The 113949-nt window shown below is 69.5% G+C and carries 98 protein-coding genes, 5 tRNA genes, 2 pseudogenes and 1 riboswitch (1 of these 106 only partly in view); of the genes and pseudogenes, 30 read left to right on the top strand and 75 right to left on the bottom strand.

Features of this window, described 5'->3' with window-relative positions:
* The 3 genes in view from zwf to pgl are tightly spaced (each overlapping or abutting the next) and all read left to right on the top strand, a layout consistent with a single transcriptional unit that may run on beyond the window.
* Positions 1-970, top strand: partial view of a glucose-6-phosphate dehydrogenase gene (gene zwf, locus AB0K08_RS08385; protein ID WP_363353309.1) — the 3' portion only. Its footprint begins 608 nt before the window's first position; 970 of the gene's 1578 nt are visible here — the last part of the coding sequence; its start codon lies beyond the left edge, outside the window; its stop codon occupies positions 968-970.
* Positions 970-1911 (top strand): glucose-6-phosphate dehydrogenase assembly protein OpcA, encoded by a 942-nt coding sequence (locus tag AB0K08_RS08380; protein ID WP_363353307.1) that lies wholly within the window; start codon positions 970-972, stop codon positions 1909-1911. Before zwf ends, AB0K08_RS08380 begins: the two co-directional genes overlap by 1 nt.
* Positions 1901-2728, top strand: a complete 828-nt coding sequence (gene pgl, locus AB0K08_RS08375) for a 6-phosphogluconolactonase (RefSeq protein WP_363353305.1) — start codon at positions 1901-1903, stop codon at positions 2726-2728. Before AB0K08_RS08380 ends, pgl begins: the two co-directional genes overlap by 11 nt.
* Positions 2729-2760: 32 nt before the next feature.
* On the opposite strand, the gene secG is transcribed toward pgl, so the two are convergent.
* The 13 genes from secG to AB0K08_RS08310 form a co-directional block, all read right to left on the bottom strand.
* Entirely contained in the window at positions 2761-3012 is a 252-nt protein-coding gene (secG, locus tag AB0K08_RS08370; protein WP_363353303.1) for a preprotein translocase subunit SecG, read from the bottom strand.
* A 46-nt stretch (positions 3013-3058) separates the two neighbouring features.
* A complete protein-coding gene (gene tpiA / locus AB0K08_RS08365; protein WP_363353301.1) occupies positions 3059-3874 on the bottom strand; it encodes a triose-phosphate isomerase in 816 nt (271 codons plus the stop codon).
* Between the two features lies 1 nt (position 3875).
* A complete protein-coding gene (locus AB0K08_RS08360) occupies positions 3876-5147 on the bottom strand; it encodes a phosphoglycerate kinase (RefSeq protein WP_363353299.1) in 1272 nt (423 codons plus the stop codon).
* A gap of 58 nt (positions 5148-5205) precedes the next feature.
* A complete protein-coding gene (gene gap / locus AB0K08_RS08355; RefSeq protein ID WP_363353297.1) occupies positions 5206-6210 on the bottom strand; it encodes a type I glyceraldehyde-3-phosphate dehydrogenase in 1005 nt (334 codons plus the stop codon).
* A gap of 116 nt (positions 6211-6326) precedes the next feature.
* Positions 6327-6950 (bottom strand): superoxide dismutase, encoded by a 624-nt coding sequence (locus AB0K08_RS08350; RefSeq protein WP_363353295.1) that lies wholly within the window; start codon positions 6948-6950, stop codon positions 6327-6329.
* A gap of 136 nt (positions 6951-7086) precedes the next feature.
* Positions 7087-8076 (bottom strand): DNA-binding protein WhiA, encoded by a 990-nt coding sequence (gene whiA / locus AB0K08_RS08345; RefSeq protein WP_363353293.1) that lies wholly within the window; start codon positions 8074-8076, stop codon positions 7087-7089.
* An 81-nt stretch (positions 8077-8157) separates the two neighbouring features.
* Positions 8158-9198, bottom strand: coding sequence for a uridine diphosphate-N-acetylglucosamine-binding protein YvcK (gene yvcK / locus AB0K08_RS08340; RefSeq protein WP_363353291.1), 1041 nt, complete (start codon positions 9196-9198; stop codon positions 8158-8160).
* A 10-nt stretch (positions 9199-9208) separates the two neighbouring features.
* Positions 9209-10102 (bottom strand): RNase adapter RapZ, encoded by an 894-nt coding sequence (rapZ, locus tag AB0K08_RS08335; protein WP_363353289.1) that lies wholly within the window; start codon positions 10100-10102, stop codon positions 9209-9211.
* 44 nt (positions 10103-10146) lie between these two features.
* Positions 10147-12180, bottom strand: a complete 2034-nt coding sequence (gene uvrC, locus AB0K08_RS08330) for an excinuclease ABC subunit UvrC (RefSeq protein WP_363353287.1) — start codon at positions 12178-12180, stop codon at positions 10147-10149.
* 18 nt (positions 12181-12198) lie between these two features.
* Complete coding sequence (locus tag AB0K08_RS08325; RefSeq protein ID WP_363353285.1) at positions 12199-12864, bottom strand: lysophospholipid acyltransferase family protein; 666 nt, start codon at positions 12862-12864, stop codon at positions 12199-12201.
* Positions 12865-12918: 54 nt separating this feature from the next.
* Positions 12919-13623, bottom strand: a complete 705-nt coding sequence (locus AB0K08_RS08320; protein WP_363353283.1) for an HAD hydrolase-like protein — start codon at positions 13621-13623, stop codon at positions 12919-12921.
* Positions 13620-16499, bottom strand: a complete 2880-nt coding sequence (gene uvrA, locus AB0K08_RS08315) for an excinuclease ABC subunit UvrA (RefSeq protein WP_363353560.1) — start codon at positions 16497-16499, stop codon at positions 13620-13622. Before uvrA ends, AB0K08_RS08320 begins: the two co-directional genes overlap by 4 nt.
* A gap of 168 nt (positions 16500-16667) precedes the next feature.
* Positions 16668-17075 carry a GntR family transcriptional regulator gene (locus AB0K08_RS08310; RefSeq protein WP_363353281.1) on the bottom strand — a complete coding sequence of 136 codons (408 nt, stop codon included), beginning with the start codon at positions 17073-17075 and terminating at the stop codon, positions 16668-16670.
* Positions 17076-17256: 181 nt separating this feature from the next.
* On the opposite strand from AB0K08_RS08310, the gene AB0K08_RS08305 reads away from it, so the two are divergent.
* Positions 17257-17937, top strand: coding sequence for an MBL fold metallo-hydrolase (locus AB0K08_RS08305; protein ID WP_363353279.1), 681 nt, complete (start codon positions 17257-17259; stop codon positions 17935-17937).
* A 20-nt stretch (positions 17938-17957) separates the two neighbouring features.
* Here the strand turns inward: AB0K08_RS08305 and AB0K08_RS08300 are convergent, their stop codons facing one another.
* Entirely contained in the window at positions 17958-18800 is an 843-nt protein-coding gene (locus AB0K08_RS08300; RefSeq protein WP_363353277.1) for a methyltransferase domain-containing protein, read from the bottom strand.
* A gap of 44 nt (positions 18801-18844) precedes the next feature.
* Between AB0K08_RS08300 and AB0K08_RS08295 the strand changes: the two genes are divergently transcribed.
* From AB0K08_RS08295 to AB0K08_RS08285, 3 genes are all read left to right on the top strand, one after another.
* Positions 18845-21499, top strand: a complete 2655-nt coding sequence (locus tag AB0K08_RS08295) for a DUF3516 domain-containing protein (protein WP_363353275.1) — start codon at positions 18845-18847, stop codon at positions 21497-21499.
* On the top strand, positions 21496-22062 hold the full coding sequence (locus tag AB0K08_RS08290; protein WP_363353273.1) for a GNAT family N-acetyltransferase: 567 nt from the start codon (positions 21496-21498) through the stop codon (positions 22060-22062). The genes AB0K08_RS08295 and AB0K08_RS08290 overlap by 4 nt, the downstream gene beginning before the upstream one ends.
* Positions 22063-22157: 95 nt before the next feature.
* Positions 22158-23489: an alpha/beta fold hydrolase gene (locus AB0K08_RS08285; protein WP_363353558.1), complete on the top strand. Its 1332-nt coding sequence runs from the start codon at positions 22158-22160 to the stop codon at positions 23487-23489.
* 100 nt (positions 23490-23589) lie between these two features.
* Here AB0K08_RS08285 and AB0K08_RS08280 read toward each other — a convergent pair whose 3' ends face one another.
* From AB0K08_RS08280 to coaE (AB0K08_RS08265), 4 genes are all read right to left on the bottom strand, one after another.
* Positions 23590-24852, bottom strand: a complete 1263-nt coding sequence (locus AB0K08_RS08280) for a TerC family protein (protein WP_363353271.1) — start codon at positions 24850-24852, stop codon at positions 23590-23592.
* A gap of 206 nt (positions 24853-25058) precedes the next feature.
* Positions 25059-27203 carry an excinuclease ABC subunit UvrB gene (gene uvrB, locus AB0K08_RS08275; RefSeq protein ID WP_363353269.1) on the bottom strand — a complete coding sequence of 715 codons (2145 nt, stop codon included), beginning with the start codon at positions 27201-27203 and terminating at the stop codon, positions 25059-25061.
* Positions 27204-27230: 27 nt separating this feature from the next.
* Positions 27231-27857, bottom strand: a complete 627-nt coding sequence (coaE, locus tag AB0K08_RS08270) for a dephospho-CoA kinase (protein WP_363353267.1) — start codon at positions 27855-27857, stop codon at positions 27231-27233.
* Positions 27854-30244, bottom strand: a complete 2391-nt coding sequence (coaE, locus tag AB0K08_RS08265; protein ID WP_363353265.1) for a dephospho-CoA kinase — start codon at positions 30242-30244, stop codon at positions 27854-27856. Before coaE (AB0K08_RS08265) ends, coaE (AB0K08_RS08270) begins: the two co-directional genes overlap by 4 nt.
* A gap of 114 nt (positions 30245-30358) precedes the next feature.
* Here coaE (AB0K08_RS08265) and AB0K08_RS08260 point away from each other — a divergent pair, with 114 nt between their 5' ends.
* Positions 30359-31096: a YigZ family protein gene (locus AB0K08_RS08260; protein ID WP_363353263.1), complete on the top strand. Its 738-nt coding sequence runs from the start codon at positions 30359-30361 to the stop codon at positions 31094-31096.
* Positions 31093-32361, top strand: a complete 1269-nt coding sequence (locus tag AB0K08_RS08255; protein WP_363353261.1) for a methyltransferase — start codon at positions 31093-31095, stop codon at positions 32359-32361. Before AB0K08_RS08260 ends, AB0K08_RS08255 begins: the two co-directional genes overlap by 4 nt.
* 103 nt (positions 32362-32464) lie before the next feature.
* On the opposite strand, the gene rpsA is transcribed toward AB0K08_RS08255, so the two are convergent.
* The 3 genes from rpsA to polA all read right to left on the bottom strand — a co-directional run bounded on the left by rpsA (position 32465) and on the right by polA (position 38312).
* Entirely contained in the window at positions 32465-33919 is a 1455-nt protein-coding gene (gene rpsA, locus AB0K08_RS08250; RefSeq protein WP_363353259.1) for a 30S ribosomal protein S1, read from the bottom strand.
* A gap of 186 nt (positions 33920-34105) precedes the next feature.
* Positions 34106-35425, bottom strand: a complete 1320-nt coding sequence (locus AB0K08_RS08245) for a GNAT family N-acetyltransferase (RefSeq protein ID WP_363353257.1) — start codon at positions 35423-35425, stop codon at positions 34106-34108.
* Positions 35409-38312: a DNA polymerase I gene (polA, locus tag AB0K08_RS08240; protein ID WP_363353255.1), complete on the bottom strand. Its 2904-nt coding sequence runs from the start codon at positions 38310-38312 to the stop codon at positions 35409-35411. Before polA ends, AB0K08_RS08245 begins: the two co-directional genes overlap by 17 nt.
* A 184-nt stretch (positions 38313-38496) precedes the next feature.
* On the opposite strand from polA, the gene AB0K08_RS08235 reads away from it, so the two are divergent.
* Positions 38497-38928, top strand: a complete 432-nt coding sequence (locus tag AB0K08_RS08235; RefSeq protein ID WP_363353556.1) for a hotdog fold thioesterase — start codon at positions 38497-38499, stop codon at positions 38926-38928.
* Positions 38929-38965: 37 nt separating this feature from the next.
* On the opposite strand, the gene AB0K08_RS08230 is transcribed toward AB0K08_RS08235, so the two are convergent.
* Positions 38966-40141, bottom strand: coding sequence for a peptidoglycan DD-metalloendopeptidase family protein (locus AB0K08_RS08230; RefSeq protein ID WP_363353253.1), 1176 nt, complete (start codon positions 40139-40141; stop codon positions 38966-38968).
* A 247-nt stretch (positions 40142-40388) separates the two neighbouring features.
* Between AB0K08_RS08230 and AB0K08_RS08225 the strand changes: the two genes are divergently transcribed.
* Together AB0K08_RS08225 and AB0K08_RS08220 are read left to right on the top strand one after the other, a co-directional pair.
* Positions 40389-41009 (top strand): exonuclease domain-containing protein, encoded by a 621-nt coding sequence (locus tag AB0K08_RS08225; protein WP_363353251.1) that lies wholly within the window; start codon positions 40389-40391, stop codon positions 41007-41009.
* An 85-nt stretch (positions 41010-41094) separates the two neighbouring features.
* Complete coding sequence (locus AB0K08_RS08220) at positions 41095-41361, top strand: hypothetical protein (protein WP_363353249.1); 267 nt, start codon at positions 41095-41097, stop codon at positions 41359-41361.
* 155 nt (positions 41362-41516) lie between these two features.
* On the opposite strand, the gene AB0K08_RS08215 is transcribed toward AB0K08_RS08220, so the two are convergent.
* Positions 41517-41598: transfer RNA gene (locus tag AB0K08_RS08215), tRNA-Leu, on the bottom strand.
* A gap of 151 nt (positions 41599-41749) precedes the next feature.
* On the opposite strand from AB0K08_RS08215, the gene AB0K08_RS08210 reads away from it, so the two are divergent.
* Positions 41750-42361, top strand: a complete 612-nt coding sequence (locus tag AB0K08_RS08210) for a response regulator (RefSeq protein WP_363353553.1) — start codon at positions 41750-41752, stop codon at positions 42359-42361.
* Positions 42362-42380: 19 nt separating this feature from the next.
* Here AB0K08_RS08210 and pyk read toward each other — a convergent pair whose 3' ends face one another.
* From pyk to hisI, 11 genes are all read right to left on the bottom strand, one after another.
* Positions 42381-43874 carry a pyruvate kinase gene (gene pyk, locus AB0K08_RS08205; RefSeq protein ID WP_363353247.1) on the bottom strand — a complete coding sequence of 498 codons (1494 nt, stop codon included), beginning with the start codon at positions 43872-43874 and terminating at the stop codon, positions 42381-42383.
* Between the two features lie 34 nt (positions 43875-43908).
* Positions 43909-45414 carry a glutamate synthase subunit beta gene (locus AB0K08_RS08200; protein WP_363353245.1) on the bottom strand — a complete coding sequence of 502 codons (1506 nt, stop codon included), beginning with the start codon at positions 45412-45414 and terminating at the stop codon, positions 43909-43911.
* Entirely contained in the window at positions 45407-50149 is a 4743-nt protein-coding gene (gene gltB, locus AB0K08_RS08195) for a glutamate synthase large subunit (protein WP_363353243.1), read from the bottom strand. The genes AB0K08_RS08200 and gltB overlap by 8 nt, the downstream gene beginning before the upstream one ends.
* A 128-nt stretch (positions 50150-50277) precedes the next feature.
* The gene (gene lgt / locus AB0K08_RS08190) at positions 50278-51366 is read right to left on the bottom strand and encodes a prolipoprotein diacylglyceryl transferase (protein WP_363353241.1); all 1089 of its coding nucleotides are present in this window, start codon (positions 51364-51366) and stop codon (positions 50278-50280) included.
* 8 nt (positions 51367-51374) lie between these two features.
* Positions 51375-52178 carry a tryptophan synthase subunit alpha gene (gene trpA / locus AB0K08_RS08185; RefSeq protein ID WP_363353239.1) on the bottom strand — a complete coding sequence of 268 codons (804 nt, stop codon included), beginning with the start codon at positions 52176-52178 and terminating at the stop codon, positions 51375-51377.
* Complete coding sequence (trpB, locus tag AB0K08_RS08180) at positions 52178-53488, bottom strand: tryptophan synthase subunit beta (RefSeq protein ID WP_363353237.1); 1311 nt, start codon at positions 53486-53488, stop codon at positions 52178-52180. Before trpB ends, trpA begins: the two co-directional genes overlap by 1 nt.
* A 100-nt stretch (positions 53489-53588) precedes the next feature.
* Positions 53589-54410, bottom strand: coding sequence for an indole-3-glycerol phosphate synthase TrpC (trpC, locus tag AB0K08_RS08175; RefSeq protein WP_363353235.1), 822 nt, complete (start codon positions 54408-54410; stop codon positions 53589-53591).
* Entirely contained in the window at positions 54410-54682 is a 273-nt protein-coding gene (locus AB0K08_RS08170; protein ID WP_363353233.1) for an HGxxPAAW family protein, read from the bottom strand. Before AB0K08_RS08170 ends, trpC begins: the two co-directional genes overlap by 1 nt.
* A 125-nt stretch (positions 54683-54807) precedes the next feature.
* A complete protein-coding gene (locus AB0K08_RS08165; RefSeq protein WP_363353231.1) occupies positions 54808-55449 on the bottom strand; it encodes a Trp biosynthesis-associated membrane protein in 642 nt (213 codons plus the stop codon).
* Complete coding sequence (locus tag AB0K08_RS08160) at positions 55446-57098, bottom strand: anthranilate synthase component I (protein ID WP_363353229.1); 1653 nt, start codon at positions 57096-57098, stop codon at positions 55446-55448. The genes AB0K08_RS08165 and AB0K08_RS08160 overlap by 4 nt, the downstream gene beginning before the upstream one ends.
* Positions 57091-57537: a phosphoribosyl-AMP cyclohydrolase gene (gene hisI / locus AB0K08_RS08155; protein ID WP_363353227.1), complete on the bottom strand. Its 447-nt coding sequence runs from the start codon at positions 57535-57537 to the stop codon at positions 57091-57093. The genes AB0K08_RS08160 and hisI overlap by 8 nt, the downstream gene beginning before the upstream one ends.
* A 39-nt stretch (positions 57538-57576) precedes the next feature.
* Between hisI and AB0K08_RS08150 the strand changes: the two genes are divergently transcribed.
* Entirely contained in the window at positions 57577-58284 is a 708-nt protein-coding gene (locus AB0K08_RS08150; RefSeq protein WP_363353225.1) for a maleylpyruvate isomerase family mycothiol-dependent enzyme, read from the top strand.
* On the opposite strand, the gene AB0K08_RS08145 is transcribed toward AB0K08_RS08150, so the two are convergent.
* The 14 genes from AB0K08_RS08145 to AB0K08_RS08080 all read right to left on the bottom strand — a co-directional run bounded on the left by AB0K08_RS08145 (position 58281) and on the right by AB0K08_RS08080 (position 71030).
* Positions 58281-59078, bottom strand: coding sequence for a GNAT family N-acetyltransferase (locus tag AB0K08_RS08145; protein ID WP_363353223.1), 798 nt, complete (start codon positions 59076-59078; stop codon positions 58281-58283). The genes AB0K08_RS08150 and AB0K08_RS08145 overlap by 4 nt on opposite strands.
* 88 nt (positions 59079-59166) lie before the next feature.
* A complete protein-coding gene (gene hisF, locus AB0K08_RS08140) occupies positions 59167-59937 on the bottom strand; it encodes an imidazole glycerol phosphate synthase subunit HisF (RefSeq protein WP_363353221.1) in 771 nt (256 codons plus the stop codon).
* 29 nt (positions 59938-59966) lie between these two features.
* Positions 59967-60818 (bottom strand): ATP phosphoribosyltransferase, encoded by an 852-nt coding sequence (gene hisG, locus AB0K08_RS08135; protein ID WP_363353219.1) that lies wholly within the window; start codon positions 60816-60818, stop codon positions 59967-59969.
* 96 nt (positions 60819-60914) lie between these two features.
* Entirely contained in the window at positions 60915-61178 is a 264-nt protein-coding gene (locus tag AB0K08_RS08130) for a phosphoribosyl-ATP diphosphatase (protein ID WP_363353217.1), read from the bottom strand.
* Between the two features lie 72 nt (positions 61179-61250).
* Positions 61251-61769, bottom strand: a complete 519-nt coding sequence (gene ribH / locus AB0K08_RS08125; protein WP_363353215.1) for a 6,7-dimethyl-8-ribityllumazine synthase — start codon at positions 61767-61769, stop codon at positions 61251-61253.
* A complete protein-coding gene (gene ribB, locus AB0K08_RS08120) occupies positions 61766-63115 on the bottom strand; it encodes a 3,4-dihydroxy-2-butanone-4-phosphate synthase (RefSeq protein ID WP_363353213.1) in 1350 nt (449 codons plus the stop codon). The genes ribH and ribB overlap by 4 nt, the downstream gene beginning before the upstream one ends.
* The gene (locus AB0K08_RS08115) at positions 63112-63960 is read right to left on the bottom strand and encodes a riboflavin synthase (RefSeq protein WP_363353211.1); all 849 of its coding nucleotides are present in this window, start codon (positions 63958-63960) and stop codon (positions 63112-63114) included. Before AB0K08_RS08115 ends, ribB begins: the two co-directional genes overlap by 4 nt.
* Positions 63961-64012: 52 nt before the next feature.
* A complete protein-coding gene (gene ribD / locus AB0K08_RS08110) occupies positions 64013-65155 on the bottom strand; it encodes a bifunctional diaminohydroxyphosphoribosylaminopyrimidine deaminase/5-amino-6-(5-phosphoribosylamino)uracil reductase RibD (protein WP_363353209.1) in 1143 nt (380 codons plus the stop codon).
* Complete coding sequence (gene pnuC, locus AB0K08_RS08105; protein ID WP_363353207.1) at positions 65139-65888, bottom strand: nicotinamide riboside transporter PnuC; 750 nt, start codon at positions 65886-65888, stop codon at positions 65139-65141. The genes ribD and pnuC overlap by 17 nt, the downstream gene beginning before the upstream one ends.
* 124 nt (positions 65889-66012) lie before the next feature.
* Positions 66013-66157: riboswitch (FMN riboswitch) on the bottom strand.
* Positions 66158-66194: 37 nt separating this feature from the next.
* Positions 66195-66890, bottom strand: a complete 696-nt coding sequence (gene rpe / locus AB0K08_RS08100) for a ribulose-phosphate 3-epimerase (protein ID WP_363353205.1) — start codon at positions 66888-66890, stop codon at positions 66195-66197.
* A 12-nt stretch (positions 66891-66902) separates the two neighbouring features.
* Positions 66903-68513, bottom strand: a complete 1611-nt coding sequence (locus AB0K08_RS08095; protein WP_363353203.1) for a transcription antitermination factor NusB — start codon at positions 68511-68513, stop codon at positions 66903-66905.
* The gene (locus tag AB0K08_RS08090) at positions 68510-69583 is read right to left on the bottom strand and encodes a methionyl-tRNA formyltransferase (RefSeq protein ID WP_363353201.1); all 1074 of its coding nucleotides are present in this window, start codon (positions 69581-69583) and stop codon (positions 68510-68512) included. The genes AB0K08_RS08095 and AB0K08_RS08090 overlap by 4 nt, the downstream gene beginning before the upstream one ends.
* On the bottom strand, positions 69580-70137 hold the full coding sequence (def, locus tag AB0K08_RS08085) for a peptide deformylase (protein ID WP_363353199.1): 558 nt from the start codon (positions 70135-70137) through the stop codon (positions 69580-69582). Before def ends, AB0K08_RS08090 begins: the two co-directional genes overlap by 4 nt.
* Positions 70134-71030, bottom strand: a complete 897-nt coding sequence (locus AB0K08_RS08080) for a cytochrome (RefSeq protein ID WP_363353197.1) — start codon at positions 71028-71030, stop codon at positions 70134-70136. Before AB0K08_RS08080 ends, def begins: the two co-directional genes overlap by 4 nt.
* Positions 71031-71211: 181 nt before the next feature.
* On the opposite strand from AB0K08_RS08080, the gene AB0K08_RS08075 reads away from it, so the two are divergent.
* From AB0K08_RS08075 to AB0K08_RS08060, 4 genes are all read left to right on the top strand, one after another.
* A tRNA-Gly gene (locus tag AB0K08_RS08075) sits at positions 71212-71285 on the top strand.
* 18 nt (positions 71286-71303) lie between these two features.
* Positions 71304-71374, top strand: a tRNA-Cys gene (locus AB0K08_RS08070).
* Between the two features lie 68 nt (positions 71375-71442).
* Positions 71443-71514, top strand: a tRNA-Val gene (locus AB0K08_RS08065).
* Positions 71515-71549: 35 nt separating this feature from the next.
* Positions 71550-71626: transfer RNA gene (locus AB0K08_RS08060), tRNA-Gly, on the top strand.
* Positions 71627-71858: 232 nt separating this feature from the next.
* Here the strand turns inward: AB0K08_RS08060 and AB0K08_RS08055 are convergent.
* From AB0K08_RS08055 to AB0K08_RS08035, 5 genes and pseudogenes are all read right to left on the bottom strand, one after another.
* Complete coding sequence (locus AB0K08_RS08055) at positions 71859-72722, bottom strand: fumarylacetoacetate hydrolase family protein (protein ID WP_363353195.1); 864 nt, start codon at positions 72720-72722, stop codon at positions 71859-71861.
* Complete coding sequence (locus AB0K08_RS08050) at positions 72719-73717, bottom strand: ABC transporter permease (RefSeq protein ID WP_363353193.1); 999 nt, start codon at positions 73715-73717, stop codon at positions 72719-72721. Before AB0K08_RS08050 ends, AB0K08_RS08055 begins: the two co-directional genes overlap by 4 nt.
* Positions 73704-74246: an ABC transporter ATP-binding protein gene (locus AB0K08_RS08045; protein ID WP_363353191.1), complete on the bottom strand. Its 543-nt coding sequence runs from the start codon at positions 74244-74246 to the stop codon at positions 73704-73706. The genes AB0K08_RS08050 and AB0K08_RS08045 overlap by 14 nt, the downstream gene beginning before the upstream one ends.
* A gap of 97 nt (positions 74247-74343) precedes the next feature.
* A pseudogene (locus AB0K08_RS08040) lies at positions 74344-74538 on the bottom strand (hypothetical protein); the annotation flags it as partial.
* Complete coding sequence (locus AB0K08_RS08035; protein ID WP_363353189.1) at positions 74535-75575, bottom strand: ABC transporter substrate-binding protein; 1041 nt, start codon at positions 75573-75575, stop codon at positions 74535-74537. The gene AB0K08_RS08035 and the pseudogene AB0K08_RS08040, both read right to left, overlap by 4 nt.
* A 191-nt stretch (positions 75576-75766) precedes the next feature.
* Here AB0K08_RS08035 and AB0K08_RS08030 point away from each other — a divergent pair, with 191 nt between their 5' ends.
* Complete coding sequence (locus tag AB0K08_RS08030) at positions 75767-76453, top strand: FCD domain-containing protein (RefSeq protein WP_363353187.1); 687 nt, start codon at positions 75767-75769, stop codon at positions 76451-76453.
* A 24-nt stretch (positions 76454-76477) separates the two neighbouring features.
* On the opposite strand, the gene zapE is transcribed toward AB0K08_RS08030, so the two are convergent.
* Positions 76478-77575: a cell division protein ZapE gene (gene zapE, locus AB0K08_RS08025; protein WP_363353185.1), complete on the bottom strand. Its 1098-nt coding sequence runs from the start codon at positions 77573-77575 to the stop codon at positions 76478-76480.
* A 204-nt stretch (positions 77576-77779) separates the two neighbouring features.
* Here zapE and AB0K08_RS08020 point away from each other — a divergent pair, with 204 nt between their 5' ends.
* The 3 genes from AB0K08_RS08020 (at position 77780) to AB0K08_RS08010 (ending at position 79825) form a co-directional block, all read left to right on the top strand.
* On the top strand, positions 77780-78709 hold the full coding sequence (locus AB0K08_RS08020; RefSeq protein WP_363353183.1) for a sulfurtransferase: 930 nt from the start codon (positions 77780-77782) through the stop codon (positions 78707-78709).
* The gene (locus AB0K08_RS08015) at positions 78706-79197 is read left to right on the top strand and encodes a SufE family protein (RefSeq protein WP_363353181.1); all 492 of its coding nucleotides are present in this window, start codon (positions 78706-78708) and stop codon (positions 79195-79197) included. Before AB0K08_RS08020 ends, AB0K08_RS08015 begins: the two co-directional genes overlap by 4 nt.
* A 79-nt stretch (positions 79198-79276) precedes the next feature.
* Entirely contained in the window at positions 79277-79825 is a 549-nt protein-coding gene (locus tag AB0K08_RS08010; protein WP_363353179.1) for an aminoacyl-tRNA deacylase, read from the top strand.
* 26 nt (positions 79826-79851) lie between these two features.
* On the opposite strand, the gene AB0K08_RS08005 is transcribed toward AB0K08_RS08010, so the two are convergent.
* Genes AB0K08_RS08005 through thrS form a run of 4 tightly spaced genes read right to left on the bottom strand, consistent with a single transcriptional unit; the run spans position 79852 to position 83925 of the window.
* The gene (locus AB0K08_RS08005; RefSeq protein ID WP_363353177.1) at positions 79852-80607 is read right to left on the bottom strand and encodes a GPP34 family phosphoprotein; all 756 of its coding nucleotides are present in this window, start codon (positions 80605-80607) and stop codon (positions 79852-79854) included.
* Between the two features lie 32 nt (positions 80608-80639).
* Entirely contained in the window at positions 80640-81260 is a 621-nt protein-coding gene (gene pgsA / locus AB0K08_RS08000) for a phosphatidylinositol phosphate synthase (protein WP_363353175.1), read from the bottom strand.
* The gene (locus tag AB0K08_RS07995; RefSeq protein WP_363353551.1) at positions 81260-81841 is read right to left on the bottom strand and encodes an HIT domain-containing protein; all 582 of its coding nucleotides are present in this window, start codon (positions 81839-81841) and stop codon (positions 81260-81262) included. The genes pgsA and AB0K08_RS07995 overlap by 1 nt, the downstream gene beginning before the upstream one ends.
* A 17-nt stretch (positions 81842-81858) precedes the next feature.
* A complete protein-coding gene (gene thrS / locus AB0K08_RS07990) occupies positions 81859-83925 on the bottom strand; it encodes a threonine--tRNA ligase (protein ID WP_363353173.1) in 2067 nt (688 codons plus the stop codon).
* 170 nt (positions 83926-84095) lie between these two features.
* On the opposite strand from thrS, the gene AB0K08_RS07985 reads away from it, so the two are divergent.
* Positions 84096-86057, top strand: coding sequence for a KUP/HAK/KT family potassium transporter (locus AB0K08_RS07985; protein ID WP_363353171.1), 1962 nt, complete (start codon positions 84096-84098; stop codon positions 86055-86057).
* Between the two features lie 51 nt (positions 86058-86108).
* Here AB0K08_RS07985 and AB0K08_RS07980 read toward each other — a convergent pair whose 3' ends face one another.
* A complete protein-coding gene (locus tag AB0K08_RS07980; RefSeq protein WP_363353169.1) occupies positions 86109-87782 on the bottom strand; it encodes an HNH endonuclease in 1674 nt (557 codons plus the stop codon).
* 337 nt (positions 87783-88119) lie between these two features.
* On the opposite strand from AB0K08_RS07980, the gene AB0K08_RS07975 reads away from it, so the two are divergent.
* The gene (locus AB0K08_RS07975; protein WP_363353167.1) at positions 88120-88821 is read left to right on the top strand and encodes a dihydrofolate reductase family protein; all 702 of its coding nucleotides are present in this window, start codon (positions 88120-88122) and stop codon (positions 88819-88821) included.
* A 27-nt stretch (positions 88822-88848) separates the two neighbouring features.
* Here AB0K08_RS07975 and AB0K08_RS07970 read toward each other — a convergent pair whose 3' ends face one another.
* From AB0K08_RS07970 to AB0K08_RS07945, 6 genes are all read right to left on the bottom strand, one after another.
* Entirely contained in the window at positions 88849-89301 is a 453-nt protein-coding gene (locus tag AB0K08_RS07970) for an SRPBCC family protein (RefSeq protein WP_363353166.1), read from the bottom strand.
* Positions 89302-89381: 80 nt separating this feature from the next.
* Positions 89382-93152, bottom strand: coding sequence for a DNA polymerase III subunit alpha (gene dnaE / locus AB0K08_RS07965; protein WP_363353164.1), 3771 nt, complete (start codon positions 93150-93152; stop codon positions 89382-89384).
* Positions 93152-93481: a DUF6504 family protein gene (locus AB0K08_RS07960; protein ID WP_363353162.1), complete on the bottom strand. Its 330-nt coding sequence runs from the start codon at positions 93479-93481 to the stop codon at positions 93152-93154. The genes dnaE and AB0K08_RS07960 overlap by 1 nt, the downstream gene beginning before the upstream one ends.
* A 314-nt stretch (positions 93482-93795) precedes the next feature.
* Positions 93796-94620 carry an SOS response-associated peptidase gene (locus AB0K08_RS07955; RefSeq protein ID WP_363353160.1) on the bottom strand — a complete coding sequence of 275 codons (825 nt, stop codon included), beginning with the start codon at positions 94618-94620 and terminating at the stop codon, positions 93796-93798.
* A 68-nt stretch (positions 94621-94688) separates the two neighbouring features.
* Positions 94689-95693, bottom strand: coding sequence for a hypothetical protein (locus tag AB0K08_RS07950; protein WP_363353158.1), 1005 nt, complete (start codon positions 95691-95693; stop codon positions 94689-94691).
* 5 nt (positions 95694-95698) lie between these two features.
* Positions 95699-96397, bottom strand: coding sequence for a DUF6318 family protein (locus tag AB0K08_RS07945; protein WP_363353156.1), 699 nt, complete (start codon positions 96395-96397; stop codon positions 95699-95701).
* Positions 96398-96705: 308 nt separating this feature from the next.
* On the opposite strand from AB0K08_RS07945, the gene AB0K08_RS07940 reads away from it, so the two are divergent.
* Genes AB0K08_RS07940 through AB0K08_RS07930 form a run of 3 tightly spaced genes read left to right on the top strand, consistent with a single transcriptional unit; the run spans position 96706 to position 99122 of the window.
* Entirely contained in the window at positions 96706-97797 is a 1092-nt protein-coding gene (locus AB0K08_RS07940) for an S-(hydroxymethyl)mycothiol dehydrogenase (protein WP_363353154.1), read from the top strand.
* The gene (locus AB0K08_RS07935; RefSeq protein ID WP_363353152.1) at positions 97797-98444 is read left to right on the top strand and encodes an MBL fold metallo-hydrolase; all 648 of its coding nucleotides are present in this window, start codon (positions 97797-97799) and stop codon (positions 98442-98444) included. The genes AB0K08_RS07940 and AB0K08_RS07935 overlap by 1 nt, the downstream gene beginning before the upstream one ends.
* Before the next feature lie 54 nt (positions 98445-98498).
* The gene (locus AB0K08_RS07930) at positions 98499-99122 is read left to right on the top strand and encodes a uridine kinase (protein WP_363353150.1); all 624 of its coding nucleotides are present in this window, start codon (positions 98499-98501) and stop codon (positions 99120-99122) included.
* 17 nt (positions 99123-99139) lie between these two features.
* Here the strand turns inward: AB0K08_RS07930 and AB0K08_RS07925 are convergent, their stop codons facing one another.
* The 8 genes and pseudogenes from AB0K08_RS07925 to AB0K08_RS07890 form a co-directional block, all read right to left on the bottom strand.
* The gene (locus tag AB0K08_RS07925; protein WP_363353148.1) at positions 99140-99943 is read right to left on the bottom strand and encodes a lipoate--protein ligase family protein; all 804 of its coding nucleotides are present in this window, start codon (positions 99941-99943) and stop codon (positions 99140-99142) included.
* Positions 99936-100811, bottom strand: a complete 876-nt coding sequence (locus AB0K08_RS07920; RefSeq protein ID WP_363353146.1) for a thioesterase family protein — start codon at positions 100809-100811, stop codon at positions 99936-99938. Before AB0K08_RS07920 ends, AB0K08_RS07925 begins: the two co-directional genes overlap by 8 nt.
* A gap of 67 nt (positions 100812-100878) precedes the next feature.
* Positions 100879-103923 carry an S-layer homology domain-containing protein gene (locus tag AB0K08_RS07915; protein ID WP_363353144.1) on the bottom strand — a complete coding sequence of 1015 codons (3045 nt, stop codon included), beginning with the start codon at positions 103921-103923 and terminating at the stop codon, positions 100879-100881.
* A 384-nt stretch (positions 103924-104307) separates the two neighbouring features.
* Positions 104308-104397: pseudogene (locus AB0K08_RS07910) on the bottom strand (IS5/IS1182 family transposase); the annotation flags it as partial.
* A 6-nt stretch (positions 104398-104403) separates the two neighbouring features.
* Complete coding sequence (locus AB0K08_RS07905) at positions 104404-104955, bottom strand: small multidrug efflux protein (RefSeq protein ID WP_363353142.1); 552 nt, start codon at positions 104953-104955, stop codon at positions 104404-104406.
* Between the two features lie 308 nt (positions 104956-105263).
* Complete coding sequence (locus AB0K08_RS07900) at positions 105264-105998, bottom strand: GPP34 family phosphoprotein (protein WP_363353140.1); 735 nt, start codon at positions 105996-105998, stop codon at positions 105264-105266.
* 174 nt (positions 105999-106172) lie between these two features.
* A complete protein-coding gene (locus AB0K08_RS07895; RefSeq protein ID WP_363353138.1) occupies positions 106173-106520 on the bottom strand; it encodes a MerR family transcriptional regulator in 348 nt (115 codons plus the stop codon).
* Positions 106521-106584: 64 nt separating this feature from the next.
* A complete protein-coding gene (locus AB0K08_RS07890; protein ID WP_363353136.1) occupies positions 106585-107427 on the bottom strand; it encodes an alpha/beta hydrolase in 843 nt (280 codons plus the stop codon).
* A gap of 211 nt (positions 107428-107638) precedes the next feature.
* Here AB0K08_RS07890 and AB0K08_RS07885 point away from each other — a divergent pair, with 211 nt between their 5' ends.
* The 3 genes from AB0K08_RS07885 to AB0K08_RS07875 all read left to right on the top strand — a co-directional run bounded on the left by AB0K08_RS07885 (position 107639) and on the right by AB0K08_RS07875 (position 111963).
* A complete protein-coding gene (locus AB0K08_RS07885; protein ID WP_363353134.1) occupies positions 107639-110368 on the top strand; it encodes an AAA family ATPase in 2730 nt (909 codons plus the stop codon).
* A 272-nt stretch (positions 110369-110640) separates the two neighbouring features.
* Positions 110641-111048 carry a DUF4260 family protein gene (locus tag AB0K08_RS07880; protein WP_363353132.1) on the top strand — a complete coding sequence of 136 codons (408 nt, stop codon included), beginning with the start codon at positions 110641-110643 and terminating at the stop codon, positions 111046-111048.
* A gap of 141 nt (positions 111049-111189) precedes the next feature.
* The gene (locus AB0K08_RS07875; protein WP_363353130.1) at positions 111190-111963 is read left to right on the top strand and encodes an SDR family NAD(P)-dependent oxidoreductase; all 774 of its coding nucleotides are present in this window, start codon (positions 111190-111192) and stop codon (positions 111961-111963) included.
* Positions 111964-111985: 22 nt separating this feature from the next.
* Here the strand turns inward: AB0K08_RS07875 and AB0K08_RS07870 are convergent, their stop codons facing one another.
* Positions 111986-112771 carry a MerR family transcriptional regulator gene (locus AB0K08_RS07870; RefSeq protein WP_363353128.1) on the bottom strand — a complete coding sequence of 262 codons (786 nt, stop codon included), beginning with the start codon at positions 112769-112771 and terminating at the stop codon, positions 111986-111988.
* 414 nt (positions 112772-113185) lie between these two features.
* Complete coding sequence (locus tag AB0K08_RS07865) at positions 113186-113791, bottom strand: DUF2252 family protein (protein WP_363353549.1); 606 nt, start codon at positions 113789-113791, stop codon at positions 113186-113188.
* Positions 113792-113949: the final 158 nt, after the last annotated feature.

Here is a 113949-nt window from a genome sequence, read left to right as displayed (position 1 = left end):
CGTCCCGGACGCCGTCTTCCGGATCGACCACTACCTCGGCAAGGAGACCGTCCAGAACATCCTGGCCCTGCGCTTCGCCAACCGGCTCTTCGAGCCGCTGTGGAACTCCAACCACGTGGACCACGTGCAGATCACCATGGCCGAGGACATCGGCATCGGTGGCCGGGCCGGCTACTACGACGGAGTGGGCGCCGCCCGTGACGTCATCCAGAACCACCTCCTGCAGCTGCTCGCGCTGACCGCCATGGAGGAGCCGATCTCCTTCGACGCGGACCACCTGCGCACCGAGAAGGAGAAGGTCCTGGCCGCCGTGGAGGTCCCGGCGCACGACGCCGGCTTGGGCGCCTCCTCGGCTCGCGGCCAGTACACCGGGGGCTGGCAGGGCGGCGAGAAGGTGACCGGCTTCCTCGAGGAGGAGGGCTTCAACCCGGCCTCCACGACCGAGACCTACGCGGCCCTCAAGCTCGGCATCCGCACCCGCCGGTGGGACGGGGTCCCGTTCTACCTGCGGGCCGGCAAGCGGCTGGGCCGCCGCGTGACCGAGATCGCGGTGGTGCTCAAGCGCGCCCCCAACCTGCTCTTCCCGGGGCACGAGGAGGACGAGTTCGGCCAGAACACGATCGTCATCCGGGTCCAGCCGGACGAGGGGGTCACCATCCGCTTCGCCTCCAAGGTCCCCGGGACCCAGCAGGAGGTCCGGGACGTGACGATGGACTTCGGCTACGGCCACGCCTTCACCGAGGACAGCCCGGAGGCCTACGAGCGGCTGATCCTGGACGTGCTGCTGGGTGAGCCGCCGCTGTTCCCCCGCCAGGCCGAGGTGGAGCTGTCCTGGGCCATCCTCGATCCCTTCGAGGAGTACTGGGCGTCGCTGCCCGGACAGCCCCAGCCCTACGCCCCCGGCAGCTGGGGGCCCCAGTCCGCGGATGAGATGATGGCCCGCGACGGCCGCGTCTGGAGGAGGCCCTGATGATCATCGACGTGATGGACACCACCACCTCCCAGATCGCGATCCAGATGAACCGGTTGCGGGAGGCGGGCGGCGTGGTGGCCCTCGGCCGGGTGCTGACCCTGGTCATCTCCACGACCCCCGACCACACCGAGGACGCCATCCTTGCCGCCAACCTGGCCAGCCGGGAGCACCCCTGCCGGATCATCGTCCTGGCCGCCGGGGACCCGGCGGCCCCGACCCGCCTGGACGCCCAGATCCGTGTGGGCGGGGACGCCGGCGCCTCCGATGTGGTCATCCTCTACGGCGCCGGATCCAATGCCGCTGAGTCCGAGAGCCTCATCGGGGCCCTGCTGCTCCCGGACGCCCCGATCGTGGTCTGGTGGCCCCATGACTCCCCCGAGGTCCCCGCGGAGTCCGCCCTGGGCGCGATGGCCCACCGGCGCATCACGGACACCGCGACCGCCGACAGCCCGCGGCAGGCGCTCATGCACCTGCGCCAGACCTACCGCGCCGGGGACACGGACCTGTCCTGGACCCGTCTGACGGGGTGGCGCATCCAGCTCGCCGCCATCCTGGACGGCCTGGACGCCGTCGAGATCCTCTCCGTCACGGTGGACGGGGCCGAGGACTCCCCCTCGACCATGCTCCTGGCGGCCTGGCTCACCCGATGCCTCGGCGTCCCCGTCACCATGGCCCACTCCAAGGCCGGACAGGGCATGCGGTCCGTCCGCCTGCGGCGCCGGGCCGGGGACGTGGTGCTGTCCCGTCCCACCGGGGACGTGGCCTCCCTCTACCAGCAGGGCCGCCCGGTCCAGCACATCTCCCTGCCCAAGCGCAGCGACCAGGACTGCCTGGCGGAGGAACTGCGCCGGCTGGACCCCGACGAGGTGTTCGGCGACGTGGTCGTCAACGGCCTGCCCCTGACCGACCTGAAAGCGGTGTTGCCCAGTGAGCGATGAGACCCTGATGTTCCCCGACCGGCAGGCGTTGTGCCGGCAGGCCGCCACGGATCTGCTGGGGATCCTGGCCGGCGCCGTCAGAGCGCGCGGAGAGGCCTCGGCGGTGTTGACCGGCGGTGGCACGGGAACCGGGATCCTGTCCGCGATGGCGGAGCTGGTGGAGGCCGGCGGCGCCGGGCCGGACTGGTCCCGCGTGCACCTGTGGTGGGGGGACGAACGGTTCCTGCCCGCCGGTCACCCGGACCGCAACGAGGTCCAGGCGCAGGAGGCGCTGCTGGACCGGCTGCAGACGACGCACGGCCTGCCCGCCGAGAACATCCACCGGATGCCGGCGGCGTCAGCCGACGGATCCGCCACTGGATCTGCGACTGGATCTGCGACGTTGCAGGCCGCGGCGGACGCCTATGCGGCCGAACTGGCCTGGCAGGCCCGGGCTCACACCCAGACCCCGGGCAGGGCGGGGGTGGACCCCCGCCTGCCGGTCTTCGACGTGGTGATGCTGGGCGTCGGCCCCGATGCCCATGTCGCCAGCCTCTTCCCCGGCCTGCCGGGGCCATTGGTCACAGAGGCCACGGTGATCCCCGTGACGGACTCCCCCAAGCCCCCGCCGCTGCGCCTGTCCCTGACGGTGGAGGCCCTCAACACCGCCGAGCGGCTCTGGTTCGTGGTGGCCGGCGCGGACAAGGCCGAGGCCGTAGCAGCGGTGCGGCAGGCCAGGGACAGCAAGACCACCGACGCGGCCCGGTGGCCGGCATCTGTGGTCTCGGGCCGCGCAGCCAGCACGTGGTGGCTGGACGAGGCCGCCGCCGGCAGCTAGCGCCGCCGGGGTCTGGCTCAGAGGGGTCTGGCTCAGAAGTCCTGCGAGAAGCGCATGATCAGCCCGAGGGCCACCACGATCGCGCCCCACGTCACGCCCAGGGTGACGGTGAGCCGGTTCAGGTTCTTCTCGGCGACCCCGGAGGCCCCCAGCGACGAGGTGACCCCGCCCCCGAACATGTCCGACATGCCACCGCCGCGGCCCTTGTGCAGCAGGATGAGCAGGACCAACAGGACGCTGATGGCGGCCAGGGCGATCTGCAGGATGAGGGTCAGGACGTCCACGTCACTCTTTTCCGTACGGCGTTCAGTCGGTCGATCGATCGGGTGATCAGTCAGTCAGAAGGTGATGCTCGAACCTGACTATGCTAGCAAACTCGCCCTCGTCCAGACTGGCGCCGCCCACCAGCACGCCGTCGACGTCCTTCTGACGCAGGATGGAGGCGACATTGGTGGACTTCACCGACCCGCCATAGAGCACCCGGACGGCGGCCGCGGTGCCGGCGCCGAACAGCGAGGCCAGCTCGGCGCGGAGCGCGGCGGCCATCTCCTGGGCGTCTTCAGGCCCCGCGACCTCACCGGTCCCGATGGCCCAGACGGGTTCATAGGCGACCACGAGTCCGGTCACCTGCTCGGCCGTCAGGCCCTGGAGGGCGCCACGGAGCTGGGCCAGGGTGTGCTCCACCTGCTGGCCCTGCTGGCGGACCTCGAGGCCTTCGCCCACGCAGAGGATGGGGGCGATGCCGTGGCGCAGGGCGGCGGCGAGCTTGCGCCCCACGAGGGCGTCGTCCTCGTGGTGCAGGGTGCGCCGCTCGGAGTGGCCCACGAGCACGTAGGTGCATCCGAGCTTGGCCAGGAACTGCCCGGAGACCTCCCCCGTGTAGGCACCGGAGTCCTCGGCCGAGAGGTCCTGGGCGCCATAGCCCAGCGGCAGCCGGTCCCCCGCCACCAGGGTCTGCACGCTGCGCAGGTCCGTGAACGGCGGGAACACGGCCACCTCGACGTCCTCGAAGTCGTGGTCCGCGTCCGTGAGCGTCCACGTGAGCTTCTGCACGAGCGTCACGGCCTGGAGGTGGTCCAGGTTCATCTTCCAGTTCCCGGCGATCAGCGGGGTGCGGTCATAGGTGCCGTCGGTCTTGGAGGTCATCTCAGGCGCCCGCCTGTCCCGTGCCGTCGTCCGCGCGCTGCAGGGCCTCGACCCCGGGCAGGTGCTTGCCCTCGAGGTATTCCAGGGAGGCGCCCCCGCCCGTGGAGATGTGGCCGAACTGGCCATCGCTGAATCCGAGGGTGCGCACGGCTGCCGCGGAGTCCCCGCCACCGACCACGGTCAGCCCGGAGGACTCGGTCAGGGCACGGGCCACGGTGCGGGTGCCGTGGGCGAAGGCCTCGAACTCGAAGACGCCCATGGGGCCGTTCCAGAACACAGTGTGGGCCTGGCGGATCTCGTCACCGAACGCCACCCGGGTCTCCGGTCCGATGTCCAGGCCCAGGGCCGCCGCCCCGTGCGCGCCGCCGGTGAGGGATTCCACGGGCAGCACCTCGGAATCGGCATCGGCGGCGAAGGCCGAGGCCATCACGATGTCCGTGGGCAGCACGATCCGGCAGCCGCCGTCCTCGGACCGTTTCAGGTACTCGGTGACGACCGGGATCTGGTCCTCCTCCAGCAGGGAGGCCCCGACCTCGTGGCCCTGTGCCTTGAGGAACGTGAACAGCATGCCGCCACCGATCAGCAGGGTGTCGGCGCGCTCCATCAGGTTGTCGATCACGGCCAGCTTGTCCGAGACCTTGGAGCCGCCGAGGACCACCACGTAGGGGCGGTCCGGCGCCCCGGTCAGGCGTGAGAGCACGTCCAGCTCACGGGCGACCAGCCGGCCCTGGTAGGACGACAGCTCGGCGGCGATGTCATACACGGAGGCGTGCTTGCGGTGCACGGCGCCGAAGGCATCACCCACGTAGGCGCCGCCGGCAACACCGTCGGATCCCCCGGCCAGCGCCGCCATCTCGGCGGCCAGCGCGGCACGCTCGGCGTCGTCCTTCGAGGTCTCGCGCGGGTCGAACCGGACGTTCTCGAGCAGGAGGATGCCGCCGTCGGCCAGGGCGGCCGCCTCGGCACGGGCGGAGTCCCCCGTGACGTCAGCGGCCAGCCGCACCTCGCGCCCGGCGAGCTGGGTCATCCGCTCGGCCACGGGCCGCAGGGAGTACCGCGGATCCGCCTCGCCCTTCGGCCGGCCGAGGTGGGCCATGACGACCACCCGCGCCCCGGCATCCGCCAGCGCCGTGATGACCGGCAGCGAGGCGCGGATCCGGCCGTCGTCCGTCACGGCGCCGTCCTCGAGCGGGACATTGAGGTCGGAGCGGACGAGGACGTGGCGTCCGGCCACGCCCGACTCCAGCAGGTCGTCGAGGGTCTGGGCGGTCATTCGAAAGGCCTTCCTGGCGGGCGGACGGTGGGGACCCCGGCTACAGCGGGGGTCTGGACTACAGCCTAGAGCCCACCATGGCCGTCAGGTCCATCAGCTGGCACGTGAAGCCCCATTCGTTGTCATACCAGCCGATGATCTTCACCGTCTTGCCGATCGACTTCGTCAGCGGCGCGTCGAAGGTGCAGGCCGCCGGGGAGGTGACGATGTCCGAGGAGACGATGGGGTCCACGCTGTACACGAGCCGGCCCCGCAGCGCGTCGGTCTCGGAGGCCGCGTGGAAGGCGGCGTTGACCTGCTCGACCGACGCCTCGCGTTCGAGCTCCACCGTGAGGTCGGTGGCGGAGCCGGTGATGATCGGCACCCGCATGGCGAAGCCGTCCAGCTTGCCCTTCAGCTCCGGGATGACCTCGCCGATGGCCTTGGCGGCACCGGTGGAGGTGGGGACCATGTTCTGGGCCGCGGCACGGGCGCGGCGGCGGTCCTTGTGTGGACCGTCCTGGAGGTTCTGGCCGCCGGTGTAGGCGTGGATGGTGGTCATGATGCCGTCGACGATCCCGAAGGACTCGTGCAGGACCTTGACCATCGGGGCGAGGCAGTTGGTGGTGCAGGAGGCCGAGGAGACGATGTCCATGGTGGCCGGGTCATAGGTCTCATCGTTCACGCCCATGACGAAGGTCCCGTCCACACCCTTGCCCGGCGCGGAGACGATCACCTTCTTGGCCCCGGCGTCCAGGTGCTTGCGCGCGCCCTCGGCCTTGGTGAAGTGACCGGTGCACTCGACCACGACGTCCACGCCGAGCTCCGCCCAGGGCAGCTTCTCCGGGTCCGATTCCGCGTAGACCTGGATGGTCCTGCCGTTGGCGACGATGTTGCCGTCCACCAGCCGCAGGTCATGGGGGTAACGGCCGAGTACCGTGTCGTACTTGAGGAGGTAGAACAGATCCTCGACGTCGGCCAGATCGTTGACGGCGACGAGCTCGAGGTCAAGGCCCCGCTGCTCGATGACACGCAGGGCGTTGCGGCCGATGCGGCCGAATCCATTGATCGCGATCCTGGTCACGGTGGTGCCTTTCAGTCGGACGGACGGTATACGACGGGAATCTTCGGGAAACGTTGCGGAGATGAAGCGGGCCGGCCGGTCCCGGAGACCGGCCGGCCCGTCATCAGGTCACCGGATCAGGGGGTGATCAGCTTGGAGGCGCCGGCGCGGGCGGCCTCGAAGCGGGCGGAGACGTCCGCCCAGTTCACGATGTTCCAGATGGCCTTGACGTAGTCGGCCTTGACGTTCTGGTAATCCAGGTAGAAGGCGTGCTCCCACATGTCCAGCTGGAACAGCGGGATGGTGGCCACCGGCACACCGTTCTGCTGGTCGTAGAACTGCTCGATGACCAGGTTGCCGCCGACCGGCTCGTAGGCCAGCACGGCCCAGCCGGAGCCCTGGATGCCCAGCGCGGCGGCGGTGAAGTGGGCCTGGAACTTGTCGAAGGACCCGAAGTACTCGTCGATCGCGGCGGCGAGCTCGCCGGTGGGCTTGTCGCCACCGTTCGGGGAGAGGTTCTTCCAGAAGATCGAGTGGTTGGTGTGACCACCCAGGTTGAAGGCCAGGTCCTTGGAGAACTGGTTGACCGACCCGAAGTCGTTGGCGTCACGGGCGGCGGCCAGCTTCTCCAGCGCCGTGTTGGCGCCCTTGACGTAGGTCGCGTGGTGCTTGGAGTGGTGCAGCTCCATGATCCGAGCCGAGATGTGCGGCTCGAGCGCCGCGTAGTCGTAATCCAGTTCCGGCAGGGTGAATTCAGCCATGTTTCCTCCTTGATGGACAGATGTGCGGTCCCGGGGTCGCCGGGCCGTCGGGTGGACCCGCTTGACGAGTCCTTGCTCCCATCCTAAGCACGCCCCCGGGTGACCTGGCCACCCGTTCCGCTCAGAGCCGGAATGTTCACCCGAAGTCTGCGTCCGTGGCCCCGCTCGGCAGGGCGGCCTCGGTGCCGGGGAGGCCCTCATCCGCGGCGCGCTTGTCCGCCATGGCCAGCAGCCGGCGGATCCGGCCGGCGATGGCGTCCTTGGTCATGGGCGGGTCGGCGAGGCGGCCGAGCTCGTCCAGGGAGGCCTGCTTGTGCTCCACCCGGAGCTGGCCGGCGTACTTGAGGTGGTCCGGCACCTCGTCCCCGAGGATCTGCAGGGCGCGCTCCACCCGGGCCCCGGCGGCGACGGCGGCCTGGGCCGAACGCCGCAGATTCGCGTCATCGAAGTTGGCCAGCCGGTTGGCGGTGGCCCGGACCTCCTTGCGGGTCCGGCGCTCCTCCCACACCAGCACCGTCTCGTGGGCCCCCATCCGGGTCAGCAGGGCCGAGATCGCGTCCCCGTCCCGGATGACCACACGGTCCACGCCACGCACCTCACGGGCCTTGGCGACGATCCCGAGACGGCGTGCGGCGCCCACGAGGGCCAGCGCCGCCTCCGAACCGGGGCACGTCACCTCGAGCGAGGAGGACCGTCCGGGTTCGGTCAGGGAGCCGTGGGCGAGGAACGCGCCGCGCCAGACGGCCTCGGCGTCTGCCACGGATCCGTTGACGATCATCGGGGGCAGTCCACGCACCGGGCGTCCGCGCACGTCCAGCAGCCCGGTCTGACGGGCCAGGGACTCACCGTCCCGGATGACTCGGATGACGTAGCGGCTGCCCTTGCGCAGGTTGCCCCCGGAGACCACGATGATCTCGCTGCCGTGCCCGTAGACCTCGGCGATCGCGGTCCGCAGCCGGCGGGCCGTGGCGGCCTGGTCCAGTTCAGCCTCGATCACTATCCGGCCGGAGATGATGTGCAGGCCGCCAGCGAACCGCAGCATGGCCGAGACCTCGGCCTTTCGTTCGGAAGAGCTCTTGATCCCGTGATGGGCCAATTCCTCTTTCACGGCCGCAGTCAACGCCATGGGGTCTCGCCTCACATCTTTCGCTTGATCGGGTGGTGGGCCGCCCGGTGGGACCGGGCAGACGGGACGACGATGACCGTATCAGGAGCCCTTGAAGGCCTCCTGGAACGCCAGGGCCAGTCGAAGGGGGTCGTGCACGGGGGTCCCCGAACCGGCACCAACCTTACTAAACAGTACGGCCGCACCCAGACGGGCCGCCGCCTCCTCGAAGCCGGTGACGTCCTGGACCGCGTGCTGATCTGCTATGACACAGTCCAGCCGCAGGTCCGGCGCGTAGTGGCGGATCACCTCCAGGTGATCAGCGGCGTTCATGCCGGACGTCTCCGAGGTGTCCGTGGTGAGATTCATCACGAGCGCCTTGCGCGCCGTGGTCCGCACCAAGGCCTCCCGCTGCTCCGGTAGCAGCAGATGCGGCAGCACGGACGTGTACCAGGAACCGGGACCGAGGACGATCCAGTCGGACAGTTCGATGGCCTCCAGCGATTCCACGCAGGCCGGGGCATCCTCCGGCTGCACCCGGATGTGTGAGACCCGGCTGTCCTTGCCCGCCGCCGCCAGCCTGGACTGCCCCGTCACGGTGCGCCGCACCAACTTGCCGGAGTCGTTCTCGGACAGCACGGCGCCGGAGATGGTCAGGGGGACGGTGGACATGGGCAGGACCTGGCCGCGGGCACCCAGCAGCGCGCCCGCCCACCGCAGTCCGCCCACGGGGTCCCCGAGCAGCTCCCACAGGGCCACGATCAGCAGGTTGCCGAGGGCGTGGTTGTCCAGGGTCGCGTCCGTGCCGTCCTTGGACGTGAAGCGGTGCTGCATCACGTCCCGCCAGGTCCGGCCCCAGTCGGTGTCGTCACACAGGGCCGCCAGGGCCATCCTCAGGTCGCCGGGCGGCAGGACGTCCATCTCCTGACGGATGCGCCCGGAGGATCCGCCGTCGTCCGCCACCGTGACCACGGCGGTGATCTCCCCGGCGATCAGCCTCAGGGCGCGCAACGTGGCGGAGAGGCCGTGGCCGCCGCCCAGGGCGGTCACCCTCAGGGCGGGGTCGTAGGTGCCCGCCGGCTCGCCCGGGGCGGGGACGGAGCTCGGGGCCAGTGGCAGCTGGCCCGTGAAATGGCTGCTCATTCCCGGGCCGTCATTCCCGGCCCAGGTCCCGGTGCTGGACCTTGACCGTCACGCGTGGCTGCTGGCCCAGGCGGCGGCCCAGCTCCTCGGCCATGGCCACCGAGCGGTGCTTGCCGCCCGTGCAGCCGATGGCGATGGTGGCGTAGTGCTTGTTCTCCCGGCGGTAGCCGTCCAGCACGGGGCGCAGGGCGGCCAGGTAGTTCTCCACGAACTCGGCGGCGCCCTGCTGCTGCAGGACGAAGTCCGAGACCTCGGCGTCCCGGCCGGTGAAGGGACGCAGCTCGGGGACCCAGTGCGGGTTCGGCAGGAACCGGACGTCGGCCATGAAGTTCGCGTCCTGCGGCGGGCCGTACTTGAAGCCGAAGCTCATCACGTTCAGGCGCAGCACGATCGGCCCGGATTCCGTGAACAGCTCCGTGATGGTGGTGGCCAGGGTGTGGACGTTCTTGCCGGAGGTGTCCACCACGATCTCGGCCTGCTCCTTCAGCTCCCGCAGCAGCAGTCGCTCGGCGGCGATCCCGTCCGGGATCCGGCCCGAGCCCTGCAGCGGGTGCGGACGACGGGCCGACTCGAAGCGGCGCACCAACAGGTCGTCACTGGCATCCAGGAACAGGACCCGGTAGTCGACCCCCTGGGCGCGGAGCTGTTCCAGGGCCTCCTGGATGTCCGCGAAGAGTTCCTTGGACCGCACGTCCACCACCAGGGCCAGCCGCGGGATCGCCTCCGGGGACCGGCCGACCAGGTCCGTCAGGGTGCCGAACAGCTGCGGGGGGATGTTCTCCACCACGTACCAGCCGTGGTCCTCCAGCGCATGGGCTGCGGTGGTGCGCCCCGCACCGGACATGCCGGTGACGATGAGGACTTCGGAGGTGGGCGGTTTCACCGGTGTCAGTCCGTCACTCATGCGTCCAGACTACCCAGTTTCGCCCCGCGCCGATTCCAGCCGGGTCAGTCGAGGATCTCGCCGGTGGTGAGGTTCACGCCGGGGGTGGCGGGTCCGGAGCCGGCCTCGGAATGCAGGGCGGCGTGGACGGTCGCGGCGAGGGCCGGGCCGATCCCCTTGACCTCCTGCAGGTGCTCCACCGTGGCGGCGCGGATGCGCTTGACGGAGCCGAAGTGCTTCAGCAGGGCCTTCTGCTTGGCGGGCCCCAGCCCCTCGATGCCGTCCAGCGCGGAGGAGGTCATCGAGGCGCCGCGCTTCTGCCGGTGGAAGGAGATCGCGAAGCGGTGGGACTCGTCGCGGATGCGCTGGAGCAGGTAGAGGCCCTGGGAGGCGCGGGGCAACACGAGGGGGAACTCGTCTCCCGGCAGCCACAGCTCCTCCAGCCGCTTGGCCAGGCCCACCACGGGCACGTCCGTGATCCCCAGGTCCCGCAGGGCCTGGGCGGCCGAGGCGACCTGGGGCGGCCCGCCGTCCACCACCACCAGGGACGGTGGATAGGCGAACCTGCGCGACGCCGGCCGGGCACCTTCCGCAGCCGGCCCACCGGAGGGTGCGCCGCCGCCGTCGGGCAGGGCATCCGCACCGGCCGAGGCCTCCTCCGGATCGATCTCGCCGGTGGCGAAGGTGCCGCTGCGCTCCTGGTCGTCGAGGTAGTGGCGGAAGCGCCGGGTCAGGACATGGCGCATGGCGGCGGTGTCATCCCGGGCGGCGTCCCCCGTCACGCTGAACTTGCGGTAGTCCGCCTTCTTGGGCAGGCCGTCCTCGACCACCACCATGGACCCGACCACGTTGGTGCCGGAGACATGGGAGATGTCATAGCACTCGATCCGCAGCAGCGGCTCGTCCAGCTCGAGGGCCTCCTGCAGCTCGCGCAGGGCCGCGGACCGGGTGGTCAGGTCCCCGGAGCGGCGTGACTTGTGCAGCTTCAGGGCGAGTTCGGCGTTCTCCTTCACGGTGTCCATGAGGGCCTTCTTGTCCCCCCGCTGCGGCACCCGCAGGTTCACGTTCGCCCCGCGGATCCCGGACAGCAGCGTGGCCACCTGCTCCGCGCTGTCCGGGAGCTCGGGCACCAGGACCTCCCGCGGGATGCGGCTGGTGTCCTCCAGCGAGCCGTAGACCTGTTCCAACAGCTGCTCGACCATGGTGGCGCCCGAGACGTCCTCGACCTTCTCCACCACCCAGCCGCGCTGGCCGCGGATGCGCCCCTCCCGGACGTGGAACACCTGCACGGCGGCCTCGAGCTCGTCCTCGGCGAAGGCGAAGATGTCCGCCTCCGTGGACTCGGGCAGCACCACGGCGTTGCGTTCGAAGACCCGCTTCAGCGCGGCGATGTCGTCCCGTCGGCGCGCCGCATCCTCGTAGCGCAGGTCCGCGACGGCCTCCGTCATCTGGGTCTCGAGGCGGCGGATGTAGACGTGGGCGTCACCGGCCATGAAGTCGCAGAAGTCCTGGGCGAGCCGGCGGTGGTCGTCCGGGCTGATCCGGCCCACGCACGGTGCCGCGCACTTGTCGATGTACCCCATCAGGCACGGCCGACCGGAGAGCTCGGCCCGGCGGAACACCCCGGAGGAGCAGGTGCGGACCGGGAACACCCGCAGCATCAGGTCCACGGTCTCGCGGATGGCCTTGGCCGGGTGGAACGGGCCGAAGTACTTCACGCCCTTGCGCTTGTCCCCGCGCATGACCTGCACGCGTGGGTACTTCTCGTTCATGGTCACGGCCAGGTACGGGTAGGACTTGTCGTCCCGGTACATGATGTTGAACCGCGGCGTGTACTGCTTGATCCAGGTGTACTCCAGCTGCAGGGCCTCCAGCTCGGAGCCGACCACCGTCCACTCCACGGAGCCGGCGGTGAACACCATGGTCCGGGTCTTGGGGTGCAGGCCGGCGGGGTCCTGGAAGTAGGAGGCCAGCCGGGAGCGCAGGTTCTTGGCCTTGCCCACGTAGATGACCCGCCCGTCCGGGTCGCGGAAGCGGTAGACGCCCGGCGAGGTGGGGACCTCACCGGACTTCGGCCGGTAGCCGGCGGGATCAGGCACAGGTCATCACCTCCGCCTTCACTGTCCGGCGGGGGTGTTGTAGGAGGCCACGCGCTCCTGCCCGGAGAGGGCGGCGATGGCGTCCATGATCTCGGCGGTGGCCTGCCGGCGTGGGGGCAGCGGGTGCTTGGCACCCAGGTGTTCGAACTGCAGGGGCGGACCCACCGTGAGCGAGAAGCGGTGCGGGGTGAAGCGGTTGGATCCAGGCGGCTGGAGCCGCTCCGTGCCCGCCAGCCCCACCGGCACCACGGGCGCCCCGGTGGCCAGCGCCAGCCAGCCGACCCCGGTGCGGCCCTTGTACAGGCGCCCGTCCCGGCTGCGGGTGCCCTCGGGGTAGATGCCCACGCCGGTGCCGGCCTCCAGGTGGTCCACGAGCAGGTCCAGGGCAGCCACCGACGCGGCCTGCTGGTCCCGCGCGACGGGGATCGACCCGACGGACTCGAAGAACCCCTTCATGACCTTGCCCCGGAGCCCGGGCTGGGTGAAGTACTCCGACTTGGCGAAGAAGTGCACCATGCGCGGCATCATCGCCTGCAGGATCACGGAGTCGAAGAAGGAGAGGTGGTTGCTGGCCACGATGAAGCCGCCCGAGTCCGGGACGTGCTCCAGCCCGGTGACGGTGGGCCGGCAGGTGACCTTGACCATGGCACGCATCCCCGTGCGCACGGCTTCACTGGTCGCCATGACCGTCCTCTCCACTGCTGGTGTTTCCGCGGCACCCGCCGCGGACCGGATCCATCATAGTGCCGGTTGGCCTGCATGTCCGTAGCGCACCAGCCGCCGGCACATCGCCGGGAGGTCCGCGGCGTCCCCACACAGGGCCGTGGCCCCGGCGCCGGCCAGCTCCTCCCTGGTGCCGAAACCCCACAGGACCCCGATCCCCGGCAGGCCGTGGTGGGCCGCGCCGTCCAGGTCGAAGTGCCGGTCCCCCACCATCACGGCCCGCTGAGGGTGCCCGACGGCGGCCAGGGCCTCGGCCATGGCCTGCACCTTGGTGCCGTGGGCCGGCACCGGCGCGGTCTCATCATCGTCGGAGCCGCAGATCGCCGCGAAGTGGTGGTCCAGTCCCTGGCGTTGGAGCAGGTGGCGGGCCAGGGTCCGCGGCTTCGAGGTGGCGACCAGCAGCCGGTACTCGCCGCCCAGGTCCGTCAGCGCCTCACGGACGCCGGGGTAGACGGTGCTCGCCGCCATGCCGTGGCTCAGGTAGCGCGCCCGGTAGTCCCGGATCACGGCCGGCAGGTTCTCCTCCGTCACGCCCTCGAGGGAGCGGAGTCCCTCCCGCAGCGGCGGGCCCACGAGGGCATGGAGCCGATCGGGTCCGGGGACCGGCAGGCCGTGGTGCCGCAGCGAGGCCGCGATCCCGCCCGTGATGGACCCCGCCGGGTCCACCAGGGTCCCGTCCAGGTCGAAGAGGATCGCGGGCCGGCTGACCGGGACGCTCACAGGACGGCGGCGAGGAATCGGCCGGTGTGGCTGGCCTTGTTCCGGGCCACCTCCTCCGGGGTCCCGGTGGCTACGATCCGGCCGCCGCCGGAGCCGCCCTCCGGGCCGAGGTCGATCACGTGGTCCGCAGACTTGATGACGTCGAGGTTGTGCTCGATCGTGATCACGGTGTTGCCCTTGTCCACGAGGGACTGCAGGACGCCGAGCAGCTTGCGGATGTCCTCGAAGTGCAGTCCCGTGGTCGGCTCGTCCAGCACGTAGATGGAGCGGCCGTTCGACCTCTTCTGCAGTTCGGCCGCCAGCTTCACCCGCTGCGCCTCGCCCCCGGAGAGCGTCGTGGCCGGCTGGCCGAGCTTGACGTACCCGAGGCCCACGTCCACCAGCGTGTTGAGGTATCGCGAGATCTTGCCGAAGGCGGAGAAGAACTCGGCGGCCTCCTCGATCGGCATCTGCAGGACCTCGGCGATGTTCTTGCCCTTGTAGAGCACCTCGAGGGTCTCCCGGTTGTAGCGGGCTCCGTGGCACACCTCGCAGGGGACGTAGACGTCCGGCAGGAAGTTCATCTCGATCTTCAGGGTGCCGTCACCCGAGCAGGCCTCGCAGCGCCCGCCCTTGATGTTGAAGGAGAACCGCCCCGGCTGGTACCCGCGGACCTTTGACTCCTGGGTGTCCGCGAACAGCTTCCGGATGGTGTCGAAGACGCCGGTGTAGGTGGCCGGGTTGGAGCGCGGGGTGCGCCCGATCGGGCTCTGGTCCACGTGCACCACCTTGTCGAGGTGCTCCAGCCCGTTGACCCGCTTGTGGCGGCCGGGGACGTTCTTGGCGTTGTTGAGCTGGTTGGCCAGCACCTTGTACAGGATCTCGTTGACGAGGGTCGACTTCCCGGAGCCCGAGACGCCGGTGACCGCGGTGAGGACGCCCAGCGGGAACTCGGCGCTCACGTTGCGCAGGTTGTTCTCCCGGGCCCCGACCACGCTGACGGTCCGGTCCCGGTCCAGCGGGCGGCGTTGTGGGGGCAGGGGGATCTCGCGGCGTCCGGCGAGGTAGTCGCCGGTCAGCGAGCGGGTGTTGGCCTTGAGCCCCTCGAGCGAGCCCGAGTGGACGATCTCGCCGCCGTGCTCGCCGGCCCGGGGGCCGATGTCCACGATCCAGTCGGCCTCCGCGATCGTGTCCTCGTCATGCTCCACCACGATCAGCGTGTTGCCGAGGTCCCGCAGCCGGATGAGGGTCTCGATCAGGCGACGGTTGTCCCGCTGGTGCAGGCCGATGGAGGGCTCGTCCAGGACGTACAGCACGCCCACGAGCCCCGAGCCGATCTGGGTGGCCAGCCGGATGCGCTGGGCCTCCCCGCCGGACAGGGTCCCCGCGGGGCGTTCCAGGTTCAGGTAGTTGAGGCCGACGTCCAGCATGAAGCGCAGCCGCGCCAGGATCTCCTTGAGCACCTGGTCGGCGATCTGCAGGTCCCGCTCCGAGAGCGAGAGCTGCCCGAAGAAGTCGATGGCCTCCTGCATGGGCAGGACGGAGGCCTCCGCGATCGACTTGCCGCCCACCGTGACGGACAGCGAGGTCGGGTTCAGCCGGGTGCCGTGGCAGGCGGCACACGGGATCTGGCGCATGTACGACTCGTAGCGGTCCCGCGCGTGGTCCGACTCGGTCTCGAGGTGCTTGCGGTGGATGTAGTCGATGACGCCCTCGAAGCCGGTGGTGTAGCGGCGTTCGCGGCCGAAGCGGTTCCGGTACGAGACCTCGACCTTGAAGTCCTTGCCGTGCAGCACGGCCCTGCGCGCGGCCGCGGGCAGGGCCTTCCAGGGGGTGTCCATGCCGAAGCCGACCTCACCGGCCAGTCCGGAGAGCAGGCGCTGCCAGTACTCGGCGGTGGACTTGCCGAGCGACCAGGGCGCGATGGCCCCCTCGGCCAGCGACTTGTCCTGGTCCGGGACCACGAGGTCCTCGTCCACCTCCAGCTTGGTGCCGATCCCCGTGCAGACGGTGCAGGCGCCGAAGGGGTTGTTGAAGGAGAAGGACCGCGGCTCGATCTCATCGATCGTCAGCTGGTGGCCGTTCGGGCAGGACAGCTTCTCCGAGAACGAGCGGAACTTCGGGTTCCCCTCGGCATCGAAGGCGTCCCACTCCCCGGCGTTGGCCTTCGCCGGGTCCACGGCGGCGTCCACATCCACGAAGTCGATCACCACGAGGCCGTCCGCGAGGTTCAGGGCGGTCTCCACGGAGTCGGTGAGGCGCTGCCGGATGCCGTCCTTCATGGCGAGTCGGTCCACCACCACCGCGATGGTGTGCTTGACCTGCTTCTTCAGCTTCGGCGGATCGGAGAGCTGGATGAGCTCCCCGTCCACGATGGCCCGGGAGAAGCCCTGCGTGGCCAGCTGGGCGAAGACGTCCACGAACTCGCCCTTGCGGCCGCGGGCCACGGGGGCGAGGACCTGGAAGCGGGTCTTGGCCGGCAGCTCACCGAGCTGGTCCACGATCTGCTGCGGCGACTGCTTGCTGGCCGGCTCGCCGCACTCGGGGCAGTGCGGGATGCCGATGCGCGCCCAGAGCAGACGCATGTAGTCGTAGACCTCGGTGATGGTGCCCACCGTGGACCGGGGGTTCCGGTTCGTGGACTTCTGGTCGATCGAGACCGCCGGGGACAGGCCTTCGATGAAGTCGACCGACGGCTTGTCCACGCGGCCGAGGAACATGCGCGCATAGGAGGACAGGGATTCCACGTAGCGGCGCTGGCCCTCCGCGAAGATCGTGTCGAAGGCGAGGGAGGACTTGCCGGAACCGGACAGGCCCGTGAACACCACGAGGGCATCACGCGGGATGTCCAGGTCCACGTTCTTCAGGTTGTGTTCGCGGGCACCCTTGACCACGATCCGGTCGGGATCGTGGCGGTGGGCACCGGTGGCTGGACCGGCGGCGAGGCCCTGGGTGGACTCGGGGGTGGTGAGGGATTTCGGCACGGAATCCACTGTATGGCAGACCGGCTTCGAACACCCCTTCGAACCGTCGGCCCTCAGCGAAAATTCCTCAGTCCGGGAGCCTCAGGCCGGAAAGACCGCCTCCAGGTGCCGGACGGCCTCACGCCGTCCGTACCCCAGGGTGCGCGCCACCTCGGCATAGGCCGCGGCGGCGGCGGCCAACTGCGACTCGGCGGAATCGGCGCCCTGGGCCACCACGGTCCCCAGCCGGGGCCGGGCGGTCACCACGGCGGCCTGCTCCAGTTCCTTGTAGGCCCGGGCCACGGTGTTGGCCGAGACCCCCAGGGCCGCGGCCAGCGCCCGGACGGTGGGCAGCTTGCTGCCGACGGGAAGCCGGCTGCGGTGGATCAGGTCCAGCAGCCCGGTCCGCACCTGTTCATACGGCGGGACGGTCGAGGTCGACTTCACGGTCAGCGCGGTGACCAGCCAGGCGGGGACCGAGGGAGCGGAGTTCTCGGTCTGGCTCCCCATGTGTCTCCCGTCTCTGGTGTGATCCCGCTGAGGATCCCGGTCCCGCCACCCTATCCGAGTCAGCCCGGTCAGGTCCGGCGGAACCCGGTGGGCTCCCGCGGATCCCGGCGGGCGCGCCCCGTGCCTTGACCCGGGTCGTGGGCTTGCCCCGGTGGTGGTCAACGTCCTTAGACTGTGGCCCATGCCTTCATCCACCTCTCCCATCCGGCTGCTGCACGATCTGCCCCGGGTGACCGTCCGCCAACGAGCCGTCTCCGAGATGTCGAACAACGTGTACGTCATCACCTCGAAGACGTCCGGGACGCAGGTGCTGATCGACGCGGCTGACGATGCGGAGGCGGTGCGCGAGCTGCTCCAGTCCGCCGGTGAGGACACCCCCTGCGAGCTCAAGCTGGCGGTGATCATCACGACCCACCAGCACTGGGACCACATCCGCGCCCTCGCCGAGGTCGTGGACGCCACCGGAGTGCCGACCGCCGCCGGCGTGGAGGATGCCGCAGCCATCGAGGCGGAGACCGGCGTGGCGGCCAAGGTCCTGCTCAACCACGGCGATACCGCGACCTTCGACGGGATCTCGCTGGCCGTCGTCGGGCTCCGGGGCCACACGCCCGGCTCCGTGGCGCTCGTCTACGAGCCGGAGGACGGCCCGCCGCTGTGCTTCTCCGGGGACAGCCTCTTCCCGGGAGGTGTGGGGAACACGCAGCAGGACCCGGAGCGGTTCGCCTCGCTGTACGCCGACGTGGTCGAGCGCCTGTTCGAGGTCTACCCGGACGACCTCCTGGTGCATCCGGGCCACGGTGACCACACCACCCTGGGCGCGGAGCGCCCCCACCTCGACGAGTGGCGCGAACGCGGCTGGTGAGGCGGGGCCGCGCGGCCGGCTCAGATACTGGGTGAGAGGTCGCTCTTGACGCCCACCATGAAGATCCGGCGGAACGGGTAGTCGGTCAGCCGGACCCCCTCGGGCGTGAGGTAGGTCTGGTAGGAGTCCCGCATGATCCGCCGGTACTCCTCGATGTACCGTTCCTGCAGGTTGCTGCCGTCCCGCCGGTCGGCGGCCTCCAGCCGCTGCAGCGAGGGGCGCAGCGCGGCACCGCGCACCCAGTCGTAGACCGGGTCGTTGCCGGTGAGGGGCTGGCTGTACGTGGTCTCCCAGACGTCCGCCTCGAAGCCGGCGGCGATGAGGGTCTGCAGGTACTCGTGGGTGGTGTAGACGGATTCACGTTCCATCACGCCGTGCAGGGCGTCGGTGAACTCGGGGCGGCGGGACATCTCCGCGATGGTCGCGTGGGACGGCGCCGCGAAGTTGCCGGGCACCTGGACGGCGAACCAGGCCCCGGGTCTGAGCGCCTCGAGCCACCCGGCCACCAGCTGCCGGTGGTCCGGGATCCACTGCAGCATCGCGTTGGACACCACCACGTCCACCTCCTCGTCCGGCTGCCACCGCTGGGCGTCCACCTGGTCGAAGCTGAGGTTGTCCAGACCGGATTCGGCCGCCAGCTGCCGGGCGGTCTGGACCATGTCCGCCGAGGAGTCCAACCCGATGACCCGGGCACCCGGCCAGCGCTCGGCCAGGGTGCGCGTCATGTTCCCCGGCCCACACCCCAGATCCACCACGACCTTCGGGTCCGCGGCGCGGACCCGGGCGGTGAGGTCGCGGAACGGCCGGGCCCGTCGGTCGGCGAAGAGGGTGTACTGCTGGGGATCCCAGGTGAAGTCCTGCATGCCCCCACGCTAGCGCGTCCGGATGGCGACGTAGGCTGGACGTAATGTTGCTCTCCGATCTCATCCCCGCTGCCGAGCCCGCTGCTGACGGCCGTCCGGCCCGGCCCTCCCCCGACGCCGTGTATGACGGGTTCCTGGACTGGACCCGCTCCCGGGGCGTGAGCCTGTACCCCGCCCAGGACGAGGCCGTCATGGAGTTGGTGCAGGGCCACCACGTGATCCTGGCGACCCCCACGGGATCCGGGAAATCCCTGGTGGCCGTGGCCGCCCACTTCCACGCCCTGTCCACGGGTCAACGGACGTACTACACGGCGCCGATCAAGGCCCTGGTCTCCGAGAAGTTCTTCGCCCTGGTGGAGATCTTCGGTGCGGACCGGGTCGGCATGGTCACGGGTGACTCCTCGGTGAACGGGGACGCCCCCATCATCTGCTGCACGGCGGAGATCCTGGCCAACCAGGCCCTGCGCGAGGGCTCCGGCCTGGACGTGGGCACGGTGGTCATGGATGAGTTCCACTTCTACGCCGACCCGCAACGCGGATGGGCCTGGCAGCTGCCCCTGCTCGAGCTGCCGCAGGCCCAGTTCCTGCTGATGAGCGCCACCCTCGGGGACACCACGCGTTTCGAGGAGGACCTGGGTCAGCGCACGGGCCGCACCGCCGTCACGGTGGCCCACGCGGAGCGGCCGATCCCCTTGACCTTCGAATGGTCCGAGGACCACGTCCAGGACAAGGTCGACGAGCTCGTCCAGACCCGCCAGGCGCCCGTGTACGTGGTGCACTTCTCCCAGCTCGACGCCGTGGAGCGGGCCCAGGCGCTGTCCTCGGTGTCGGTGGCCAGCCGAGAGGAGAAGGACGCCATCGCCGAACGGATCGCCGGCTTCAAGTTCTCCGCCGGGTTCGGCAAGACCCTCAACCGCCTCGTCCGTTCCGGGATCGGGGTCCACCACGCGGGGATGCTGCCCAAGTACCGCCGCCTGGTGGAACGCCTGGCCCAGGAGGGCCTGCTGAAGGTCATCTGCGGCACGGACACCCTCGGCGTGGGGATCAACGTGCCCATCCGCACCGTCCTGATCACGGCGCTGAGCAAGTATGACGGTGAGCGCACCCGCATCCTGCAGGCCCGCGAGTTCCACCAGATCGCCGGCCGGGCCGGTCGGGCCGGGTATGACACCGCGGGGCTCGTGGTGGTCCAGGCCCCCGAGCACGTCATCGAGAACGCGAAGACCCAGCAGAAGCTTGCTGCCAAGTTCGCCGGCGTCAAGGACGAGGCGGAGCGCAGCAAGCGCATGAAGCAGTCCACGAAGTCCTCCCCTAAGAAGACGCCGCCGAAGGGCTTCGTCTCCTGGGGCCGGGCCACCTTCGAGAAGCTGATCTCGGCCGATCCGGAACCCATGTCCAGCCAGATGCGCATCAGCCACTCCATGCTGCTGAACATCCTGGACCGGCCGGGCGATCCGGTCATCGCCGTGCGTCGCATGCTCCGCAACAGCCACGAGAGCCCCGCCAAGCAGGCCGCCCACATGCGCCGCTCCCTGGGCATCTTCCGCGAGCTGCTGGCCACGGGGGTGGTGGAGAAGCTGCCGCAGCCGGACGCCGAGGGCCGCACCGTGGACCTCACGGTGGACCTGCAGGCCAACTTCGCCCTCAACCAGCCCCTCTCCCCCTTCGCCCTCGCCGCCTTCGACCTCCTCGACCCCGCGGACCCGGGGTACGCCCTGGACCTGGTCTCGATCGTCGAGGCCACCCTCGAGCCGCCGCGCCAGGTGCTGTCCGCCCAGGTCAAGAAGGCCCGCGGGGAGGCCGTGGCCGCCATGAAGGCCGAGGGCATGGACTACACGGACCGGATGAACGCCCTGGACGAGGTCACCTACCCGATGCCCCTGGCCGAGCTGCTCGAGCAGCAGTTCGAGACCTACCGGGCCACGGCGCCCTGGCTGAACGACTTCGAGCTGACCCCGAAGTCCGTGGTCCGGGACATGTTCGAACGGGCCATGGGCTTCAGCGACTACGTGAATTTCTACGGCCTGTCCCGCTCCGAGGGGGTGCTGCTGCGGTACCTGACGGACGCGGTGAAGGCGCTGCGGCAGACCATCCCCCAGGACAGCCGGGACGATGAGCTGGACGTCCTGATGGCCTGGCTGGCGGAGATCGTCAAGCAGACCGACTCCTCCCTCATCGAGGAGTGGGAGGACCTGGTGGCCGGGGACGTGGAGGAGCTCAAGAAGGACCACGAGCAGCTGGCTCCCCCCGAACCCCCGCGGCTCACGGCCAACCGTCCGGTCTTCACGGTCATGGTCCGCAACGCGATGTTCCGCCGGGTCCGCCTGTTCGGGGACGAGCAGGACGCCGCCCTCGCCGAACTCGGCAGCCAGGCCGGGGACGCCTTCTCGGCGCAGGACTGGGCAGATGCCCTGGACGGCTACTTCGGTGACTATGAGGACATCGACGACGGCCCGGCCGGCCGCGGACCGCAGTACTTCCGCGTGGACAGCACCCCGAAACCAGGGCCCGACGGCGGCGCACCGGTGGGCGTGAGCGGTCACCGCTGGTGGCAGGTCCGGCAGGTCCTCGTCGATCCGGAGGGCAACCTGGACTGGGGCATCAACGCCGTGGTGGACCTAGACGCCTCGGACGAGGCCGCCCACCCCGTGGTGCACGTGGTGTCCGTGGGCGCGCCCGAACCGGGGTGGGTGGTATGAGCCGGGACGCCGTGAGCCGGGTCCCCGGCACCATCCGTCCGGCCCGACCGGACGATGTCCCCCATATCCTGCGCCTCATCCACGACCTCGCGGTCTACGAGAGGGAACCGGATGCGGTCAAGAACACGCCGGAGGCCCTGACGTGGCATCTCTTCGGGGAACACCCCGCCGTGTTCTGCCATGTGGTCGAGGAGGGCGGGGGCGAGGGCGGCGAGGCCACCGTGGTCGGCCTGGCGCTGTGGTTCCTGAACTACTCCACGTGGGAGGGCACGCACGGGATCTGGCTCGAGGACCTCTACGTGGATCCGGCGGCCCGTGGCCGCGGCCACGGCAAGGCGCTGCTGCTGCACCTGGCCTCTCTCGCCGCCGAGCGCGGTTATGCCCGGATGGAGTGGACCGTCCTGGACTGGAACGAGCCCTCCATCGGGTTCTACCGGGCTCTGGGGGCCGCGCCCCTGGACGAGTGGACCACCTACCGGCTGTCCGGCGAGGCCTTACGCCGCGCAGCGCAGAGCGGCCCGGCACAGGACGACGCGGCACCGGACCCGGGCAGCGTCCGGTGAGGGCCGGCGTCGCGGGTGATCCGCGCTGTTTCGCGGCGCCGGCCGCGGTGCTCGCGGACGGATCCGCCAGCCACCGCGTCGGCACCACGTCTGAGCTGCTGGACGGCACCCGGATCACCGACCACTGGTTCACGGTGCCGCTGGACCATGCCCGGCCCGAGGGTCAGCCGATCACGGTGTACGCCCGCGAGTACCGGTCAGCCGCGGCGGAGCCGGACCCTGTGCCGGCCGCGGCGGAGACGGCCGAGCTGCCCTGGTTGCTCTTCCTGCAGGGCGGCCCCGGGGGCAAGGGCGTCCGCCAGGCCCGGCTCGGCGGCTGGATGAAGGAGGCCGCGCGGCATTTCCGGATCCTCATGCTGGACCAGCGCGGGACCGGACTGTCCACCCCGGCGAACCGGCAGACGCTACCGGCGCTGGGCTCCGCCGCGGAGCAGGCGGACTACCTGGTGCACTTCCGGGCGCCGTCGATCGTCCAGGACGCCGAGCTGATCCGGCTGGCGCTGGGCGCCGGGCCCTGGACGGTCCTGGGCCAGAGCTTCGGCGGGTTCTGCGCCCTCAGCTACCTCTCGTGGCATCCCGAGGGGATGGCCCGGGCCCTCATCACCGGCGGACTCGCACCCCTGACCGGTCACGCCGAGCGGGTCTACCGGGCCACCTTCGAGCGGATGCGGGCGCGCAACGCGGAGTACTTCGGCCGGTTCCCCGAGGACCGCCGGGCGCTGGCCCGCATCTACGCGAGGGTCCGCGCCGGTGGGGTCATGCTGCCGGACGGCTCCCCGGTCACCGTGGGCCGGGTGCAGATGCTCGGGATGTACCTGGGCGGCAACACCCGGATGGACCAGTTGCACTATCTGCTGCAGGAGGCGTTCGTCGAGTCGGCCGGTGGGCCGCAGCTGTCCGACACCTTCCTGCAGGGCCTGTACCAGCAGGTCAGCCGGGCCGCGAACCCCCTCTACCTCGTGATGCACGAGTCGATCTACGCCCAGCCCCTCGAGTGCGGAGCCACCGGCACCGCCGGCAGCACCGCGACCGCCTGGGCGGCGCAGCGGCTCCTGGAGACCTCCCCCGGGCTGGCCGATTTCGACCCCGCCCGGGCCGAGAACCCGCTGCTCACCGGCGAGATGGTGTTCGACTGGTACCCGGAGCTGGATCCGGCGCTGGCGCCCCTGGCGGGGGTCACCGAGGCGCTGGCGCAACGCGAGGGCTGGGGGCCGCTCTACAGCCCGGATCGATTGGCCGAGAACACCGTCCCGGCGGCGGCGGCCGTGTACACGCACGATGTCTACGTGGACCGCGACCTCTCGCTGGAGACGGCCTCCCGTGTGGCCGGGCTCGAGGTCTGGGAGACCGATGAGTACCAACATGACGGCCTCGGTGACGACGGTGCCGTGATCCTCCGGCACCTCCTCGAGATGACCAGCGGCTGACAGGCCGTTGACAGGCCGCTGACCGACCGGTGAGAAACGGAGGGCCCCTCCCGGACGGTGTCCGGGAGGGGCCCTCCGTCATCTGACGAGGTGGGTCGGGTCAGACCTTCGGGCCCTGGTTCTTGACGATGGAGTCGGAGATCTCCGGAACGTCGCGACCCTCCGCCGTGGCCGAGGCCACGCGGGTCTCGTGGGCGGTCCGGATGATCTCGGAGTAGCTGTCCTTGTGATCGATCAGGTCCTTGCGGAAGTGCGGGGAGACGTCTTCCGCCGCGCGCGTCCACCGGTCCATCTTCTCCTCGGCGACCCGGCGCTCATCGGCCGTCGCGTCCTCGTCCAGCTTGGTGTAACGGTGCGCGAACTTCTCGGCGTTCTGCAGGGCCACCAGGGCCTTGCCCTTGGGGCTGTACAGGGAGGCGAACACGGTGACCACGAGGATCCCGAGGATGACCAGCAGGGACAGGCCGGTGGAGATCTCCACCACCGGGACGTTCTCGCCGTCGTTGATGAAGGGCAGGTTGTTCTCATGCAGGGCGTGCAGGATGAGCTTGACGCCGATGAAGCCCAGGATGGCCACCAGGCCGTAGGAGAGGTAGACGAGGCGGTCCAGCAGCCCGTCGATGAGGAAGAACAGCTGGCGCAGACCCATCAGCGAGAACGCCGTGGCCGAGAACACGATGTACGGATCCTGGGTCAGGCCGTAGATGGCGGGGATGGAGTCGAAGGCGAAGAGCACGTCGGTCAGGCCGATCGACACCATGACGAGCAGCATGGGGGTCATCAGGCGCTTGCCGTTCACCCGGGTGAAGAGCTTGTCCTCGTGGTACTCGTCCGAGGCCGGCAGGATGCGCTTGGCCAGCCGCACCAGGACGTTGTCCGCCTCGTCCTTGTTCTCCTCGCTGCCGGTCAGCTCGCCCTTCAGCTGACCGCCCGCGATGAGCAGCAGGGCCAGGCCGAACAGGTAGAACACGTCAGACCACAGCTCGATCACCGCGGCACCGAGCAGGATGAAGACGGTGCGCGAGATCAGGGCGAAGGTGATGCCGAAGAGCAGCACCTTCTGCTGGTACTCGCGGGGGACCTTGAAGGAGGCCATGATGACGAGGAAGACGAACAGGTTGTCAACGCTCAGGGCCTTCTCGGTGATGTACCCGGCGTAGTACTCCACGGCGTGCTGGGTATCCCCGAACAGGAAGAACACGAGTCCGAACACGAGGGCGATCCCCACGTAGATCGCGGACCAGATGGCCGCTTCCCTGATGGTCGGGATGTGGGCCTTCCGCACGTGGAAGATGTAGTCGAAGGCCAGGAGCGCGATGATCACCGCAATGGTGATGATCCACGTCAGCGCTGTGATTTCCATGCAGTCACTTTCCGTTCAGATGGGTGTGTGCCGCAAGTCTCTCCGCCCACTGGCACCAGTAGGCCACTGCGTCCGGCGGGCCCTTCGGGATGCATGGTGCACCGCCCGGGTGGTCCGCGTGTTGACGTCCGCAGTGTTCGGGATACTCCCCTACGCCGTGGCCCAGTGTACCGCGAAGCCCCGGCCCCGGATCAGGACCGTCCTATTCAGGCGTGGCCCTCCCGCTTCATCTGGCGCAGTTCCTTCTTCAGGTCCGCCACCTCGTCGCGGATCCGCGCGGCCAGCTCGAACTGCAGGTCGACCGCCGCCTGGTGCATCTGCCCACTCATCTGCTCGATCAGGTCCGAGAGGTCCTTGGCCGGCAGCTTCGCGACGTCCGGCGCGCCCGAGGCACCGGCATGTGCCGCCGTGGCCCGCTGCTCGTCCGAGATGGTGGCGGTGTACCCGCGCTTGCCCATGCCGTAGTCGAAGCCGGATTTCACCCCGCCCATGCCGGCGAGGAAATCCGCGGAGTCCGCATCCTCGCGGGCCAGCTGGTCGGTGATGTCCGCGATCTTCTTGCGCAATGGCGTCGGGTCGATCCCGTGCTCCGTGTTGTAGGCCACCTGGACCTCGCGGCGGCGGTTCGTCTCATCGATCGCGAACCGCATGGAGTCCGTGATCCGGTCCGCGTACATGTGCACCTGGCCGTCCACGTTGCGGGCTGCACGGCCGATGGTCTGGATGAGGGAGGTCGCCGAACGCAGGAAGCCCTCTTTGTCCGCGTCCAGGATGGACACCAGCGACACCTCGGGCAGGTCCAGGCCCTCGCGCAGCAGGTTGATGCCCACCAGCACGTCGAAGGTGCCCCGGCGCAGCTCCCGCAGGAGCTCGACGCGCCGCAGGGTGTCCACGTCCGAGTGCAGGTACTCGACCTTGACCCCGTGCTCCAGCAGGTACTCCGTGAGGTCCTCCGCCATGCGCTTGGTCAGGGTGGTCACCAGGACGCGCTCATCCCGGGCGGAGCGCACCCGGATCTCCTCGAGCAGGTCGTCGATCTGGCCCTTGGCCGGCTTCACCACGAGCTCCGGGTCCACGAGGCCGGTGGGCCGGATGATCTGCTGCACCACGCCGTCCGCCTGGCCCAGCTCGTACTTGCCGGGGGTGGCGGAGAGGTAGACGGTCTGGCCGATCCGCTCCAGGAACTCGTCCCACTTCAGGGGGCGGTTGTCCATGGCCGAGGGCAGTCGGAACCCGTGTTCCACCAGGGTGCGCTTGCGGGACATGTCGCCCTCGTACATGGCCCCGATCTGCGGGATCGTCACGTGTGACTCGTCCACCACGAGCAGGAAGTCGTCCGGGAAGTAGTCGAGCAGGCAGTGCGGCGCGGAGCCGCCCTCGCGGCCGTCGATGTGCCGGGAGTAGTTCTCGATGCCGTTGCAGTAGCCCATCTCCTGCATCATCTCCAGGTCATAGGTGGTGCGCATCCGCAGCCGCTGTGCCTCGAGCAGCTTGTTCTGGGACTCGAACTCCTGCAGCCGGTCACGCAGCTCGTCCTCGATGGTGCCGATGGCCCGGTGCATGCGTTCGTCGCCGGCCACGTAGTGGGAGGCCGGGAAGATGTACATCTCCTCCTCCTCGCGGACGATGTGCCCGGTGAGGGGGTGCAGGGTCTGGATGGACTCCACCTCGTCCCCGAAGAACTCGATCCGGATGGCCAGCTCCTCGTACATCGGGATGATCTCCACGGTGTCCCCCCGCACCCGGAAGGTCCCCCGGTGGAAGTCCTGGTCGTTCCGCACGTACTGCATGGCCACGAACTGGCGCAGCAGGGTGTCCCGGTCCATCTCCTCGCCCCGGCGCAGCGTCACCATCTGCTCGATGTACTCCTCGGGGGTGCCGAGGCCGTAGATGCAGGACACGGTGGCCACCACCACCACGTCCCGCCGGGTCAACAGGGCGTTGGTGGCCGAGTGGCGCAGACGCTCGACCTCCTCGTTGATGGAGGAGTCCTTCTCGATGAAGGTGTCCGACTGTGGGACGTAGGCCTCGGGCTGGTAATAGTCGTAGTAGGACACGAAGTACTCGACCGCGTTGTTTGGCAGCAGCTCCCGGAACTCGTTGGCCAGCTGGGCCGCCAGGGTCTTGTTCTGGACCATGATCAGCGTGGGCCGCTGGAGCTTCTCCACGAGCCAGGCCGTGGTCGCGGACTTGCCGGTGCCGGTGGCCCCGAGCAGCACCACGTCCTTCTCCCCGGCCTGCACCCGTTCGGTGAGTTCCGCGATCGCCTTCGGTTGGTCACCCGAGGGCTGATAGTCCGAGATGACCTCGAACGGTGCCACCTGCCGGTTGATCTTCTGCGCCAGACTCATGGACCCACCGTACAACTGTTCGAGTGGCTACGTCAGCTTCGGGGCCACGTACTCGTCCCACACCCGGCGGGTGGTGCGGCGCAGGTCCTCGAGACCGGCGTCGTTGACGATCAACACGTCCGCCACCGCCCGGCGTTGCTCGTCCGTGGCCTGCGCGGCCATCCGAGCCCGGGCGTCTGCCTCGGTCATGCCACGGTCCCGGACCATGCGGGCCACCCGCTCCTCGGCATCGGCCTCCACCACCAGCACCAGGTCATAGGCGTCGGCCTGGCCCGTCTCCACCAGCAACGGCACGTCCTGGACCACGACCGCGTCCGGTCCGGCCTCCTCGACCAGCCGGCGGCCCTCGGCGCGCACCAGCGGGTGGATGATTCCGTTCAGTCTCTGCAACGCCTCGGGGTCGGCGAACACGAGCTGGCCCACGGCGGCCCGGTCCATGGTGCCGTCCACTGCGATGGCCGAGGGACCGAAGGCCTCCCGGACCCGGAGCAGGCCCTCCGAGCCGGGCGCGACGACGGTCCGGGCCAGGGAGTCGGAGTCCACGACGATCGCCCCCAACCGGACGAGCTCGGCCGCCACCGTGGACTTGCCCGAGGCGATACCTCCGGTCAGACCGACGTGCAGGCGTGGACGGACGACAGCGGTGCCCGTCACGGGGTGCCCGCGTCCTGGGCACCGGCAGCAGACCGGCCATCGGCGGAGGCGGTTTCCTCTGCCTCCTCGAGGACGGGTTGCACCCGGTCCTCCCAGAACCGCCGGGTGGCCTCGGCCAGGTCGTTCAGGCTCGTGTCGTTGACGATGACCTCGTCGGCGACCTCCCGGCGCTCGGCATCCGTGGCCTGGGCGTCGACCCGCTGCCAAGCCTCCTGGATGGACATGCCGCGCTCATGCACGAGCCGGGCCACGCGGTCCTCCGCGGCGGTCTCCACGGCGAGGACCAGATCGAACTCCCCCCCGGAGGCGGTCTCCACGAGCAGCGGCAGATCCACGATCACCACCGACTGAGGGCCGGCCTCCTGGGCCCGGTCGAGGATCTCCTGGCGGACCCGCGGGTGGACGATCGCGTTGAGGCTCTCCCTCGCAGCGGAGTTGCCGAAGACGATCTCCGCCAGGGCCTGGCGATTCAGCTCTCCGCGCTCGGTGATCACGTCTTCGCCGAACCGCTCCCGGATCTCAGCCAGGGCGTCACTCCCCGGAGCCACGGCAGCACGGGCGATGTCGTCGGCGTCGATCACCACGGCGCCCAGCTCAGCCAGTTGCCGCGCGACGAGGGACTTGCCCGAGGCGATGCCGCCGGTCAGGCCGATCATCAGCAGTCCGCGGCCCTCCATGGCCTGCTGCCGGTGATAGGTGTTCGGCTGCAGGACCTCGTACTCGGGCTCGGTGCCCACCTCGTACTCCGGCCGGATCACGAACTCGTTCAGGTCGTGTTCGTCCTCGTGGGCGCGGCGGTGGTACTCCTCGAGCGGCAGGACCTTCTTCCACTGACGGGTGCGCAGCGGCCGGACGGTCCCGGCGTCCTCACGCAGGGCGCGGAGCAGCAGCCAAGACTGGAACAGGGCCAGGGCCATCACCGGTGCGCCGATGACGATGATGACCTCCTGCATGGCGGCCAGACCGTTCTCACCCGACGTCACGAGGATCACGGCACAGACGAGTCCCACGGACACGGCCCAGAACACCCGCTGTCGCTTCGGGCCCTCGTCCTCGTGGCCCGAGGCCATCGAGTCCAGGACCAGGGCCCCGGAGTCCAGGGAGGTCACGAAGAAGATGACGATGACGACCAGGGCCAGCACGGCGGTGACCAGGTACAGCGGGAAGGACTGCAGGAGCTGGAAGAGCGCCGACTCCACGTTCCCGTCCGTGACGATGGTCTGGTTCAGGGATCCCGCGGTGCCCTCCGCCCGGTCGATGGTGAAGGCGCTGAGGCCGTAGATGCCGAACCAGATGACCACGAAGGCCGTGGGCAGGCCGAGGCAGGCGGTCACGAAGGCGCGGATCGAGCGGCCGCGGGAGATCCGGGCGATGAAGAGGCCGACGAAGGGCGACCAGGTCACGGTCCAGGCGTAGTAGAAGACGGTCCAGTCGCCCGACCACTCGCCGCCGCCGAAGGTGTCGTTGAAGAAGGAGAGCATCGGCAGGTTGGACAGGTAGGCGCCGGCCGACTCGACGATGCCGCGCACCGTGTCCATGGTGGCGCCCCACATCAGGACGTACACCAGCAGCACGATGGCCAGGATGATGTTCAGGTACGAGAGGCGCTTGATGCCCTTGTCCAAACCCGCCAGGGCCGAGGCCAGGGCGATGCCGGTGATCACGGCGACGATTCCGGCCTGCATCCAGCCACTGACGGGGACACCCATCACGTAGTTCATGCCGCTGTTGATCTGCATGGCGCCCAGGCCGACGGAGACCGCCAGGCCGAACACGGTGGACACCACCGAGATGATGTCCACGAGCTTGCCCCAGGGTCCGTGGATGCGGTCCCCGAGCAGGGGCTGCAGGGCCGAGGACACCCTCGGCGGGAGCTTGCGCTTGTAGGTGAAGTAGCCGAAGCACAGACCCGGGACCACGAGCAGGGCCCACATGTGGATGCCGAAGTGGAAGTTGGAGATCGCCAGGGCCTGGGTGGCCGCCTGGTCCGAGAACGGCTCGGTGCCGTACAGGGGCGGATTGGCGTAGTGGTTCATCGGCTCGGCCACGCCCCAGAACATCAGGGTGGCCCCAATGCCGGCGGCGAAGAGCATGCCGAACCAGGCGAGCCCGGAGAACTCGGGCTCCGAGTCGTCATCGCCGAGCTTGACGCGGCCGAAGCGGCTCAGGGCCAGTCCGACGGCGAAGACCACCAGCAGGGTGGTACCGAGCGTGTAGAACCAGCCCACCTCATAGCGCAGATATGCGGCCACCACGCCGAACCCGCCCTGGACCGGGCCGGGGAAGAGCGCCATCGCCAACGTGAAGGCCACGATGACCAGGGCCGAGACGAAGAAGATGGCCGGTCCGGTACGCAGCCCCAGCCGGTTGTGCAGTCGGGTCAGCAAGGAGTCCCCCTCAGGTTGGTTCCGTCGTGGGGTCCACAGACCGCACATGGATGAACACTGGCCAACAAAGTACCGCATTCAGCCCGTGGACTACCGAACAGTAGAGTGGTCGGCATGTCTGAGGAGCAGCCCGGGTCGCGGGCATCACGCTACACAGTGCTCCCCGCCACCGCCGTGGACCGACCAGTCGTCCACGAGCTGGAGATCCGCCGCTCCCGTTTCATCGGCCACCTGGTGCGGGTCGAGGATGAGCCCCAGGCCCGGGCCTTCATCTCCGACCTGCGGCGGAAGCACCACGAGGCCCGGCATGCCTGCAGCGCGTTCATCCTGGGCGCCGACCGTGAGGCCATGCGATCCTCGGACGACGGCGAGCCGGCCGGGACCGCGGGCCTGCCCATGCTCGAGGCGTTGAGCCTGCGGGAGACGGGCCCGGCACCGGACACCGTGCCGGCCCCTGAGTCCCCCGGCACCGTGGTGCGGGACCTCTCCGACGTGTGCGCCGTCGTCGTGCGCTATTTCGGCGGGACCAAGCTGGGCGCCGGTGGGCTGGTACGCGCCTACTCGGACGCCGTCTCCGCCACGCTGGACCGGGCCCGCCTGGTCACCCGGCAGCGGATGGTGCTGACCGGGGTCGAGGCCCCGCACGCGGAGGCCGGCCGCTGGGAGAACGAGCTGCGCACCGCCGGGTACCCCGTGCAGGAAACGCGCTACGGTGCGCGGGCGGCCACCCTGGTGGTGGCCCTGCCCGACGACGGCCGCTCGACTGCCGCGTTCGGCGCACGGATCGCCTCGATCACCGCCGGTACGGCGGAGGTCCAGACGCTGGGGACCGAATGGGTGGACCTGCCGTGAGCATCCCCTGGGGCCACACGCCGGAGGTGGGCCGCAGCCCCCTGGCCGCCGCCCTGGACCGCATCCCGCTCTCGCGCTGGCCGTACCCCGAGGCCTCCGGGCTGCAGGCCTTCGACGCCACGGATCAGCTGCTGCTGGACACGGCCTCCGCCTGGTGGCATGCCGGGCATGACGCCGGGCCCGGCGCGCTGTCCCGCCCGGCGCCGGCCGTGGTCCTCGAGGACCGGCACGGGGCCCTGACCCTCCCACTGCTCCAGGCGGGACACCCGGTCCGGCTCGGTCAGGACGCCCTCGCCCAGGAGCGATCCGTGGACCACAACCTGGGCCTCTGGCGGGAGGCGGCACCGCAGGACTCCCCCGAGTCCGGCCGCGGCACGCTCACCCGCCCCGGGATCGGTCCAGAGCTGCTCACCGGAGCCCGCACCGTGTTGCTCCAGCTCCCCCGCTCGCTGGATGCCCTGGAGCAGTGGGCCCAGCTGATCGCCAGCGTGGCCGCCGACGACGTGGTGCTGTTGGCGGGCGGCCGCGACAAGCACATGACCCGACGGCAGAACACGGTGCTGGAGCGATACTTCGCATCCGTGGTGCCCGGCCGCGGCCGGTCCAAGTCCCGTATCCTCACGGCCCGTGGGCCGCGGCGCGCGCTGCCCGCGCCCTTCCCCCGCACGGCGGACCACGCCCTGCCCGGCGTCGGCCCGGTCACCCTCGCGGCCTACGGGGCCACCTTCGGCGGACCGCAGGTGGACCCGGGCACCGCCCTGCTCCTGGAGCATCTGGGCCCGGCGATCCGATCCGCCACCGCCTCGGCAGCGGTCACCCGGGCGGTGGATGTGGGCTGCGGAAACGGGACCATCGCCGTCTACCTGGCCCTGGCCGGGCGGCGGCGGGACGGGGCCGGGGGGATCTCGGTGGTCGCCACGGACCAGTCCGCGGACGCGTGTGCCTCCACCCGGGACTCGGCCCGGCTGAACGGCGTGGCGGAGGCGGTCGAGGTCCGCCGTGACGATGCCCTCGCCTCCTTCCCGGACGCCAGCGAGGACCTGCTGGTGCTCAATCCCCCGTTCCACGCGGGGAACGCCGTGGATCCCCGGGTGGCCCTGCGCCTCATCGCCGAGTGTGCCCGCGTTCTGCGCCCGGGGGGTCAGTTGTGGTGCGTCTGGAACTCCCACCTGCAGTACCGCCCCGAGCTGGAGCGCCGCGTGGGGCCCACCCGTCAGCTGGCCCGGAATCCGACCTTCACGGTCACGGTCAGCACCCGCCGCTAGTCTCCACCCGGTCGGCTCCCGACAGACGGAAGGGCCCCGCACCACGGATGTGGTGCGGGGCCCTTCCCCGGAGCCTGCCCTTCAGGCAGGGACCGGGATCCGATCAGTTGCCGGTGAGCTTCTCGCGCAGTGCGGCGAGGGCCTCGTCGGAGGCCAGGGTGCCCTGGTCGGCGACCTGGCGGTCATCGGAGGAGTAGGAGGTGGAGCCGGACTCGACGTCCGCGGCGACCTCGGACTCCTCGTTCAGGCTGCGGGTGACCTGCTCCTTGTGCGCCTCCCAGCGGGCCTGGGCGTCGGCGTACTGCTGCTCCCACGCGGCGCGCTGGGTCTCGAAGCCCTCGAGCCACTCGTTGGTCTCCGGGTCGAAGCCCTCGGGGTACTTGTAGTTGCCCTCGTCGTCGTACTCGGCGGCCATGCCGTAGAGCGCCGGATCGAACTCGGTGCCCTCCGGGTCCACGCCCTCGTTGGCCTGCTTGAGGGACAGCGAGATGCGGCGGCGCTCCAGGTCGATGTCGATGACCTTGACGAACAGCTCGTCGTTGACGGAGACGACCTGCTCGGCGGTGTCGATGTGGCGCGAGGCCAGCTCGGAGATGTGCACCAGGCCCTCGATGCCGTCCTCGACGCGCACGAACGCGCCGAACGGAACCAGCTTGGTGACCTTGCCCGGCACGACCTGGCCCAGGGCGTGGGTGCGGGCGAAGAGCTGCCAGGGATCTTCCTGGGTGGCCTTCAGGGACAGGGAGACACGCTCGCGGTCCATGTCCACCTCGAGCACCTCGACGGTGACCTCCTGGCCCACCTCGACGACCTCGGACGGGTGGTCGATGTGCTTCCAGGACAGCTCGGAGACGTGCACCAGGCCGTCGACGCCGCCCAGGTCCACGAAGGCACCGAAGTTGACGATCGAGGAGACGGTGCCGGTGCGGACCTGGCCCTTCTCGAGCTTGTGCAGGAAGTTGGAGCGGACCTCGGACTGGGTCTGCTCGAGCCAGGCACGGCGGGACAGGACCACGTTGTTGCGGTTCTTGTCCAGCTCGATGATCTTGGCCTCGAGCTCCTGGCCGATGTACGGGGCCAGGTCGCGGACGCGGCGCATCTCCACGAGGGAGGCGGGCAGGAAGCCGCGCAGGCCGATGTCCACGATGAGTCCGCCCTTGACGACCTCGATGACGGTGCCGGTGACGACCCCGTCCTCTTCCTTGATCTTCTCGATGGAGCCCCAGGCACGCTCGTACTGTGCGCGCTTCTTGGAGAGGATCAGGCGGCCTTCCTTGTCCTCCTTGGTGAGGACGAGGGCCTCCACGCTGTCGCCCACGGCGACAACTTCGTCCGGGTCCACGTCATGCTTGATGGAAAGTTCCCGGGACGGGATGACGCCTTCGGTCTTGTAACCGATGTCGAGCAGCACTTCGTCGCGGTCGACCTTGACGACGGTGCCTTCGACCAGGTCGCCGTCGTTGAAGTACTTGATGGTGGCATCAACGGCGGCGAGGAAGTCCTCAGCAGTGCCAATGTCATTGATGGCGACCTGCGGGGCGGTGGAGGTAATGGTCATGTAGTAGGGGCTCCGATGTGGATTGTTCACTCGGCCGGATATCCGGCATGCTCGTCTGACGAGCAGCCTGGTCACCCGGATAGTGGGTTGATATGGATTATTGAGGGCGCACAGAAAGTGCTCGTTTAGTCTAGCCACTCCGGCAAGTCCGGGTCAAAGTCACGGGCCCGGCGGATCACGGGTGCGTCAGAAGCCCGTCATACAGAAGACGGGCCGGTCCGCCGCGAGCAGCGCCGTCAGCTCGGCGGCGGCACCGGGGCGGTGCTCCGTGAGCCGCCCCGCCTGGCGCAGCAGCTCCGCGGAGACACCGCCCAGATAGATGCTGGAGAGCTCGGCCACGTCCAGCGTGAGGTCCGGGGCGGGCACGACGTCGGCCACCTCCTCCACCTCGGCCGTCCCGTTCCGCACGGACAGCCGCCAGGTCCCGGCCGCATGGCCGAGGGGGTCGGTGACCTCCAGGACCAGCTCTCCGTCCCGGTGGTAGGGCCGGCCGGCGAACGCGGCGGGGACGTCCAGGATGCGCAGCCACAGCTGGTCCTCGGACTCCGTGGTCTTGACCCGGCGCGGGTCTACCAGCAGGTTCTCCAGCAGCCGGTCCGCCGGCGCGAAGCCCCATTCGACCCGCTGGATGAGGTCGAGGTGCACCAGGTGGTCCCAGAGGGCGCGGAAGCTGGCCGCCGTGGTGGCCACCAGCCCGGTGACCTTCACGGTCGGGACCTCCTGCTTCCAGCCGTTGAACCGGTAGGTGACGTATCCCCGGGGGGTGCCGCCGTCGTCCTCGTGGACGGCCGCGAGCAGGCCGGTGCCCTTGCCGTCGTTCTTGGACCGCCAGGAGTCCGTCTCCGAGACGTCGTAGGCGGCCACCCGGCCCACCGAACCGGGCGTCTGCGCCAGGGCACGGGCGTAGAGCGAGGGTCCGAGGCCGGCCAATTCCTTCGGGTCCACCATCCGCAGGGAACCGGTGGGGGCCGCCACCAGGGAGACGTCACCGCCCGTGTCCACCTGCACCGTGCGCCGCACGGTGGCCACGCCGAAGCCGAAGCGGCGGTAGATCGTGGCCTCGGAGGCGCTCAGGGCGGCGACGGGCAGCTGCTGGGCCGCGGCACGGTCCAGCTCCGATTCCATCATGGTGCGCAGGATGCCCCGGCGGCGGTGCGTGGTCCGGACGGTGACCTCGGAGACGAGGAAGGCGTCGAGCTGCCGGCCCACGCCGGTCTGCAGGGGTTTCACGAACGAGGCGTAGGTGCCCACCGGGTCCGTCTGCGCCGGGTCCGCGCCGGCCTCATAGACCCCCACGTAGGTGCGCCCATCCAGTCCGTGGAGCTCCAGGATCTGGTCCAGGGCGGGGCCGGCGGGCACCTCCTCGTAGAAGTTCCGCTCCAGGGCGGTGAGCATGCGGGCCATCCGCGGGTCCTGCGTCGCGGGCAGCCCGGTGGCGGCGAAGCGGTGCATCTCGAGGCCCGGCAGGATGCCAGTGACGGCCTTCGAGTCAGTGGGCTGCGTCATGCCAGCTCCTGCCCACCCCGACGTTGACGTCCAGCGGCACGGACAGCTCGGCGGCGTGCCCCATCTTGTCCTGCAGCACGGCGGTGGCGGCCTCGAGCTCCCCGTCCGGGACCTCCAGGATCAACTCGTCATGCACCTGCAGGAGCATGCGGGTGCCCAGGCCCTGCTCGTCCAGGGCCAGCTGGACGTCCAGCATGGCCTGCTTGATGATGTCCGCGGCGGAGCCCTGGATCGGCGCGTTGAGGGCGGCGCGTTCGGCCATGTCCCGCAGTTGCCGGTTGTCACTGTTCAGGTCCGGCAGGTAACGGCGGCGGCCCATGATGGTGGCCGTGAATCCGTCCTTCCGGGCCTGGGACACCACATCCTTGAGGTAGTCGCGGACCGCGCCGAAGCGGTCGAAGTAGCCCTTCATCAGCCCCCGGGCCTCGTCCACGGGGATCTGGAGCTGCTTGGAGAGCCCGAAGGAGCTCAGCCCGTAGGCCAGTCCGTAGCTCATGGCCTTGACCTTCGCGCGCATCTCCGACGAGACCTCCTCCGGGGCCACACCGAACACCTGGGCCCCCACGAAGCGGTGCAGGTCCTCGCCGTCCAGGAAGGCCTGGATGAGAGCCTCGTCCTCGGAGAGGTGTGCCATGATCCGCATCTCGATCTGCGAGTAGTCCGCGGTCAGCAGGCTGCTGTAGCCCTCCCCCACCACGAACACGTCCCGGATCCTGCGCCCGGCCTCGGTGCGGACGGGGATGTTCTGCAGGTTCGGGTGCAGGCTGGAGAGCCGGCCCGTGGCGGCGGCCGTCTGCGAATAGGTGGTGTGGATCCGGCCGTCCGGCGCCACCGTGTCCCGCAGGCCCTCCACCGTCTGGCGCAGCTTGGTGGCATCGCGGTGCAGCATGAGGTTCTCGAGGAACGGGTGCTGAGTCTGGTTCAGCAGGTCCGTCAGCGACTCCACGTCGGTGGAGTACCCGGTCTTGGTCTTGCGGGTCTTGGGCATGTCCAGCTTCTCGAACAGCAGGGTCTGCAGCTGCTTCGGCGAGCCGAGGTTCACCGTCTCGCCGCCGTTCGCCTCCGCCACGGAGGCCCAGGCGGACTCCTGGGCGGCCTCCATGCGCTGGGTGAAGTCGTCGAACAGGCCGTCCAGCACCCCGCGGTCCACGGCGATCCCGGCCAGCTCCATGTCCACCATCACGCTCGCCAGCGGGACCTCGAGGTCCAGCAGCAGCTGCTGGGCACCGCGGGAGATCAGCTCCGGCTGGAAGTGCTCGGACAACCGGCGCACCATCCATGCGGCCCGCACGGCGGCGGCGGCCCGGGCCTGCACCACGGCCTCCTCGGACGCCGAGCCGGCATCCTCCAGGTCCAGCTCCAGCTGGTCACCGGCCTGGGTGGGGTCGGCCTCCATCTCCAGGGTGGACTGCAGGTAGGTCTGCACCAGTGCGTCCAGGCCATAGCCCCGGCGGTCGGGCTGGATCAGATAGGCCGAGAGCAACACGTCGTCCACGACGCCGGCCAGCGCCACATCCTGCCCCAGTGCGGTGCCGTGCCCGGTCGCCTTCAGGGACTTGGCGACCGCCTTGAGGTCGTAGATCGCCTTCGGGTGCCCCGCCTCGGCGAGGTAGGCCGACAGGATCGGCCCGGGGCCGGCGTCGTGCCCTGTCTGCTCTCCCGGCTCCGACGATGCCGGGGCACCCAGGTCCACGAACACGGCCGCCTCCTCCGCGACCAGCGCGGCGCCGAGCGCGACGCCGTAGTCCCCCGGCGCCGGGATCTTGCGCTTGGGCAGGATGGCAGGGCCGTCCAGGACCACGTGCACGCCCATCAGGTTCGCGGCGTGCTGGGCCAGGAAGTCGGTGAGCCCCGTGGCGCCCTCGGCGTCCGCGGTGAGGACCGTGAACTGGGGGGTGGCCTCCACCGGGGCGGCCTCCGGCTCCCCGCCGAGCCGCTCGGCCAGCGTGTCGAAGAGGCGCTGGCGCACCGTGTTGAACTGCAGGGCGTCGAAGAGCTCCTCGACCTGCTCGTGGTCGGGATGCGTCAACTCGGTGGCCTCCAGGGCCACGGGCAGCTCCATGTCCCGCAGCAGGTGGTTGAGGCGCCGGTTGCGGCGCACATCCTCGGCGTGGTCCCGCAGGGACTGCCCGGCCTTGCCCTTGATCTCCTCGGCATGGGCCAACACCTCCTCCACCGTGCCGTAGAGGTTGATCCACTTGGCCGCGGTCTTGGGGCCCACGCCGGGCACCCCGGGCAGGTTGTCCGCGGTCTCCCCCACCAGCGCGGCCAGGTCCGGATAGCGCTCCGGCGCCACGCCGTACTTCTCCTGGATGGAGGCGGCGTTCATCGGCGGGATGTCCGAGACGCCCTTCTTGGGGTACAGCACGGTGGTCTTCTCCGTGATGAGCTGGAAGGCGTCCCGGTCCCCCGAGACCACGCGGGTGTCCCAGCCGGCGGCCTCCGCCTGCGCGGCGAAGGTGGCCACGATGTCATCCGCCTCGAAGCCGTCCACGGAGACGGTGGGGATGTTCATGGCCTCCATGACCTTGATGATCAGGTTGATCTGGCCGTGGAACTCCTCCGGGGTCTTGGAGCGTCCGGCCTTGTACTCGGTGTACTCCTGGGAGCGGAAGGTCGGGGTGTCCAGGTCGAAGGCCACGGCCACGTGGGTGGGCTTCTGCTGGCGGATCATGGTCAGCAGCATGGTGGTGAAGCCGTAGACCGCGTTGGTGTGCTGACCGGTGTCCGTCGCGAAGTTGTCCACCGGCAGGGCGTAGAACGCGCGGAAGGCCATGGAGTGGCCGTCCAGGACCAGCAGGCGGTTGGACTCTCCGCTGGCCGAAGCGGTGGCCGTTACGGGGGCCGAGGCGGCGGAGTCAGGGGCGGGATTGCTCGAATCAGTCACGGGTGCCAGCCTAATGGTCATGAACGATGCCCACACAGAGACACCCGCCGCAGATCCCGCCGCACCCGCCGCCGGTCCGGCCGCTCCCCCGGCCACCGAGCCGGTCGCCACGACTGCGACCGGAACCAGCCACGCCTTCGTGCCTGGGGTGCGACCGCAGCTGACGGCCGACGAGCTGAAGCAGATGCTGCTCGACACGGGGATCCCGGAGCGGTTCCACGACTACCTGGGCGCCCTGGGCATCAGCCCCCTGACCGCCAAGATGGGCATCGTCTTCCGGGAGATGACGGTGGAGCGGATGGTGGCCACCATGCCCGTGGCCGGCAACGAGCAGAACGCGGGACTGCTCCACGGCGGCGCCCACCTGGTGCTGGCGGAGACCCTGGGTTCGATCGCGGCCGTGCTGCACACGCGGGGTGAGAAGCCCGTGGTCGGGATCGAGATCAGCGCCACCCACCACCGGGGCATCACGGAGGGGATCGTCACCGGGACCTGCACCCCCATCCACCTGGGCGGGACGCTGACCACGCATGAGATCGTCATGACCGACGAGGCGGGCAAGCGGCTCTCCACGGCGAAGATCACGAACATGATCCTGGACCCGAGCCGGCGGTGACTCGGGTCCAGTTCGGATCCGGCTGGTTGGACTCCGGCTAGCCCGGATACGGCGCGATGCCGAGCATCCGCGCCGTGGCGGCGCCGGGGGCTCCGTCCGCGGTCCTGCCGCCGGCCGAGCGGTAGGCCCCTTTCAGATTGCGCTCCTGGACCTCGCGCACGCGCGCGGCGGTCTTCTTCCCATAGTCCCCGTCCACGTTCAGGTCCACGCCCTTCCACCCGTTGAGGGCCTGTTGCAGGAGAAGCACCCACTGGTAGTGCCGTTCGGTGACCGCACCCCAGTGGGAGTCGTGCACCAGGGTCAGCGGCTTCTGCTGACGGTGTTGGTAGCGCTCGATGAGCAGGGCCAGGCTGTTGCCGCTGTCCCCGTGGCCGGCCTTGATGCAGATCTGCCGGATGGAGGCCTCGGAGCGGACGTGCCGGGGTGCAGCGGTGGCCGAGGTCTTCGGCCGCGGTTTCTCGGCCGGAGCCGGCCGCGCCGGGCCCGTCTGGGTCACCGTGGTTTGCAGGGCAGTGGGCCGGGTGGTCCCCACCGTGATGCCCTTGGATCGCAGCCAGGTGTCGGCGTTGATCCAGCCTGCCGCCCCGTGGCGGCGGGCGGCCAGGACCGGCCGGTCGTGGTCCTGGGCCACGCCGAAGTGCAGGTGCACGGCGAAGTCGTCCTCGCCCTTCGCCCCGGAGCCGCCCATGAGACCCAGCCGCTGCCCGGCCTCCACCGTCTGTCCTTCGGCCACGTCCGCGGAGGCCAGGTGCCCGTAGTAGGCGCGCATCCGCTGGCCGCCGTGGAAGCCCAGGTCCAACCACACGAAGCGGCCGGAGTGAAAGGGGACGCGGTCCAACTTCCTGCCCTTGCCCCGGCCCACCGCGATAACGGTGCCGGACGCCACCGCGAGGACGGGGACTCCACGTTGGCCCGGTTTCGGCGGTGCCCAGTCCGTCCCGGCGTGGAGGATGCCCTTGCGGGAGCCGAACCCCGAGGTCAGGCGGCAGTCCTCGGGCAACGGGGAGCAGAATCCGCTGCGCACCCGGCCGCCGTCGGGGTCCTCCGGAGGTGCGGCGCCGTAGCCCCGCTCGTCCATACCGGGCTCCACCGACTCGGGGAACGGGTCCTCGATGTCCAGCGGCGGGCCCTCCTCGGGGTTCTCGTCGTCGGGATCGTCGGGCAATTCCGGGACCTCGTAGATCTCGTCCCAGGCAACACTCTCGATGGTCATGGTTCCGTCTCCTCCGCCCCCACGGGGTCACTCGAACACAGCTGGATGAATGCAGTGCTTCGGTGATGGTGGTGAGTACGGCGTGCGGGGCTCACCGATGACCCGGCATGGCAACACCATAGGCCGGGGGTGCAGGGATTGTCCGCAGTGGGGGCGCGGCCGGACCAGGAGTGAAATCGGCGGTCTGCCGTACCGATGAACAATGTGACGGACTCGGCGAGGCGAACCAGCACCAGAATAAGGACTGATGACCATGCAGGATCTGAACTTCGTTGCCATTGACTTCGAAACCGCGAACGAACAGCGCGGTTCAGCGTGCCAAGTCGGCATGACCAAGGTCCTCGGCGGACAGCTCGTCGATTCCGCAGGCTGGTACGCCATACCGCCCACAGGCCTCGAATCGTTCTCGCCGAGGAACATCCAGATCCACAGAATCACTCCAGAGCTTGTCGCGGATGGGTATACGTGGAATGAATCCACGGCGGCGATCCACGACTTCGCCGAAGGGCTTCCCCTCGTGGCCCACAACTCCTCCTTCGACAGGTCCGTCTACCTGAAGACGTGTGCCAACGCGGTTGTCCTGCCCTTCGAATACTCCTGGCACTGCTCCCTGAAACTCACGAAGCGCCTCCTGCCGGGCGGTCCCACCAAGCTCGTGGACGTGGCACAGCACCTCGGCATCGACGCGCCGAACCATCACGACGCCACCCACGACGCAACCGTCGCCGCCTCGATCGTCACCGCGTTGGCGCAGTTGACTTCCAGCTACACCATCGATGATCTGTGGCCCGCGATCACCCCGTCGCCCTCCCACGGCAAGCTCACGCTCTGCGCGGCCGACCAGCGTCGCCCACGATGGCTGGTTTAACCGCGCCGCGACGGCCCGGAAGGAAGACGTCCCTCTGCCCAATCCTGACGCTTCACCAGACCACCCGCTCTTCGGCCAGCACGTCGTGATCACCGGCGAACTCGACTCCCTGGACCGCTGGGACGCATGGACCCTGGCGGCTCGACTCGGCGCCCAACCACAGAAGAACGTCACCAAGAGGACCACCATGGTCGTCGTCGCCCACCATCACGAGATCCCCTCCGACTACGACCCACTCCAGGGCAGCGGAAAAGAGCGCAAGGCCGGGGAGCGTCTACTGAGCGGCCAAGCGGTGACCTTCATGGGTGGGGGCGAGTTCCTCGCCCGCCTGGGAATCGGCACACTGCCCTGATCGACCAACTACGCACTACCCGACGGGCCTGTCCTGGCCGAAATCGACGGCCGGCACACTGACCCAGAAGCTGGTCAATGCGCGTCGCCGGTTCTTCAACAGACCGGAAACCACAGGCCCCGACCCCTTGCACTGCAAGGGATCGGGGCCGTCGGTGCCCGAAGTGGGAATTGAACCCACACACCTCTCGGTACCGCATTTTGAGTGCGGCGCGTCTGCCAATTCCGCCATTCGGGCCTGAATGGATCCGCCGGTGGAAAACCAGCGTGACAACCCTACAAGAATACACGCCACCGCCCCGCCCCGCGGCCGGGCGCGACGCGGTGCTCCCCGCTGACCGGATACGCTGATTGATGACCGAACGCAAGGAGTCTTCATGCCCGCTGAGATGCCGACCGAGCACAGCGAAACGACCAGCCCCACCGACTCCGCGCCGCTGCGCGTCGTCGTCGCCGAGGACGAGACGCTGATCCGCGTGGACATCGTGGAGATCCTCACCGGGCAGGGATACGAGGTGGTCGGCGAGGCCGACAACGGGCAGAAGGCCCTCGACCTGGCCACGAACCTGAACCCGGACGTGGTGCTGATGGACGTGAAGATGCCCATCATGGACGGGATCACCGCGGCCGAGCACATCGCCCGGGACAAGATCGCCCCCGTGGTGCTGCTCACCGCCTTCAGCCAACGCGAACTGGTGGAACGCGCACGCGAGGCCGGGGCCATGGCCTACGTGGTCAAGCCCTTCAACGAGAACGACCTCGTGCCGGCGATCGAGCTGGCGGTGGCCCGCTTCGAGGAGCTGCGGGCGCTGGAGGAGGAGGTCTCCGACCTCGCCGAGCAGTTCGCCACCCGCAAGCTCGTGGACCGGGCCAAGTCCCTGCTGACCACCACCCTGGACCTGTCCGAGCCGGAGGCCTTCCGGTGGATCCAGAAGACCTCCATGGACCGGCGCCTGAGCATGCGGGAGGTGGCCCAGACGGTCGTCGACCAGATGGGCTAAAGCCTCACGGCCTAGAGCCTCACAGCGGGGAGCGCGCCGGCCAGATCCCGACCCGCTCGCGTTCGGGCGTCGCCTGGCCCTCCAGCAGCCCACCGGAGTCGTCGAGGTCGCCGATGCGGTGGACCTTGACGATGTTGGTAGAGCCGGGCTTGCCGGGAGGGGACCCGGCGGCGATGACGACCAGGTCGTTCACCCCGGCGATCTTCTCCTTCAGCAGGGACCGGTCCACCTGGGCCGTCATCTCGTCCGTGGAGGAGGCGAACGGCACCATCTTCGGCAGCACGCCCCAGGACAGGCACAGGATGTTGTGGGTGTGCTCCACGTGGGTGAAGGCATAGATCATCTGCTGCGGGCGCAGGCGGGAGAGCCGCCGGGCGGAGTCACCGGACTGCGTGAAGGTGGCCAGGTGCGGCACGTCCAACTGGTTGGCGATCTCCACGGCGGCGCGGGTGATGGCCCCACCGCGGGTCTTCGGCCGGGAGCCCAGGGGCAGGATGCGGTCCAGGCCGTGGATCTCGGTGGACTCGATGATCCGGGCCATCGTCTCCACCGTCTGCACGGGGTACCTGCCCACCGAGGTCTCCCCCGAGAGCATCACGGCGTCCGCGCCGTCCAGCACGGCGTTCGCGCAGTCGGAGGCCTCCGCCCGCGTCGGCCGGGGGCTGTCGATCATGGACTCCAGGACCTGGGTGGCCACGATCACGGGCTTGGCCCAGCGCCGGGCCAGCTCGATCGCCTTCTTCTGCACCAGCGGCACGTCTTCCAGCGGCAGCTCCACCCCGAGGTCCCCGCGCGCCACCATGATCGCGTCGAAGGCGTCGACGATCCCGTGCAGGGCCTCCACGGCCTGCGGCTTCTCGATCTTCGCGATCACCGGCACGCGTCGTCCGGACTCGTCCATGATCTCGTGCACGCGGGTGATGTCCTCCGCCGAGCGGACGAAGGACAGTGCGACCATGTCCACCCCGATCTCCAGGGCCCAGCGCAGGTCCGCCTCGTCCTTCTCCGACAGCGCCGGGACGTTGACGGCCACCCCCGGCAGGTTGATGCCCTTGTTGTTGGACACCGTCCCGGGGACCTCCACCTCGGTCACCACCTCGGTCTCGGTCACCTCCACGGCGCGCAGGGCGACCTTGCCGTCATCGATCAGCAGCGCGTCGCCGGGCCGCACATCCTGCGGCAGCCCCTTGAAGGTGGTGCCGCACTCCGAGGCGGATCCCTCGATCTCGCGGGTGGTGATGGTGAACCGGTCCCCCACCGCCAGGTCATGCGGCCCGTCCGCGAACCGGCCCAGCCGGATCTTGGGGCCCTGCAGGTCCGCGAAGATCCCCACCGGGCGGTCCAGGTCCTGCGCGGCCCGCCGGATGTCCGCGTAGGTCCGTTCATGGACGTCCCAGCTGCCGTGGCTCATGTTCAGGCGGGCCACGTCCACCCCCGCGGCGATCAGCTCCCTGGTGTTCTGGTATCCCTCATTGGCCGGGCCGAACGTGGCGACGATCTTCGCGTGTCTCATGGCTCCAGCCTAGTCAGCTTCAGGCCGTGTTCGCTCAGACCGAGATCGCGCGGTCGGTCGGCTCCACCGGGGACGGCAGCCGGGTCCAGGTCTCCAGCGACTCATCCACGGCCCGGGCACAGGCCCGCCCCTCCGCGATGGCCCACACCACCAGTGAGGCGCCCCGCCCGGCATCACCGGCCACGAACACCCCCGGGGTGTCGGTCTCGTAGCGGCGGTCCCGCTTGATGAGACCGCACTCGAGCACGACGCCGGCCGCCTCCTCGGGCGTCCGGCTCCCCTCGGCCGTGAGGCCGGCATCCTCCACCCCGGTGAACCCCAGGGCGAGCAGCACCAGGTCCGCGGGGATCTCCCGCTCGGTACCCGGCTTCGGCACGCGACGCCCGTCCGGCAGGTACTCGGTCTCGGCCACGCGCAGGGCGCGCACGCGTTCCACGCCGTCGGGTCCCGTCTCCCCGAGGAACTCCACCGTCGAGGCGAGGTATTCGCGGGTGCCCCCCTCGGCGTCGGCGGAGCTGACCTCGTAGACCTTCGGTGCCGTGGGCCAGGGCTGGTCCGCCGGACGCTCGGTGGGCAGCTCCCTGCCGATGGCCAGGGTCGTGACCGAGGCGGCACCGTGGCGGTGGGCCGTGCCGATGCAGTCCGCACCGGTGTCCCCGCCGCCGAGGACCACCACGTGCTTGCCGTCGGCCCGGATCTGAGCCCCGGCCTCCTCCTCGCTCAGTTCGCCGTTGAGCTCCCGGTTGGACTGCACCAGGTAGTCCATCGCGAAATGCACGCCCTGAAGGTGTCGGCCGGGGGCGGGCAGGTCGCGCGGGACGGGTGCCCCGGTGGCGATGATGACGGCGTCGTAGCGGCCGCGCAGCTCGGCCCAGCTGAGGTCGGTCCCGATGGCCGTGCCGGGGCGGAACCGGGTCCCCTCGGCCTCCATCTGGGCCAGGCGGCGGTCCAGGACGTCCTTCTCCATCTTGAAGTCCGGGATGCCGTACCGCAGCAGCCCGCCGATCCGGCCGTCCCGCTCGTAGACGGCCACCGTGAAGCCGGCCCGGGTGAGCTGCTGGGCGGCGGCCAGCCCGGCGGGTCCCGATCCGACGACGGCCACGGTGTGCCCGTTGAGCCGTTGCGGGATGACGGGCTCGAGCCAGTCGTTCTCGAAGGCGGCCTCGGCGATGGACACCTCGGTCTGCTTGATGGTCACGGCCGGCTGGTTGATGCCCAACACGCAGGAGGACTCGCACGGCGCCGGGCAGATGCGTCCCGTGACCTCCGGGAAGTTGTTGGTGGCGTGCAACCGGGCGGCGGCCTCCTCCCACCGGCCCCGGCGGACCAGGTCGTTCCACTCGGGGATGAGGTTGCCCAGCGGGCAGCCCTGGTGGCAGAACGGCACGCCGCAGTCCATGCACCGGCCTGCCTGGGTGCGGACCACGGCCTCGTCCTGGCGGACGTAGACGTCCTTGAAGTCCATGATGCGCACGGGCACCGGGCGGGACGGGCGGTCCTGCCGCTCACGGGTGTTCAGGAATCCACGGGGATCAGCCACGGGTAGCCTCCACAATCCGACCCCAGGCTGCGTCGCCGTCCGGGTCTAGTCCTTCGTCGATGACGGCCGCACGGGTCTTGAGCACGGCGTCGTAGGTGGTCGGCAGCACGGTGGTGAAGCGGGACATCACGGTGTCCCGGCCGGACTCCGCATCCGCCGCCAGTCCGGAGAGCAGGAGGGCTGCCACCGGTGAGCCGGTCTCCGCCTGGTGCCGCTGCAACAGCTCGGCGATGGCCCGGCGGTCCTCCGGGCGCGGTTCCAGCAGCATGAGGTCGTGCTGGGCCACGGCCAGGGGATTGAGCGCGGCCACGTCGAGGTCCAGGACCCAGGCGGTGCCGCCGGACATGCCCGCCGCGAAGTTGCGGCCGATGCGTCCCAGGATGAGCGCCCGGCCGCCGGTCATGTACTCGCAGCCGTGGTCCCCGATGCCCTCCACCACGGCGGTGGCGCCGGAGTTGCGGACCAGGAATCGTTCGCCCACGCGGCCGCGCAGCAACAGCTCGCCCGAGGTGGCGCCGTAGCCGATCACGTTGCCGGCCACCACGTTGTCCTCGGCCGCGAAGCCCGCTCCCCGGTCGGGGCGCACCACGATCCGCCCGCCGGACAGGCCCTTGCCCACGTAGTCGTTGGCGTCCCCGGCCAAGCGCAGGGTGATGCCCGCGGGCAGGAACGCGCCGAGGGACTGGCCGGCCTGCCCCGTCAGGTTCACGGTGATGGTGTCCGCGGCCAGTTCGTCCAACAGCCGGGCCTTGGTGACGTGGTACCCGAGCATGGTGCCGGCCGCGCGGTCCGTGTTGAGGATCCGTCGGCTGAGTTCCACGCGGGTGCCCTGGGCGATGGCGGGCTCGGCCGCCGTGATGAGGTCGTTGTCGAAGTGCCGGTCCAGCTCGTGGTTCTGCCCGTGGGTGTTGGAGAGCTGGCGGGCCTTCTCCGGATCGGCCGGGTCGTAGCCGTCGAGGATCCCGCTGAGGTCCAGGTCGCGGGTCTTCCAGTGGTCCGCCGCGGCATCCCGTTCCAGCACCTCGAGGTGCCCGATGGCCTCCTCGAGGCTGCGGAAGCCGAGCTCGGCCAGGTACTCGCGCACCTCCTCGGCGATGAACTCGAAGAAGTTCACCACGAACTCGGGCCGGCCGGTGAAGCGGGAGCGCAGCTCCGGGTTCTGGGTGGCCACGCCCACGGGGCAGGTGTCCAGGTGGCACACCCGCATCATGATGCATCCGGAGACCACGAGCGGGGCGGTGGCGAAGCCGAACTCCTCGGCCCCGAGCAGGGCGGCGATGACCACGTCCCGGCCGGTCTTGAGCTGGCCGTCCACCTGCACCACCACGCGGTCCCGCAGGCCGTTGAGCATCAGGGTCTGCTGGGCCTCGGCCAGGCCCAGCTCCCACGGTGCGCCGGCGTGCTTGAGCGAGTTCAGCGGGGAGGCGCCGGTGCCGCCGTCGTGCCCGGAGATCAGCACGACGTCGGCCTTCGCCTTGGTCACGCCGGCCGCCACGGTGCCCACCCCGGATTCGGAGACGAGCTTGACGTGCACGCGCGCCGCCGGGTTGGACCGCTTGAGGTCGTGGATCAGCTCGGCGAGGTCCTCGATCGAGTAGATGTCGTGATGCGGCGGTGGGGACACGAGGGAGACGCCGGGGGTCGAGTGCCGGGTGGAGGCCACCCACGGGTACACCTTGGTGCCCATCAGCTGGCCGCCCTCGCCGGGCTTGGCCCCCTGGGCCATCTTGATCTGCAGGTCGTCCGCGGTCGCGAGGTACAGGCTGGTCACCCCGAAGCGTCCCGAGGCGATCTGCTTGATGGCCGAGCGGCGCTCGGGGTCCAGGAGCCGCTCGGGGTCCTCGCCTCCCTCGCCCGTGTTGGACTTGCCGCCGAGGCGGTTCATGGCGATCGCCAGCGTCTCGTGGGCCTCCTGGGAGATGGAGCCGTAGCTCATGGCCCCGGTGGAGAAGCGCTTCACGATGGCGGAGACCGGTTCCACCTCGTCCAGGGGCACGGGCTGGCGGGCGCCGGTCTTGAGCGTCAGCAGCCCGCGCAGGGTCATCAAGTCCCTGGACTGCTCATCCACGAGGCGGGTGTAGTCCTTGAAGATGCCGTACTGCCGGGTCCGGGTGGCGTGCTGTAGACGGAAGACGGTCTCCGGGTTGAACAGGTGCGGCGGTCCGTCCCGCCGCCACTGGTACTCGCCCCCGGTCTCCAGTTCACGGTAGGGGTCGATGTCATTGCCGTCCGGCGGGTAGGCCGCCCAGTGGCGCTGCTCGTTCTCGGCCGCGATCACCTCCAGACCGACCCCGCCCAGGGGTGTCCTGGTGCCGGAGAAGTACCGGTCCACCACGGTCCGGGACAGGCCGAGCGCCTCGAAGGTCTGGGCCCCGCAGTACGAGGCCACGGTGGAGATGCCCATCTTGGACATGATCTTCTGCACGCCCTTGCCCAGGGCCCGGATCAGGTTGGCCACGGCCCCGGCCCGGGTGATGCCGGTGAGGGCGCCGGTGCGCACGAGGTCCTCGGCGGACTCCATGGCCAGGTAGGGGTTCACCGCGGAGGCCCCGTAGCCGATCAGCACGGCCACGTGGTGGACCTCGCGCACGTCTCCGGCCTCGACGAGCAGCGAGGCACGCGTCCGGTTCGCCGAGGACAGCAGGTGGTGGTGCACGGCGGAGAGCAGCAGCAGGGACGGGATCGGAGCCCACTGCGCGTTCGAGTCCCGGTCGGAGAGCACGATGTACTGGACGCCGCGGTTCACCGCGGCGGAGACCTGCTCACAGATCTCGGTGAGCCGGTCCCGCAGGCCGGCGGCGCCGCCGTCGACCCGGTACAGGCCGCGGACCTTCAGGGAGGCCTTGGTCCCCGGCGCGGGGCCATCCGCCGCACCGCCCGCGGGACCGGGGGCCACCCGCAGGTTGGCGATCTTCGCCAGCTGGTCGTTGTCGATCACCGGGAACTGGAGCCCGATGTGGCGGGCGTGCACCCGCTCGTCGGAGAGCAGGTTGCCGTCCGGCCCGATCGAGGTGCGCAGGGAGGTGACGATCTCCTCCCGGATGGAGTCCAACGGCGGGTTGGTGACCTGCGCGAAGGACTGGGTGAAGTAGTCGAACAGCAGCCGCGGCCGCTTCGAGAGCACGGCGATGGGGGTGTCCGTGCCCATGGCCCCCAGGGGCTCGGCGCCGTGCTCCGCCATGGGCCCGATCAGCAGGCGCAGTTCCTCCGTGGTGTAGCCGAAGGTGCGCTGGCGGTGGGCCACGGACGTGGAGGAGTAGGTGACGTGCTCGCGCTCGGGCAGGTCGTCGAGGCTGATCAGGTTCTCGCTGACCCATTCGCGCCACGGGTTGGCGTTGGCCACCTCGGCCTTGACCTCGTTGTCCTCGATGATCCGGCCCTCGGCGGTGTCCACGAGGAACATCCGGCCCGGTGCCACGCGGCCCTTGCGGACGATCCGGGAGGGGGCCAGCGGCAGCACGCCGACCTCCGAGGCCAGCACCACCAGGCCGTCGTCCGTGACCCAGTAGCGGGCCGGGCGCAGCCCGTTGCGGTCCAGCACGGCGCCGACCTGGCGCCCGTCGGTGAACGCCACGGCGGCGGGCCCGTCCCACGGCTCCATCAGCATGGAGTGGTACTCGTAGAAGGCGCGACGGTCCGGGTCCATGGACTCGTGGTTCTCCCAGGCCTCCGGGATCATCATCATGACCACATGACTCAGGGGGCGGCCGCCCAGCAGCAGCAGCTCGGCCACCTCGTCGAAGTTGGCCGAGTCGGAGGCCCCGGGGGTGCAGATCGGGTAGAGCTTCTCCGGTTCCTCGCCGAGCAGGGGTGAGGCCAGCATCGACTGCCGGGCGCGCATCCAGTTCCGGTTGCCCTTGACCGTGTTGATCTCCCCGTTGTGGGCGATGGTCCGGAAGGGCTGGGCGAGCGGCCAGGACGGGAACGTGTTGGTGGAGAACCGGGAGTGCACCACGGCCAGCGAGGTCGCGAAGCGCTCATCGGACAGGTCCGGGTAGAACGGCTCGAGCTGGGCGGTGGAGAGCATGCCCTTGTACACGATGGTCTGCGTGGACAGGGAGGGGAAGTAGACGCCGTACTTGTTCTGGGTGCGCTTGCGGACCCGGAAGGCCCGGGCGTCGAGGGAGTCCCCCACGGACTCCGCTGCCGCGGGACCCGTTGCGGGGGCCAGCCCGAGGAACAGCTGGGAGAAGTGCGGCATGACGGCACGGGCCGAGGCGCCGAGGACCGCCGTCTGAACGGGGACGTCCCGCCAGCCCAGGACCACCAGGCCCTCCTCGGCGGCGCGCTCGGCGATGCCGGCCACCGCCTCGGCCCGCTCGGTCTCCTCCTGCGGGAGGAAGGCCGTTCCGACCGCGTACCGGCCGGCGTCGGGCAACTCGACATCCAGCACCGCGCGGAAGAAGGCGTCCGGGATCTGCAGGAGCAGCCCGGCGCCGTCCCCGGTGCCGTCGTCCCCGCCGACCCCGCCGCGGTGCTCGAGGTTGCGCAGCGCGGTCAGGGCGTGCTCGACGATGTCGTGGCCGGGCACGCCGCGCAGGGTGGCGATCACCGCCAGACCGCAGGCGTCCTTCTCCGCGTCCGGACGGTACAGGCCCTGCTCGGCGGGGAGGCCGGAGTACCGGTTGAAGGGGTTCTTCGGGTCCTGGGCCAGCTTCTCCTGCCCGGAGTCGTCCGGCAGCTCGTGGTCTGTCTGCTCGTGGTCTGTCTGCTCGTCGTCAAAGCGCAATGTCATGTGAATCCTTCCGATGCGCAGTGGGATCTGCTGCGGTGGAAGGGGACATCGTCGGCCCCGGTTGCCGTGCGGCGCTCAAGCGCCTCAGGTCAGTGCAGTGGAGTCGATTCTACTGAGGCGCGCGCCACTCACTCACGGTTTCGGGCCGGATCGCCGACTTTTTTTGTTTCGTCGGCGTTAACTTTCTCATCGTCACCGGTCAGGGCCGGTTCTGAGGGCTCCGCAGGCTCGCCCGCCACGGCCGTCTCGGACGCCTCGGCCGTCGCAGCCGTCGCAGCCGTCTCAGCCGTCTTCTCGGCCTCCGTCTTCTCGACCTCCGGCACCGGCTCGCGGCCCTCTCTCCACAGGGAATCGGCCAGGGCCCGGCCCTCCGCGGTCTTGGGGCGGGTGAGGCCGAGGTAGACCAGGAAGCCGACGGCGATGAGGAACATCAGCAGCGAGGTCCAGACGTTGAGGCGCTGGGTGATGCCGAACAGCGTGATCATCTCGGCGTCGTCGATCCTCAGCATCTCGATCCACGTGCGGCCCGCCGTGTACCAGGCCACATAGGACCACAGCATCATGCCGCGGCGCAGGCGGAGCCTGCGGTCCAGCAGCAGGAGCAGGGCCACACCCGCCAGGTTCCAGACCATCTCGTACAGGAACGTGGGGTGGAACAGCGTGCCCTCGAGGGCACCGGCCGGGAAGTTCGGGTGGTCGGCGGCCACCTGCAGGCCCCAGGGCAGGGTGGTGGGCCCGCCGAAGAGCTCCTGGTTGAAGTAGTTGCCGAGACGACCGATGGCCTGGGCCAGCAGCACCGCCGGGGCCACCACGTCCGCGTAGGCGGAGAGCCTGAAGCCGTAGCGGCGGCAGGCGATCCAGGCGCCGACCGCGCCGAGGGCCACGGCGCCCCAGATCCCCAGGCCCCCCTCCCAGACGCGCCAGATCTTGGTCAGGTCCCCCGTGCCGTCGAAGTTCGGGCCGAAGTAGGCCGTGGGAGAGGAGAACACATGGTAGAGACGGGCCCCCACGAGGCCGAAGACGATGGCCCAGATGGAGATGTCGATGATGCTTCCCTCGGGGCCCCCGCGCGCCTTCCAGCGCAGCGAGGACAGCCAGAGGGCCACCACCATGCCCGCCACGATGCACAGGGCGTAGGCGTGGATGGTGACCGGGCCGAGGTGAAACCCGTCCCAGCCGGGGGCGGGGATCGCCGCGGTGATCAGTGCGGAGGTCACGGTGGGGCTCATCGCACGGCACCGGTCGCCAGCGTGGCAGCCAGTCGCCCGACGGCGGCCGGGCCACCGTCCCGCAGCGCCGCCACCAGCGCGGTGCCCACGATCGCCCCGTCGGCGTAGGCGCCGATCTCGCGGATGTGCTCGGGCTGGGAGATGCCCAGGCCCACCGCGACCCGCGGCGCGCCGGAGGCGTGGGCGCGGGCCACGACCTGCTCGGCGGCCGTGGAGACCTCCGAGCGGGCCCCGGTGACGCCCATGACGGAGACGCCGTAGACGAAGCCTCGGGAGGAGTCCGTGATGAGTTGTACACGCTCATCCGTGGAACTCGGTGCGGTCAGGAAGATCCGGTCCAGGCCGTACTTGTCGGAGGCCTCGAACCACTCACCGGCCTCCTCGGGGACCAGGTCCGGGGTGACGATCCCCGCGCCTCCGGCCTCGGCCAGGCGGCGGGCGAAGGTCTCCACGCCCATCCGGTCCACGATGTTCCAGTAGGTCATGACCACCACGGCGGCATCCGTGCGCTGCGTGACGGCCCGGATGATCTCGAACACCCCGTCGATGCGGAAGCCGTCGGCCAGCACCTGGCTGGTGGCGGCCTGGATGACCGGACCGTCCATCACGGGGTCGCTGTAGGGGATGCCGATCTCGATGACGTCGGCCCCGTTGTTGCCGAGGGCCACGGCCGCCTCGATCGAGTCCTGGAGGGTGGGGTAGCCCGCCGGCAGGTAGCCGATGAGGGCGGTGCGGCCGGCGGCGCGCGCGGCCTCGATGGCCTCGGTGGTCAGGGAACGGATCGGGGTCTGCTCGCTCATCAGTTCTGCGCTCCTTCGGGGCGTGCGGCCACGGCCTCGGCGTCGCCGCCCTCGGGGGTCGGCTCGTCCGGGAGCATGCCGAAGTACTTGGCGGCCGAGGCCACGTCCTTGTCTCCGCGCCCGGAGAGGTTGACGATGATGATCTTCTCCTCGCCGGCGGCGGTGTCGGGGCCGACGATGCCCTCATCCGCCCAACGCTTGGCCAGACGCAGGCCGCCGGCGAGGGCGTGCGCCGACTCGATGGCGGGGACGATGCCCTCGGTGCGGCACAGGCGCTGGAAGGCGTCCATGCATTCGGCGTCGTCCACCGGCTCGTAGGTGGCCCGGCCCGTGTCGTTCAGCCAGGCGTGCTCGGGGCCTACGGCCGGGTAGTCGAGCCCTGCCGAGATCGAGTGGGAGTCGATGGTCTGCCCGTCCTCGTCCTGCATGAGGTAGGTCCGGGCGCCGTGCAGCACCCCCGTCCGTCCAAGGTTGATCGAGGCCGCGTGGCGGCCCGTCTCCAGGCCCTCGCCGCCGGCCTCGAGGCCGTAGAGCTGGACCTCGGGATCGTCCAGGAAGCCGTGGAAGATGCCCATCGCATTGGAGCCGCCGCCCACGCAGGCGCAGACCGCGTCCGGGAGCCGGCCGACCTGGGCCAGGATCTGCTCGCGGGCCTCCTCGCCGATCACCGAGTGGAAGTAGCGCACCATGGCCGGGAAGGGGGCCGGGCCGGTGACGGTGCCGAGCAGGTAATGGGTGGTGTCCACCGAGGCCACCCAGTCCCGCAGGGCCTCGTTGATGGCGTCCTTGAGGGTGCGCGCACCGGTGGTCACGGGGATGACGGTGGCACCGAGCATCTCCATCCGGGCCACGTTGAGGGCCTGACGCTGGGTGTCCACCTCGCCCATGTAGACGGTGCACTCCATCCCGAACAGGGCGGCCGCAGTGGCGGTGGCGACGCCGTGCTGGCCGGCGCCGGTCTCGGCGATGAGGCGGGTCTTGCCCATCCGCCGCGCCACCAGGGCCTGGCCGATCACGTTGTTGATCTTGTGCGAGCCGGTGTGGTTGAGGTCCTCGCGCTTGAGGAACATCCGCACGCCCGGGGAGTCCGCCGCGAACCGCGGCACCTCTGTGAGCAGGGACGGGCGGTTCACGTAGTCGGTGAACAGCCCCTGCAGCTCGGCGACGAAGTCCGGGTCGTCCTTGGCCGCCGTGAAGGTCCGGTCCACTTCCTCGAGCGCGGCGATCAGGGATTCGGGCATCCAGCGGCCACCGTAGGGTCCGAAATACGGTCCCGGCTGGTTCTGGTAGCTCCCGGTGTGCTCAATCATCGTACGGTCCAGTCTGTGGTCATCGGTCGGTCGGGACGGAGAAGGTGGTGCGGACGGCGCGGTTCGGGTCGCTGGTGCCCAGCTGCTGCTCAGCTGCCGCTCAGGCGCGCGCCGTCAGCGAGGCGGCACGGAAGTCCCGGATGGCCTGGCTCGGGTCCCCGTGCTTCACGAGGGCCTCACCCACCAGGACGGCGTCGGCGCCGTCACGGGCATACTCGGCCACCTGCTCCGGGCCCTGCACGCCGGACTCGGCGATCCGGACGACGCCCTCGGGCAGGTTCGGCGCGAGGGTGGCGTAGTTCGCGGGATCCACGTCCAGGGTCTTGAGGTTGCGGACGTTGACGCCGACGATCCGGGCCCCGACGGCCACGGCGCGCTCGATCTCCTGCACCGTGTGGGCCTCGACCAGGGCGTTCATGCCCAGCTCGTGGGTCAGGGCGAGGTACTCGGCCAGCTGCGCGTCATCCAGGGCGGCGACGATGAGCAGGACCAGGTCGGCACCGTGGGCACGGGCCTCATGGATCATGTACTCGTCCACCGTGAAGTCCTTGCGGAGCACGGGGACGTCCACGGCGGCGCGGACGGCGTCCAGGTCCTGCAGCGAGCCGCCGAAGCGGTGCCGCTCGGTCAACACCGAGATCGCGGAGGCGCCCCCTGCCTCGTACGCCCGGGCCAGTTCCGCCGGCGAGGCGATGTCCGCCAGGGCGCCCTTGGACGGGCTGGAGCGCTTGACCTCGGAGAGGATGCGGATCCCGCGGTCATCGGAGCGTCCTCCGGCCAGGGCGGCCAGGGCGTCCCGGGCCGGGGCCCGCCGGACGGATTCAGCCGCCCGTTCGGCCATGGCCTGCAGGGACACCTCGCGGCGACGCTCCTCGAGGTCGGCGCGGACCCCGACGATGATCTCGTCGAGAACGGTGGCCATCAGTGCCGGGCGGGCTTCGCGTGACCCTGGGTGCCCATGCCGGCCTTGCCCATGATGAACCCGGCGACCAGGCCGGCCACGGCCACCACGGCGCCCGCGATGATCAGGAAGAACAGGTCCGCCAGCATGCCGACGCCGGCCAGCAGGGCGCCCACGAGGATCAGCAGCACCAGCGTCCACGCGGCCGGTGAGTTGCCGTGGCCGAGAGGCTCGGCGTGGGTCGGATCATTGAGGACGAGGTCGTCTTCGGCGGTGCGGTGCGAGGTGGTCATGGACCGTCCCTTTCGTTCCAATGGCGTCGAGGCCGGCCGCATCTCCGAGATGCGGGGGTGCGGCGGCTGATCAGGTCTGCCCCTCATTCTGCCACGGAACGGCGGGACGATCCCGCAGATCTCGACTACGTCGGGTCCTGCCCCCGGCTCAGCTCGTCCCACGCGTCGATCTCGTCCAGCTCGGCACCGTCCTCGGCCGTGCCGGCGGCTGACGTGGACACCGCCGTCGACCCCCCTGCGACTCCCGCCGCTCCCCCAGCTCCCCCAGCTCCTGCGGCCCCGGACGTCACGGGGCTCTCGTGCCGGCGGCTCGTGGTCCAGCCCCGGCCGAGGACCGCCACGGCCAGGCCGCAGGCGAGCAGCAGGACGCCGCCGAGCAGGGTGAGCCAGGGCCACACGGTGACCGCGTAGCTGCCGGCATCCGCCGTGGTCCCGCTGGCCTGGGAGACCTGCGCCTGGGCGGCACCGGCGGGGTCCAGGGCGGCGTGGACGGACGAGATGCCCGCTGCCACCCCCGCCAGCATCAGGAGTACGGCGGTGATCCAACGCCCGATCCGGCGCGCCATGGACAGGGCGATGCCCGCGGCCATGCCCACGAGCCCCATGGCCGGCACGACGGCGGCCGCCTGGTTCCCGGTGGTCGTCACCGAGGTGGTGGCCAGCCCGGAGACCCCGGTGGACACGATCCACGTCTGGGCCCCGGTGCCGAGGATGATGGCTCCCGCGGCGATGGCCCAGAGGACGGCGGTGCGGCGTTTCAGGGTCATGGCGTCTCCACCGTGCTCTCCAGCGTGCTCTCCAGCGTGCCCTCCAGCGTGCTCTCCACGGCGCCGCCCGCCGTCCCGTCGACCGTGCGCAGCTGACCGGCAGCCAGGACGGCCCGCATCGGCGCGCTCGACTTGGTCACGGTCTCGGCGGCCTCGGTCTCCGGGTCGGAATCGGCGACGATCCCGGCGCCGGCCTGGACGTAGGCCGTGCCGTCCACGAGCGTGGCGGAGCGGATGTTGATGGCCATGTCCATGTTGCCGGCCAGGTCGAAATAGCCGACCACGCCCCCGTAGGGGCCGCGCTCCTGCGGCTCCCACTCGTCGAGCAGCTGCAGGGCGCGGGGCTTCGGCGCCCCGGACAGGGTGCCGGCGGGGAAGGCCGCCGCCAGTACGTCCAAGGCCCGTTGCCCGGGTTCCAGCCGGCCCTCCACGTGGGAGACCAGGTGCATGATGTGGCTGAAGCGCTCGACCTCCATGAACTGGGTGACGGACACGCTGCCCGGGACACAGACCTTGGACAGGTCGTTCCGGGACAGGTCCACGAGCATGAGGTGCTCCGCCCGCTCCTTCTCGTCATTGACGAGCAGCTTCTCGTGTAGGTGGTCGTCCTCGACCGTCGCCCCCCGCGGCTGGGACCCGGCGATCGGGTGCGTGATGACGGAGCCGTCGTTGACGGTGACCAGCGCCTCCGGCGAGGAACCGACGATCTGGTACCGGCCGCCGTCGGGCTTGGAGAAGGTGAACAGGTACATGTAGGGGCTGGGGTTCATGGCGCGCAGCACCCGGTAGATGTCCAGGCCGCTCGCCTCGGTCTGCGCCGAGAAGCGCCGGGAGACCACGATCTGGAAGACCTCTCCGTCCACGATCGCCCGCTGGGCCTTGGCCACGGCGTCCAGGAACCCCTCGTGGGTCCAGGAGTCGTGGACGTGGGCCGCCACGTCCACGTCCAGCCAGTTCGGCGGGGCCACGGAGACCGGGTCCTGGACGGCTCCGTCTCCAGCCCCGCCGGGGGCGGCGGTCAGGCGGGCGGCCATGGAGTGCAGCCGCTGCACGGCGTCGTCCCAGGCCGCCGAGGCGCCGGAGGCCAGGCCGTTGTGGTTGATCGCGTTGGCCACGAGGGTGACCGTGCCGTCCACCGTGTCATGCACGGCCAGGTCCGTGATGAGGTTCATGGCCATCTCCGGCAGGCCGAGGTCGTCCGGCGGCGGGTTGTGCAGGCCCTCCCAGCGGCGCACGGTGGGCCACCCGAGGAAACCGGCCATCCCGGAGACCAGGTTCGGCCGGTCCCGGCCCACACCGTCCTGCCCCTGGGTGGCCAGCACCTCGAGGGTCTCGCGCAGCACCTGGACGGGATCGCCCTGCGTGGGCACACCGGCCGGGGGCTCGCCCTGCCAGTGGGCCATGGAGTCCCGGGTGGTCAGGGTGGCCGCGCTCCCCGCGCCGATGAACGAGTAGCGGGACCACACCCCGCCCTGGGCCGCCGACTCCATCAGGAAGGTGCCGGGCTCGTCGGCGGCCAGGCGCCGGTAGATGCCGACGGGGGTCAGCCCGTCGGCCAGGACCGTGAGGGTGACCGGGATGACCCGGTGTGCGCCGGCGAGGGTCTCGAATTCCTCTGCGGTCGGGGTGATCGTGCCTAGCTCACGCATCCGTGGGGGCCTCCTGGTGGGTGTGCGGGCGGGTGTGCTGGTGGGTGTCCTCGTGGGAGTGCGCGGGGGCAGGCAGCGCGGCGACGGGCAGGCCGCGGCCCTCGAAGCACGTCCGGGTCCCCGTGTGGCAGGCGGCACCGACCTGGTCGACCTGGACGAGCAGGGCATCGCCGTCGCAGTCCAGGGCCACGGCCACCACCGACTGGGTGTGCCCCGAGGTGTCGCCCTTGCGCCAGTACTCCCCGCGGGAGCGCGAGTAGTACGTGGCCCGACCGCTCATGAGCGTGCGCCGCAGCGCCTCCTCGTCCATCCACCCGAGCATGAGCACCTCTCCGGTGTCATGCTGCTGGGCGATGGCGGCCACCAGGCCGTCCGGGGTCTTCTTGAGCCGCTGGGCGATCGCGGGGTCGAGTGCAACTGATTGAGCGGCGTTGTCCATGGTGGTCCATTCTAGGCTCCGTGTAGCGTGGGCCCTGTTATGGGCACCCCCGCCGACCGGACCTCCGGCACCACACCTGGACGTGACTTCACGGCCGCCTCGCGAGACGCGCTCGTCGAGGCGCTGCTGGCCGCCGGCCCGGGGCAGCCGACCCTCTGTGCCGGATGGAACACGGAACACCTGGCGGCGCACATCGTGCTCCGCGAGAACTCCCCGCTCGTCGCCGGCCTGGTGCTGCCCCAGCTGGCCCGCTCGCTGGAGCGCAAGACCATGGCCCTGGGTGACTCGGCGGCCGCCCCGCAGGCCTACCAGCGGCTCATGGACCGGGTGGCCGCCGGCCCCCGGCCACCGGGCCCCCTGCGGGGCGACTCCCGGGCCGCGAGGATCGTCGACCAGGTCTCGGGGCGCCTGAAGGTCGCCAGGCCCGCACGCCGCGCCGCCCAGGCAGCGAACCTGCTGGAGTTCTTCGTCCACACCGAGGACGTCCGGCGCGCGCAGCACCGCTGGGCGCCGCGGCACCTGGCCGATGACTACGCCGATGCCCTGTTCACCGAGTTCGTCCGCCGTGCCCGGCTCATGTACCGCTCCGAGCAGACCGGGATCGTCCTGGCCCGCAGCACCGGCCAGCGCGTGGTCGCCCGCCCCGCGGGCCAGGACGGCCCCTCCCAGACCATCGCCGGACCCGCCGGCGAGCTGGTCCTGCACGGCTTCGGCCGCAGGGAGCACGCCCTCGTCCTGGTGGACTAGTGCGGGTGGGTCAGGTATCGGTACCGGGCCACCGTGGTGAAACCGGCCGCCCGGTACACCTGTAGCGCGCGGGTGGAGCGTTCCTCGACCTGGAGCCAGCACCCGGCCGCGTCGAGACGGACGATGTGGTTGAAGATGGCGTCCAGGAGCAGGGCGGAGATCCCCTGGCCCCGCAGGTCCTCCCGGACCCACAGGGCATAGATCCCCGCGAAGGTCCGTCCCGAGCCCTCCGGTGTGACGAGGGACAGCTTGGCGCCGCCGCCGATCTTCCCGTCAGCGTCGAGGCAGCTGTAGAAGCGGCTCCGTCCTCCGCCCAGCAGGCGGCGGTGCACCAGCCGGCTGGCGGGGTCCTCGCCGGAGGTGGGGCGGGTGTAGGCGGAGAGCCAGTCCTCGCTGAGTGCTTCGCTGACGAGGACGCGCCGGTCCCACTCGGTGTCCGCAGGGAAGTCTCCCCGGTCCATCCAGAGGACCCGGGTGGGAGCCACGTCCTCGTAACCCCGCCGCTCGAGCAGGTCAGCCAGGCGCTGCTGGCCCTCGAAGAAGGCGTCGGTCGCCGGGTCGGCGGCGGCTCCGCCGTCGGCCGGTTCGCCGTCGCGCTCGCCCTCACCCTCGCCGACACCGTCCAACCAGGTGCCCGACACCGGCCCCCACAGTTGGAAGGTCGGGGCCAGCCAGCGCTCGGCGCTGCGCCGCTCGACCTCGTCGACCGCGGCCTCCATGGTGGCCACGTCTGCCGGCATCTCGGCGGAGACCACGGAGTTGGCCCGGCGGGTGATCCCGGAGGAGAAGCGCACGGTCCAGCCGCCGACCTCCTGGGTCTCGACGGCGGGCCAGCCCAGGACGGTCAGGTGCTGGAGCTCGGCCGCGGTGATGTCCGAGGACTCAACGAACGGGATGGCCGGCCTCCCGGATCGCGGTCTTGACCCGGGCGATCATGTCCACCGGCCCGAAGTGGAAGATGGAGGCGGCCAGCACGGCGTCCGCCCCGGCGTCGATGGCGGGGGGGAAGTGCTCTGGTGCCCCGGCGCCCCCGGAGGCGATCAGGGGAACGCTGGTCACCGCCCGCACGGCGCGGATCATCTCCAGGTCGAAGCCCTCGCGCGTGCCGTCGGCGTCGATGGAGTTCAGCAGGATCTCCCCCACGCCCCGCTCTGAGGCCTCACGGCACCACTGGACGGCGTCGATGCCGGTCCCCTGCCGCCCGCCGTGGGTGGTGACCTCGAAACCGGACTCCACCTGCGGGTCATCCGTCCGGCGGGCATCCAGCGAGAGGGTCAGGACCTGGGAGCCGAACCGCTGGGTGATCTCGTTGATCACCTCGGGGCGGGCCACGGCGGCGGTGTTGATGGAGGCCTTGTCCGCCCCCGAGCTCAGCAACCGGGCCACGTCGTCCACCGTCCGCACGCCGCCGCCGACCGTCAGGGGGATGAAGACCTCCTCGGCCGTCTGCGAGACCACGTCATAGGTGGTGGCGCGATCCGCGGTGGAGGCCGTGACGTCCAGGAAGGTGAGTTCGTCGGCACCTGCCTCGTTGTATCGCCGGGCCAGCTCCACCGGGTCACCGGCGTCCCGCAGGGCCTCGAAATTGACACCCTTGACGACCCGGCCGGCGTCGACGTCGAGACAGGGGATCACGCGGACGGCAACAGTCATGTGTTCGGTCCTTCCCGGTAGTGGACGGCTCAGAGGCGGATGGCGTGGATGGCGGACACCAGGATGGCGCGCGCGCCGAGGTTGTAGAGCTCGTCCATCACCTTGTTGGTGTCCTCCTGCTTGACCATGGAGCGGACGGCCACCCAGTTCTCATCCTGCAGCGGCGAGATGGTGGGCGATTCCAGCCCCGGAGTCACCGCGGTGGCCGCCTGCAGGTGGGCACGGCTGACGTCGTAGTCGATCATGACGTACCGGCGGGCCACCAGCACACCCTGGAGGCGCCGCAGCAGGACGTCGAGCCCCTCGGGACGGCGTCCCGTCTGACCGATAATGATGGCCTCGGACCGCATGATCGGTTCCCCGAAGGTCTCCATCCCGGCCGCCTTCAGGGTGCTGCCCGTCTCCACGACGTCGGCGATCGCATCCGCCACGCCGAGGTTCACGGACGACTCCACGGCGCCGTCCAGGTGCACGATCATCTCCGGCTTCACGGACTGGGTCGCGAGGTAGCCCTCGAGCAGGCCGTCATAGCTGGTCGCGATCCGCTTGCCCTCGAGGTCTGCCAGGGACGTGAAGCGGCCGACGGGGGCGGCGAAGCGGAACGTGGACCGGCCGAACCCCAGCGCCATGATCTCCTCCGCGGAGCCACCCACCTGGGCGTCCTGGAACAGGTCGCGCCCGGTCAGCCCGATGTCCAGGGTGCCCTGGCCCACGTACACCGCGATGTCCCGGGGCCGCAGGTAGAAGAACTCCACATGGTTCTCGGGGTCCATCATGACCAGTTCCTTGGTGTCCCTCCGCTGGAGGTATCCCGCTTCCTGGAGCATGTCGCGGGCGGCCTCGGAGAGGGCCCCCTTGTTGGGAACGGCTATGCGCAGCATGGGTGCTGGTTCTCCTGGTGTGCTCGGGTGAGTGTGCTCGGTGGCGTGTGCTCGGTGACTTCTGGTGGACGGCTCGGCAGACTGCTGGACAACGGCTCAGAGGTGCCGGTAGACATCCTGCAGGGTCAGGCCCTTGGCGATCATCATGACCTGCAGATGGTAGAGCAGCTGGGAGATCTCCTCGGCCGCCTCCTCTTTGGACTCGTACTCGGCGGCCATCCACACCTCGGCGGCCTCCTCCACGACCTTCTTGCCGATCCCATGGATCCCCGAGTCGAGTTCGGCCACGGTCCCGGATCCCTCCGGCCTGGTCTCGGCCTTCCGGCTCAGCTCGTCGAAGAGTTCATCGAAGGTTTTCACTCTCCAAGGGTAGCCATCCGAGCGCAGTGCCTCTGACCGGTGGGGCGGTATGTGACGAGACGGGTCCCGATGTCACCGCAGGACCAGCTCCGTCAGGACGGCGGCCTGGAAGGCCTCGTAGCCCTTGTCCTCGCTGGAACCCTCCAATCCGGCGCGGTCCAGGGCCTGGTCCTCGGTGTCACAGGTGAGCACCCCGAAGCCCACCGGGGTGCCGGTGCGCACGGACACGTCGATGAGTCCCTGCGTTGCGCCGGAACAGACGTACTCGAAGTGGGGGGTGCCGCCGCGGATCACCACGCCCAGGGCCACCACGGCGTCGAACCTCGGGGCCAGGCGCGCCGCGGCGACGGGCAGTTCGAAGGTCCCGGGGACGCGGACCTCCGTGATCGCGATGCCGGCCTCCGCGGCCGCCCGCCGGGCGCCGTCCAGCAGCCCGTCCATGACCTGTTCGTGCCACTGGGCCGCGACCACGGCGACGCGCAGGCTCGCCGGATCGGCCGGCGTCGTGCCCCGGTGTCCTGATCCCGGTTGTGCCTGCCCGGCCTGCCGCCACTGGGCGTCCAGCCCTCGGGGTGCTCCGTGTCCGCTCATGGGGTGTCTCCTGACCTGGTGGGTGATGTGGGTGGTGTGGGTGCTGCCGTGGGGCGGGGTGTGATGCTGGTGTGCTCGGGGACGAGGTCTCCGGCCAGCCGGTGTGCCATCCGGTCCCGCTTGGTGGTCAGGTAGCGGCGGTTGTGCTCGGTGACCGGTGCCGGGCTCGGCACGATCTCGGTCACCACGATCCCCGACCGCTCCAGCTGGTCGGCCTTGTCCGGGTTGTTGGTCACCAGGCGGATCCGGTCCAGGCCGAGGCGGTGCAGGATCAGGGCGGCCGAGCGGTAGCTGCGGGCATCCGCCGGCAACCCCAGGTGTTCGTTGGCGGCCACCGTGTCCATCCCGGAGTCCTGGAGGGCATAGGCCAGGATCTTGTTGGCCAGTCCGATCCCCCGGCCCTCATGGCCCCGCAGGTAGATCACGGTGCCGCCCTCGGCCATGGCCTGGCGCAGGGCGTGGTCCAGCTGGGCCCCGCAGTCGCACCGTTCGGACCCGAAGACGTCGCCCGTCAGGCATTCGGAGTGCAGGCGGACCAGGGGGACGGTCGGTGCCGCGGCCCCCGCCGGGGCCTGGAGCACCACGTGCTCCGCGCCCGTCTCCGGATCGGGATGGACCGAGACGCGGAAGGTCCCGTAACGGGTCGGCAGGTGGACGGTCGGGGTGCTGGTATCCGGCGGATCGAGGGGCTCGACCTCCGGCGCCGGTCCGAGATACGCCACGAGATCCTCGATCGAGACCAGGGGCATGCCGTGCCGGTCCGCGAACTCACGCAGCGCCGGCAGGCGCATCATGGAGCCGTCATCGTGGACGAGTTCCGCGATGGCCCCCACGGGGGCCCTCCCGGCCAGCCGGCTGAGGTCCACGGCGGCCTCCGTGTGGCCCCGGCGCTCGGCCACGCCGCCGGCTGCCGCCACGAGGGGGAACACGTGGCCGGGCCGGCTGATCAGGTCGGCGGTGGCCGAGGGGTCGGCCAGGACCTTGAGGGTGGTGGCCCGGTCCGCGGCGGAGATCCCCGTGGTGGTCCCGGCGATGGCGTCGCAGGAGACGGTGTAGGCGGTGCCCTTGGGGTCCTCATTGCGCGCCGTCATGGGAGGCAGGTCCAGCCGGGCGGCGACGTCGGCCGGCATCGGCGCGCACAGCACCCCCGAGGTGTAGCGCACGGTCAGGGCCACGGTCTCCGGGGTGGCGGCATCCGCCGCGAAGACGATGTCCCCCTCGTTCTCGCGGTCCTCATCATCCACCACGACGGCGGCCCGGCCCGCTGCGATGGCGGCGACGGCCTCCTCGATGGGGTCCAGCATGATCTGCTCCGTTCCTGGGTGGACTGTGTTGGTGGCGGTCATCGTGCCGCCTCGCCGGACTGGTTTCCGGGCTGGCTGCCGGGCCGGCTGCCGGATTGGTTGCCTGACTCGTTGCCTGACTCGTTGCCTGACTCGTTGCCTGACTGGCTGCCGGTCGCGTCCGCGGCACGGTCATAGTCGGTCAGCCGGGCCGCGTACTTGGCCACCACGTCCACCTCGAGGTTGACGCGGTCCCCCACCGTGCGGGCGCCCAGCGTGGTCTGGGCGAGCGTGGCCGGGATGACGCCGATCTCGAACCAGTCGTCGCCCGCGTCAATGCCGCCGTCACTGCCACCGTCGCTGCCGCCGTGACCGCCTGGTGCGCTGCCCCCGGCGCCGGGGGTATTGACGGCGGTGACGGTCAGCGAGACGCCGTCCACCGCGATCGACCCCTTCTCGGCCACATAGCGGCCCAGGCCGGCGGGCAGGGCCACCCTGATCAGCCGCCAGGACCCGTGGACCTCGATCTTGGCGATGGTCCCGGTGCCGTCGACGTGACCCTGCACGATGTGCCCGTCGAAGCGGCCCGATGCCGGCATGCACCGCTCCAGGTTGACCCGGCCCCCGGCGGCCAGGTCTCCGAGGGAGGTACGCCGCAGTGATTCGCCGATGACCTCCACCACCACGCTCCCCGCGGGGGCGGTGGTGCCGGTGCTGTCCGGCACCGTGGCGGCGTCGGTGGCAATGGCCGTGGCGGTGAGGCAGGTGCCGTTGACGGCGATCGATCCGCCCAGCGGAAGATCGGTGACCGAGGCCGGGGCATGGATGGTCAACCGGGCGGAGTCCCGCTCGGGTTGGTGCTCCAGCGCCGTGACGGTGCCGAGCTCTGTGATGATTCCGGTGAACATGGTGTTTCCTTCGAGACGTCGGTGAGGTGCGCGGTCCAGTGGGATGCCGGGGTCAATCGCTCGCGTAGTGCAGCAGGACATCGTCGCCCCGGCGGCTGAGGCCGCCGTTCTCGGCTGGGTCCAGTCGCAGGCGCAGAGCCTGGGTGAGCGTGGTGAGGTGGGGCAGGTCGAGGCCGGTGGGCCCGCCGCCGAGGACCAGCGGGGCCTGGTAGACGAAGACCTCGTCCACGAGCCCGGCCCCCAGCCAGGCGGCGAGCACGGTGGGACCGCCCTCGATGAGCAGGTGCGCCGGTCGGTCGCCGCCGTGGGGCCAGTCGATCCCGTCTTCCGCGAGCCGATCGAGCACGGCCTGGGGTTCGTGGTCCGGGACGTGGATCCAGGGCCGGGGCGTGCCGCCGGGCCCCTGGCGCAGAGCCGCGCCCTCCGGGACCCGTCGGCGTCCCTGGACCACGGGGACCGGTTGCAGGGTGAGGTCGTCACCCGCCGCGTCCCGGGCCGTGAGCCGCGGATCATCCGCCGCCACCGTTCCGGTGCCCACCACGATCGCGTCCACCCGGGAGCGGACGGCATGGGCATGGCGGCGCGATTCCGGCCCCGTGATCCACTGGCTGGTGCCGTCCGCGGCGGCCACCCGGCCGTCCAGGGACTGCGCCAGGTGGGCCGTGATGAACGGGCGGCCGGCGTCCCGGGCCACCAGCCATCGGCGGTTCAGGGCCAGGGCGTCCCCGGCCGCACCATCCGGACCGAGCTGTTCCACGTCCAGGCCGGCCGCGCGCAGCCGGGCCGCGCCGCCGCCGCGGTGCCCCGTGGGGTCCGCCACCGCGTAGCGCACCCGGCGGATCCCGGAGGCCAGGATGGCCTCGGTGCAGGGGCCGGTGGAGCCGGTGTGGTCGCAGGGCTCGAGGGTGATCCACAGGGTGGCGTCGGCGGGATCCGTCCTGGATGTCTCGGCGAACTCGGTCAGGGCCGCGGCCTCAGCGTGTGCGGTGCCCCGGCCCCGGTGATGCCCGGTGGCCAAGACCATGCCGTCCCGCGACGTGACGACCGCGCCGACGAGCGGATTGGCGCCGCGGTGCCCCCGGAGGGCCTCGGCCACGGCCAGGGCCAGTGCTTCGGCGCTGTCAGCACTGCCGGCACCGCCGGCACCGCCGGCACCGCCGGCACCGCCGGGGATGACGCTACCGAACGCTGTCATGGACTCGCACCGTCGGATCCGGCATGACCGTCTCGACCTCGGGCTTCTCGTGGGCCTTGGCACGGACCCAGACGAAGAAGCCGACCAGGGTGAAGGCCCCGTAGAACATGTACATGAACGCGCTGGCGTAGTAGCCGGCATTGAACAGCAGGGGCACCCCGACCACGTCCACCGCCACCCACACCAGCCAGAACTCGACCCAGCCGCGGGCCATGCCGTAGGTCGCCACGAGGGACCCCACGAACGTCCAGGCATCCGCCCAGACCGGTTCGTAGGATCCGAGCGCCCCGAACAACGGGGTGAGGGCCACGGTGCCGATGGCCATGGTCGCCACGATCCCGATGCGGGCCTTCAGCCCGGCCCACTGCGGGGCGATCGCGGTCGAGTCCACCTCGGAGGAGCGGCCGGCGCCGCTGGATCCCGCGCGCTCCGCCCGGGACCGGCGCCACTGCACCCAGCCGTAGACGGAGACGGCGATGAACATGATCTGGCGGCCGGCCTGTCCCAGCAGGGTGGCCGTGTCAGCGCCGCCGAACAGGCTGGACAGGAACACCGTGAGCAGGATGACGTTGCCGATGATGCCGACGGGCCAGGCCCAGACCTTGCGGCGCATGCCGCCCAGGGCCGAGGCCAGGCCGAAGATGTTGCCGAACACCTCACGCATCAACAGGCCGCCTCCGGCGACCGGGATGTACCAGTTGAAGATGTCGACGAGCCACCGCATGGAATCCATGAATCCTCCTTCGGAACGCGGCGGCTCCGGGGGTTCATGCTGCTTCGATCGACGTCCTGGTGGAACGGTCTGGGTATGCCTGTAGGCCTATCGTCAGACCGCACCGGCCGGAACGGCGGTGCTGCACGTGCTTCTCCCATCCAGACTTTAACTGTCGGTACCGGAATTCCACCGGTTCAACCGCTGGTCGGGGGCCACGGGTGTGGGCCGACGCGCGGGTCGCGGACTATGACCGCCGGTTCGGATTTACACCGACCCCGGAGCACGATGAACCTGATTCTGCCACAACGGCGGGCCGTTGCGCCCTCAGCGCAGTGGCGTACGACGCAATTCGTCAATTGCGGCGGCCGGATCGTCCGCGCCGTACACCGCCGAGCCGGCCACGAAGACGTCCGCTCCGGCCTCGGCGGCGCGCAGGATCGTCTCCCGCGTCACCCCGCCGTCCACCTGCAGCGCCACCGGCACCCCGGTGCCGTCCAGAGCCTCGCGGGCCCGCCGGATCTTGGGCAGGACGACATCCAGGAACGGCTGCCCCCCGAAGCCGGGCTCCACGGTCATGAGCAGCAGCAGGTCGAGTTCCTCGAGCATGTCCAGATAGGGCTCGACGGCGGTCGCCGGCTTCAACGCCATCCCCGCCTGCGCGCCCCGGGCCCGCAATTCACGGGCGAGACGGATGGGCGCGGCGGCTGCCTCCGCGTGGAAGGTCACGGACTCCGCCCCGGCCTCGGCGTACTGAGGCGCCCAGCGGTCTGCTTCCTCGATCATGAGGTGGATGTCCAGCGGCAGGTCCGTGGCCCGGCGGATGGCCTGGACCACGGGCAGACCGAGGGTGAGGTTGGGGACGAAGTGGTTGTCCATGACGTCCACGTGCACGGCGTCCGCGTTCTGGATCCGTGCCAGTTCCTCGGCGAGGCGCGCGAAGTCGGCCGAGAGGATGGACGGGTGGATGTGGATGCCGTGTGAACCGGCGGGTTTCGCGGTCGGCGTCACGGGAGTGGTCATGGGCATCAGTCCTCAGGGGGTCGACTTGCGCAGCAAGGCCATGAACATGGCGTCCGTGGAATGCAGGTGGGGCCAGAGCTGGCTGGTGTTGCCGGTGCCGAAGCCCGGCAGGCCGGTCCCGCCGGCCGCGTCCGTCAGGGTGGGGGCGACCTCGTTCAGGGACGCGGTGGTGTCCAGCAGTTCCAGTCCGGGGTGGCGCTTGAGCACGTCCTGCACCTGGAACACCGTCTCGGCCGGATGGGGGGAACAGGTCACGTAGCCGAGGACTCCCCCGGGTTTCAGCGCACCCACGGCGGCGTCCAGCAGTTGGCGCTGGAGCTCCGTCAGGGGACCCAGGTCCGAGGGCAGGCGGCGCCACCGCGACTCCGGCCGGCGGCGCAGGGCCCCCAGTCCGGTGCACGGGGCGTCCACGAGGACGCGGTCGAAGGCCTCCTCATGCTCCGGGTCCAACTCACGCCCATCGCCGCACCGCACGGTCCAGGTGGGGGCAGCCGATGCAGGGGCACCGGCTGCCGGCTCCCGGGGCACCGCCGCCAGGGCCCGTTCGACCAGCCGGGCCCGGTGTTCGGCGGGCTCGTTGGCCAGCAGGCTCGCACCCCGCTGGCGGGCCAGCGAGGCGAGCAGCGCCGCCTTGCCGCCGGGTCCGGCGCAGAGGTCGAGCCACCGTTCGGGCGTGCCGCCGGAGTCACCCCCCGTGCCGGGGCCCGTGGCCAGGGGGACCTGCGCCAGGGCATGGGCTGTGAGCTGGGAGCCGACGTCCTGCACGCGGACGGTGCCCTCCTTCACGCCGGGCAACCGGCCGGCGTCGCCCCCGTGGTACACGGCCGAGCCGGGCGCCAACGGGCCGGGCTCCGCACCGGACTCGAGCACGGGGTCCAGCTCCCCCAGACCGGGCAGGGCCACGAGGTTGACCACGGGGGCGGCATTGTCTGCCTCCAGCAGCGTCAGGAGTTCCGACGTGCGGCGGTCCGCCGGACGCCCGTGGTTGGCCAGCGACTGACGCAGGGCCCGGATGATCCACACCGGGTGCGAGTGACGGATGGCCAGCACCTCGTCCGGGATGCTGTCTGAGCCAGACGGCAGCGGGGCCACCTGGTCCAGCCAGGCGTCCCGGTCCTGCGCCGCGACCTTGCGTAGCACGGCATTGACGAACCCAGACGGCCCCGCGCCGATCTGGTCCCGGACCAGGGCCACCGTGGAGTCGAGGGCGGCATGGGCGGGCACGCGCATGCTGAGCAGCTGGTGGACCCCGAGGCGGAGGGCATCCAGGACGGGGCGGTCCAACTGGGACAGGGGACGGTCCACGCACGCGGCCAGCACGGCGTCGTAGAGGCCCTGCCCGCGCAGGGCGCCATAGGCCAGCTCGGTGGCGAACCCCGCGTCCCGCTGATCGAGGCGGTGCGCCGCGATCCGGCCGGGCAGGACGAGGTTCGCGTAGGCGTCATCCCGGCTGACCGCTGTCAGGGTCTCGAAGGCGGCCAGCCGGGCCGGGTCGGCCTGGCGCTTGCGCTTCGACGGCGCGGAGGCCGAGAACTGCCGGGGACCGCCCGAGGCCCCGCGGTTGCGGGTACGGCCCTGTTCGTCGCGGCGTTGCGGCCTGTTGTTCCAAGGTCCTGCGTTCATGGCGTCTCCTCTTCTGCCGACTCAGCTTCTGCTGCCTCAGCCGTCCGGAAGCGTGCCCCTGCGGGCAGGCCCCGGGCCCAGTCGGCGGCGATCATGGGCTTCTTGCCGGCGGGCTGGACCCGGACCAGGCGGACGGCCGAATCCGTGCACTGCAGGTGGACGCTCTGACGGCCACGGACCAGGGCACCGACGGTGGCTCCGGCGGCGCTGGTTCCGGCGGCGGCGGCTCCGACCTCGGGCTCGGGCAGTTCCTCGGCAGTGGCCCCGACGAGCTTGACGCGCACCTGGGCCACGGCCTCGGCCGCCGGGTCCTCCAGCCACGCCCAGGCCCCGGGTTCCGGAGTGGTGCCGTTGATGCGGGCGGCCACCTCAGCCGCCGGGCACGCCGGGTCGATGAACCCGTCGGATTGATCCAGCTTCGGCGCGAACGTCGGCTCCCCCCGCTGTGGCTCGGCGGTGGCCTCGCCGGACAGGATCTCCGCGAGCGTGCGGGTCAGAAGACCGGCACCCGAGATGGCCAGGTCGGCGAGCACGTCCCCTGCAGTCTCGCCGGGAGCCAGGTCCCGGACGAGCCGCGAGTACACCGGGCCGGTGTCGAGGCCCTCCTCGAGTTGGAAGACACAGGCCCCGGTCTGCGCCTCCTGCTGGATCACGGCGTGCTGCACGGGGGCCGCCCCGCGGTAGGCAGGCAGCAGCGAGAAGTGCAGGTTCACCCAGCCGTGGCGGGGCAGAACCAGCCCGGCGGCGGGCACGAGGGCGCCATAGGCCACCACGGCGGCCGCGTCCAGATCCAGCGCGGCGATCCGGTCGAGCGTCTCGCGGCCGGAGTCACCGGTCAGGCGGGAGGCGTAGAGCACGGGCAGTCCCAGTTCGGTGGCGCGTGCGGCCACCGGCGACGGTGTCAGGACCTTCTTGCGGCCGACCGGGGCATCGGGCCGGGTGAGCACGGCCGCCACGGTGAAGCCGGCGTCCACGAGGGCGTCCAGGGAGGGAACGGCGGTGGCCGGCGTTCCGGCGAAGAGGATGCGGAAGTCCGCGGCTGAACGAGTGGGGGCGGGAACGGTACTCACCGGAATCCCCCGAAGCTCGAGCTGACGGTGGCGGCGCGATCGGCCCGGGTGGAGGTGGAAACCCGGCCGTAGGCGGGGTCGCGCAGCCTGCGCCGCGAGTCCTTGCGGTCCTCGCCGATGAGCCGGTCGATGAACAGCATGCCGTCCAGATGGTCCACTTCGTGCTGGAAGCACCGGGCGGTCAGGCCCGTGCCGTGGTACTCGACCGGCCGTCCGTCCTGGTCGGTGCCGGTGACGGTGGCCTCCGCGAAGCGCTCGGGGTTGTAGTGCAGGCCCGGGACGGACAGGCAGCCCTCCCCCGGCTCGGTCAGCAGGTCCCCGCCCGTCTCCAGGACCGGATTGACCACGTGTCCGCGCCGGTCCTCCACATCGAAGGTGAAGATCCTCAACCCCACGCCGACCTGGGGGGCAGCGAGGCCGACGCCGCCGACGTCGTCCATGGTCTCGAACATGTCCTGCACCAGCCGGTGCAGGTCACGTTCTGAACCCACCACCTGATCGGCGACGGTGCGCAGCACGGGATCGGGGACGGTGCGGATGGGGAGGATCGTCACGCGCCCACCTTAGCCGTGGTCGCCGAGGGCCCTTCTCCACCGGAGGCGTCCGTGGCGGGCGGCGGGCCCAGTGGTCGCAGGGCGGGGCCGGCGCCGTCCGCGGCCTGCGAGTAACCCCAGACCTGCCGCAGGGCCCAGAACTTCCGCCAGTGATCCGGCAGCACCTGGGGATTGGCCTGGTGGGCCACGACCTCGGTCTGCCCGACGGCCACCCCCAGCAGCACGGGGGCATCACCGTACTGCCACGGTTCCCAGGTTCCCGCTGCGGGATCCACGAGCGACTCCTCCGCCTTGAGCCCGGCGACGAGCTGCATCACGACCTTGGCGTCCAGCGGCTTGACCCGGCCGTCGCGGCCGGTGCCCTTGGTCTTGTAGTCCACGATGCAGGTCCGCCCGCCGATCGAGGCCACGAGGTCCAGGGTGCCCGCGTAGCCGACGGTGCGGTTCCACACGGTCAGCTCGGTGGCCAGTGGGCGGACGTCGAAGAGGTCCCACCACTCGTCGAAGCGATCCGCGTAGGCCGCCTCACCGTGCTCCGCGAGCACCTCACGCATATGCGCCATCTCGTGCGCGCGCCCCAGGGCGCGCAGGCCCACCTGTTCGGCGTAGTTGTGGACGCGGTCCCCGCGGGCCGCCGCGTCATCCCGGAAGCGCTCGGCCGCGTTGGAGGCCTGTTTCGCCACCGACTTGAGCTGGGGGCGGGACCCGAGGGCCTGGGGCAGGCGCGGATCCTCGATCACGGCGGTGGCGGCCATGTGACCCACCCAGCCGCTGAGATCGGTGTTCTGCTGGGCGATCACCGTGGTGATGGACGGAACCTCGGGCACACCGGTCAGGCTCCGCGCGTACATGCGTCCGTAGTCGGTCTGGTGGGCGAGCTGGGGTTGCGTCATGGTCATCCATTCTTCCATCGCCTGTGGACGGGATAGGCCGGGACAACCGCCGGCCGATCGGGGAGGAACACGTGGGACACACCGGACGGCCGGCCGATTGGACGATCCAGCGCCGCGTGCACTAGAGTCATCTCTCGTTGGAAATCACGGTGACTGGTTCTTCCGGTCACCGGTTTTCTGTGCGGATGTAGCTCAGCTGGCTAGAGCGCCACCTTGCCAAGGTGGAGGTCGCGAGTTCGAATCTCGTCATCCGCTCGCAAGTCTCCAATCCCTGGTGGGGTGGCCGAGAGGCGAGGCAACGGCCTGCAAAGCCGTGTACGCGGGTTCGAATCCCGTCCCCACCTCGCATCGGTTTTCATCCGTTAGGATGGGGACCTGCATCTCAGCGGTTCCGGTTCTCCGGGGCTGATGGGCGCGATTAGCGCAGCGGTAGCGCGCTTCCCTGACACGGAAGAGGTCACTGGTTCGATCCCAGTATCGCGCACGGACAGGATCCCGGTTCCGGGATAGCCTGATCCTGCGGATGTAGCTCAGCTGGCTAGAGCGCCACCTTGCCAAGGTGGAGGTCGCGAGTTCGAATCTCGTCATCCGCTCCACAGATGCACTGGCCGCCCCCGATCGGGGGCGGCCAGTGTCGTCTCCGCATCGGTTCGTCCCGCCGCCCACCGGCGCTGCAGAACAGTGTCAGCAATAGCGCATGAAACGCGTCACACATATCCACAGGCGCGTGAGGAGGGCGGCCAGCTACGTACCGTAGCTGGCCGCCCTCCTCACGGATCACGAGAGTCCGGCCTTGGCCCTCGAACGGCCGCCGTTCAGGTGCTCAGATCAGACCATCGAGTGGCTCTGCGCCGTTGAATCCGTGACCGCTGGTTGACGCTGCGCCCTGTTCCGGAGCACCCCGATCCCTTCAATGCTGGTCTCCACGACCGACCCCTCCTTGATGAACCGCTGTGGATTCATGCCGAAGCCGACGCCGCTGGGAGTCCCCGTCAGGATCACGTCACCAACGTTGAGCGTGAGGATGGTCGAGATGTAGGACACGAGCTGCTCCGGACTGAAGAGCAGATCGTCGATCGAGGATTCCTGCATGACGTCGCCGTCCAGGACCGTGCGGATCATCGCTGCCGGGGGCATCTCCTCGGGGGTCACCATCACCGGCCCCAACGGAGTGCTGTTCTCCCAGGTCTTGCCCTGTAACCACTGCATGGTCCTGAACTGGTAGCCGCGCATCGAGATGTCATTGGCCACCGAATAGCCCGCGATGTGCGCGGCTGCCGCATCCACTGGGATCCGTCGGCCTGCAGTGCCGACGACGATGGCCAGCTCGGCTTCCCAGTCGATGAGCTCGTCCTCCACCGGAAGGTCGATGGGATCCGAGGCCCCGATCAGCGCCTCAGGGTACTTCGCGAACAGGGTCGGGTACTCGGGGACATCGGCACCCATCTCCTCGATATGCGTCTGGTAGTTGGCGCCGACGCAGATGATCTTGCCGGGACGGGGAATGACCGGCGCCAGCTCGACCGCCGTGGACGGCAACCTGGTTCCACCGCGGGAGGTCGCGATGTCCGCCCACTCCGGGTGTTGGAGCAGCGCCCCGACGTCGCTGAATCCGTCCAGGACCACATGCTCCTCCCCCTCCTGCCGCGCCGCGTAGGTCTCGCCGTTGAATCGAATGGTGGACAGCTTCACGTATGGCTCCTTGATGAGGTGGACTGCTGGGAGGGATGACTGGTGGTGATCGGCTCGGCGGGATGCGCAGAGTGGGCCCGGGCCGGGGTCTGGGACGGGGCACTGCCCGCACCGGGACCGCCGCCGGACTGCCGGACCGAGCCGGGCCGACGTCGTGGTGGAGATGGTGTGGCCGAGTCCCAGAAGGTGATCTTGCGCTGCAGCCAGGAGACGATCAGGAAGAGGATCAGCCCCAGGGCGCTGAGGAAGAGGATCAGGGCGAAGACCCGGTCCAGGGCGATGCGGGAGCCGGCCACCCGGATCTGTTCGCCGAAGCCCACGCCGCCGCCGATGAATTCTGCGGCCACGGCCCCCGTCACCGCGGACACCACGGCCACCTTGAGCCCGGCGAAGATGAACGGCAGGGCGCGCTGCATCTTGAGCTTCCAGAACACATCCCATGGTTTGGCCTTCATGGACCGGAACAACTTCAGCTCATCCTCAGACGTCGCCGCGAGGCCGGAGACGGTGCCGATGATGATCGGGAACACGGAGAGGAACGCGGCCATCACGAACTTCGAGGTGATGCCGAAGCCGAACCAGGCGATGAACACCGGGATGAAGGCGATCTTCGGGGTGGCCTCCAACAGGACGAACAGGGGCATCACCGCGCGGCGCCCGAACTGGGTCTGGCCCACCCACAGGCCGATCAGGAAGCCCACGACGCAGGCCAATCCGAATCCGATCAGGATCTCCTGGATCGTGATCCAGAGCTGGCCGGCCAGGAATCCGCCGGTGAACAGCTGCTGCGTGACGACCACGAGCTCCTCGGCCACCGCCATCGGCGGGGGCAGGATGATGTGCGGCACGCCGCCGAACATCGTGACGGCCTGCCAGACCAGAAGGAAGACGACGACCACGAGGGCGATGGCCGCCGGCTGGGGCAGGGAGTTCAGGGCGCTGCCGAGCCCACGCCGGGGGCGGTGACCGGTTGAAGCGGAGTCAGCCACGGTCATGCCCCCGATCCAGTGCCGCACGGACCTGTCCGACGTAGTCGGCGAACCGCGGTTCGGCCATGGTCTCCATGGTGCGCGGGCGTGGCAGGTCGATCTCGATGAGTTCCGAGATGCGTCCGGGCCGTGCCGACATGGCACAGACCCGGTCCGCCAACAGGACCGACTCGGGGATGGAGTGGGTGACGAAGACCACCGTGGCGTTCCGGGCCATGGCGATGCGCTGGAGCTCCAGGTCCATCCGTTCCCGGGTCAGCTCATCAAGGGCCCCGAACGGCTCGTCCAGGAGCAGCACGTCCGGTTCCGTGATGAGCATGCGGCAGATCGCGGCCCGCTGTGCCATGCCTCCGGAGAGTTCATGCGGGTACGCCTGGTCGAAGCCTGACAGGCCGACCGTCTCCAGCAGGTCCATGGCCGCCTCGCGGTACTTCCGGGCGGCCTTGGTGCCGTCCCGCAGCTCGATGGGCAGCAGGATGTTCTCCACGGTGGTGCGCCAGGGCAGCAGGGTGGCCTTCTGGAACATGATGCCCACCTCGTCCGGCGGTCCGTCGATCTCCCGTCCGGCCAGGGAGACCGTCCCCCCCGCTGGGGGTGAGCAATCCGGCCAGGGCGTTGAGCAACGTGGACTTCCCGCATCCGCTCGGACCGATCAAGGCAGTGATGGACCCTCTGGGGATCTCCAGGTTGATGTCCTTCAGGGCTCGGACCTCGCCCCCTGGGAACACGTGGTTGACGTCCCGGATCGAATAGCAGGTCTCCCCGGCGGCACCGTTCTGCTCCACCGCCGTGTTCACGGGTTCGCCGTGCGTGGTGGCGGCACTCATCGGTTGAATCCCTCCACGAACTCGTTGGTGTACAGGGAGTCGGCCTCCACGGCTCCCTCCTCGATCTCTCCGGACGACACTGCATCGTCGATCAGTTGCTGCCAGTACTCGGGATTGGAATAGCCGAAGTCGTCGCCGTCCGGTGAGGTGACCGTCTTCCGGGAGGCCTCCAGCAGTGCCGTCGCGTACTCCGGATCCTCGACTTCCTGCGGCTGGTACTGACCGCAGGCGGCCACCACGTCGTCCGGGTTCTCCAGCCCGTGTTCGGTGGCCTGACGGTAGGCCCGCCCGAAGGCCTCGATGGCCTCGGGCTGATCGGCGATCAGTTCGGAGCTGGCGGCCACGCCGTTCCCGAAGAGGTAGTTGGTGGCGTTTCCGGAGATGTCCTGCAGGGGCTGCCCGGCCTGCTCCAGCGTCGCCACGCCGTCGATGGAGGCCGAGTAGGCATCGATGTCCCCTCGGCTGAAGCCGGCCACGGCCTGGCCCCCCTCGCCCACGGTCATGATCTCGTAACTGCCCTCCTCGAGACCTGCCTCCCGGAGGATGGTCTCCAGGAAGCTGACCTCTCCCCCGTCAGCGGTGGCCACGCCGATGGTCTTGCCCTCCAGCTGGCTGGCGTCAGAGATCCCGCTGTCCTCCGGAGTGACGAGGGCGAAGTTGCCCCCGGGGTTCACATTGGCCACGTACTGGACATCCTCGCCGCGGGAGTTGGCGAGGACCACGGGGATGGAACCCGGCGTGCCCAGGTCCACCTGGCCGGACAGCATGGCCTGGAGGACGGCCGAGGACCCGTTGACCACCTCGATGTCCACCTGGACGCCGTTCTCCTCGAAGAAGCCCTGCTCCTGGGCCACGTACACGGGGAAGAACCCCAGGCAACTGCTGGTCACCATGGCCACGGACAGCTGATGCTGGCCGCCTGCCGAGGCGGAGGACCCTGCCTCTTCCTGGGAGGCCTGCTCGGCGGCGGGGCCTCCACAGGCGGTGATCGCGAGCAGGCTGGCCGCGCCCACGGCGGCGAGGGTCTTACGGGACATGATGACTCCTTGGTCGGGTGAGGACGGTGCTCGTCGGGACGGCGAGATCACGACTATTGGTTATAACCAATAGGTGTAAGGTAGATCACGTCAGCCGGTCACGTCAACGGCCGATTCCGAGCCAGTCCGGCTGGCGCACCTCTGCCCCCGGTACTGTGGGCGCAAGCCTCATACACCACCAGGAGAATCCCATGCCCTTAGACCTCGAATCCCCGTCACGGGCCACGGCGGTGGCCCGGTACATCGAGGAGTACATCGAGGAGAAGGGGCTCAGCGCTGGTGATCGGATCGGCACGAAGCAGGACCTGCAGCAACGCTCGGGCGTGGCCCGCGCCACCGTCAACGAGGCCGTCCGGCTGCTTCACGACCGAGGTCGCATCTCGGTCCGCAGCGGCCCCCAAGGAGGACTCTTCGTGGCGGACGTCGATCCGGGGATCCAGCTGGGCAGGTTCCTCCTCGCCGTCGGCAAGGATGCCGCAACGGTCACCGACGCGATGGCCCTTCGCGACTTCCTCGAGACGATGGTGATGCGGGAGGCCACGGAGCATCGCAGGCCCGAGGACGTGACCGCGCTCCGACACTGCCTGGACCGGATCGTGGGCGCCGGGGACGACCCGGGCCGACTGCTGCCGCTGGTCTGGGAGTTCCACGATCGCATCGCCACCATCACCCCCAATGTCGTCCTGAAATCGACCTACCTGGGGCTGGTCGGCTTCATCAGGGACCAGGTGAAGGGACTCCCCGACTCACAGACCTCCACCCCGGGCAGCTTCGCCCAGGAACGGGTGGCGGCACACGTGGCCTTGGTGGACGTGATCGAATCCGGGGACCTCTCGCGGGTGGACGAGGTGGTGGAGCGTCACAACGCGACCCCCTGACCGGGCAGATCCGGCCCGATCCGGCTACAGCCCCGTCTCCCCCATCTGCCCCTCACGGACCAGCGCGGTCATGCGGGAGACGGTGCGGAAGTACTTCTTCATGTAGCCACCGCTCATCATCTCCTCGGTGAAGAGCCGGTCGAACGGCACCCCGGAGGCGATCACCGGGACGTCCTTGTCATACAGGCGGTCGGCCAGGACCACGAAGCGCAGGGCCATGGCCTGCTCGGAGATGGTCTGCACGTTGTGCAGCACCATCACGTCCACGTCCTCCACGAGCTTGCGGTAGCGGCTCGGGTGGACGCGGGAGAGGTTCGCGGTCAGGTCGGCGAAGTCATCCTCGGAGACGACGCCGGCCTCCGGGAAACGCTCGGCCCGCACCGCCTGCAGCTGGCCGTCCTCCAAGGGGGCGGGCGCCGCGGTGAGGCCGCGATGGCGGTAGTCCTCGCCGTCCACCCGCACCACATCGAACTGCTCGGCCAACACCTGGATCTCGCGCTTGAAGTCCTGGGCCGCGAAGCGCCCGTCCCCCAACGAGCCGGGCAGGGTGTTGGACGTGGCCACGAGCTTCACCCCGGCGTCGGCGAGCTCCCGCATCAGCCGGGACATCAGCACGGTGTCGCCCGGATCGTCCAGCTCGAACTCGTCGATGCAGACCAGGGTGTAATCCTTGAGCACGTCCACCGTCTTGCGGAAGGACAACGCCCCCACGAGGTTGGTGTACTCCACGAAGGTTCCGAAGGCCTTGGGCCCCGGGGCCGCATGCCAGGTCGAGGCGAGCAGGTGGGTCTTGCCCACGCCGAAGCCGCCGTCCAGGTAGACGCCGGTGGCCGACGTCGTGCCCTTGCCGTTCTTCCCGGGCTTTCCGGACTTCCCGCCTTTCAGGAAGCCGAACAGCCCGCCGCCGGAGTTGTTGGAGCCACCGGCCCCGCCGCGGCCCTTGATGGAGGCGGCAAAGTCCCGCAGCCGGTGCACGGCCTCGGCCTGCGAGGGGTGGGACGGGTCCGGGATGTAGGTGTCGAAAGAGACCTCACCGAAGCGGTAGGAGGGGTGGAAGCCGGCGAGCAGGTCCTCTGCGGACACCTGCGGGGTGCGGTCGGCGAGGTGGACGATCTCGGCCACGGGCGGCTCCATCCTGGACGGGTGACGGGTCATGGGCTGGCGATGAGCGCGTGAGGGCGCTCTGAGGGGACGACGTCGGTAACTCTACCGCCGCTCACCACCCGCCTCCGTCTTGTCCTCACCCTGCGCTCACCCTGCGTGCCCAGCTCAATGAAGGGTCACCTCACTAAATACCTCCCGCTCCTGTGGCGTAATGTACGCACCATGACTGCGGATTCCACCACCTCCCCCGGCACCTCCACCGACGCAACCGACTTCTCCTCCTACGCCCATCCGGAGAAGCTCGTCTCCACCCAGTGGGTGGCCGAGCACGCCCAGGACGGCGACCACGGCGACATCGTGGTCCTGGAGTCCAATGAGGACACGCTGCTGTACGCCACGGGTCACATCCCGGGTGCCCTGAAGATCGACTGGCACACGGAGCTCAACGACCCGGTCACCCGCGACTTCGTGGGCCCGGAGGAGTTCGCCCGCGTGCTCGGATCCAAGGGCATCGGCCGGGACACCACGGTGGTCTTCTACGGCGACAAGTCCAACTGGTGGGCCGCCTACGCCCTGTGGGTCTTCACCCTCTACGGGCACGCGGACACCCGCCTGATGGACGGCGGCCGGGACAAGTGGATCGCCGAGGGCCGCGAGACCACCCGCCAGGTCCGCGAGGTCACCGCCGTGGACTATCCCGTCATCGACCGTGACGACACCACCGAGCGCGCCTCCCGGGAGGACGTGCTGAACCACTTCGGCAAGCCCCTCGTGGACGTCCGTTCGCCGCTGGAGTACACGGGCGAGACCACCCACATGGACGGGTACCCGCAGGAGGGCACCCTGCGCGGCGGCCACATCCCGTCCGCCGCCTCCGTGCCGTGGGCCAAGGCCGCCAACGAGGACGGCACCTTCAAATCCCGCGAGGAACTGGAGCAGATCTACCGGGTGGAGGCCGGCGTCGGGGAATCGGACGACGTGGTGGCCTACTGCCGCATCGGTGAGCGCTCGTCCCACACGTGGTTCGTGCTGCGGTACCTGCTCGGTTATGAGAAGGTCCGCAACTACGACGGCTCCTGGACCGAGTGGGGCAACTCCGTGCGCCTGCCGATCGCCGTGGGCACCGAACCGGGCGAGGTCCCCAGCCGATGAGCGTCCCGGCCAAGCTGCAGGAGATCATCGACGACTTCCAGGCCGTTCCGGATGCGGAGAAACTGGAGCTGCTGCTCGAGTTCTCCGACGAGCTGCCGGCCCTGCCCGCGCGCTACGACGGGCACCTGGATGAGATGGAACAGGTGGTGGAGTGCCAGACCCCGCTGTTCCTGGCCCTCGAGCTGGAGCCGGCGCCCGGGGCACCAGCAGCGGCAGTAGCAGAGACAGGGCCCGACGCCGGCCCCTCGCCCGATCCTCTCGTCCGCCTGTTCGTCTCCGCCCCGCCCGAGGCCCCGACGACCCGCGGTTTCGCCTCGGTGTTGTCCCAGGGGCTCGACGGCCTGCCCGCCTCCGAGGTCCTCGCGGTCCCGGAGGACCTGTCCAGGCTGCTGGGCCTGCAGAAGTCCCTGACCCCGTTGCGCCTGCGCGGCATGTCGGCGTTGCTGGGTCGCATCAAGCGCAACATCTCCACCCAACTGGTCTCCTGAGCCTGCAGACCGCCTGCACTCGCAGACTGACTGAGCCCGCAGACCGCCTGAGACCACTGATCACCGGAGACTGAACACCGTGGCCCGCAGACCCACCCCCGGACCCACCACCGCGACGCCGGCCCTCGCCGCCCTGCACCGTGCCGGCGTCGACTTCGAGGTGCTGGAGTTCGAGGTACCGGAGTTCGAGGTGCAGGAGTCCACGCCGGAGACAGGTTCCAAGGCCGGCTCCGGCGCCGGTTATGGCCTCCAGGCCGCGTCGGCACTCGGGGAGGATCCCGGGCGCGTGTTCAAGACGCTGATGGCGCAGCTACCGGACGGCTCACTGGCGGCCGGTGTGGTTCCCGTCGCGGGCAGCCTGGACCTCAAGGCCCTGGCCGCGGCCCTGGGCGTAAAGAGGGTGACCATGGCCGATCCGGCCCTGGCGGAACGGCGCACCGGATACGTGGTCGGCGGGATCTCACCCCTGGGCCAGCGGCAACGCTGCCCCGTGGTGCTGGATTCCTCCGCCCTGGCCCTGCCGGATGTCCTCGTCTCCGGTGGACGACGCGGGCTGGACGTCCGGCTGGCCGCCACGGACCTGATCAGGGTCGTCGGGGCGGTGGTCGCGGACATCGCGACGTCCTGAGCCGGTGTGACGTCCTGAGCCGGAGTTCAGTCCAGCGCGGAGGCACCTCCCGTGGTCGCGGTGAGGGCCTCGGCCACAGCGTTCTCGGTGGCCAGCAGGGCCTCCGCCATGGACTGCTGGGTGGCGGGGCTCCCGGCGGGGGTCAGCGCAGCGGCGCGGATGTGGGCCTTGTCCACGTCGGGGAAGAGCCGGTGCAGGAGCCTCGTGGTGCGCAACAGGGAGATGAGTGGCCACGTGAGGTCGTCGGCCGGACGCCCCTCCATCAGCACGGCGCGGATCCGCTCCCGCAGCTCACGCTCGACGTGGTGGTCCCGTTCCACGTAGCGGGTGCGGTGGAAGATCCACAGGACGGTGCTCTCGCCCTCCTCCACGATCCGGCGCTTGACGAGGGAGGCAGCCACCGCGTCCCGCAACGACTGGCGGGAGAACCGGTTGATCCACTGCTCGGCATCCCGGTGCCGGGTGAAGGCGTTGATGATGTCCCAGACCTGCTCCAGCGGCCACTCCAGTTCCGTGGCGCTGGCCCAGACCGGCGGGTTGCGTTCCGCCGCGAAGACCTGTTCCGGGTGCTCGATCGAACGCACGGTGGTCCCCGTCACCTCGAGTCGTCCTCGGCGGGCCAACTCGGTGATCGCGGCCCCGGCGATCCCCATTCCGGCGGTCGGCCCGTCCAGTAACAGACGCCCCTTCTTCTCGTCCAGACAGAGCAGGAGGAAGTACTCGGGGATGTTCAGGGGACGGTCGGTGACAGCCTCGTCGCTGCCGGTGATGGGCTCGCTCATGGTCCCATTGTGACGCAGAGGTCCATGCCAGGTCAGGAGCTGGGCGGTTGGGCCCTGCTCTGCCGGTACACGGTCGCCATGCGCTGGCCGACCGTGACGGCGGAGGCCACCGTCAGCAGCATCAGGACCACGGCCAGGAACCACGGGTCCAGGCCCAGGCCGGTGAGCCCGGCGAACACGAGCGTCGAGACGAGCCGTTCGGCCCGTTCCGCGATCCCGGTGTTGGCCTCGAATCCCAGGGACTCGGCCTTGGCCCGGACGTAGGACACCAACATGCCCAGCGCCAGGCTGGCACCGGCGGCGACCCCGGCGATCCAGAAGTCACCGGCACCGAAGAACCACAGCATCAGCCCCAGGAAGACGGCCGCGTCCTGGACACGGTCGAGCGTGGAGTCCAGGAAGTTCCCCCACCGCCCGGTGGTCCCGGCGAGACGGGCCATCACCCCGTCCAAGACGTCCGAGAAGACGAACAGGGTGATGACCATGGTGCCCCAGAACAGCTCGCCCATCGGGAACAGCACGAGTGCCCCGAGGCTGACCCCGAGCGTCCCCACGATCGTCACGGCGTCCGCCGAGACGCCGCGCGCCAGCAGGAACCTGGCCATCGGCGTGAAGATCCGGGCGAACAGGGCCCGGGCATAGCGGTTGAGCATCAGCCGCTCTGCCGGGCGTCGAACTCGGCCTCGGCCTCTGACCAGGCTCCGGACACGGCCGAACGCACGGTGTCCAGGGTGACCGTGATGTTCTTGGTCTCGGCGATGATCGGCAGGAAGTTCCCGTCCCCGCCCCAGCGGGGCACGATGTGCTGATGCAGGTGAGCCGCGATGCCGGCACCGCCGGTCTTGCCCTGGTTCATGCCCAGGTTGAAGCCGGTGGCCCGGGCGGTGGCCCGCAGGGCGATCATCGCGACCTGGGACAGCCGGGCCAGCTCCGCCGTCTCCGGCAGGGTCAGGTCCGTGTAGTCCGGCACGTGGCGGTAGGGGCAGACCAGCAGGTGGCCGGCGTTGTACGGGTAGAGGTTGCACAGCACGTAGGCGGTCTCACCACGGGCCACGATCAGTGACTGTTCGTCCGGGCGGCCGGGCGCGGCGCAGAACGGGCACGTCGACTCCCCGCTGACCTGGTCCTGCCCGCCGCGGACGTAGGCCATCCGGTGCGGGTTCCACAGCCGTTGGAAGCCGTCCGGCGTCCCGGCGAGCTGGAAGTCGTCGGTGACCGGGCCGTCGTCGGGCATGCCCTCCGGACCGGAGGTCACTGGGACTCCCGATTCCTCACGGCCCTCACGATGCGCTCCACCGCGTCCGCCACCGGCACGCCGTTGTCCTGGCTGCCGTCCCGGAAGCGGAAGGACACGGCACCGGCCTCGGCGTCCTCGCCACCGGCGATGAGCACGAACGGCACCTTCTCCTTGGACGCCGTGCGGATCTTCTTCGGGAAGCGGTCGGAGCCGTCGTCGAGGCGGGCGCGGATGCCCTGTGCCCTGAGCTGGTCGACGACGTCCCCCAGGTAGTCGTTGAAGGCCTCCGCCACCGGGATCGCCACGACCTGCTCCGGGGCCAGCCAGGCGGGGAAGGCACCCGCGTAGTGCTCGGTGAGCACGCCGAGGAAACGCTCGATGGAGCCGAACAGGGCCCGGTGGATCATCACCGGCCGCTGGCGGGAGCCGTCGGCGGCCTGGTACTCGAGGTCGAAGCGCTCCGGCAGGTTGAAGTCGAGCTGGATGGTGGACATCTGCCACGTACGGCCGATCGCGTCCTTGGCCTGGACGGAGATCTTGGGACCGTAGAAGGCGGCGCCGCCCGGATCCGGCACGAGGTCCAGCCCGGAGGCCGTGGCGACCTCTTCAAGCGTGCGGGTGGCCTCCTCCCAGATGGCGTCCTCGCCCACGTACTTCTCCGGGTCCTTGGTGGAGAGCTCGAGGTAGAAGTCGTTGAGGCCGTAGTCCTTGAGCAGGTCCAGCACGAAGGTGAGCGTGGACGTCAGCTCGTCCTTCATCTGCTCCTTGGTGCAGTAGATGTGGGCGTCGTCCTGGGTCATGCCGCGCACCCGCGTCAGGCCGTGGACCACGCCGGACTTCTCGTAGCGGTAGACCTGCCCGAACTCGAACAGGCGCAGGGGCAGCTCCCGGTAGGACCGGCCCCGCGAGGAGAAGATCAGGTTGTGCATGGGGCAGTTCATGGGCTTGAGGTAGTAGTTCTGCCCCTGCTTGGTGATCTCACCCGTGACCGGATCGCGCTGTTCGTCGATCTGCATGGGCGGGAACATGCCGTCCGCGTACCAGTCGAGGTGCCCGGAGATCTCGTAGAGGTGCTGCTTGGTGATGTGCGGGGTGTAGACGAACTCGTAGCCGGCCTCGGTGTGACGCTGGCGCGAGTAGTCCTCCATCTCCTTGCGGATGATGCCGCCGCGGGGGTGGAACACGGGCAGGCCGGAACCGAGCTCGTCCGGGAACGAGAACAGGTCCAGTTCGGCACCGAGCCGGCGGTGGTCACGTCGCTCGGCCTCCGCCAACCGCTCCTGGTAGGCCTTGAGGTCCTCCTTGGTGGGCCACGCCGTCCCATAGATGCGCTGCAGCTGCCGGTTGTTCTCGTTGCCGAGCCAGTACGCGGCGGCCGAGCGGGTCAGGGCGAAGGCGTTGGAGATCAGCTTGGTGTTCGGCAGGTGCGGTCCGCGGCAGAGATCGCACCAGAGGGTGTCCCCGGACTTGCGGTCCACGTTGTCATAGATGGTGATCTCGCCGGCGCCCACCTCGATGTTGGCGCCCTCGCCCACGGCATCGGCATCGTTCTGCTTGCGGAGGAGTTCCAGCTTGTAGGGCTCGTCCGCCATAGCCTGGCGGGCCTCCCCCTCGGAGACCACGCGGCGGGCGAAGGTCTGACTCGAGTTGACGATCTTGAGCATCATCTTCTCGAGCGTCTTGAGGTCCTCGGGGGTGAAGGGCTCGGCCACGTCGAAGTCGAAGTAGAAGCCGTCCGTGATGTACGGGCCGATGCCCAGCTTGGCGTCCGGACGCAGCTGCTGGACCGCCTGGGCCATCACGTGTGCGGTGGAGTGGCGCAGGACGTTCAGGCCGTCCTCCTCGGAGATGTCGACGCCCACGACGTCGGCCCCGGCCGGGATCCGGCGGCTCAAGTCCTGCAGCTCGCCGTCGACGCGCATCACGACGATGGTCTTCTGGTCGGCGAAGAGCTCCGTGCCGGTGGTACCCGAGGACACCTCCCGCTGTTCCGCGTTGACGGTGATGGTGATGAGTTCGTTCTGCGACGCCTCGGACACGGTCCGGTTCCTCCTCGGGTAGGGCTTCTGAGCTGGTGGCATACGGGGGCCACCGCCAGCCACGGGCCATTCTAGGGCAGTGGGTCGACGCGGCGGTCTGTTGGGCCCGTTCGGTCCGTTCGGCATGTTCGGCGCGTGGGCGTTCGGCGACCGTTCCGCCGGCAGTGCCCCTGATCTGACCCTGGAGGGACCGGCGGGTGCACAATACCGGCATGACTGCACCGCGCCCACTGGGCCGAGACAGGTCTCTCCGTTCCGGACTCCGCAGCTCCGGACACCGCGGCTCCGGACACCGCTCCGGACACCGCTCCGCCGGAGGCCAGCTGGCCACGCTGGGGGCCCTCGGGGTGGTCTTCGGGGACATCGGCACGAGTCCGCTCTACGCGCTGCATACCTCATTCAGCATGGATCACAACGATGTGGGGCTCACCGCGCACGAGGTCTACGGCGTCATCTCGATGGTGCTGTGGACCATCACCATCATCGTGACCGTCAAGTACGTGGCGCTGTTGATCCGGGCGGACAACGGTGGCGAAGGGGGCATCCTGGCGTTGGTGGCACTGATGCGGCGGAGGATCACCGGCCGGCACCGGCTGGGATGGCTCACCCTGGTGGGGGTGGTGGGGGCGTCCCTGTTCTACGGCGACTCGATGATCACCCCGGCCATCTCCGTGATGAGCGCGGTGGAGGGCCTCGCCGTGGTGTCCCCCGAATGGGGCCGTCTGGTGGTGCCCGTCTCCGTGGTGATCCTCGCGCTACTGTTCCTGTTCCAGCCGGCCGGCACCGGGCGGGTCAGCCGGGCCTTCGGACCCATCATGCTTCTGTGGTTCGTGGTGATGGCCGTCATGGGGCTGCCGCAGGTCATCGCCCACCCACAGATCCTGGGAAGCCTTTCCCCGCACTGGGCCATCGAGCTGGTGATCCGTCAGCCGTTCCCGGCCTTCGTGCTGATGGGGGCCGTGGTCCTCACCGTCACCGGGGCCGAGGCGCTCTATGCGGACCTCGGTCACTTCGGGGCGAGGGCGGTGCGGCAGGCCTGGCTGGCCGTGGCGATGCCCTCGCTAGTCGTCGTCTATCTGGGGCAGGGGGCGGTGGTGATCTCCGCGCCCGATACCGCGGGAAACCCCTTCTTCCACTTGGCCCCGCCTGCCCTGCAGCTTCCGCTGATACTCCTGGCCACGGTGGCCACGATCATCGCCTCGCAAGCCGTGATCTCTGGTGCGTTCTCCGTGACGGTGCAGGCCATCCGGTTGGGGCTGCTCCCCCGCCTGGTGGTGCGGCATACCTCGCGGCAGGAGGGACAGGTCTACCTGCCCATGGTCAACGGGGTCCTCTGCGCCGGAGTCATGGTCCTCGTGACGGCCTTCGGCTCCTCGGCCGCACTGGCCAGCGCCTACGGACTCGCGGTCACCGGAACCCTGCTGCTCGTGTCCGTGACCTTCCTGGTCTTCGCCCGCACGGTCTGGCGGTGGCCCTGGTGGGCGGTGGGAGCCTACACGCTGGTGATCGGCATCCTGGAGGTGGTCCTGCTGGCGGCGACCTCCACCAAGATCCTGGCCGGCGGGTGGATTCCGTTGCTGGCCGCCGCACTGGTGCTGACCGTCATGGTGACCTGGCACCGCGGTCACCAGGGCCTGGTGGCCGAACGCCGCCGGATGGAGGGTGACCTGCGGCAGTTCATCGCCACGGTGCAGGGCGTGCGCCGCATCCCGGGGGTGGCGGTGTTCCCCCACCCGTCCCCGGATACCACTCCCCTGGCCTTGCTGCGATGCGTGGAGAGCTTCGGTGTGCTGCACGAACGGGTGGTGATCGTGCGGGTGGTGGCCGCAGGGGTCCCGCACGTGAGTGCGGCGCATCGGATCCAGGTGCGCCATCTGGGTTCGACGGAGGATGGAATCGTCCACGTGACCGTCACGGTGGGCTTCCTGGACGCCCAGGACATCCCGCGCAGCCTGGCCCTGGCGGTGGACGGCGGTCCCGAGCTGGACCTGGACCTGGACTCCGCGCACTACTTCATCTCGGTATTGGCGCTGTTGCCGCCCCACACCCACCCGTTCCGCAGCTGGGGTCAGCGGTTGTTCCTGGCCCTGGAACGCAATCAGGCAGACCGGACCGAGGTGTTCCACCTGCCGCCCACCCGGACCGTGGTGATGGGCTCTGAGCTGCCGACTTGAAATGCCAGCTGACAGAACCCTGCCTCTGGCGGGCCCCAGCTGACCGAGCCATCAATCCGGTGGGTCTGCAGTCCCACCGCGCCGGTACCTGTTCCGGCGAGCGCGCCGGGTGGTGTCCAGATACGGCGCCGGGATGAACCAGGGGACGCCGTTTCGGACAGAGATCTCCCAGGCGTCGGCGTGGACTGCATGGTGATGGTGGGAGCACAGCAGGACTCCGTTCTCCACCGAGGTCGGTCCCCCGTTCTCCCAAGGGTCGATGTGGTGGGCCTCGCACCACAGCGCCGGAATGGAGCAGTTCGGCGCCGCACATCCACCGTCACGTGCCACCAGTGCCTGCCGGATCCTACGGGGGAAGAGTCGTTGGGCCCGACCGATGTCCAGGACCTGCCCGTCACCGCCCATGACGACGGGGATCAGGTCCGCTTCACAGGCCCACTGCCGGATGAGCCGGGGCGAGACGGGCCCGGCGTAGGCCGCCTGGGACAGGAGTGTGTCTGTCGCGTGGACCTGGTGCACACGGTTGAGCAGCGAGTCGTGGTCGATCGTGACGAGCACCTGCGGCCGGAAGCCGCCGCTGGCTGGCAGATCGGAGAGATCAGCCAGGGCGAGGGCACCGGTGAGAGCGCTGACGAGGCCGTCCAATTGCTTCTGCCCCACACTGCGCGGATCCAAGCGCTGCAGCTCCGCCTCCTCCGCAGCCACGGCTTCAGCCGCCGTGCACTCCGGACCGAGGGCCCGGGGATTCGAGGCGGCCGCGGCGACGGTCTGCAGGATCTCGTGCTGCCCATCCGTGGCCAGGACCTCCCACCGGTGCAGGCCGTGACCCCGCTTCCGCCCCCGGTAGAAGAAGCCCTGGGCTGCATTCACCTCGGCGTCGGTCGGTTCGCGACCATCGGGATCGACCAGCGCGTCGAACCGTAGCCGCCAATGGGCACAGATCTTCGACAGGGTCTCGGGGTCGACGTCCCGGGCGTTGGCCACCAGGAGGCGCTCACCGGCCACCAACTGTTCATCGACGATCTCCGGGGGCGCATCGGCGAGCGCCGCCTCCCGCCGGGCGGTACTCAGGGTGGAGGCGATGAGATCTCCTGCGGAGGTGTCGAACTCAGCCTGGAGCACCGAATCGGCCAATACCGGCAGCCGGGGCGGGACGATCTGGGAATGGTCCACGGTGCGGGTCGCCATGAGGTGTCCCGACCGGTCTACCCGGCGCCTGGCCTCCCGCCGATCGATGTGTAGGTGCTCGCGGAGGTAGTCCGGGGCATGGCGGAAGGCCGTCTTGCCGGCGGGGAGGCCCAGAACCTCGCGGCGCTGGTCCGGCAGATCGAAGACCCGGTCGATGTGTCCCGCCAGCGCTGTCCTTGAGGCGTCGACGCTCCGGGCCAGCCGTTCGACGGCGACGGTGATCTCCGGCAGGACTCCAGGCGGGACGTCGGCTGACCCCTGCGGCCCGGGCGCTCCACCCTCTGCGCCCGCTGCGCCACCGTCGCCGTCCGCGTCGTCGCCACCGTCCGCGCCAGCTGCGCTGTACACCGCATCATCGGCATAGAGGCCCCAGTCCGCGGAGCGGTCGCGTTGCGGACCACGAGGGAACCGGGGCAGGTCATCCAGGAAGTCGGGCGAGGACAATCGCGCCGTCAACTCCGCGGCCAGCGCGAGCGACAGGGTGAGGAGGTCTGGGGTAGCCAGGGCGCCGACGTCGTTAGGTTTGGATTCTGTCACTGCACCCACCTCCCGATGGCTCCCGCCCGCCTTCTTGTTAGCACACATATTCGAACATGCGGGGTGGACAAGATAAGCATGCAGCTGCCCGGAGGTGGCCGGCTCGCCGGGAGATGTCTCCTGTGGAGGACTCGGCACGCACCTGAGCCTCCGCCTACACCCACGCCGACGCGCATGCCGACCCGCCCGGCGGCACCAACGCCCGGGCGGTCTCCGGGGCGGGCGAACCGTAGATCTGGCGCACCGGCGTCGGGATTCCTACACTCGGGCCATCACACAGGACCCGGCGCCCCCGGCGCGGCGGCCGGCCCGTGCCCTCGACGTCAGGAATGCGCCCATGCCCTCCACCGCCAAAGGCTCCACCACCAAGGGCTCCACCACACCCGGCCGTGCACCCCAGCCCCCACGGCTCAAGGTGCAGAACTTCTTCGTCTCACGGGACGGCGTCGCGGCCGGGGAGGACCAGAGCCTGGAGCGCCCCTTCGGCCATGTCGATCCGGGGCCGTTGGTCGCATGGGCCGGCGCCACCGCCAGTTGGCCCAACCGCACCGAACCCGGCGGTACCCGCGGCCTGGACGACCACATCGTGCGCGACTTCACCCACAACATCGGCGCCGAGATCATGGGCAGCCACAAGTTCAGCCCCTACCGCGGCCCCTGGGAGAACGAGGACTGGACGGGTTGGTGGGGTGACGACCCGCCGTTCCACACCCCGGTCTTCGTGCTGACCCATCACCTGCGCCCGTCCTTCTCGCTCGGTGACACGACCTTCCACTTCCTGGACGCCAGTCCGCCGGAGGCCCTACGGATCGCGCAACAGGCAGCCGACGGCAGCGATGTCCGGCTCGGCGGTGGCGTCACCACCGTGTTGGAGTTCATCGAGGCGGACCTCGTGGACGAGCTCCACATCGCCGTGGCACCCCATGACATCGGCTCCGGGCTGCGGTTGTGGGACTCCCCTGCCGATCTCGAGGACCGGTACCTGCACGAGAGCGTCCTCAGCCCCAGCGGGATGGAACATCACTTCTTCTGGCGGTGACGGTCGGCCGCGGGACGCCTGGACCGGTCACCTCCGGGCGTCGAGCACGGCGAGCAGATGCCGGTTGCGCTGCCGGATGAGCCGCCGCAGGTAGGGCACCAGCACCAGCTTCTCGGCCAGTCGACCGAACACGGGCGAGGCCAGGGTGATCGTGTCCGTCATCACCGTCGCCTCGCCCACCGCCCGGTACTCGTGCACATGGCGGAAGGACCGAAAGGGTCCGGCGACCTGCTCGTCGACGAACCGGCGGGGCCGGTCGTGGTCGGTGATCCGCGAGGTCATGGTGAACCAGATGCCGAAGTGCCTGGCCCGCCACGTGACCGTCTCCCCGAGCCCGATGGTCCCCGTGGTCACCCCGCCGATGGCCTGCTCGCCGGAGTCGGCCATCGACCCCAGGTGTTCATCGATGCTGAGGGAGACCTCGAAGAGCCGGTCCGCAGGATGGGCCGACCTCGTCTCCACCGTGAAGGTGCTCGCCATGCATCGATCGTCGCACAACCCGGCTGCCGGCCGACCCAGACAGCACCGTCAGGCCAGACAGCACCGTCAGACCGGTCGGTTCAGTCGGCCCAGTCCTCCGGCGTCGGCAGCAGCTCCCAGGTCTCCGGGTGAGGCACGGGGACGGGCCGGTGGATCGACAGCGCCCTGGAGGACGCCCGGTAGGCGCCGGCCGTCCGGTTGCCGCCCGTCGCCGAGGCCCCGGCGGGCACGCCGACCGGTCCGCGGACCTTCACGGGCCACGAGCCGGTGTCATGGTGCGGGATGTCGGGGACCCGGGTGCCGGCGTCGTGCTCCACCGCCCTGCGCGCCCCGCCGGTGCCCTGCTGCTGGGCCGCGGACGAGACGGCGGGCCCCCACGGCACCGGAGCCGGCTGTCCGGTGGCCCGGTCCCGGTCCCGCCGCAGCCAGGCCCGCCACTGGTCCCGGCTGGCGTCCAGGTAGTCCGGGTCCGGCAGGGTCTCCGGCCGGTGCAGGTCCCACGCCCGGATGGCCTGCAGGCTGATGGCCTTCGGCCCGGTGCGCCGGGTGGTGCCCTCGATCAGCATCAGCCGGGAGGAGAACAGCATCTCCCCGGTCTCGTGCTGGGCCTCCGTGAAGAAGGAGGCGTCCACGCAGCCGGTGCCGTCGTCCACGGAGATGAACACCACCCGCTTGCCGCTGCGCATGGGCGGGGTCTGCGTGGCCACCCGCACCCCGGCCACCAGCACCCTCGATTGCGACCTCAGGCCCAGCAGGTCCTCCGCCGCCGTCACCCCGAGCGCGTCCAGGTACGGCCGGTGCGACTCCATCAGATGCGCCGTCAGGTCCATCGCGGTCAGGTCGAGCTCGGTGCGCACCTGCTGGTCCCGGCTCGGGTCCGGGAACATCGGCACGATCGCCTCCGCCTCGGTGTCCGGCAGCTCGAGGGAGAGCTGGCCGTCCACCTGCCGGCGCCCGGGCCGCTTCCTCCGCCCCGAGAGCCCCTCGGCGTCCCCGCTGTGCTGCAGTTCCAGATGGTGCACCAGGTCCGTGCGTGAGGCCCCTCCCGGTGGCAGCAGGCAGTCCAGGGCGCCGAGCTGGGCCAGCCGCTCGAGGTTCCGCCGCGTCGGCCGGGCCCGGTCCCGCACATCGGCCAGCGAGGCATACGGCTGCCCCGCCACGATCCGGGCGATCTCCGCCTCGCTCAGCCCGGACAGCGCGTTCAGCGCGAGCCGGATCCCCCAGCGGCCGGCGTCGGGCCCCTTCCCGCCGATCTCCGGGTGCGCGGGGACCCACTCGAGCCGGAAGGCCTCGGTGGAGGCGTTGACGTCCACGGGCAGCACGGGGATGCCCATGCGGCGCGCCTCGGCGATCATCAGCCGGCGCGGGTACATGCCGGGGTCGTGTTCGAAGATGCCGGCCAGGAACGCCTCGGGGTGGTGGGTCTTGAGCCAGGCCGAGTGGTAGGTGGGCACGGCGAAGGCGGCGCCGTGGGCCTTGCAGAAGCCGAAGGAGCCGAAGGCGTGCAGGGTGGCCCAGACCTCGTCGATCACCGTCAGCGGATAGTCCCGCCGCAAGGCCTCGGCCCGGAAGAACTCCTCCACCACGTGTTCCTGCTCCCCACCGATCTGGCGGCGGAACTCATCCGCCTTCGCCAGCCCGCACCCGGTCATCACATCGAAGGTCCGCAGCACCTGCTCGTGGAAGACCGTGACCCCGTGGGTCTCGGCGAGCACCGGTTCGAGGCTCCGGTGCGGGTACCGCGCCTCGGAGAAGCCGTGCCGCTGCTCCAGGAAGGGCCGCACCATGTCCGACTGCATGGGGCCGGGGCGGAACAGGGAGATGTCGATGATCAGGTCGTTGAGCTCGGTGGGGGCCATCTTCCCGATCAGTTCCCGCTGCCCCGGGGACTCGATCTGGAAGATCCCGAGGGTGTGGGTGGTGCGGATCATCTCGAAGGTTGGCTCGTCGTCGAAGGGCACCTGCTCCAGGTCCACCCGCCGCCCCGTGGTCCGCTCGATCTCCTGAAGTGTGTAGGCGATGGTCGACTGCATGCGCACCCCGAGCACGTCCAGCTTGAGCAGGCCCATCGGATCCATATCGTGCTTGTCGAACTGGCTCATCGGCAGCCCGATCCCGGAGGGCTGCACGGGGGTGCGGTCCAGCAGGCTGGCGTCCCCGAGGATCACCCCGCACGGGTGCATGGCGATGTGCCGCGGCAGCCGGTCCAGCCGCTCGGTGAGGTCCACGAGCAGGTCCAGCTGCTGCTGCCCGGCGGCCCGCCCGGAGGCGACCTGGTCGGCGAAGCCACGCAGCTCCGGCATCCGGTCCATGGCCTCGCGGAAGCTCGAGGCGGAGAACCGCCACAGCTGCTTGGCGATCGTGTCCACCCGCTCCGGCTCCATGCCCAGCGCCATGCCGGCGTCCCGCACCGCGCCGCGCGCCCGGTAGCCGTTCTGCATGCTCATGAGCGTGGTGCGCTCGGCCCCGAACCGGTCGAACATCGCGTGGTAGACGTCGTGCCGGCGCGCCGACTCCACGTCGATGTCGATGTCCGGCAGGGTCGAGCGGTCGTTCGAGAGGAACCGCTCGAAGATCAGCTCGTGCCGCATCGGGTCCACATTCGAGATCCGCAACAGGTGGTTGACCAGCGAGGACGCCCCGGAACCGCGCGCCGAGACGCGCACTCCCATGCCCTCGATCATCCGCACCACCTCGGCCACGGTGAGGAAGTAGCTGGCGAAGCCGAGCCGGTTGATGATCCCCAACTCGTGCTCCAGCCGCGCCTCCAGGTCCTGCCCGGCCTTCGAGGACGCGAAACGGCTCCCCGTGTAGAGCTCCGGGAAGCGCGTCCCGGCCCCGGCGAGGGAGCGTTTCCGCAGCTCGGCGACGGGGTCCCCACCGACCCCCAGCACGGAGGTCTCCGGCACCGTGGGACGTCCCCAGCCCAGGTCCGTCTCGGGGTCCATCCGGCAGGCCTCGGCCAGGGCATGGGTGTCCCCCAGCAGGGCGGCGACCCCCTCGGCGCCGTGGCCCTCACCGTTCGCGGCGCGGCAGACCTCCCGGGCGATCTGGTGCATGGCCCCGGCCGGCTTCAGCCACCCCTGCCCGTTGGGCTGGAGATCGCTCAGTGCCTCCAGGGAACTCAGGGCGCGGGCGGCGTCCAGGACGTCAGCGGTGGCGGCCCCGTCCGGGGTGGCGTAGCGCACCGCGTTGGTCAGCACCGCCGGCACCCTGACGTCCCGGGCGGCCCGCAGCATCTTCACGGCGTGCGGGGCGGAGAGCTTCTCGCCCGGCGGCGAGAGGTGGCAGACCACCTCCACCCGCAGCGACCCTGCGGGCAGGGCCGCCTTCCAGCGGCGCAGCAGCGCCCGGCCGGCGGTGTACTTGCGTGCGGCCATCAGCTGCCCGACGCCGGACCCCGGTCCCAGCAGCACGAACAGCTCCGGTGGGGCGCCGTGGTGCCTGCCGGCAGACCACTGCGCCAGCTCGGCGACCGTGACGTACGGTGATCCCCCTGCCGCCCCTCCCGTGGTGTGGGCGTGCGCGGCCGAGATGAGCCGGACGAGGGCCCGGTAGCCGGTGCCGCCGGTCCCCCCGCGGGCCAGCACCAGCACCCGGCCGGCCGGGCCGGCGTCGGGAAGCCCCCAGCGCACCGCCAGGTCCACCCCGAGCACCGGGGACAGGCCGTGCTCGAGGCAGGCACCCACGTGCTTGGCCGTTCCGTACAGCCCGTCCCGATCCGTGCAGGCCAGCACCTCCGCGCCGTCCGCCGCGGCGGCCGCGGCCAGCTCAGCCGGCCAGGACACCCCGTAATGGGAGCTGAAGGCGCTGGCCACGTTCAGATGCGGGAAGCCTCCGGCACCACCCATCAGGCGCTCTCCCGCAGGCGCACGGCGGCGCCGTCATGCACGCGGACCAGCCGCCAGCGGCCGGAATCCAGATGGTGGGAGAGGTCCAGTGTCAGCAGGGGCGCGTTGCGGGCCCGCTCCAGCCGGACCTGGACCCGCCAGACCTCATGGTCCACCAGGCCGGCGCCGCGGCCCCGTTCAGCCCGCTGCTCCTCGGTCCACCACTTGCGCCGCTCGTACCAGCGCACCGGGTCCGCCGCCAGCACATAGTTCCGACCGTTCCACTCCAGATACTGCGGGAGACCTGCCGTGGTGCATTGAACGGTGACCGATTGAGTGAAGATTCCCATGGGACGTGATTCCTGACCTGTTCTCGTCGTGACTTCTCATGCCGTACTCCTCCCCTCCGGCGAACGGCCGGCGAGGTTCGTCCGGAACGGCCCGGGCCGGCGTCGGGCCCTGCCGTCTGGGAAGGAACGGCAGAACAGACGCCGGGGCGCTCCGGCGGGGCGGTGGGAAGTGAAACGGCCGACGGGAAGTCCCGGCCGCACCCCACCATGGTATTAGAACGTGTGTTCTAACGCCAAGAAGGAGACTACGGAGAGTGCCGGACACGATAAGCACCCGGCCCCGAAGGGATCGGGGCCGGGCGTCTCACCACAGGTCAGAGCAGGGTTTCCAACGGTTCGGTCAGCTCGGGCCCGTTGTTGCGGACGTTGCCGACGGCGGTCCCCACCTCATCCAGGATCCACCCGGAGGCCGTGCGGAACGCCTGCCGTCGGACCCGGTCCACCAGTGCGCCAGCGGCTACGGCCGAGCTGAGCTTCTCCGGCTCCAGCCACTCGTCCAGGGTGTCGCGGTCCATCGGCAGCGGGAGCCGATCGTGCAGTCCGCCGAGTCGCTCGAGGGTGTCGAGCCCGGGCTGGTCCACGCCCTCGGCGCGGGCAGTCTCAACGTCCGTGGCGTCCGGCGAGGGACCGGTGAGCATGGTGCAGCTCAGCAGCCACCGGGCCGGGTCGCCCTCCGGCACGGACCCGTCCTTCCACCATTCGTAGAGTCCCGCGAAGTAGATCGGGGTCCCGTCCACCGGGTGGACATAGAAGGGGCGCTTCTTGGCCGACTTCGGGGCGCCGGCCTCGGGCTTGAGCCATTCGTAGTACCCGTCCACCGGCACGGCGCAGCGCCGGGCCCGGACCGCGGAGCGGAAGGTGGGCTTCTCCGTGACGGTCTCCGAGCGCGCGTTGAAGGCCCGCGACCCCACGGACAGGTCCTTGGCCCACGGCGGGACCAGCCCCCACCGAGCCACATGGATCTCCCGGCGCTTCTCCGTGCCCGACGCCGGCTCGGCGCGTTCCAGCACCACCGGGACATCCACGGTGGGAGCCACATTCCAGTTGGGTGGGAGCACCAGTTCCTCGTCGGGCTCCAGCGCCCCGGAGTCGGCCACCAGGTCACCGATGGCCCGTGCCATCACATACCGTCCGCACATGGGTTCAGTCTGCCGCTCTCGTCATCAATGGCTCAATGTGATCGATGGGGTCGATGGGGTCGATGGGGTCAGTCTTCGACGAAGGGGTCTCCGCAGGCCCAGCCTTCCGGGTTCTCCACGCAGTTCTCCGCGACGTTCTTGGACTTCGACCGCCAGATGTCAGCCACCACCGGGTCACTCGGGACCTCTGCCGTGCCCGGGATCGCGATCCACGGACCACCGTTGACCGAGAACTGGCCTCGGTAGGACGTGGACAGGCCCACCGGGAACTCCCCCGTGTCCTGATAGGCATGCGAGGTGGTGGTCTCCTGGTTGAACTCCCGTTGCGGGCCGCCTGGAAATGGATTGCTCAACGGCTCCGATCCATCCCCGTAGTCCCACGTCCACCGCACCGGCACCGCCTGAATCGCCACCGCCTGACCCAACATGGAAGTGTTCAGGGTCTGCGGCTCCTCCGTCGCATAGAAGTTCGTGTGCGCACGGATCAGCCCAAATCCGCCGGAGTCCGATTCGATGGTTGATGGGGCAATATTCAACCGCCGAAAATCCTCCAAGGTCACCACCGGCATCGGCGGAGCGTCCGGCGTACCAGCGGCAGGATCCGACACCACTGGATCTGACGGTTCAGAACAGAACGGTGTTCCGTATCGCTGAACGTCACCGGGATCGTCTGACACATAGAACGCACGAATGACGAACTGGCTTCCCGGCTCTGTACAAACCGTGCGCTCTATCTCAAAGCAGTCCAGTTGTCCTGTCCCTGATTGTGTGAAGCATTGTGATTGGAGAATTTCTACACGAACTGGCAACTCAGGACCTGCGTTTCCACCGCTCACCGTGTCACCGGCATTGCTATTGCTCTGGTTGCTCTCGTCTCCCGTACCTCTATGGTCATCACCGGTACCGCCTGAGCCCTGCGATCCCTTGATCCGATAATAATCTTCGCCGGTCTCAGTCGACAGGTCATCGAATGGATCATCAAGCTCAGTCGCAACCGCATCTGAGGATGCCCCCAGTCCCATGGATACCGTCAGAATTGATACCAAGACGATTGACTGCACAATTCGCTTCATCGACGTCAGCCCTCTGAGTTAACTGGAGACAGACTCTCGATCTTCCAGTGTCCCGCGGTATCTGAGAATCGACCGGATGCCGACCAATAGACTCCCTCGGAACCGTCACCGGAGCCCTTATCTACCAAGTTGCCAGCAGATCTATATATCTCGCCGGCAGACTCGGTTAGTTCAAAGGTAACGGTCCCCCAGAGTCGGTCGCTTTCGACGTCCGTGAACATCACCTCTACTTGAGGTTGCTCAATGACGGCCCACCCTCCAGCGTCATAGGCGCGAGGCCAGTTTTCGATTTGATCTGTACAGAGCTCACATTCTTCAAAAGAAGCGTTGCTCAGTGGTTCCGCGTCCCCAGTGGATTTTAAGTAGGCAGACGATACGAACCAGTACTCAATCGCCGCTTCGAGCCCCTCTTCCGTCGGTTCCTTCACGGCGTCAGGCATCTCGGGGACCGGCACGTTCTTGGCCGGGCCTTCAGACGTCGCCGGCTCGTAGCTTCCCGTTGGCGACACACTCGGCGACGCGCTTGGCGAACCCGAGTCACCACCCGCCGTCTCGGACGGAGAAGGCGAGGCGCTCGCAGTGGAGGCGGCCGACGTCGGGCCATCATCCCCACCGTCACCGGAACACCCGGCCAGCGCCAGGCCCGCCGCGGACAGCACCGCCACAGCCGCCCATCGAGCAGAACGATTCACCGACACGGCCATAGGGCCCCCTCTTTCGGGGGCCGCAAGACCGGCCCATGCCATCCCCGCGGCCCAACGAACACTCCACCTCGGGCCGAACCCGCCAACCCGACTCTCGCCGCCCAGTCTAAACAGACCACCATGAACCACGTCACAGTTATCCACAGATCGGTGCGGCTCACATCACTGCGGCATCCTGCTCCGAGACCCGGCGATTACGTCTCACAGGGAAGGCGCCGCCCATGCCCCTGCCAGATGTGATGGGATGGACCAGAACCCATCCCCGAGTAGGAGCCGTGCCCCGCGCCGGCCTCAGAAGGAGTTGCACCGTGCCCCAGAAGGTGAAGGCCGTCGTCGCGAAGGCGAAGGACGCCCCCGTCAGCATCGAGACCATCGTGATCCCGGATCCCGGCCCCGGAGAGGCCGTGGTGGACATCCTGACCTGCGGCGTCTGCCACACCGATCTGCACTACGTCCAGGGCGGGATCGGGGACAACTACCCCTACCTGCTCGGCCACGAGGCCACCGGCGTCGTCTCCCAGATCGGCGAGGGCGTCACCGACGTCGAGGTCGGGGACAAGGTCATCCTCAACTGGCGTGCCGTCTGTGGCGAGTGCCGGGCCTGCAAGAAGGGCCAGCTCCAGTACTGCTTCAACACCCACAACGCCACCCAGAAGATGACCCTGGAGGACGGCACCGAGCTGGACCCGGCCCTGGGTATCGGCGCCTTCGCCGAGAAGACCCTGGTCGCCTCCGGCCAGTGCACCAAGGTGGAGGGCGTCTCCGATGAGCAGAACGCCGCCGCCGGCCTGCTGGGCTGCGGCATCATGGCCGGCATCGGCGCGGCCATCAACACCGGTGAGGCCAAGCGCGGCGAGTCCGTGGCCGTCATCGGCTGTGGCGGCGTCGGCACGGCGGCCATCGCCGGTGCCAAGCTGGCCGGGGCCACCACCATCATCGCCGTGGACCTGGACCAGCGGAAGCTGGACAAGGCCCTGGAACTGGGTGCCACCCACACCGTCAACTCCAAGGAGAGGGACGCCGTCGAGGCCATCCAGGAGCTCACCGACGGTTTCGGCGCCGACCTCGTGATCGACGCCGTCGGACGCCCGGAGACCTACAAGCAGGCCTTCTACGCCCGTGACCTCGCCGGCCGCGTGGTGCTCGTCGGCGTCCCGACTCCGGAGATGACGCTGGAACTGCCCCTGCTGGATGTCTTCGGCCGCGGTGGTTCCCTGAAGTCCTCCTGGTACGGGGACACCCTGCCCTCGCGGGACTTCCAGATGCTGATCGACCAGTACAACCTCGGCCGGCTCGACCTGGACGCCTTCGTCACCGAGACCATCGATCTCGACAAGGTCAACGAGGCCTTCGAGACCATGAAGTCCGGAGACGTCCTCCGCTCGGTGGTGGTGCTCTGATGGCACGCATCAACAAGCTGGTCACCTCGGGAACCTTCTCCCTCGACGGCGGCACCTGGGAGGTCGACAACAACGTCTGGATCATCGGTGATGACGAGACCTGCGTGGTCATCGACCCCGCGCATGACGCCCTCGAGGTCCAGAAGGCCGTCAACGGCCGGCAGGTCCTGGCGATCCTGCTGACCCACGGGCACGACGACCACATCCGCGCCGTCCAGATGTTCCGCTCCCTCGTGGACGCCCCCGTGCTGCTGCACGCGGACGACCGCATGCTGTGGGACAGCGTCTATCCGGACCAGGCCCCTGACGGGACCATCACCGACGGGGAGACCTTCACCGTGGCCGGCATCCAGCTGACCGCCCTGCACACCCCCGGCCACTCACCGGGTTCGGTCTGCTTCCACTCCCCCGAGCTCGTGGCCGAGGACGGCACCCAGGGCGTCCTGTTCTCCGGCGACACCCTCTTCCAGGGTGGACCGGGCGCCACCGGGCGGTCCTACTCGGACTTCGGTACCATCATCGAGTCGATCAAGAACCGCCTGTTCACCCTGCCGGCCGAGACCACGGTCAACACCGGACACGGCGATTCCACCACGATCGGCGCCGAGACCCCGCACCTGCAGGAGTGGATCGACCGCGGCCACTGACCGGATCGGTCCTCCCGCGGAGTGCAACCAGCCACCGACGGGAAGACCGGGTTTTTGAACAACTCAGCCGAACACCATGCCGGAGGCCTCGTCCTGTTGGGCGGGGCCTCCGGTGCGGGGAAGTCCTATCTGGCCCGCACCTACGGGCGACCGCACCTGCTGCTGGACGCCTTCTACCGCGAGATCGCCGAGGACAGCACGGCCGAGGAGCCGCTGCCCCGGACCGTCTACGGCCAGATCGACTGGGACGACCCGCTCACCTGGAACCTCAACTCAGCTGTGGACGCCATCATCGAGTTGATGGAGACCGGACGTACCCGGGTCCCGGTCTACTCCATCACCACCTCCTCGGTCACCGGCCACGAGGACCTCGAGCTGGCCGGCGGGCCCATCGTGGCGGAGGGCATCTTCGCCGCCGAGCTGCCCCGCGCCCTGTCCCAGCTCGGCCTGCGGCCGGGTACGGACTTCCACGCCTGGTACATCGACCAGCACCGGCTCCCGACGGCGGCCCGACGGTTCGCCCGCGACGTCACCGAACGCCGGAAGCCGGTCCCCTTCCTCCTCCGACGGGGTTGGTCCCTGATGCGTCAGGAGCGGGAGATCCGCGGGCACTACCTGGCCGCCGGCTTCGTCCCGGTGCCCAAGCGCGAGCTGCATCGCCGGCTCGGCACACCGTAGGCAGCCGGTCGACGTCGTCAGGTTTCCGGACCCTGCGGCGGGACGGCGCCCAGCAGATCGGACCAGGGCCGGTCCTGCACCGAACCGTGCGCCACCCCATAGGCAGCCCCGTAAGCACCGCGGAGCCGCTCGGCATAGGAGCCCACGGTGATCGCCGGCACGGCATCCGCAGCCGCCCCCGCCGTACTCGGATCCCAGTCCAGCCCCAGGGCACGGTACACGTCCACCAGCACCGCGCGGATCGGCTCGGGATCCTCCACGATGATGGAGGAGGAGAACAGCCACGCCCCCCGGACGACCCGCTGGGCGGTGCCCACGAGCTTCACGGGCCCGCGGGCGGACCCGTCAGCACGCGCCGGCAACGGCGTGTGCACGGAGAACTCGCCGGCGCAGTACTCCCCGGGGATCTCCCCGACGGCGGCCGGCACCTCGGCGTCGCGGAACACCCGCGCGAAGAGCTCCCCGAAACCGGCGAAGCGATCCCGGAATCCCTGCATCGCGTCCGTATCGGGTTCGAGGTGGTCCACCACCAGGGAGCCTCGGTGGTAGGCGGCGGCCCGGCCTCCCGCCCGGCGCACCACGGGTTCGAAGCCGTGCCGCCGGCAGGCCAGCCGGGCCTCCTCGAATCCGTCCAGGCGCACATCACGCTGGCCGAAGGCCACCGTGGGCCGGGGACGGTAGAGGCGGACCAGGGGGGCCTCCAGCACACCGGTTTGAGCCGCCCGCAACAGAGTGATCCCGTACTCCAGGTCAGCCGCCGCCCCGAGCGAGGCGTCCTGGCTGACCCACTCCAGGCCCGGCTCAGGCGCAGCCTCAGTCATGGCCGGAGGGGATCCTGCGGATGGTCTGGATCTGCTCGGACCGCCCGAACGGACCGTGCTCGTCGTGGAGGACGGCCGAGGTCACCCCGATCCCGTCACTGCCCAGGTTCGAGGTGGTGGCATACCCCAGCCACGGTCCGACGGGCTCGCGGTACAGGTGGATCTGCAGGTCCACGTTGGGGAAGGCGAAGGCGCCCGGCCCGGCCGGCAGCACGGGTGCCACCCCATTTGCGGTGTCCACCATGCCCATCAGCCGCACCAGGTCAGGGGTCTGCTCCCCGGCGATCATGTCGACCGCGGTGGTGGACCAGCACCGTCCATGCCCGGCGGCGTGATCTGCGGCGACCCGTATCTGCAGGGACTGGATGTATCCTCCCGGCCACCGCTGGTTCATGTCCGGGAACGGCTCGCATTCCTGAAGCGGTGCCAGGTCACTGTCATGGATGACCGTCACATCGGCGGTGTCCGTGGTGATGAGCCGCCAGGCCCGGGCGACCAGGACGTCCCTGCCCTGGGCCGCGAGCCTGGACTCGACCAACTCGATGGTGCGTCCGGGCCGCACCGTGCGGGTGGTGACGGTCAGCGGACCGAAGTGGAGCGTCCCGAGGATCTCGAAGGACAACCGGGCCAGGCGGAGCTCCGGGCGCGGTTCATGCGCCAGGAGCTCCGCCGTCATGAGGCCGGAGACGGGCGCCATGTGCAACTCGTCGTCCCGCCAGGTGCCCTGGGCGTGCACCACGGAGTCGAATTCGGCGGTACGGATCCCGGCCTCCACCCGCGGGGGCGCGGTGCGCTGGAAGTTGGCGCCGACGTCGTGCTGGGGCTCACCGGGACGGCCGGCCGACCCGGCCATGGTGCTGGGAGTCATGGTCTCCATCCTGCCAGAGCCGTCAGGCCCGACCGGTCCGACCGGGCCGACCGGGCCGACCTGACGACTACATGGTCTTGTAGCGGTGGAGGATGTTCGCGACCTCGCCTCGGGTAATCTCCCACTCCGGGTGGAACTTGCCGTCGTCGTAGCCGGTGCTCAGTCCCGACTGCGCCAACCACGCGATGGCCGAGCGGTGCGGATTGCCTGCGGCCACGTCCGGGAACGACTTCGAGGCATTGGTCTTGGCCTTCGCGGCCCGGAACAGCATGGACGCGAACTCACCACGGGTGACGTCCCGGTTGGTGCCGAAGGTGCCGTTCTTGTACCCCGTGGAGATCTTCTCCGCGGCGGCCCAGGCGATCGGGTCGAAGAAGGTGTCTCCCTTCTTCACGTCGCTGAACGGCGTGGAGGAGGGCACCCGTCCCTGGGGATCGATCATCCGGTACACGAAGGCCAGGGATTCACCGCGGGAGATGTCCTGACGGATCCCGAAGGTGTTGTTGGCGTAGCCGTTGGACAGGCCGGACCACTGCATCCAGGACACGGCGTCGTAGTAGTCCGTGCCCGTCGGGTTGTCGGTGAAGCCCCGCTGGCAGTCGGAGAATCCGTTCTTGGACAGGTCACCGTAGTGGCCTCCGCGCTGGACGGCCAGCGACGTGTAGGTCACGCGCCGTCCGTCCATCGACTCCAGCCGCACGCTGCCCGTCTTGGAGGGCAGGTTGACGCCGCAGTACTGGCTGCCCGGGGACAACCGGATGGTCCCCAGGAACCGTCCGTTCTGGGTGACCGCCACGGTCGAGTACTGCGAGGCATACGCCCCGAACACGAACTTGTCCGCGTCCACCAGGTTGTCGATCCGGACCGCCGAGCCGACCTTCTGGGTGCGCAGGGTCTTGCCACCCGGGCTGCCTGCGGAGTTCAGGTAGTCCATCGCCCAGGTGCCCACGCTGGAGCTGGCCGGGTTGATGGCGCCGGTGTGCTGCCCCAGGTACTTCTGCGGTCCGGCCACGCCGCCGCGCACCGCCCGCACCGCGAACTGGGCCGTCTCCCCCGGATCGACGCCGAGGTCGAGCCGGGTGCCGGTGGTGGTCCTACCGCCCAACCACGGCTGGGAGTTGACCGAGCCGCCGCCGTGCGGCTGCGCCCGGTACATGATCTGGTAGTGGTCTGCGCCGCTGACGGCGTTCCACCGGATCGTGGCGGTCAGTCCGGGGCCCTTGAGGTCGTAGTGGTTGGCGGGCAGGGTGGGTGCATTCGGGGCGTCCGGCGCACTGGCCACCATCCGGTCCACGTTCTGGCGGATGATCGGCAGCTGGGCGTCCAGGTACCGCCCGGGGCAGGCGGTGCTGTTGGTGACCTTGTGTCCGAGGATGGTCGGGACGGTGACGGTGGTGCCGCTGGTCCAGCGGGCGGTGCCCTTGCCGCTCTGCGTCAGGCGGGTGTTCGCCGTGGGGTCCACGTCGTAGCGGTGGGCCTGCCAGGCCAGGACCCGCTCGATGGCGCGGACCATGGCGGCCGGAGCCGAGGTCACGTCATAGTTGCCCATGGCGGAGACGCCGATGGTGTCCGTGTTGAAGCCACCGGCCTGGGCTCCCACGACCGGTGCGTCGATGGAACCACGACGGCCCTGGTAGATCTTGCCGTACTTGTCCACGAGGAACTGGTAGCCGATGTCACCCCAGGCCAGGTTGACGGCGTGGTAGGTGAAGATGCCGCGGATCTGGGCATAGGCGCCGGCCGCCGTGTAGTTGTTCGAGCCGGCGGTGTGATGCACGTACATCGCCTTGAGGTCCTTGGACGGGGTGCCCCAGTCGTTCACCACGGACTCGTTGGCCCCCCACTGTGCGCGGGTGATGATGGCCGGCTTCAGGGCATTGCCCTGGTTGGCGACGGTGGTGGCCTGGGCGGTGCCCGTGATCAGGCCCTGCTGCTCGTGGACGGCCGGCACGAACTCCGCGCCCTCGGTGGAGTCGGCACCGGAACCGGTCGTCGAGGCCGCGGCGGCCTCCACCGGCTCCTGGGTGGCCACTCCGGCTGCTCCCTCGATCTGCTGCAGCGCCGGGGAGGCCGGGGAAGCCGGCTGGAGCTTGCCGTCCGTCTCGGCCACGCCCGGGTCGATCAGGTCCAGTGCGAGCCCGGAGGGGTTCTCACCGTCCACGGTGGTGATGCGCACCTGGATGGCGTCGGCGCCGCTGGAGATCAGCGGCTCGGTGCCCACGCGGTCCGCGTTGGGCATCTCGTCCCCCGCATGGATCTCCATGCTGTTCCAGTCGGTCCAGTCGGAGCCCTCCCGCACCCGGAGAGACACTTCCGTGACCTGGCCGGCGTCCTCGATGTCCCACGTGACCCCGGCCACGATGAAGTCCATGGTCTCCACCGGCTGCGTCAGGGTGGCGATCTTCTCGACGTCGACGTCCCGCGTGGTGGAGAGCGCATTGTCCATGACCGTTGCGGTCAGCTCCTCGGCCTCCTCGGCCACGGGCGCCTCGAGGGTGGCGGGAGCGGACTGGGCCTTCTCCTGCAGGTTCTGGATCACGACGTCGGAGGGCTGGGTGCCGCTCTCGGCGGACTTCTGCGCCGGGCCGGCGGGGCCGGAGGCCGGCACCGTCAGGGACATCAGCGAGGCGGCTGCGTCCTCGGACTCCGCCTCGACTGCCGTGTCAGCCTCATCCGTTACGTCTTCATTCAAGGCGTCAGGCTCATCAGCCGGGACAGGTTCATCAGACGTGTCGGCTTCGCCAGCCCCCGTTTCGGGGACCGGTGTCGGAACCGGAGCCTGGACAGGCGCTTCCTGCTCTGCGGACCCGTCGGCGGGCTCCTGTCCGGGTGCCACCTCAGCCGCGTCGGCCACCTCGGGCAACGCTTCGGCGTCGATGCCGCCCAAGGCCAGTGATTCCTCTCCCGCCCCCTTGATCTCGGAGGCCTCCTGACCCGTGGCGACGGCCGGGTCCACCGTCGGCTGCTCGGCCGGTGCGGACACCGCCTGCAGGCCGGTGGCCTGCGGCACCACGGGCATGGCCGTGGCCGGCATGACGGTGGTGGCGGTCAGGGCGAGGGCCAGCGCAGTGGCTGCGCCGGTCTTCAGGGCAGGGTGGAGCGTCCGCGACATATCTGTTTTTATCCCTCAAGTGGTGCGGTGGAAGCGGGCGTGGATCTTCCCCTCCACGCCTCGGCAAGGTTATCAAGTCTTGATGGAGTTGTAATCACTTTGGTCCCATCAAGCTCATCTTTCACACAGAGTTGACATCGGTGTTGGACCTGTTGAGCCCTCCGGGAACCTGAACAGCTGGGCACCACAAAGGGACACCGGTCCCACCCGTCAGGGTGGGCCCGGTGTCCCTATGCGTGCTGCCAGCGGACGGCGGTCAGTTGTGCCAGACGATTCCTGATGTTGCTCGTCGATGTGAGGGTGCTCGTCGACGTACCCCAGGCATTTCCCTGACCATCTGAACCGTCAGTCTCCTCCTGGAGTGGCCGGTCACGTGATCACGTGCTCCTGCCGCAGATTCGTGTACTTCGATCCATTGCCCAGGGGGCGAGTCGCGTTCGTCGCGTGCTGATGAACGCGAGCGGTCGTCGAGTCACGCTGTCAGACATCGACGAGGAAGGTCAGCGCCGCCCAGACAGACACCGTACTGACGGTTGTCCAGATGGCGATGGCCACGGCCTGCCAGAGCAGCACCCACGCCCGGGACGTCCCCCCGGCGACCAGCATGGCGGATGTGAACTGCGTCGGGATCGCCAGCGGGCCGAGGATGCTGGCGCCAGGGACGCCGAAGCGGACGAGCCACCGCTTGAACTTCGCCCGGCCCTTCGACTCCGGTTTCTCAACGGGGAGAGCCTCTGCGGAACTCACGGCCCCGACAGCTACAGGCACCCGCACAGCTCTGCGATCGACCACTGCAGTGCGCGCGCGTGAGGTCAGAAGAACGACGAGGAGTACGCTGAGGAAGTTACCTGCGGCAGCCGAGACGCCAGCGATGATCGGGTTGATCCCTCCGACGACGCCGACCAAGGCCGCGACCTCTCCCTCGACGAAAGGGACGACTCCCGCGAGCATGACAACAAACGGCTGGACCAGTTCGGGCACATGCGCCACGAGGTCTTGAAAGCCTCGTATGAGCTGTTCGATCGGGTTCACTTTTCTACTTCCTTTCCAGAAGTGCTAACGGATTCCTTGTGCGTCACCTATTAGAATCTGTGTTCTCAGAACAGGGTCAAGCTGTCAGCGGAGGACCGCGGCGAAAAGTGGCCGGGCAATCGTGAAAGGGAAACAACCGAGCCGTCACAGCATGGCGTGTGGCTGCTCCGGGGTGGGCAGCGGCCGCGGCTGGCCCTCCGAGATCACCCCGAACAACGGTGGTCCTCCGACGTTTTCCGGGGGTTTCGGGGGTACGGTCCCGACCTCGAGCACCCGTCGATGGCGTGCGGGACCGCTGCACGGTCGCACTAGGTGCGCGGCAGGACAGCGGCGGCGACGATGACGTTGCTGACGATGAGGGAGGTGACGCTGCGCGCCACGGCCTTCGCGGTCGCTCCCGCTCCCCAGTTGCCCTCTTTGAGCTCCTCAGCCCGCATGATCACCGGGGACGTCCACGGGATGTCGTGGTCGAACTGAGGGAGCGTTCCGCTGCCATAGAGAAGCGCAGCGAGAGCGGCGGTCCGAGGTGTGGGTTCGACTCCGTCGACGAGCACGGCGCGGATGTCGGCGAGCAGCGTCCGACGGCGCGCGGAGTCCCCCTCCTCGAGCACCGAGGACCGGATGAAGCCGAGAGACCGGCGAGCGCGTCGACGCAACTCGCCGCGCTCGATCAACCGGTCCAGCAGTGGCTCACGCAACGCCGGGCCCGTCGCCGCCAGAATCGTCTGCACTCCTCGAGGCTTGTCGGCCACGTATTCCCAAGTGGCGCGCAGCAGGCGATCGGACGGTGGATTCCCGGCCACGGCCTCGACCGTCAGTCCACCCAGCCGTCCCGTCCCGGTTCGTACATGAGCGCTCAGGCCGAGGTCGGCGAGAACCGCGCCGGCGAGGACGTAGAAGAGCGTCGCCTCGCCGGCGATCGTGCCGGAACGCGGTTGGAAAAGCACCAGGAGGAGGTCCTCCGCGAGCGTCTGCTCGCCGTCCTCATGGCCGCCGGTCCGCTCCGGTGAGGAGACGCGGGGATCACGCTGTTCATGGGTCATACTCTGCACACCCTTCTCCTGCTGACGGACGGATCGTGCGACGTAGTCTGCACCGTGTTCCCGGCACACACTCAACCCGCCCTGGACTCCGGCCCCTCCCCCGACTCCCGAAACGACTGCACCACCTCCAGCGCTGCTGAGCGCGCCCGGTCGAGCACGTCGAGTTGCGCCGGGTCATTCAGCCACGTCGTCGACATCCTCAGCGATCTTCTGGATGGCGGCGATGTCGGCTCGCGACTCCTCCAGCCTGCGGATGTTCTTCTCGAGCTCGGCGTCGAGCTCGCGCATCGTCTGCTGCGTGCTGTCGGCGCCCGCCCGGGCGTCACGGATCTGTGAGAGGGGCACGCCGAGGCCGGCGAGACGGCGGATACGCAGGAGGCTTACGAGATGATGCACCTCGTACTGCTTGTACCCGTTGTACTCGCGCTCCGGTTCCTCGAGCAGGCCCAGGCGGTGATAGTGACGGATCGTGTTCACCGTGGTCCCGGCTCGTTCCGCGAGTTCCCGGGTGCTCCATGCCACGAAGGTCTCCTTTGCTGCTCCACGGGCGCGGAGGGCACGATCGACGCCTCCGCACCCGTGGCGCTCATTGGCTGAGGAAGGTTGTCAAGGCGTCGTTGACGTCGTCCGCGTGGGTCCACAGCAGGCCGTGGGGGGCACCTTCGATCTCGATGTATACGGCCTCGGGAACGGCGCGACGGAAGCGGCGGGCGGTGGCGTCGATGGGGAGGATGTTGTCCTTCGTGCCGTGCAGGATGAGGGTGGGCTTGTCGGCGGCGCGGACGGCCTCGACATCACCACGGAAATCCTCGATCCAGGTCGGGACCACGGCGTAGGCGGCGACGGGGGCGCTGGTGACGGAGAGATTCCAGTTCGCATCGACGACCTGCTGGCTGATGCGCGAGCCGAGGTTCTCCTCGAGGTTGTAGAAGTTCCGGTAGAAATCAGTGAACCAGGCATACCGGTCATCCTTCGCAGCGGCCTCGATCCCGTCGAAAACGCTCTGTGGGACACCCTCCGGATTGTCGTCGCGCTGCACGAGGAACGGTTCGAGCGAAGCGAGGAAGGCGAGTTTCGCGATCCTCTCGTGTCCGTGGTTGGCGACATAGCGGGCGAGTTCCCCCGTGCCCATCGAGAACCCGACGAGAACCACATCGCGCAGGTCGAGAGTGTCCAGCACGGTATTCAGATCGGCAGCGAAGGTGTCGTAGGCGTAGCCGGTACTGACCTTCGACGACTGGCCGAAACCCCGGCGATCGTAGGTGATCACCCGATATCCCGCCGAGAGCAATGCACGCGTCTGCTTCTCCCAGCTGTGCCCGTTCAACGGATAGCCGTGGATCAGCACAACAGGCTGCCCGACCCCTTGATCTTCATAGTAGAGATGGACCGGGGTACTGTTCTCGTCCCCGACAGTGATGTAACCCATGGACATGATCCTTTCCGCTCGGGCCTCCACAGTGTCGGCCGCTGGGATCAGCAGATACCCTGTGGTCGCAACAGGGTCAAGGAAATCTCCTCGGTCGGGCAGACGGCCGTTCGACGAATCCTCCGAGCAGACGTCTATAGGACCCGTCACAGTGGCTGTCGTAGGCACACGGTCCGACGGGGATTGATTCCGAGCGGAAAGGAGACGGCCGATGCTTCTGGGTCGGCACGCCGAGTGCCGCCGGGGCGAGCAGCTGCTGGGCGAGGCGAGGGCCGGGCACAGCGGGGCGCTTGTGGTGCGCGGCGAGGCCGGCATCGGCAAGACGGCCGTCTTGGGGCTCCTGCACACGAGAGCCGAGGAACTCGGCTTCCGCATCGAGACGTCGACAGGTATCGAGGCCGAGATGCAGTTCGCCTATGCGGGTCTGCATCAGGTGTGTGCTCCACTTTTCGACCAGATATCCACGCTACCTGAGCCGCAGCAGCTGGCTCTCAGCGTCGCGCTCGGTCGCGACGCTGGCTCGGCGCCCGACAGGTTCTTGGTGGGTCTGGCTACTCTCGGGCTGTTCTCCGAGGCAGCTGAGAAGAACGGTCTGCTGTGTCTCGTCGACGACGCCCATTGGCTCGACCCGGCATCGGCGGAAGTACTCGCCTTCGTCGCGCGCCGTATCGGGGCTGAGCGTGTGGCCATGGTGTTCGGTGTCCGCGACGGCGAGGCAGGAGGCGCGGTTTTCGCCGGTCTGCCCGAACTGCATCTGAGGAGACTCGGCGACGCGGATGCTCGTCTGCTGCTGAGCTCGGTCGTCCCGGCGCCCCTCGACGACGAAGTACGGGAACGGATCATCGCCGAAGCTCGCGGCAACCCGCTCGCCCTGGTGGAGCTTCCCTCTCACACCCCGCCGGCCCGACTCGCCGGCGGGTTTCAGGAACCCGATCTGTCGGACGTCTCCAGTCGCGTGCAGACAGAGTACCGGAACCGGGTGTACGGGCTCCCCGACGAAAGTCAGCGGCTGTTGCTGCTCGCCGCGGCCGACCCGACCGGGGATCCCGCCCTACTCCAGCGTGCTGCCGATCATTCCGGGATCGTTCCCGGCTCGGCGGCACCCGCCGAGTCGGTAGGTCTGATGGAGATCGGCGCCCGGGTGCGATTCCGCCACCCCCTCGCCCGGTCTGCCGTGTACCGCACGGCGGATCCAGCCGATCGACGGCGCGCCCACGCGGCTCTGGCGGCTGTCACCGACCCGGCATCTGAGCCGGATCGCCGAGCCTGGCATGCGGCCCAGGCGACCTCCGGGGTTGACGAGCGCGTCGCCGGGGAGCTGGAACGATCGGCCACCCGTGCCAGAGCGCGCGGAGGCTACGCGGCAGCCGGAGCGTTCCTGCTGCGAGCGACGCAGCTGACGCCGGATCCGACGGCTCGGGCAGGACGCGCCCTCGAGGCGGCCCATGCCGTGCACGAGTCGGGTGCGTCTGGCACCGCGCTCGATCTACTCGATACGGCTGAAGCGGGCCCGCTCGACGACTTCCAGCGTGCACGCCTGGCGCTGCTGCGGGCGCAGATCGCCTTCTACCTGAGCCGAGATCCGAATGTCCCGGAGATGCTCCTGCGTGTCGCACACGACATGGCACCTTTCGATCCGGACCTTGCTCACCAGACGCATCTTCGCGCCCTTGATGCGGCACTCGTCCTCGGTGGTCCGACGTGGCGAACGGTCGCCGAGGCCGCCCTCGCGGACCACTCGCTCACGAACGCCGTCCGACCGGTTGACCGTCTGCTCTTCGCGCTATCGGCAACGATGATCCGAGGGTTCGCCGCCGGCGTTCCCCCGCTCCGAGACGCACTGCGATCGCTGTGCGACGCCGACCCTTCCGATACCCCGACACAGCGTTACCGGTCCTGGCTCTGGCTGGCGGCACGCACGGCTGTCGGCATCCTCGACGACGACCTCGCCTATCGACTCGCGGAGGCAAACGTCCTATCGGCTCGAGCAGACGGCGCTCTGACCGGTCTCGCCAGTGCGCTCAACATCCACGCCAACATCCTGGCGCTCGGAGGCGAGCTCACCCGCGCCGGCGAGATGGCAGGGCGGTCGATCGCGATCGCGGAATCCACCGGCGGAGTGCCGATGCGCCAATCCGAGACCATCGTCGCCGCATGGCGGGGTGACGCTGACACCGTGGCCAGGCTGCGGGAGCTCACGTTGCGGGACCCCAGTGCTCCCCCGGAAGGAACGGAGGTCGCACTGGCCGCATATGCGACCGCTGTGGTGCACAACGCCCTCGGCGAATATGAGAAGGCGCAGCGAGCCGCGGCGATCACGTGCGCGTGCGTCGCACTGTCGCTGAGCAGCGTCGGCCTGGCCGAAATGATCGAGGCGTCGACTCGAGCCGGCGATCCGCACAGCGCCGCCTGGGCTCTTGAGGAGTTGAGCACCCGTGCGGACGCCTGCGATACCCCGTGGGCTCGTGGCCTGGAGGCGCGTTCGCGTGCGCTGACACTCTCCGGCGAGTCGGCTGAACCTCACTATCGCGCCGCAATTGAGTACCTCGAGGCCTCCCGGCTGACCGGCGAAGCGGCGCGGGCTCACCTCGTCTACGGGGAATGGCTGCGTCGCGCGGGACGCCGCCAGGAAGCCCGGGAGGAACTGCGGGTAGCGCACGATCTCCTCTCGCGCATCGGCGCGGAGGCCTTCGCCGCGCGAGCGGCGAAGGAGCTCCGGGCGACCGGTGAGCACCCACGTCGCCGTACGACGCCATCGACCGGTGAGCTCACGGCCCATGAACTGCAGGTCGCGAGGCAGGTGGCCACCGGTGCCACCTCCCGGGAAGTGGGTGCGCAACTGTTCCTGAGCCCACGCACAATTGAGGCCCACCTGCGGAGCATCTACCGCAAGCTCGGAATCACATCACGTCGCGAGCTTCGTGAGGCCCGGCTGTCCTGATGGCCCGGCTGGCGTATGAGCACCCACGAGGGCCCAGGTTGATGCGCCGCCGTATCCCAGCACCCGCATCCAAGGACATCGAAGAACCTGTGCCTCCCTCTGTGCCGCTGATGTGAGCGCTCGCAGGCCTCGGCGCGCGTAGTCGCGATGTGTCCACGTCAGGTAGACCGCCCATAGTCATTCGGCTGAACTGACCATCTGGTCGTTTCTAGGCGCATCTCGTCGGGATGAGTCTTGACTCCGTTCCAGGAACAGGGTGTGGGGTAGACCGCATGAGACAGCAAGCGTACGAGAAGGGCGTCGCGATCGCCCAGCGCCTCGAGAACGGCGCCATCGCGGCCGCCATCGTCATCGCCGTCATCTCCACGGGACAGCCGTGGTGGTGGCTGGCCGCAGCCTTCCTCATCTTCGACCTCTCCGCCCTCGGCTATGCGGGCGGCCCGCGCATGGGGGCCCGCCTCTACAACGCAGTACACAACTACACCGCACCGGCGATTCTGATGGTGCTCTACGCGGGCTTCATGTTCGGAGGCCAGAATCTTCCCTGGCTCGCTCTCAGCGCCGCGTGCTGGGCGTTCCATGTCGCCGTCGATCGGGCGCTCGGCTACGGGCTCAAACTACACGACTTCGCACACACCCATCTCGGTCGAATCGGGCGACGCACGATAGTCCACCAGTGATGGTGGTGCGGGCGCCGGGAAAGCCTTCCAGGCGTCTGTGAACCCGTCTCAACCCATGGGTTGAGTCTGTGGCGACCACACGGCCTTTAATCGGCGTATTGACGCCATACGGGCGTCATGGAGGCTCAGGAGAGGTTCGTCATGACCACGACATATCAGCGCGCCGCGATCATCACAGGCGCGGGAAGCACCCAGGGCATCGGGTTCGCAACTGCCCGCCGTCTTGGCGACGCAGGCAATCGAGTCGTCATCACGTCGACGACTGATCGCATCTTCGATCGGGTCGCAGAGCTGCGGAACGCCGGAATCCGGGCGGAGGGAGTGGTCGCCGACCTCACCGACCAGGCCGGTGTGGACGCGGTCGTCGCGCGTGCGTCAACTTCTTTCGGCGGCGTGGACATTCTCGTCAACAACGCGGGGATGACGGCCGTATCCGACTCGCACGCCGCGGCCGCGAACCGAGGGACGTTCATCGACCATTGGCATGCTTCACTCGACCGAAACCTGACCACGACCTTCCTATTGACCCACGCCGTGGCCGGCCTCATGCAGGCCGCCGGATACGGCCGAATCGTCAACGTGTCATCGGTGTCAGGGCCGGTCGCGGCCTACGGCGGCGACGTGGCCTACCACGCGGCGAAGGCCGGCATCCTCGGGCTGACGCGCTCAATGGCGCTCGACACGGCACCATTCGGCATCACCGTGAACGCCGTCGCTCCGGGCTGGATCGACACCGCATCCGCCTCCGATCACGAACGGCGGATGGGCGCCGCCACACCCGTCGGCCGGTCCGGCACGGCGGACGAGGTGGCCTACGTGATCGCGTCCCTCACTGGGGACGGAGCGTCGTACATCACCGGTCAGCTCATCACGATCGACGGAGCCAACTCCATCAGCGAAGAACGCGGGCGCTGAGCATGTGGCGCCGCGCGATAGGTCACCTCACGAGCACAGGAGCCGGCGACGGACGATCGTCGCCCATGGCATCAATGTGCGTCTCCAGCAGTTCGAACGCCATCCGGCTCGCGCGGACGAGCACGTCCTGCTGCGCCGGGTTGTAGAGTTCGGTGATCGCTTCTGAGATCGTCTGCCGAACGACGCTTTCACTCCTGCACAGATGCTCGGACTGATTCAGAAGCCAGGGATACTCGGTCAGATTCTGCGCGATGACCTGCGCGAGAAGCCGCACGAGCCGTCCACGACTCATCTCATCAGCATCCGGCGGGAGTCGGTCAACTTGTGAGCCGAGGTGGTCGATCGCCTCGTCGACCTCCACCATGCGTCGCAGGTCGGCCATCGCCTGTGCATCATAGAGCTGCCCGGAGATGTGAAAGATCGAACGGTCCGACTCCGACAGTCGGGATGACATCGATTCGAACCCTGCCGGCGCATCAGCGGGGGCGTCCTCTCTCAGGATGGCAGCGAGGTCTACCCGCGCGCGCTCGAGTCGCTCGATGCCCGCGACCAGCTCCGCATCCAACTCGCGCAGAGCCTCCTGGCGGCCCTCACTGTCGGCTCGGACCTCACCGATGCGCCTCAGCGGCAGCCCCAGTTCCACCAGCCGCCGAATCTGGAGCAATTGCACGAGATGACGCACCCCGTACTGCTTGTATCCGTTGAACCTGCGCTCGGGCTCGTCGAGAATCCCGAGACGGTGATAGTGGCGGACCGTGTTGACGGTCGTTGACGCCATGTCCGCGATCTCGCTTGTACTCCATGCCATGATGTGCCTCTCCGTCAGGTGCGTCTCGGTGGTACACCCTGGACCCGAAGACCGATGATCAGGCCGCCGAGGGCGACGGCCGCACTGACGCCACTCTCCGCAGAAGCTCGCTTCTCGCTCGTGGCACCGGAGAGCCTCCGGTCCGACCCGACAGAGGGAGCCGAGATCGGTCGGATTCTCGTGATGGCCGGGTACTCGCTCATGAGACGTCTCCTACGGTCGAGACCGCTCTGCGCGGTCGAGGGGGTGATGACGACAGGATCGCAGCAGCGGGAGCCGGTTCGCGTCGGTGGAAGTCACCTATGTCGTGACAGCACCACCGATCGGAGGCTCCGTGAGGAGGGAGGCCCTGTCGAACGCGTTGATCGCAGAAGAACGCCAAGGAGGAGGGCGTGTTCACCGTCGGGCGATCGCTCACCACGATCGTTCCGCAACCTCCAACTCTCCTCTCGAGACTGCGGCGATCAGATCTCTGTGGTCTTCATGGGTTTGTCGGGAATAGGCGAGTCCGAAGCCAAGGATCCCGTCCTCGAATGCATCCCCTCTGCCGATGTAGGCGGCGATGGCCTCGGGGTCCCCGCTACGAGCGTGGGACTTCGCCAGCGCATGGCCGCATGCTCGGGCAAACGCAGGGAGGTAACCCGCTATGTGTTTTCCTCGCGGGATGATCTTCATGTCGCGGAACTGCCGCATGTAGTAGTCGAAGCCGTCGACCCTCATGTGCCCGAGGAAGATATCGCTGGCGGTCTGCATGAGGCGCTGTCCGTTCACGATGCGTTCGCCATGGTTCGAGAACTCGCTCGGTCCCAAGAACTCCTCATACACGGACACCGTCGCCTGCTTCGCTTGAGAGAAGAGAGGCTGACGTCCGCTGTCGCCTTCCAGGAGGTGCAGCCACACACGCATGCCGACGCTCCCGACGCCCACGATCTGCCGGACGGAATCGATGCGCGTGAACCGACCCACCAACCGGTGCAGGTGCAGGGGGATTGAGGCGAGGTACGTGTCGTATACCTGTATTGGGTATCTGCTTAGCTGAAGTTAGTCCGCAGATGCGGAAATGGAGAGTTCCCGGAGCGGTGCGGGATCGGTCTTCACGGCTTGCTGGAGCAGCCGGTAGAAGAGCAGTCCGCGGCTGGTCGCTGTTCGGCGGTTGAAGCGGAAGGTGAACTCGTCCA

This window comes from Citricoccus sp. NPDC055426, assembly GCF_040677445.1.
Classification (GTDB): Bacteria; Actinomycetota; Actinomycetes; order Actinomycetales; family Micrococcaceae; genus Citricoccus.
Note: the sequence above shows the minus strand (reverse complement) of the source record. Positions and strands in the feature narration are given on the sequence as shown.

What these genes read in the sequence shown, in the direction of transcription:
- AB0K08_RS08290 (WP_363353273.1), top strand. Translation starts at nt 21,496, where the DNA reads ATGAGCCGGGACGCCGTGAGCCGGGTCCCCGGCACCATCCGTCCGGCC.
- AB0K08_RS08300 (WP_363353277.1), bottom strand. Translation starts at nt 18,800, where the DNA reads ATGCAGGACTTCACCTGGGATCCCCAGCAGTACACCCTCTTCGCCGAC.
- AB0K08_RS07975 (WP_363353167.1), top strand. Translation starts at nt 88,120, where the DNA reads ATGCCCTCCACCGCCAAAGGCTCCACCACCAAGGGCTCCACCACACCC.
- hisI (WP_363353227.1), bottom strand. Translation starts at nt 57,537, where the DNA reads ATGGACAACGCCGCTCAATCAGTTGCACTCGACCCCGCGATCGCCCAG.
- AB0K08_RS08210 (WP_363353553.1), top strand. Translation starts at nt 41,750, where the DNA reads ATGCCGACCGAGCACAGCGAAACGACCAGCCCCACCGACTCCGCGCCG.
- AB0K08_RS08005 (WP_363353177.1), bottom strand. Translation starts at nt 80,607, where the DNA reads ATGAGCGAGCCCATCACCGGCAGCGACGAGGCTGTCACCGACCGTCCC.
- AB0K08_RS08235 (WP_363353556.1), top strand. Translation starts at nt 38,497, where the DNA reads ATGCTGCTCGACACGGGGATCCCGGAGCGGTTCCACGACTACCTGGGC.
- AB0K08_RS08020 (WP_363353183.1), top strand. Translation starts at nt 77,780, where the DNA reads ATGACTGCGGATTCCACCACCTCCCCCGGCACCTCCACCGACGCAACC.
- AB0K08_RS07960 (WP_363353162.1), bottom strand. Translation starts at nt 93,481, where the DNA reads ATGGGAATCTTCACTCAATCGGTCACCGTTCAATGCACCACGGCAGGT.
- ribH (WP_363353215.1), bottom strand. Translation starts at nt 61,769, where the DNA reads ATGAGCGGACACGGAGCACCCCGAGGGCTGGACGCCCAGTGGCGGCAG.
- AB0K08_RS07985 (WP_363353171.1), top strand. Translation starts at nt 84,096, where the DNA reads ATGACTGCACCGCGCCCACTGGGCCGAGACAGGTCTCTCCGTTCCGGA.
- AB0K08_RS07935 (WP_363353152.1), top strand. Translation starts at nt 97,797, where the DNA reads ATGGCACGCATCAACAAGCTGGTCACCTCGGGAACCTTCTCCCTCGAC.
- AB0K08_RS07950 (WP_363353158.1), bottom strand. Translation starts at nt 95,693, where the DNA reads ATGAAGCGAATTGTGCAGTCAATCGTCTTGGTATCAATTCTGACGGTA.
- AB0K08_RS08260 (WP_363353263.1), top strand. Translation starts at nt 30,359, where the DNA reads ATGTCTGAGGAGCAGCCCGGGTCGCGGGCATCACGCTACACAGTGCTC.
- AB0K08_RS07870 (WP_363353128.1), bottom strand. Translation starts at nt 112,771, where the DNA reads ATGGCATGGAGTACAAGCGAGATCGCGGACATGGCGTCAACGACCGTC.
- AB0K08_RS07885 (WP_363353134.1), top strand. Translation starts at nt 107,639, where the DNA reads ATGCTTCTGGGTCGGCACGCCGAGTGCCGCCGGGGCGAGCAGCTGCTG.
- AB0K08_RS07925 (WP_363353148.1), bottom strand. Translation starts at nt 99,943, where the DNA reads ATGACTGAGGCTGCGCCTGAGCCGGGCCTGGAGTGGGTCAGCCAGGAC.
- AB0K08_RS08325 (WP_363353285.1), bottom strand. Translation starts at nt 12,864, where the DNA reads ATGGCGACCAGTGAAGCCGTGCGCACGGGGATGCGTGCCATGGTCAAG.
- AB0K08_RS08160 (WP_363353229.1), bottom strand. Translation starts at nt 57,098, where the DNA reads ATGCGTGAGCTAGGCACGATCACCCCGACCGCAGAGGAATTCGAGACC.
- hisF (WP_363353221.1), bottom strand. Translation starts at nt 59,937, where the DNA reads ATGACTGTTGCCGTCCGCGTGATCCCCTGTCTCGACGTCGACGCCGGC.
- AB0K08_RS08350 (WP_363353295.1), bottom strand. Translation starts at nt 6,950, where the DNA reads ATGGCTGAATTCACCCTGCCGGAACTGGATTACGACTACGCGGCGCTC.
- whiA (WP_363353293.1), bottom strand. Translation starts at nt 8,076, where the DNA reads ATGGCGTTGACTGCGGCCGTGAAAGAGGAATTGGCCCATCACGGGATC.
- dnaE (WP_363353164.1), bottom strand. Translation starts at nt 93,152, where the DNA reads ATGGGTGGTGCCGGAGGCTTCCCGCATCTGAACGTGGCCAGCGCCTTC.
- AB0K08_RS07970 (WP_363353166.1), bottom strand. Translation starts at nt 89,301, where the DNA reads ATGGCGAGCACCTTCACGGTGGAGACGAGGTCGGCCCATCCTGCGGAC.
- AB0K08_RS08095 (WP_363353203.1), bottom strand. Translation starts at nt 68,513, where the DNA reads ATGAACGCAGGACCTTGGAACAACAGGCCGCAACGCCGCGACGAACAG.
- rapZ (WP_363353289.1), bottom strand. Translation starts at nt 10,102, where the DNA reads ATGAGTGACGGACTGACACCGGTGAAACCGCCCACCTCCGAAGTCCTC.
- yvcK (WP_363353291.1), bottom strand. Translation starts at nt 9,198, where the DNA reads ATGAGCAGCCATTTCACGGGCCAGCTGCCACTGGCCCCGAGCTCCGTC.
- trpB (WP_363353237.1), bottom strand. Translation starts at nt 53,488, where the DNA reads ATGATTGAGCACACCGGGAGCTACCAGAACCAGCCGGGACCGTATTTC.
- AB0K08_RS07880 (WP_363353132.1), top strand. Translation starts at nt 110,641, where the DNA reads ATGAGACAGCAAGCGTACGAGAAGGGCGTCGCGATCGCCCAGCGCCTC.
- AB0K08_RS08310 (WP_363353281.1), bottom strand. Translation starts at nt 17,075, where the DNA reads ATGGGGAGCCAGACCGAGAACTCCGCTCCCTCGGTCCCCGCCTGGCTG.
- AB0K08_RS08050 (WP_363353193.1), bottom strand. Translation starts at nt 73,717, where the DNA reads ATGACCGTGGCTGACTCCGCTTCAACCGGTCACCGCCCCCGGCGTGGG.
- AB0K08_RS08150 (WP_363353225.1), top strand. Translation starts at nt 57,577, where the DNA reads ATGGGCACCCCCGCCGACCGGACCTCCGGCACCACACCTGGACGTGAC.
- gltB (WP_363353243.1), bottom strand. Translation starts at nt 50,149, where the DNA reads ATGACATTGCGCTTTGACGACGAGCAGACAGACCACGAGCAGACAGAC.
- AB0K08_RS08015 (WP_363353181.1), top strand. Translation starts at nt 78,706, where the DNA reads ATGAGCGTCCCGGCCAAGCTGCAGGAGATCATCGACGACTTCCAGGCC.
- pnuC (WP_363353207.1), bottom strand. Translation starts at nt 65,888, where the DNA reads ATGGATTCCATGCGGTGGCTCGTCGACATCTTCAACTGGTACATCCCG.
- AB0K08_RS08245 (WP_363353257.1), bottom strand. Translation starts at nt 35,425, where the DNA reads ATGACGCAGCCCACTGACTCGAAGGCCGTCACTGGCATCCTGCCGGGC.
- AB0K08_RS08080 (WP_363353197.1), bottom strand. Translation starts at nt 71,030, where the DNA reads ATGACGCAACCCCAGCTCGCCCACCAGACCGACTACGGACGCATGTAC.
- AB0K08_RS07875 (WP_363353130.1), top strand. Translation starts at nt 111,190, where the DNA reads ATGACCACGACATATCAGCGCGCCGCGATCATCACAGGCGCGGGAAGC.
- AB0K08_RS07900 (WP_363353140.1), bottom strand. Translation starts at nt 105,998, where the DNA reads ATGACCCATGAACAGCGTGATCCCCGCGTCTCCTCACCGGAGCGGACC.
- AB0K08_RS08170 (WP_363353233.1), bottom strand. Translation starts at nt 54,682, where the DNA reads ATGACCACCTCGCACCGCACCGCCGAAGACGACCTCGTCCTCAATGAT.
- hisG (WP_363353219.1), bottom strand. Translation starts at nt 60,818, where the DNA reads ATGCTGCGCATAGCCGTTCCCAACAAGGGGGCCCTCTCCGAGGCCGCC.
- AB0K08_RS08225 (WP_363353251.1), top strand. Translation starts at nt 40,389, where the DNA reads ATGACCATGCAGGATCTGAACTTCGTTGCCATTGACTTCGAAACCGCG.
- AB0K08_RS08380 (WP_363353307.1), top strand. Translation starts at nt 970, where the DNA reads ATGATCATCGACGTGATGGACACCACCACCTCCCAGATCGCGATCCAG.
- AB0K08_RS08165 (WP_363353231.1), bottom strand. Translation starts at nt 55,449, where the DNA reads ATGACCCTGAAACGCCGCACCGCCGTCCTCTGGGCCATCGCCGCGGGA.
- AB0K08_RS08360 (WP_363353299.1), bottom strand. Translation starts at nt 5,147, where the DNA reads ATGACCGCCCAGACCCTCGACGACCTGCTGGAGTCGGGCGTGGCCGGA.
- thrS (WP_363353173.1), bottom strand. Translation starts at nt 83,925, where the DNA reads ATGCCACCAGCTCAGAAGCCCTACCCGAGGAGGAACCGGACCGTGTCC.
- AB0K08_RS07915 (WP_363353144.1), bottom strand. Translation starts at nt 103,923, where the DNA reads ATGTCGCGGACGCTCCACCCTGCCCTGAAGACCGGCGCAGCCACTGCG.
- AB0K08_RS07945 (WP_363353156.1), bottom strand. Translation starts at nt 96,397, where the DNA reads ATGGCCGTGTCGGTGAATCGTTCTGCTCGATGGGCGGCTGTGGCGGTG.
- AB0K08_RS08035 (WP_363353189.1), bottom strand. Translation starts at nt 75,575, where the DNA reads ATGTCCCGTAAGACCCTCGCCGCCGTGGGCGCGGCCAGCCTGCTCGCG.
- AB0K08_RS08295 (WP_363353275.1), top strand. Translation starts at nt 18,845, where the DNA reads ATGTTGCTCTCCGATCTCATCCCCGCTGCCGAGCCCGCTGCTGACGGC.
- AB0K08_RS08115 (WP_363353211.1), bottom strand. Translation starts at nt 63,960, where the DNA reads ATGTTCACCGGAATCATCACAGAGCTCGGCACCGTCACGGCGCTGGAG.
- ribD (WP_363353209.1), bottom strand. Translation starts at nt 65,155, where the DNA reads ATGACAGCGTTCGGTAGCGTCATCCCCGGCGGTGCCGGCGGTGCCGGC.
- uvrB (WP_363353269.1), bottom strand. Translation starts at nt 27,203, where the DNA reads ATGAGTCTGGCGCAGAAGATCAACCGGCAGGTGGCACCGTTCGAGGTC.
- AB0K08_RS08305 (WP_363353279.1), top strand. Translation starts at nt 17,257, where the DNA reads ATGCCTTCATCCACCTCTCCCATCCGGCTGCTGCACGATCTGCCCCGG.
- trpA (WP_363353239.1), bottom strand. Translation starts at nt 52,178, where the DNA reads ATGAGCGAGCAGACCCCGATCCGTTCCCTGACCACCGAGGCCATCGAG.
- ribB (WP_363353213.1), bottom strand. Translation starts at nt 63,115, where the DNA reads ATGACCGCCACCAACACAGTCCACCCAGGAACGGAGCAGATCATGCTG.
- pgsA (WP_363353175.1), bottom strand. Translation starts at nt 81,260, where the DNA reads ATGCTCAACCGCTATGCCCGGGCCCTGTTCGCCCGGATCTTCACGCCG.
- AB0K08_RS07920 (WP_363353146.1), bottom strand. Translation starts at nt 100,811, where the DNA reads ATGACTCCCAGCACCATGGCCGGGTCGGCCGGCCGTCCCGGTGAGCCC.
- pyk (WP_363353247.1), bottom strand. Translation starts at nt 43,874, where the DNA reads ATGAGACACGCGAAGATCGTCGCCACGTTCGGCCCGGCCAATGAGGGA.
- AB0K08_RS07995 (WP_363353551.1), bottom strand. Translation starts at nt 81,841, where the DNA reads ATGCCCGACGACGGCCCGGTCACCGACGACTTCCAGCTCGCCGGGACG.
- tpiA (WP_363353301.1), bottom strand. Translation starts at nt 3,874, where the DNA reads ATGACCTCCAAGACCGACGGCACCTATGACCGCACCCCGCTGATCGCC.
- AB0K08_RS08230 (WP_363353253.1), bottom strand. Translation starts at nt 40,141, where the DNA reads ATGACCATCGAGAGTGTTGCCTGGGACGAGATCTACGAGGTCCCGGAA.
- AB0K08_RS07890 (WP_363353136.1), bottom strand. Translation starts at nt 107,427, where the DNA reads ATGGGTTACATCACTGTCGGGGACGAGAACAGTACCCCGGTCCATCTC.
- AB0K08_RS07955 (WP_363353160.1), bottom strand. Translation starts at nt 94,620, where the DNA reads ATGTGCGGACGGTATGTGATGGCACGGGCCATCGGTGACCTGGTGGCC.
- AB0K08_RS08280 (WP_363353271.1), bottom strand. Translation starts at nt 24,852, where the DNA reads ATGGAAATCACAGCGCTGACGTGGATCATCACCATTGCGGTGATCATC.
- rpsA (WP_363353259.1), bottom strand. Translation starts at nt 33,919, where the DNA reads ATGACCATTACCTCCACCGCCCCGCAGGTCGCCATCAATGACATTGGC.
- trpC (WP_363353235.1), bottom strand. Translation starts at nt 54,410, where the DNA reads ATGGCCACCGTTCTCGACGAGATCATCGTCGGGGTCCGCGCCGACCTC.
- AB0K08_RS08030 (WP_363353187.1), top strand. Translation starts at nt 75,767, where the DNA reads ATGCCCTTAGACCTCGAATCCCCGTCACGGGCCACGGCGGTGGCCCGG.
- rpe (WP_363353205.1), bottom strand. Translation starts at nt 66,890, where the DNA reads ATGACCACTCCCGTGACGCCGACCGCGAAACCCGCCGGTTCACACGGC.